The 112,731-nt window shown below is 62.7% G+C and carries 108 protein-coding genes, 3 tRNA genes and 3 pseudogenes (1 of these 114 cut by a window edge); 75 read left to right on the top strand and 39 right to left on the bottom strand.

Going from position 1 to position 112,731, the window contains the following annotated elements; all coding sequences use genetic code 11:
• Positions 1–158: 158 nt before the first annotated feature.
• The 8 genes from A3OO_RS0107365 to A3OO_RS0107330 form a co-directional block, all read right to left on the bottom strand.
• On the bottom strand, positions 159–362 hold the full coding sequence (locus A3OO_RS0107365) for a CsbD family protein (protein WP_018407191.1): 204 nt from the start codon (positions 360–362) through the stop codon (positions 159–161).
• Between the two features lie 109 nt (positions 363–471).
• Positions 472–987: a YchJ family protein gene (locus tag A3OO_RS0107360; RefSeq protein ID WP_018407190.1), complete on the bottom strand. Its 516-nt coding sequence runs from the start codon at positions 985–987 to the stop codon at positions 472–474.
• Between the two features lie 115 nt (positions 988–1,102).
• Positions 1,103–1,375: a formate dehydrogenase subunit delta gene (locus tag A3OO_RS0107355; RefSeq protein WP_018407189.1), complete on the bottom strand. Its 273-nt coding sequence runs from the start codon at positions 1,373–1,375 to the stop codon at positions 1,103–1,105.
• Positions 1,365–2,192 carry a formate dehydrogenase accessory sulfurtransferase FdhD gene (gene fdhD, locus A3OO_RS0107350; RefSeq protein ID WP_018407188.1) on the bottom strand — a complete coding sequence of 276 codons (828 nt, stop codon included), beginning with the start codon at positions 2,190–2,192 and terminating at the stop codon, positions 1,365–1,367. The genes A3OO_RS0107355 and fdhD overlap by 11 nt, the downstream gene beginning before the upstream one ends.
• Entirely contained in the window at positions 2,189–5,068 is a 2,880-nt protein-coding gene (gene fdhF / locus A3OO_RS0107345; protein WP_018407187.1) for a formate dehydrogenase subunit alpha, read from the bottom strand. The genes fdhD and fdhF overlap by 4 nt, the downstream gene beginning before the upstream one ends.
• Positions 5,069–5,078: 10 nt before the next feature.
• Positions 5,079–6,629 carry a formate dehydrogenase beta subunit gene (locus A3OO_RS0107340; RefSeq protein WP_018407186.1) on the bottom strand — a complete coding sequence of 517 codons (1,551 nt, stop codon included), beginning with the start codon at positions 6,627–6,629 and terminating at the stop codon, positions 5,079–5,081.
• Positions 6,629–7,102 (bottom strand): formate dehydrogenase subunit gamma, encoded by a 474-nt coding sequence (locus A3OO_RS0107335; RefSeq protein WP_026222768.1) that lies wholly within the window; start codon positions 7,100–7,102, stop codon positions 6,629–6,631. Before A3OO_RS0107335 ends, A3OO_RS0107340 begins: the two co-directional genes overlap by 1 nt.
• 125 nt (positions 7,103–7,227) lie before the next feature.
• Positions 7,228–8,127 carry a LysR family transcriptional regulator gene (locus tag A3OO_RS0107330; protein WP_018407184.1) on the bottom strand — a complete coding sequence of 300 codons (900 nt, stop codon included), beginning with the start codon at positions 8,125–8,127 and terminating at the stop codon, positions 7,228–7,230.
• A 240-nt stretch (positions 8,128–8,367) separates the two neighbouring features.
• Between A3OO_RS0107330 and A3OO_RS0107325 the strand changes: the two genes are divergently transcribed.
• The 5 genes from A3OO_RS0107325 to A3OO_RS0107305 all read left to right on the top strand — a co-directional run bounded on the left by A3OO_RS0107325 (position 8,368) and on the right by A3OO_RS0107305 (position 13,961).
• Positions 8,368–9,768 carry a HAMP domain-containing sensor histidine kinase gene (locus A3OO_RS0107325; RefSeq protein ID WP_018407183.1) on the top strand — a complete coding sequence of 467 codons (1,401 nt, stop codon included), beginning with the start codon at positions 8,368–8,370 and terminating at the stop codon, positions 9,766–9,768.
• Positions 9,765–10,409, top strand: coding sequence for a response regulator (locus A3OO_RS0107320; protein ID WP_018407182.1), 645 nt, complete (start codon positions 9,765–9,767; stop codon positions 10,407–10,409). The genes A3OO_RS0107325 and A3OO_RS0107320 overlap by 4 nt, the downstream gene beginning before the upstream one ends.
• 103 nt (positions 10,410–10,512) lie before the next feature.
• On the top strand, positions 10,513–11,073 hold the full coding sequence (locus tag A3OO_RS0107315; RefSeq protein WP_018407181.1) for a DUF3280 domain-containing protein: 561 nt from the start codon (positions 10,513–10,515) through the stop codon (positions 11,071–11,073).
• Positions 11,074–11,239: 166 nt separating this feature from the next.
• On the top strand, positions 11,240–12,655 hold the full coding sequence (locus A3OO_RS0107310) for a D-alanyl-D-alanine carboxypeptidase family protein (protein WP_018407180.1): 1,416 nt from the start codon (positions 11,240–11,242) through the stop codon (positions 12,653–12,655).
• Between the two features lie 103 nt (positions 12,656–12,758).
• Positions 12,759–13,961 (top strand): CobW family GTP-binding protein, encoded by a 1,203-nt coding sequence (locus tag A3OO_RS0107305; protein ID WP_018407179.1) that lies wholly within the window; start codon positions 12,759–12,761, stop codon positions 13,959–13,961.
• Positions 13,962–14,070: 109 nt separating this feature from the next.
• Here A3OO_RS0107305 and A3OO_RS0107295 read toward each other — a convergent pair whose 3' ends face one another.
• Positions 14,071–15,387, bottom strand: coding sequence for a cation:proton antiporter (locus A3OO_RS0107295; RefSeq protein ID WP_018407178.1), 1,317 nt, complete (start codon positions 15,385–15,387; stop codon positions 14,071–14,073).
• Positions 15,388–15,565: 178 nt separating this feature from the next.
• Between A3OO_RS0107295 and A3OO_RS0107290 the strand changes: the two genes are divergently transcribed.
• The 5 genes from A3OO_RS0107290 (at position 15,566) to A3OO_RS0107265 (ending at position 18,342) form a co-directional block, all read left to right on the top strand.
• Positions 15,566–16,333: a ComF family protein gene (locus tag A3OO_RS0107290; RefSeq protein ID WP_040573711.1), complete on the top strand. Its 768-nt coding sequence runs from the start codon at positions 15,566–15,568 to the stop codon at positions 16,331–16,333.
• A gap of 21 nt (positions 16,334–16,354) precedes the next feature.
• A complete protein-coding gene (gene grxC, locus A3OO_RS0107285) occupies positions 16,355–16,627 on the top strand; it encodes a glutaredoxin 3 (protein WP_018407176.1) in 273 nt (90 codons plus the stop codon).
• Positions 16,624–17,022 carry a DUF1178 family protein gene (locus A3OO_RS0107280; protein WP_018407175.1) on the top strand — a complete coding sequence of 133 codons (399 nt, stop codon included), beginning with the start codon at positions 16,624–16,626 and terminating at the stop codon, positions 17,020–17,022. The genes grxC and A3OO_RS0107280 overlap by 4 nt, the downstream gene beginning before the upstream one ends.
• 424 nt (positions 17,023–17,446) lie before the next feature.
• Entirely contained in the window at positions 17,447–17,812 is a 366-nt protein-coding gene (locus tag A3OO_RS0107270; protein ID WP_018407173.1) for an ArsR/SmtB family transcription factor, read from the top strand.
• Entirely contained in the window at positions 17,809–18,342 is a 534-nt protein-coding gene (locus tag A3OO_RS0107265) for an SRPBCC family protein (protein ID WP_018407172.1), read from the top strand. The genes A3OO_RS0107270 and A3OO_RS0107265 overlap by 4 nt, the downstream gene beginning before the upstream one ends.
• A gap of 67 nt (positions 18,343–18,409) precedes the next feature.
• Here A3OO_RS0107265 and A3OO_RS0107260 read toward each other — a convergent pair whose 3' ends face one another.
• Genes A3OO_RS0107260 through A3OO_RS0107250 form a run of 3 tightly spaced genes read right to left on the bottom strand, consistent with a single transcriptional unit; the run spans position 18,410 to position 21,845 of the window.
• A complete protein-coding gene (locus A3OO_RS0107260; protein ID WP_018407171.1) occupies positions 18,410–19,012 on the bottom strand; it encodes a DUF1254 domain-containing protein in 603 nt (200 codons plus the stop codon).
• On the bottom strand, positions 19,003–19,593 hold the full coding sequence (locus A3OO_RS0107255; protein ID WP_018407170.1) for a DUF1214 domain-containing protein: 591 nt from the start codon (positions 19,591–19,593) through the stop codon (positions 19,003–19,005). The genes A3OO_RS0107260 and A3OO_RS0107255 overlap by 10 nt, the downstream gene beginning before the upstream one ends.
• 17 nt (positions 19,594–19,610) lie before the next feature.
• Positions 19,611–21,845: a transglycosylase domain-containing protein gene (locus tag A3OO_RS0107250; protein WP_026222767.1), complete on the bottom strand. Its 2,235-nt coding sequence runs from the start codon at positions 21,843–21,845 to the stop codon at positions 19,611–19,613.
• Positions 21,846–21,986: 141 nt separating this feature from the next.
• On the opposite strand from A3OO_RS0107250, the gene A3OO_RS0107245 reads away from it, so the two are divergent.
• Positions 21,987–22,604, top strand: a complete 618-nt coding sequence (locus A3OO_RS0107245) for a YcgN family cysteine cluster protein (protein WP_018407168.1) — start codon at positions 21,987–21,989, stop codon at positions 22,602–22,604.
• Between the two features lie 375 nt (positions 22,605–22,979).
• Here A3OO_RS0107245 and A3OO_RS0107240 read toward each other — a convergent pair whose 3' ends face one another.
• A complete protein-coding gene (locus tag A3OO_RS0107240; RefSeq protein ID WP_018407167.1) occupies positions 22,980–23,273 on the bottom strand; it encodes a GIY-YIG nuclease family protein in 294 nt (97 codons plus the stop codon).
• A gap of 366 nt (positions 23,274–23,639) precedes the next feature.
• Between A3OO_RS0107240 and A3OO_RS0107235 the strand changes: the two genes are divergently transcribed.
• From A3OO_RS0107235 to A3OO_RS0107085, 33 genes and pseudogenes are all read left to right on the top strand, one after another.
• Positions 23,640–24,182 carry a hypothetical protein gene (locus A3OO_RS0107235; protein ID WP_018407166.1) on the top strand — a complete coding sequence of 181 codons (543 nt, stop codon included), beginning with the start codon at positions 23,640–23,642 and terminating at the stop codon, positions 24,180–24,182.
• The gene (locus A3OO_RS0107230) at positions 24,136–25,467 is read left to right on the top strand and encodes a DNA-packaging protein (RefSeq protein WP_018407165.1); all 1,332 of its coding nucleotides are present in this window, start codon (positions 24,136–24,138) and stop codon (positions 25,465–25,467) included. The genes A3OO_RS0107235 and A3OO_RS0107230 overlap by 47 nt, the downstream gene beginning before the upstream one ends.
• 175 nt (positions 25,468–25,642) lie before the next feature.
• Positions 25,643–26,800, top strand: a pseudogene (locus A3OO_RS24235) (phage portal protein); the annotation flags it as partial.
• On the top strand, positions 26,786–27,448 hold the full coding sequence (locus A3OO_RS24545) for an RNase A-like domain-containing protein (RefSeq protein WP_280642660.1): 663 nt from the start codon (positions 26,786–26,788) through the stop codon (positions 27,446–27,448). The pseudogene A3OO_RS24235 and the gene A3OO_RS24545, both read left to right, overlap by 15 nt.
• 16 nt (positions 27,449–27,464) lie before the next feature.
• The gene (locus tag A3OO_RS0107220) at positions 27,465–27,767 is read left to right on the top strand and encodes a hypothetical protein (protein ID WP_018407163.1); all 303 of its coding nucleotides are present in this window, start codon (positions 27,465–27,467) and stop codon (positions 27,765–27,767) included.
• A gap of 28 nt (positions 27,768–27,795) precedes the next feature.
• Positions 27,796–28,356: pseudogene (locus A3OO_RS21300) on the top strand (phage portal protein); the annotation flags it as partial.
• Between the two features lie 495 nt (positions 28,357–28,851).
• Positions 28,852–29,094 (top strand): hypothetical protein, encoded by a 243-nt coding sequence (locus A3OO_RS0107210; RefSeq protein ID WP_018407161.1) that lies wholly within the window; start codon positions 28,852–28,854, stop codon positions 29,092–29,094.
• A 177-nt stretch (positions 29,095–29,271) separates the two neighbouring features.
• Entirely contained in the window at positions 29,272–29,856 is a 585-nt protein-coding gene (locus tag A3OO_RS22540; protein ID WP_051080343.1) for a CdiA C-terminal domain-containing protein, read from the top strand.
• Complete coding sequence (locus tag A3OO_RS0107200) at positions 29,856–30,167, top strand: hypothetical protein (RefSeq protein WP_124737377.1); 312 nt, start codon at positions 29,856–29,858, stop codon at positions 30,165–30,167. Before A3OO_RS22540 ends, A3OO_RS0107200 begins: the two co-directional genes overlap by 1 nt.
• Before the next feature lie 8 nt (positions 30,168–30,175).
• Positions 30,176–30,358: pseudogene (locus tag A3OO_RS22910) on the top strand (phage portal protein); the annotation flags it as partial.
• A 39-nt stretch (positions 30,359–30,397) separates the two neighbouring features.
• Positions 30,398–30,586 carry a hypothetical protein gene (locus tag A3OO_RS24780; protein ID WP_014890962.1) on the top strand — a complete coding sequence of 63 codons (189 nt, stop codon included), beginning with the start codon at positions 30,398–30,400 and terminating at the stop codon, positions 30,584–30,586.
• The gene (locus A3OO_RS0107190; protein WP_018407158.1) at positions 30,583–30,759 is read left to right on the top strand and encodes a hypothetical protein; all 177 of its coding nucleotides are present in this window, start codon (positions 30,583–30,585) and stop codon (positions 30,757–30,759) included. The genes A3OO_RS24780 and A3OO_RS0107190 overlap by 4 nt, the downstream gene beginning before the upstream one ends.
• Positions 30,759–31,370: an HK97 family phage prohead protease gene (locus A3OO_RS21290; RefSeq protein ID WP_018407157.1), complete on the top strand. Its 612-nt coding sequence runs from the start codon at positions 30,759–30,761 to the stop codon at positions 31,368–31,370. The genes A3OO_RS0107190 and A3OO_RS21290 overlap by 1 nt, the downstream gene beginning before the upstream one ends.
• 154 nt (positions 31,371–31,524) lie before the next feature.
• Positions 31,525–32,751: a phage major capsid protein gene (locus tag A3OO_RS0107180; RefSeq protein WP_026222765.1), complete on the top strand. Its 1,227-nt coding sequence runs from the start codon at positions 31,525–31,527 to the stop codon at positions 32,749–32,751.
• A gap of 70 nt (positions 32,752–32,821) precedes the next feature.
• Entirely contained in the window at positions 32,822–33,397 is a 576-nt protein-coding gene (locus A3OO_RS0107175) for a head-tail connector protein (RefSeq protein ID WP_018407155.1), read from the top strand.
• A complete protein-coding gene (locus A3OO_RS0107170) occupies positions 33,394–33,720 on the top strand; it encodes a phage head closure protein (RefSeq protein ID WP_018407154.1) in 327 nt (108 codons plus the stop codon). The genes A3OO_RS0107175 and A3OO_RS0107170 overlap by 4 nt, the downstream gene beginning before the upstream one ends.
• Positions 33,721–33,730: 10 nt before the next feature.
• Complete coding sequence (locus tag A3OO_RS0107165) at positions 33,731–34,150, top strand: DUF3168 domain-containing protein (protein ID WP_018407153.1); 420 nt, start codon at positions 33,731–33,733, stop codon at positions 34,148–34,150.
• Positions 34,150–34,557, top strand: coding sequence for a phage major tail protein, TP901-1 family (locus A3OO_RS0107160; RefSeq protein WP_018407152.1), 408 nt, complete (start codon positions 34,150–34,152; stop codon positions 34,555–34,557). Before A3OO_RS0107165 ends, A3OO_RS0107160 begins: the two co-directional genes overlap by 1 nt.
• An 8-nt stretch (positions 34,558–34,565) precedes the next feature.
• Positions 34,566–34,922: a gene transfer agent family protein gene (locus A3OO_RS0107155; protein WP_018407151.1), complete on the top strand. Its 357-nt coding sequence runs from the start codon at positions 34,566–34,568 to the stop codon at positions 34,920–34,922.
• Positions 34,919–35,158: a rcc01693 family protein gene (locus A3OO_RS22905; protein ID WP_280642659.1), complete on the top strand. Its 240-nt coding sequence runs from the start codon at positions 34,919–34,921 to the stop codon at positions 35,156–35,158. Before A3OO_RS0107155 ends, A3OO_RS22905 begins: the two co-directional genes overlap by 4 nt.
• Positions 35,155–35,748: a phage tail tape measure protein gene (locus tag A3OO_RS0107145; RefSeq protein WP_018407149.1), complete on the top strand. Its 594-nt coding sequence runs from the start codon at positions 35,155–35,157 to the stop codon at positions 35,746–35,748. Before A3OO_RS22905 ends, A3OO_RS0107145 begins: the two co-directional genes overlap by 4 nt.
• A 15-nt stretch (positions 35,749–35,763) precedes the next feature.
• Positions 35,764–36,402, top strand: a complete 639-nt coding sequence (locus tag A3OO_RS0107140; RefSeq protein ID WP_018407148.1) for a DUF2460 domain-containing protein — start codon at positions 35,764–35,766, stop codon at positions 36,400–36,402.
• A 101-nt stretch (positions 36,403–36,503) separates the two neighbouring features.
• Positions 36,504–37,397: a DUF2163 domain-containing protein gene (locus tag A3OO_RS0107135; protein WP_245257127.1), complete on the top strand. Its 894-nt coding sequence runs from the start codon at positions 36,504–36,506 to the stop codon at positions 37,395–37,397.
• The gene (locus A3OO_RS0107130; RefSeq protein WP_018407146.1) at positions 37,394–37,825 is read left to right on the top strand and encodes an NlpC/P60 family protein; all 432 of its coding nucleotides are present in this window, start codon (positions 37,394–37,396) and stop codon (positions 37,823–37,825) included. The genes A3OO_RS0107135 and A3OO_RS0107130 overlap by 4 nt, the downstream gene beginning before the upstream one ends.
• A 127-nt stretch (positions 37,826–37,952) precedes the next feature.
• The gene (locus A3OO_RS0107125) at positions 37,953–41,828 is read left to right on the top strand and encodes a baseplate multidomain protein megatron (protein WP_026222763.1); all 3,876 of its coding nucleotides are present in this window, start codon (positions 37,953–37,955) and stop codon (positions 41,826–41,828) included.
• An 8-nt stretch (positions 41,829–41,836) separates the two neighbouring features.
• On the top strand, positions 41,837–43,426 hold the full coding sequence (locus A3OO_RS24540) for a DUF2793 domain-containing protein (protein WP_018407144.1): 1,590 nt from the start codon (positions 41,837–41,839) through the stop codon (positions 43,424–43,426).
• A 61-nt stretch (positions 43,427–43,487) separates the two neighbouring features.
• Positions 43,488–44,099, top strand: coding sequence for an N-acetylmuramoyl-L-alanine amidase (locus A3OO_RS0107115; protein ID WP_018407143.1), 612 nt, complete (start codon positions 43,488–43,490; stop codon positions 44,097–44,099).
• A 41-nt stretch (positions 44,100–44,140) separates the two neighbouring features.
• Positions 44,141–44,317: a hypothetical protein gene (locus tag A3OO_RS23960; RefSeq protein ID WP_014890979.1), complete on the top strand. Its 177-nt coding sequence runs from the start codon at positions 44,141–44,143 to the stop codon at positions 44,315–44,317.
• A 1-nt stretch (position 44,318) separates the two neighbouring features.
• Positions 44,319–44,540: a hypothetical protein gene (locus A3OO_RS0107105; RefSeq protein WP_018407142.1), complete on the top strand. Its 222-nt coding sequence runs from the start codon at positions 44,319–44,321 to the stop codon at positions 44,538–44,540.
• Entirely contained in the window at positions 44,506–44,721 is a 216-nt protein-coding gene (locus A3OO_RS21285; protein ID WP_198008769.1) for a hypothetical protein, read from the top strand. Before A3OO_RS0107105 ends, A3OO_RS21285 begins: the two co-directional genes overlap by 35 nt.
• 75 nt (positions 44,722–44,796) lie before the next feature.
• Positions 44,797–45,165: a PepSY domain-containing protein gene (locus A3OO_RS0107095; RefSeq protein WP_018407140.1), complete on the top strand. Its 369-nt coding sequence runs from the start codon at positions 44,797–44,799 to the stop codon at positions 45,163–45,165.
• A 22-nt stretch (positions 45,166–45,187) separates the two neighbouring features.
• Positions 45,188–45,865, top strand: coding sequence for a response regulator transcription factor (locus tag A3OO_RS0107090; protein ID WP_018407139.1), 678 nt, complete (start codon positions 45,188–45,190; stop codon positions 45,863–45,865).
• Between the two features lie 4 nt (positions 45,866–45,869).
• Positions 45,870–47,246, top strand: coding sequence for an ATP-binding protein (locus A3OO_RS0107085; protein WP_018407138.1), 1,377 nt, complete (start codon positions 45,870–45,872; stop codon positions 47,244–47,246).
• A gap of 75 nt (positions 47,247–47,321) precedes the next feature.
• Here A3OO_RS0107085 and A3OO_RS0107080 read toward each other — a convergent pair whose 3' ends face one another.
• Both A3OO_RS0107080 and A3OO_RS0107075 read right to left on the bottom strand, forming a co-directional pair.
• A complete protein-coding gene (locus A3OO_RS0107080) occupies positions 47,322–47,717 on the bottom strand; it encodes a DUF3126 family protein (RefSeq protein WP_018407137.1) in 396 nt (131 codons plus the stop codon).
• A 122-nt stretch (positions 47,718–47,839) separates the two neighbouring features.
• Entirely contained in the window at positions 47,840–48,352 is a 513-nt protein-coding gene (locus A3OO_RS0107075; RefSeq protein WP_040573702.1) for a hypothetical protein, read from the bottom strand.
• A 235-nt stretch (positions 48,353–48,587) separates the two neighbouring features.
• On the opposite strand from A3OO_RS0107075, the gene A3OO_RS0107070 reads away from it, so the two are divergent.
• The 6 genes from A3OO_RS0107070 to A3OO_RS0107045 all read left to right on the top strand — a co-directional run bounded on the left by A3OO_RS0107070 (position 48,588) and on the right by A3OO_RS0107045 (position 54,083).
• Complete coding sequence (locus tag A3OO_RS0107070; RefSeq protein ID WP_040573700.1) at positions 48,588–49,169, top strand: DNA-3-methyladenine glycosylase I; 582 nt, start codon at positions 48,588–48,590, stop codon at positions 49,167–49,169.
• Between the two features lie 4 nt (positions 49,170–49,173).
• Positions 49,174–49,806 carry an HD domain-containing protein gene (locus A3OO_RS0107065; protein WP_018407134.1) on the top strand — a complete coding sequence of 211 codons (633 nt, stop codon included), beginning with the start codon at positions 49,174–49,176 and terminating at the stop codon, positions 49,804–49,806.
• Positions 49,807–49,827: 21 nt separating this feature from the next.
• Positions 49,828–50,352, top strand: coding sequence for a tyrosine phosphatase family protein (locus tag A3OO_RS0107060; RefSeq protein ID WP_026222762.1), 525 nt, complete (start codon positions 49,828–49,830; stop codon positions 50,350–50,352).
• A complete protein-coding gene (locus tag A3OO_RS0107055; protein ID WP_018407132.1) occupies positions 50,312–51,340 on the top strand; it encodes an NUDIX hydrolase in 1,029 nt (342 codons plus the stop codon). Before A3OO_RS0107060 ends, A3OO_RS0107055 begins: the two co-directional genes overlap by 41 nt.
• An 85-nt stretch (positions 51,341–51,425) precedes the next feature.
• Positions 51,426–52,193: a hypothetical protein gene (locus A3OO_RS0107050; protein WP_026222761.1), complete on the top strand. Its 768-nt coding sequence runs from the start codon at positions 51,426–51,428 to the stop codon at positions 52,191–52,193.
• 423 nt (positions 52,194–52,616) lie between these two features.
• The gene (locus A3OO_RS0107045; RefSeq protein ID WP_342446752.1) at positions 52,617–54,083 is read left to right on the top strand and encodes a peptidoglycan L,D-endopeptidase MepK; all 1,467 of its coding nucleotides are present in this window, start codon (positions 52,617–52,619) and stop codon (positions 54,081–54,083) included.
• Positions 54,084–54,185: 102 nt separating this feature from the next.
• Here the strand turns inward: A3OO_RS0107045 and A3OO_RS24535 are convergent, their stop codons facing one another.
• Together A3OO_RS24535 and mdh are read right to left on the bottom strand one after the other, a co-directional pair.
• Positions 54,186–54,311 (bottom strand): hypothetical protein, encoded by a 126-nt coding sequence (locus tag A3OO_RS24535; RefSeq protein ID WP_018407129.1) that lies wholly within the window; start codon positions 54,309–54,311, stop codon positions 54,186–54,188.
• A gap of 184 nt (positions 54,312–54,495) precedes the next feature.
• On the bottom strand, positions 54,496–55,458 hold the full coding sequence (gene mdh, locus A3OO_RS0107035; RefSeq protein WP_026222759.1) for a malate dehydrogenase: 963 nt from the start codon (positions 55,456–55,458) through the stop codon (positions 54,496–54,498).
• A gap of 243 nt (positions 55,459–55,701) precedes the next feature.
• Between mdh and A3OO_RS0107030 the strand changes: the two genes are divergently transcribed.
• From A3OO_RS0107030 to A3OO_RS0107020, 3 genes are all read left to right on the top strand, one after another.
• Positions 55,702–56,253 (top strand): hypothetical protein, encoded by a 552-nt coding sequence (locus A3OO_RS0107030; RefSeq protein ID WP_018407127.1) that lies wholly within the window; start codon positions 55,702–55,704, stop codon positions 56,251–56,253.
• Between the two features lie 111 nt (positions 56,254–56,364).
• Positions 56,365–56,440, top strand: a tRNA-Lys gene (locus tag A3OO_RS0107025).
• 600 nt (positions 56,441–57,040) lie between these two features.
• A complete protein-coding gene (locus A3OO_RS0107020; protein WP_018407126.1) occupies positions 57,041–58,075 on the top strand; it encodes an AI-2E family transporter in 1,035 nt (344 codons plus the stop codon).
• A gap of 594 nt (positions 58,076–58,669) precedes the next feature.
• On the opposite strand, the gene A3OO_RS21280 is transcribed toward A3OO_RS0107020, so the two are convergent.
• Positions 58,670–59,545: an HD domain-containing protein gene (locus tag A3OO_RS21280; RefSeq protein WP_245257126.1), complete on the bottom strand. Its 876-nt coding sequence runs from the start codon at positions 59,543–59,545 to the stop codon at positions 58,670–58,672.
• 747 nt (positions 59,546–60,292) lie between these two features.
• Positions 60,293–61,312 carry a patatin-like phospholipase family protein gene (locus tag A3OO_RS0107000; protein WP_018407122.1) on the bottom strand — a complete coding sequence of 340 codons (1,020 nt, stop codon included), beginning with the start codon at positions 61,310–61,312 and terminating at the stop codon, positions 60,293–60,295.
• 379 nt (positions 61,313–61,691) lie between these two features.
• Here A3OO_RS0107000 and A3OO_RS0106995 point away from each other — a divergent pair, with 379 nt between their 5' ends.
• Complete coding sequence (locus A3OO_RS0106995; protein ID WP_040573696.1) at positions 61,692–63,293, top strand: alpha/beta hydrolase; 1,602 nt, start codon at positions 61,692–61,694, stop codon at positions 63,291–63,293.
• A gap of 72 nt (positions 63,294–63,365) precedes the next feature.
• On the opposite strand, the gene A3OO_RS0106990 is transcribed toward A3OO_RS0106995, so the two are convergent.
• The 3 genes from A3OO_RS0106990 to A3OO_RS0106970 all read right to left on the bottom strand — a co-directional run bounded on the left by A3OO_RS0106990 (position 63,366) and on the right by A3OO_RS0106970 (position 65,979).
• On the bottom strand, positions 63,366–63,695 hold the full coding sequence (locus tag A3OO_RS0106990) for a hypothetical protein (RefSeq protein WP_018407120.1): 330 nt from the start codon (positions 63,693–63,695) through the stop codon (positions 63,366–63,368).
• 150 nt (positions 63,696–63,845) lie between these two features.
• Complete coding sequence (locus A3OO_RS0106985) at positions 63,846–64,868, bottom strand: AI-2E family transporter (RefSeq protein ID WP_245257125.1); 1,023 nt, start codon at positions 64,866–64,868, stop codon at positions 63,846–63,848.
• A gap of 787 nt (positions 64,869–65,655) precedes the next feature.
• Complete coding sequence (locus A3OO_RS0106970; RefSeq protein ID WP_018407116.1) at positions 65,656–65,979, bottom strand: hypothetical protein; 324 nt, start codon at positions 65,977–65,979, stop codon at positions 65,656–65,658.
• Between A3OO_RS0106970 and A3OO_RS0106965 the strand changes: the two genes are divergently transcribed.
• Both A3OO_RS0106965 and A3OO_RS0106955 read left to right on the top strand, forming a co-directional pair.
• Positions 65,978–67,003, top strand: coding sequence for an adenylate/guanylate cyclase domain-containing protein (locus A3OO_RS0106965; protein ID WP_018407115.1), 1,026 nt, complete (start codon positions 65,978–65,980; stop codon positions 67,001–67,003). The two genes, A3OO_RS0106970 and A3OO_RS0106965, sit on opposite strands and share 2 nt — an antisense overlap.
• A 256-nt stretch (positions 67,004–67,259) precedes the next feature.
• On the top strand, positions 67,260–68,288 hold the full coding sequence (locus A3OO_RS0106955) for a hypothetical protein (RefSeq protein ID WP_245257124.1): 1,029 nt from the start codon (positions 67,260–67,262) through the stop codon (positions 68,286–68,288).
• Between the two features lie 81 nt (positions 68,289–68,369).
• On the opposite strand, the gene A3OO_RS0106950 is transcribed toward A3OO_RS0106955, so the two are convergent.
• Positions 68,370–71,399, bottom strand: a complete 3,030-nt coding sequence (locus A3OO_RS0106950; protein WP_245257123.1) for a bacteriophage N4 adsorption protein A — start codon at positions 71,397–71,399, stop codon at positions 68,370–68,372.
• Between the two features lie 315 nt (positions 71,400–71,714).
• Here A3OO_RS0106950 and A3OO_RS0106945 point away from each other — a divergent pair, with 315 nt between their 5' ends.
• From A3OO_RS0106945 to A3OO_RS21275, 4 genes are all read left to right on the top strand, one after another.
• Positions 71,715–71,870 carry a hypothetical protein gene (locus A3OO_RS0106945; protein ID WP_156824775.1) on the top strand — a complete coding sequence of 52 codons (156 nt, stop codon included), beginning with the start codon at positions 71,715–71,717 and terminating at the stop codon, positions 71,868–71,870.
• A gap of 200 nt (positions 71,871–72,070) precedes the next feature.
• On the top strand, positions 72,071–73,147 hold the full coding sequence (wecB, locus tag A3OO_RS0106940; RefSeq protein WP_018407110.1) for a non-hydrolyzing UDP-N-acetylglucosamine 2-epimerase: 1,077 nt from the start codon (positions 72,071–72,073) through the stop codon (positions 73,145–73,147).
• A gap of 117 nt (positions 73,148–73,264) precedes the next feature.
• Positions 73,265–74,722: a glycosyl transferase family protein gene (locus tag A3OO_RS0106935; RefSeq protein ID WP_018407109.1), complete on the top strand. Its 1,458-nt coding sequence runs from the start codon at positions 73,265–73,267 to the stop codon at positions 74,720–74,722.
• A gap of 313 nt (positions 74,723–75,035) precedes the next feature.
• Complete coding sequence (locus A3OO_RS21275; RefSeq protein WP_018407108.1) at positions 75,036–76,769, top strand: CHASE3 domain-containing protein; 1,734 nt, start codon at positions 75,036–75,038, stop codon at positions 76,767–76,769.
• Between the two features lie 70 nt (positions 76,770–76,839).
• Here the strand turns inward: A3OO_RS21275 and A3OO_RS0106925 are convergent, their stop codons facing one another.
• The 3 genes from A3OO_RS0106925 to A3OO_RS23955 all read right to left on the bottom strand — a co-directional run bounded on the left by A3OO_RS0106925 (position 76,840) and on the right by A3OO_RS23955 (position 81,263).
• The gene (locus tag A3OO_RS0106925; RefSeq protein ID WP_018407107.1) at positions 76,840–78,279 is read right to left on the bottom strand and encodes a SagB/ThcOx family dehydrogenase; all 1,440 of its coding nucleotides are present in this window, start codon (positions 78,277–78,279) and stop codon (positions 76,840–76,842) included.
• A gap of 1 nt (position 78,280) precedes the next feature.
• Positions 78,281–80,548: a TOMM precursor leader peptide-binding protein gene (locus A3OO_RS0106920; protein WP_018407106.1), complete on the bottom strand. Its 2,268-nt coding sequence runs from the start codon at positions 80,546–80,548 to the stop codon at positions 78,281–78,283.
• Between the two features lie 208 nt (positions 80,549–80,756).
• Positions 80,757–81,263, bottom strand: a complete 507-nt coding sequence (locus A3OO_RS23955) for a hypothetical protein (RefSeq protein WP_018407105.1) — start codon at positions 81,261–81,263, stop codon at positions 80,757–80,759.
• Between the two features lie 408 nt (positions 81,264–81,671).
• Between A3OO_RS23955 and nikR the strand changes: the two genes are divergently transcribed.
• From nikR to A3OO_RS0106890, 5 genes are all read left to right on the top strand, one after another.
• Positions 81,672–82,139, top strand: coding sequence for a nickel-responsive transcriptional regulator NikR (nikR, locus tag A3OO_RS0106910; RefSeq protein WP_018407104.1), 468 nt, complete (start codon positions 81,672–81,674; stop codon positions 82,137–82,139).
• 124 nt (positions 82,140–82,263) lie between these two features.
• Positions 82,264–84,687 (top strand): TonB-dependent receptor, encoded by a 2,424-nt coding sequence (locus A3OO_RS0106905; RefSeq protein WP_018407103.1) that lies wholly within the window; start codon positions 82,264–82,266, stop codon positions 84,685–84,687.
• Between the two features lie 170 nt (positions 84,688–84,857).
• On the top strand, positions 84,858–86,762 hold the full coding sequence (gene dnaG, locus A3OO_RS0106900) for a DNA primase (RefSeq protein ID WP_018407102.1): 1,905 nt from the start codon (positions 84,858–84,860) through the stop codon (positions 86,760–86,762).
• 213 nt (positions 86,763–86,975) lie between these two features.
• A complete protein-coding gene (rpoD, locus tag A3OO_RS0106895; RefSeq protein WP_018407101.1) occupies positions 86,976–88,991 on the top strand; it encodes an RNA polymerase sigma factor RpoD in 2,016 nt (671 codons plus the stop codon).
• Between the two features lie 34 nt (positions 88,992–89,025).
• A complete protein-coding gene (locus tag A3OO_RS0106890) occupies positions 89,026–89,640 on the top strand; it encodes a Uma2 family endonuclease (RefSeq protein ID WP_018407100.1) in 615 nt (204 codons plus the stop codon).
• Between the two features lie 170 nt (positions 89,641–89,810).
• On the opposite strand, the gene A3OO_RS0106885 is transcribed toward A3OO_RS0106890, so the two are convergent.
• From A3OO_RS0106885 to A3OO_RS0106875, 3 genes are read right to left on the bottom strand one after another with little or no spacing between them, the layout of a single operon-like run.
• Positions 89,811–91,109 (bottom strand): MFS transporter, encoded by a 1,299-nt coding sequence (locus A3OO_RS0106885; RefSeq protein WP_018407099.1) that lies wholly within the window; start codon positions 91,107–91,109, stop codon positions 89,811–89,813.
• A 7-nt stretch (positions 91,110–91,116) separates the two neighbouring features.
• The gene (locus tag A3OO_RS0106880) at positions 91,117–91,833 is read right to left on the bottom strand and encodes a DUF1345 domain-containing protein (RefSeq protein ID WP_026222757.1); all 717 of its coding nucleotides are present in this window, start codon (positions 91,831–91,833) and stop codon (positions 91,117–91,119) included.
• Between the two features lie 12 nt (positions 91,834–91,845).
• Positions 91,846–92,778, bottom strand: coding sequence for a polyprenyl synthetase family protein (locus A3OO_RS0106875; protein WP_026222756.1), 933 nt, complete (start codon positions 92,776–92,778; stop codon positions 91,846–91,848).
• Positions 92,779–93,115: 337 nt separating this feature from the next.
• On the opposite strand from A3OO_RS0106875, the gene A3OO_RS0106870 reads away from it, so the two are divergent.
• Positions 93,116–93,406 carry a hypothetical protein gene (locus tag A3OO_RS0106870; protein WP_018407096.1) on the top strand — a complete coding sequence of 97 codons (291 nt, stop codon included), beginning with the start codon at positions 93,116–93,118 and terminating at the stop codon, positions 93,404–93,406.
• A 503-nt stretch (positions 93,407–93,909) separates the two neighbouring features.
• Complete coding sequence (locus A3OO_RS0106865) at positions 93,910–94,128, top strand: hypothetical protein (protein ID WP_026222755.1); 219 nt, start codon at positions 93,910–93,912, stop codon at positions 94,126–94,128.
• A gap of 152 nt (positions 94,129–94,280) precedes the next feature.
• On the opposite strand, the gene A3OO_RS0106860 is transcribed toward A3OO_RS0106865, so the two are convergent.
• Positions 94,281–94,355, bottom strand: a tRNA-Thr gene (locus tag A3OO_RS0106860).
• A gap of 484 nt (positions 94,356–94,839) precedes the next feature.
• On the opposite strand from A3OO_RS0106860, the gene A3OO_RS0106850 reads away from it, so the two are divergent.
• Positions 94,840–95,217 (top strand): transposase, encoded by a 378-nt coding sequence (locus A3OO_RS0106850; protein ID WP_018407093.1) that lies wholly within the window; start codon positions 94,840–94,842, stop codon positions 95,215–95,217.
• A 6-nt stretch (positions 95,218–95,223) separates the two neighbouring features.
• Here the strand turns inward: A3OO_RS0106850 and A3OO_RS0106845 are convergent, their stop codons facing one another.
• From A3OO_RS0106845 to A3OO_RS0106835, 3 genes are all read right to left on the bottom strand, one after another.
• Positions 95,224–96,060, bottom strand: coding sequence for a transglutaminase family protein (locus A3OO_RS0106845; protein WP_018407092.1), 837 nt, complete (start codon positions 96,058–96,060; stop codon positions 95,224–95,226).
• Positions 96,061–96,070: 10 nt separating this feature from the next.
• The gene (locus A3OO_RS0106840; RefSeq protein ID WP_018407091.1) at positions 96,071–97,018 is read right to left on the bottom strand and encodes an alpha-E domain-containing protein; all 948 of its coding nucleotides are present in this window, start codon (positions 97,016–97,018) and stop codon (positions 96,071–96,073) included.
• Between the two features lie 67 nt (positions 97,019–97,085).
• Entirely contained in the window at positions 97,086–98,546 is a 1,461-nt protein-coding gene (locus tag A3OO_RS0106835) for a circularly permuted type 2 ATP-grasp protein (RefSeq protein ID WP_018407090.1), read from the bottom strand.
• Positions 98,547–98,930: 384 nt separating this feature from the next.
• Between A3OO_RS0106835 and A3OO_RS0106830 the strand changes: the two genes are divergently transcribed.
• Complete coding sequence (locus tag A3OO_RS0106830) at positions 98,931–100,955, top strand: carbohydrate porin (protein ID WP_018407088.1); 2,025 nt, start codon at positions 98,931–98,933, stop codon at positions 100,953–100,955.
• 237 nt (positions 100,956–101,192) lie between these two features.
• On the opposite strand, the gene A3OO_RS0106825 is transcribed toward A3OO_RS0106830, so the two are convergent.
• From A3OO_RS0106825 to A3OO_RS0106815, 3 genes are read right to left on the bottom strand one after another with little or no spacing between them, the layout of a single operon-like run.
• Positions 101,193–101,474, bottom strand: a complete 282-nt coding sequence (locus A3OO_RS0106825) for a hypothetical protein (RefSeq protein WP_018407087.1) — start codon at positions 101,472–101,474, stop codon at positions 101,193–101,195.
• Positions 101,471–101,947 carry a glutathione peroxidase gene (locus A3OO_RS0106820; RefSeq protein WP_018407086.1) on the bottom strand — a complete coding sequence of 159 codons (477 nt, stop codon included), beginning with the start codon at positions 101,945–101,947 and terminating at the stop codon, positions 101,471–101,473. The genes A3OO_RS0106825 and A3OO_RS0106820 overlap by 4 nt, the downstream gene beginning before the upstream one ends.
• Positions 101,948–101,983: 36 nt before the next feature.
• Complete coding sequence (locus A3OO_RS0106815; protein ID WP_018407085.1) at positions 101,984–103,486, bottom strand: sigma-54-dependent transcriptional regulator; 1,503 nt, start codon at positions 103,484–103,486, stop codon at positions 101,984–101,986.
• Positions 103,487–103,766: 280 nt separating this feature from the next.
• Here A3OO_RS0106815 and rdgB point away from each other — a divergent pair, with 280 nt between their 5' ends.
• From rdgB to A3OO_RS0106785, 5 genes are all read left to right on the top strand, one after another.
• Positions 103,767–104,396: an RdgB/HAM1 family non-canonical purine NTP pyrophosphatase gene (gene rdgB, locus A3OO_RS0106805; RefSeq protein WP_026222752.1), complete on the top strand. Its 630-nt coding sequence runs from the start codon at positions 103,767–103,769 to the stop codon at positions 104,394–104,396.
• Positions 104,397–104,508: 112 nt separating this feature from the next.
• Complete coding sequence (gene adh / locus A3OO_RS0106800; protein WP_018407082.1) at positions 104,509–106,026, top strand: aldehyde dehydrogenase; 1,518 nt, start codon at positions 104,509–104,511, stop codon at positions 106,024–106,026.
• 63 nt (positions 106,027–106,089) lie between these two features.
• Complete coding sequence (locus tag A3OO_RS0106795) at positions 106,090–106,488, top strand: DUF779 domain-containing protein (RefSeq protein WP_018407081.1); 399 nt, start codon at positions 106,090–106,092, stop codon at positions 106,486–106,488.
• Between the two features lie 191 nt (positions 106,489–106,679).
• Positions 106,680–106,764 (top strand) — tRNA-Tyr (locus tag A3OO_RS0106790).
• A gap of 185 nt (positions 106,765–106,949) precedes the next feature.
• A complete protein-coding gene (locus tag A3OO_RS0106785) occupies positions 106,950–108,047 on the top strand; it encodes a HupE/UreJ family protein (protein ID WP_026222751.1) in 1,098 nt (365 codons plus the stop codon).
• A gap of 2 nt (positions 108,048–108,049) precedes the next feature.
• On the opposite strand, the gene A3OO_RS0106780 is transcribed toward A3OO_RS0106785, so the two are convergent.
• The 3 genes from A3OO_RS0106780 to ald all read right to left on the bottom strand — a co-directional run bounded on the left by A3OO_RS0106780 (position 108,050) and on the right by ald (position 112,296).
• Positions 108,050–108,832: a hypothetical protein gene (locus A3OO_RS0106780; RefSeq protein WP_018407080.1), complete on the bottom strand. Its 783-nt coding sequence runs from the start codon at positions 108,830–108,832 to the stop codon at positions 108,050–108,052.
• Between the two features lie 69 nt (positions 108,833–108,901).
• Positions 108,902–110,920, bottom strand: a complete 2,019-nt coding sequence (phaC, locus tag A3OO_RS0106775) for a class I poly(R)-hydroxyalkanoic acid synthase (protein WP_018407079.1) — start codon at positions 110,918–110,920, stop codon at positions 108,902–108,904.
• A gap of 245 nt (positions 110,921–111,165) precedes the next feature.
• Complete coding sequence (ald, locus tag A3OO_RS0106770) at positions 111,166–112,296, bottom strand: alanine dehydrogenase (protein WP_026222750.1); 1,131 nt, start codon at positions 112,294–112,296, stop codon at positions 111,166–111,168.
• Positions 112,297–112,420: 124 nt separating this feature from the next.
• On the opposite strand from ald, the gene A3OO_RS0106765 reads away from it, so the two are divergent.
• On the top strand, positions 112,421–112,731 hold the 5' portion of the coding sequence (locus A3OO_RS0106765; RefSeq protein WP_018407077.1) for a DUF3775 domain-containing protein. Its footprint extends 91 nt past the window's final position; 311 of the gene's 402 nt are visible here — the first part of the coding sequence; its start codon is at positions 112,421–112,423; the stop codon falls past the right edge of the window.

The following is a 112,731-nucleotide window of genomic DNA, read 5'->3' as shown; positions in this document are numbered from 1 at the left end:
CTGCCTTTTTAAGAATGTTCCAAGATGTCGGCAAAGCTCTGTTCTCACCGCTCTTCGCCCAGCGAACTGGCTGGGCGTCGACAAAAAAGCCACCTGAGGTTCGGGCCGATCGAAAAGCGCCAGAACGCGTCACGCTAAGCCCGCGACGCGCTAAAAACTCACGAGTTTAGAGTCTTCAGCCAGGTGTCGACCTCTTCGCGAATGCGGTCCCGCCCTTCGCCGTAGCGCTCTTGGAGAACGCCCTCAAACTGTTCGCGCTTGCCGTCCATGCGCGCGAGATCGTCGTCGGTGAGCTCCGCCCACTTCTCTCTTACCTTGCCCTTGAACTGCTTCCAGTTGCCTTCGACTCGGTTCCAGTCCATCGCCGTTCTCCCAAGGTCAAGGAATGTTCCACGCCGACGCAACGCGGGCGGAACCGCTTTGTTCCAGGATTTGGCGGCAGGTGAATCGCAGCGAAAGGCGAATTGCCGCTCAGGCGGCTGCGCCGCAGCACTTCTTATACTTCTTGCCGGAGCCGCAGGGACATGGATCGTTACGGCCCGCCTGCTTGCCCTTAACGACGGGCGCGCTCTTGCGATTGGCCTCTTCAAGGAAATACCAGCGGCCATCCTGCGCGTCATGTCGAAACAGCGATCGCTCCCGATGCGCATAACGTTCGCCTTCGCTGGAGAAATGCGCGACGAATTCGACGTAGCCGGTTTCATCGCCCTGCAGCCCCTGTTCCGTCGACAGGATCTCAAGCCCGAGCCATTGCGAGCTGCGCGACCAATGCGTGATGGCCTTGCGATCAAAATCGTAACGCGACTCCGGCGCTAAGGAGTCGACAAGGTAATCGATGTCACCCAATGCGAAGGCGGTGTAACGCGAACGCATGAGCGCTTCAGCGCTTGGCGCCGGCAGTTTCTCTTCGATGTAACGGGCGCAGCAGGCCGCATAGGAAAGCTGTTGCGCGTCCATCGCGCGGCAGGGACATGTCTGGTCGGTCATCGCTCAGTCGGAGTAAGAATGATCGCGCGGCTGCGCCTGGGTCTCAGACCTAGGCGACCAATGCGCCGACGTCCAATGTTTTGCGACATGGAGAGTGCGAGCAATCGAGCGTGCGTCAGCCGTCGGAACCGCCTTCGCCGGGACGCAATTCCGAAGCAGCGGCGCCCGCTGCATTTTTGAGGCGCTTCACCGCCTCCATCGCGATCGGATCGAGGCCGGCGCCGCCATGATCGACATGCGCGACGATAGCGTTCCGCATACGCGGGTCCCAGAACTTCTTCAAATGATCCGTCATGCTCGCGACGCCTTCGGGATGCTTCTGAGCCACGAAGAACGTGCCGATCTGGTTAGCCATTCTGACGAGCTTATCGACCGAATCATGCGACATGTGCGGAAACCTGTTCGAGGATGCGTCCTGGATGGGTGAAGACTTCGAAGTCCCGGCCGCGCATGACGGCGACGAGAGTCATGCCGCAGTGTTGCGCGTTGCGCACCGCGAGCGCGGTCGGCGCCGAGACGGCGGCGATGATCGGCGCGCCCATGCGCGCGGCCTTCTGCACGAGTTCGACAGAAACGCGGCTCGTCATCAGCACCACGCCTTGCCCCGCGGCGATGGCTTGGCGCGTCAGCGCGCCGGCGAGCTTGTCGAGAGCGTTATGGCGGCCGACGTCCTCGCGCGCGATCAGCGCCCCGGAGACGGGATTCCAGAAGGCCGCGGCGTGGATGGCGCGGGTCTCCTGATTATATTTCTGAGCGGCGGGCAGACGCTCCATCGCCTCGATCAAGGCGTCGGCGCGCACCGACAGCGCATTGTCGAGAGTCGGCAGAATGCGCGTCGCGGCCTCGAGACTCTCAATGCCGCAAAGACCGCAACCGGTCGGCCCCGCCATCGACCGACGCCGCTCGACATAGGCTTCCTGCCGTCCGCCCTTGAGCCAGGCGCGCAGTTCAATGCCGGCGTCGGAGACGACGATCTCGACGTCGCCTGCCTGCTCCGGCGAATCGATCAGCCCCTCCGTGAGCGCGAAGCCGATCGCGAAATCCTCGAGATCCGCTGGCGTCGCCATCATCACCGCATGAGTGGAGCCGCCAAAGGTGAAGGCGACCGGCGTCTCTTCGGGGATCACGCGAGAAGAACGCGCCGTCACATCGTGACGGCGCGCCAGGCATTCCACCCGTAGTGTCGGCGGCGGCCTCTCCGTCATTCCGCCGCGTCGATCGTGCTCGCAATGCGACGGCTCTGCTCCGTCAGCTCGCGATATTGATGCTGCCACTCGGTCGGTCCGTTGGTGGTCGAGACCTGAACCGCCGTGACCTTGTATTCGGGACAATTGGTGGCCCAGTCGGAATTATCGGTCGTGACCACATTGGCCTGGGTGTTGGGATGATGGAACGTCGTATAGACGACGCCCGGCGCGACGCGATCCGTGATTTTAGCGCGCAACGTCGTCTCGCCGGCGCGGCTCGCCACCTTCACCCAGTCGCCCTCGCGCACGCCGCGATCTTCTGCGTCATGCGGGTGGATCTCGAGGACGTCCTCAGGATGCCACTGGCTGTTTTCGGTGCGTCGCGTCTGCGCGCCGACATTGTATTGCGACAGGATGCGGCCGGTGGTGAGCAGCAGCGGGAACCGCGGCCCCACCTTCTCCTCGGTCGGCACATATTCGGTGATGACGAATTTGCCTTTGCCGCGCGCGAAGCCGTCGGTGTGCATGATCGGCATGCCTTCCGGCGACTGATCGTTGCACGGCCACTGCACGGAGCCGACCTCGGCGAGACGCTCGAACGACACCCCCGCGAAGGACGGCGTCAGCCGAGCGATCTCGTCCATGATCTCGCTGGCGTTGGCGTAGTTCCAATTGAGTCCCAGCTTGTTGGCGAGCAGCTGGGTGACTTCCCAGTCGGCGTAGCCATTCTTCGGCGACATCACCTTGGTGACGCGCTGGATGCGGCGCTCGGCGTTGGTGAAGGTGCCGTCCTTCTCGAGGAAGGTCGCGCCCGGCAGGAAGACATGCGCGTAGTTCGCCGTCTCGACCAGGAAGAGATCCTGCACGATGACGATGTCCATATTCGCCAGCGCGCGCGACACGTGACGCGTGTCGGGGTCGGACTGCAGAATGTCCTCGCCCTGAACGTAAAGTCCCTTGAACGTGCCTTCGATCGCCGCGTCGAACATGTTGGGGATGCGCAGGCCCGGCTCCGGATCAAGGGAGACGCCCCAATCCTTCTCGAACGCCTGGCGCGCCGCATCGTTAGAGATGTGGCGATAGCCCGGCAGCTCGTGCGGGAACGAGCCCATGTCGCAGGAGCCCTGCACATTATTCTGGCCGCGCAGCGGATTCACGCCGACGCCGCGGCGGCCGAGATTGCCGGTCGCCATGGCGAGATTGGCGATGCCCATGACCGTGGTGGAGCCTTGGCTATGTTCCGTCACGCCGAGGCCGTAGTAGATCGCCCCGTTGCCGCCGGTGGCGTAGAGACGCGCAGCGCCGCGAATGTCGGCGGCCGGCACGCCCAGCACGCTTTCAAGCGCCTCGGGGCTGTAGCGGTCGTCCGCGACGAAGGCTGCCCAATCCTGATATTCGTCCCAGTCGCAACGCGCTTTGACGAAGTCGAGATTGACGAGGTTTTCCTTCACGATCACATGCGCCAGCGCCGTAACCATCGCGACATTGGTGCCGGGCTTCAGCGGCAGATGATAGTCCGCCTCGACATGAGGCGAGCGCACGAGGTCGATGCGGCGCGGATCGATGACGATCAGCTTGGCGCCCTCGCGCAGGCGCTTCTTCATGCGCGATCCGAACACCGGATGCGCGTCGGTCGGATTGGCGCCGATGACCAGAATGACGTCGGCGTCGTCGACCGAGTCGAAATCCTGCGTGCCGGCGGAGGTGCCGAAGGCCTGCGCCAGTCCGTAACCGGTCGGCGAATGGCAGACGCGCGCGCAGGTGTCGGTGTTGTTGTTGAGGAAGCCTTGACGCGCGAGCTTCTGAACGAGGTAGCTTTCCTCATTGGTGCAGCGCGACGAGGTGATCACGCCGACGGCGTTCTTTCCGTATTTCTCCTGCGCCGCTTTCAGCCGGTCGGCGGCGAAGCCGACCGCTTCGTCCCACGAGACGACGCGCCAGGGCTGGTCGATCGACTCGCGGATCATCGGATCAAGAACTCGGTCGCCGTGATGGGCGTAGCCGTAGGCGAAGCGGCCCTTGACGCAGCTATGGCCATGGTTGGCCTTGCCGTCCTTCCAGGGAACCATGCGGACGACTTCCTCGCCGCGCATCTCAGCCTTGAAGGTGCAGCCGACGCCGCAATAGGCGCAGGTCGTGACCTCGGAATGCTCCGGCTGACCGACGGCGACCACCGACTTCTCGATCAGCGTCGCGGTCGGGCAGGCCTGAACGCAGGCGCCGCAGGACACGCATTCCGACTCCATGAAAGCTTCGTCCATGCCGGCGGAAACGCGCGATTCGAAACCGCGGCCCGATATCGTCAACGCGAAGGTGCCCTGCACTTCCTCGCAGGCGCGCACGCAGCGGTTACAGACGATGCATTTAGACGAGTCGAAGGTGAAGTAGGGGTTCGATTCGTCCTTCGGCTTCCAGTCGAAATTCACTTCGCCATTGTTGCGGGCGAAGACGTGATTGGCGCCGTCATAGCCATAGCGCACGTCGCGCAGGCCCACCGCGCCCGCCATGTCCTGCAGTTCGCAGTCGCCATTGGCCGCGCAGGTCAGACAATCGAGCGGATGGTCGGAAATATAAAGCTCCATCACGCCGCGGCGGATCGCGGCGAGGCGTGGGGTCTGCGTCTTGACGGAAATGCCGGGCGCAACCGGCGTCGTGCAGGAGGCCGGCGTGCCGTTGCGGCCCTCGACCTCGATGACGCAGAGCCGGCAGGAGCCGAACGCCTTGATGCTGTCGGTGGCGCAGAGCTTGGGGATCTCGGTGCCAACCTCCATCGCCGCGCGCATGATCGAGGTGCCCTCGGGGACGGTGACGCTCTTCCCGTCAATGGTCAGCGTGACCGATTTTACGGATAGGGACTCAGGCGTGCCGTAATCGATTTCTTTGATAAGCGTCATGGCGGCTACCTCACTCGGCGGCTTCAAGGGCCGGCTTGCGGAAGTCCTCGGGGAAATGTCGAAGCGCGCTCTCGACCGGATACGGCGCGAAGCCGCCCAATGCACAGAGCGAGCCAAACTTCATCGTGTGGCAGAGGTCCTTGAGGAGCTCGATATTCGCATCGACGTCCATGCCGTTGCGAATCTTGTCGATGGTCTCGACGCCGCGCGTCGATCCGAGCCGGCACGGCGTGCATTTGCCGCAGCTTTCGATGGCGCAGAACTCCATGCCGAAGCGCGCCATCCAGGCCATGTCGACGGTGTCGTCGAAAACGACGAGGCCGCCGTGACCGATGAGACTGTCCTTGGCAGCGAAGGCTTCATAGTCGATCGGAAGGTCGAAAAGCGACACGGGCACATAGGCGCCGAGCGGACCGCCGACCTGAACCGCCCGGACGGGACGACCAGAGCGGGTGCCGCCGCCAATCTCGTTGACGACCACGCCGAGCGGAATCCCGAAGTCCGTCTCAAAGAGGCCGCCATATTTGACGTTGCCGGCGATCTGCAGCGGCATAGTGCCGCGTGAGCGGCCGACGCCGAGATCGGCGTAATGCTTCGCGCCCTTCTCCATGATCATCGGGATCGTGGCCATGGACAGCACATTGTTAATGACCGTCGGCTTGCCGAAGAGCCCGACATGCGCCGGCAACGGCGGCTTGGCGCGCACGATGCCGCGCTTGCCCTCGAGAGATTCGAGCAGCGAGGTCTCCTCGCCGCAAACATAGGCCCCGGCGCCGATGCGCAGTTCGACGTCGAAGTCGAAACCCGAGCCCTTGATGTTCTTGCCGAGCCAGCCCGCCTCAAGCGCCTTCTCGATCGCCGCCTGAAAGACCTTGGCGACGATGGGATATTCGGAACGCAGATAGATATAGCCCTTGGAGGCGCCGACGGCGTATCCGCAAATCAGCATGCCTTCGATCAGCGAGAGCGGATCGCCCTCCATGATCATGCGGTCGGCGAAAGTGCCGGAATCGCCTTCGTCGGCATTGACGACCACGTATTTTTGGCCCGGCGGACAGTCCGCCACCGTCTTCCATTTGATGCCCGTCGGAAAGCCCGCGCCGCCGCGGCCGCGCAGGCCCGACTTCGTGACCTCTTCGACGACGGCCACGGGCCCGATCTCGAAGGCGCGTTTCAGTCCCTTGAAGCCGTCATGCGCCTCATATTCGGCGACCGACAGCGGATCGATGACGCCGCAACGAACGAAGGTGACGCGGTTCTGCTTCTTCATCCAGGGATGTTCGTCGACGATCCCGATGTTCAGCAGATGCGCGCCGCCGGTCAGGAACCCGGCGTCAAACAGCGACGCGACGTCCTTGACCTTGGCCGGCCCGTAACCGACGCGGCCCGCGGGAGTCTCCACCTCGATCAGGGGCTCGAGCCAGAGCATTCCACGCGAGCCGTTTCTCACGATCTCGATTGTTTCGCCGCGGGCTGCGGCCTCTTGTGCGACGGCGGCGGCCAGTCTGTCGGCGCCCATCGCAACGGCGGCCATGTCCAACGGGATGTATAGCTTCACCATCAGTCGCGCGCCTCCGCGGCGATTTCGTCAAGCATTTCAGCGTCAACGCGGCCGATCGGCTCGCCATCGTAGAGCGCTGAAGGGCTGTGGGCGCACAGTCCCAAACAATACACCGCCTCGACCGAGAGGGCGCCGTCCGGCGTCGTTCCGCCCCAGTCGAGCTTCAATTTGTCGAGAAACGCCCGCGCCTGTCGCTCCGCCCCCATCGACTGGCAGGATTCGGCCCGGCAGATCTTCAGCGTGTGGCGCCCATGCGGGGCGCGGTGAAAGTCGTGATAAAAGGTGACGACGCCATGCATTTCGGCGCGAGAGATATTGAGCGCCTCTGCCATTTCCTTGACGGCGGCGTCGGGCACATAGCCGAATTCTTTTTGAAGCGCGTGCAGAATGGGCATCGCGGGCCCCTCGAGACCCATATGGGCGGCGATGATCTCCCGCGCGCGCTCGTCGTTATACTGAGCAGCGCCAGACATTTCTTCCCTTTCAGCCTGGACGTTGCGCATATGCGGTCGTCCTATTTAGACTAATTCCGAGAACAGTGCCGGAAATCCAAGGCGCGATCAATAGCGACCATCCGTTGTGCGATAGGGCGATCCTATCAACCGTCCAGCGTGTGGCTTTCCGCCAGCTTTTTGGCCTCCGAGACCAAGGCGGCGACCAGCGGGATCACCGGTTCGCGCTGCGGCGCCACAAGGCCGATTTCATGCACAGCCTCCGGCTCAACGATGGGAATCGAGCGTAACGGCGCCGCCACGTTCAGGGTCTTCGCGAGCTTCTCCGGCAGCACCGTCGCCCAGCGGCCGGATCGCACATGGTCGAACAGCAAGATGACATCGTTTGACTCGAGGATCGGCACGGGTTCGGACCCGCCCTTGCGAATGAGCTGCTCGACGATGCGACGGTTCTGCATGTCCGGCGTGAGCAGACAGAGATCGATGCGCCCCACGTCAGCCCATGTCACACGGTCGCGGTTCCCCAGTGGGTTGTCGGCGAAGGTCAGCAGCCGGTAGCGTTCGGAGCAGAGCGGCACGGTGCGCACGCGGCCAAGCGGCTCATTGTCGAGATAAGTGATGCCGGCGTCGATCTCAAGATTGTCGAGCATGGTGAGCACTTCGCTCGACGACGCGGAGATGACGGAAAAGCGCACCGCCGGATGCTTCTCGCGGTAGGGCGTCGTCAGCGCCGAGACGATGCCGAGCGCGGTCGGGATGACGGCGATCTTCAGCTGGCCGGTAAGGCCTTCCCTGAGCGTGCGAACTTCCTGGCGCATCGCGCGCGCATCGCCAACGATGCGCTTCGCCCATTCGAGCACCCGCTCGCCCTCGGCGGTCAGTCCATGGAAGCGCGAGGAACGATTGACAAGCAACACGCCGAGCGAATCTTCGAGCTGCTTGACGCCGGCCGAGAGCGTGGGCTGGGTGACGCCGCAAATCTCCGCCGCGCGCGAAAAGCTCTTCTCTTTTGCGACGGCGATAAGGAATTCAAGCTTGTCGATCACGACCTAGTCCACAAACGGGTCGCCAGGACGCAGCGTCCAGAGCGTCACTGGCGCTTTCGTCAACCCGCATGGGCGTCACATTAGCATATCCGCCCAGGCCGCGCCGAAATTTTGAAACGAATCCAAATCTCTCGCCCCCAGGCAATTTGCCCGATCAGGGCCCAAGCGCATGATGCGCGCTGGACCTCGTTTCGAATCCTGCTCTACTGAGCGACGGGTTTTTCGTCGAGGAATGCGCCAATGCGGTTGATCGTTCGGCTCGTCCTGCAGCTTGTCGGCATCACTCTCATCTGCCTTACGCTGACCGCGGGCTGGGTGATGGTCGACGCGCACCGCGCAATCGAAACGGAAGCGGCGACGTCCGCCGAGCGCGTCGCGCATCACCTCGAAAATCTCTACTGGCAGGCCATCCTGTGGCGGGGCAGCATGCGGCGCGACAAGATTCTGCCCGTTCCCGACTGGGAGTCGCTTTCGACCTTGAAGCTCGTTTCGCCGGGCGTCTGCATCAGCTATGCGCCGGGCGACGAAGAGCCGCGGACCCTTTGCAGTCAGCTCGAGGGCGTCGGCTCCGCCGCGCCGACATGGTTTGCGGCGGCCTATGAGCGCATATTCGGCGCACATGCGCCGATCGTTCGACCCTTGACCGTGCGGCAACCGGAAACCGGCGCAATCCTGGTCAGGGCGGACGCCGGCGCCGCCATCCGACAAGCCTGGCGGCAGATCTCGATCATCGTCGGCGTTGCGGCCACGATGGCGATCTGCATTTGCCTTCTGGCGGCAGCCGCCATCGTCCATGCTCTGGCGCCGACCCGAGCCATTGTCTGCGGGCTGCGCCAGCTGGAGCAGGGAAACTACGCGAGCCGGCTTAAGGCGCTGACAAAGGGCGAGTTCGGCCTGATCGCGCGCGCGGTCAACGACCTTGCCGAGCGGCTGGCGCGGACGACGGCGGAACGCGCCGCGCTCACGAAGCGGCTGTTCGAAGTCCAGGAGGAGGAGCGCCGCGCCCTCGCCCGCGACCTCCACGACGAATTCGGCCAGTGCCTGACGGCGACTCTCGCCTTCGCCGGCTCGATCGAGACGGCGGCGGCCCGGATTGATCCCGGCGTCGCCGAGGACGCCCGCTCAATCGCGCGCGTCGCCAAACGCATGATGACGACCCTGCGCGACGCGCTTGCCCGGCTGCGCTCGCAAGACCTCGACGAACTTGGGCTCGAAGCCTGTCTCGTTCAGCTCGCGGCGAGCTGGAACGCCAAAGCGGAGAGAAAGGCGCTCATCCACCTGCGGCTCACGGGCGACCTCGCCGACCTTCCTCAGACGATTTCGACGAGCCTCTATCGCATCGCGCAGGAATGTCTGACCAACGCCATGCGGCATGGCGACTCGAAAAATGTCTATCTGCGCGTCGAGCGCGCGGCGTCAGACGACGGGCTCGTCGCGCTGACGGTCGAGGATGACGGCGGCGGCGACGCCTCCCGCCTCGCCGCCGGCTCCGGCCACGGCATTCTCGGAATTCGCGAGCGCATCGCGGCTTTTGGCGGAAGTCTGTCGATCAGCGACGCCACAAAAGGCGTGCGCGTCGTCGCGCGCATCCCGCTTATCGCCTTCGACAACGCGCCGATGAAAGGTCTGGCGCCCGCATGACCGCAATTCTTCTCGTTGACGACCACCCGATCGTTCGGGAGGGATATCGGCGGCTCCTGGAGCGCCAGCCGGATTACAGAATCGTCGCCGAAGCCGCCAACGCCGCGGAGGCCTACCAGGCCTATCGGAAGGTTTCGCCCGACATCGTCATCATGGACCTTTCTCTCCCCGGCGCGAGCGGCGTCGAAGCGGTCCGCCACATCAAGCAGTGGGACAAGGGCGCGCGCATTCTGATCTTCACCATGCACAGCGGCGCGGCCTTTGCGCTGAAAGCCTTCGAAGCCGGCGCGTCCGGCTATGTCACCAAAAGCAGCGACGCTGCGGAGCTGCTCCGCGCCGTGGCGATCGTCGCCAAGGGCGGCCGGGCGCTCAGCGACGACGTCGCGAGAGAGATCGCCGCGGAGCGATTGGGCGAGGGCCGCGCGCTCGTCGATGAGCTTGGCCCCAGAGAGACGGAGATCTTGCGGCTCGTGGCGTCTGGCCGAACGACCGAGGACATCGCCGGCATCTTAAATCTCAGTCCGAAAACCGTTCAGAACTACCATTATCAGATCAAATCCAAGATCGGCGCGCGCACCGACGCCCATCTCGTCTGGCTCGCCATCGGCGCGGGACTTGTCGGCGACGCGTCGGCGACCTGATCGGGGGCCCCAAGGAAATTTGCCCAGACCGCCGCAGGCGAAAGGCCGAAGCTTCTGACGCTTCGCGCAGCTACGCCTTGAACTGCAACAGCGGAGCCTGGCGATGTTTAAGAGGACGCTCACACACATCTTGTTATCGGCGCTCATCACAATCGCGACCGGGACCTTAACAACCGGCGCCCGCGCTCAATCCTCGCCGCCGATGAAACTCGCGGTCTTCGACATCGAGCTCGACGACTTCACCGCCGGGGGGCCGATCGCCGGGGAAAGCCCGGAAGAAACCGCGCGCCTCCAGCGAATGACCGGGCTCGCGCGGGAGCTCTTAGCTCAATCCGGACTGTTCGAAATCATTGACGGAAGCGCAGCGACGGATCAAAGGGTCAAGGACCATTGGCTGCGAAAGTGCAACGGCTGCGACGCCGACATCGCGCGCACGCTTGGGGCAGACCTGTCCTTCGTGTGCTTCTTCCGAAAAGTCAGCGTGATGGAGCAATATCTCGAACTGCGCATTCGCGACGCGCGCACAGGAGAACTGGCGCATATCTCGCAAACGGATCTGCGCGGGGAAACCGACCAGTCGTGGACCCGTGCGCTGAAGTTCCTGATGAGATATCACCTTGTCGGGCCGGAGCTCGCGCGTCGAAACCACCCGCTTCAGCCGTGACGGCGGCGCGCGCCTCTCCCTGAGGTCATGGTTAACAGGTTATCAACAACCGCCCCCGAATCGCCCAATTCCACGCCTATTCCGGCTGAGCGCCTCAGGCGCTATTATATATGTGGCGTTTTCATGCGATCCCGCGCGTTCAGCGCCGGGTAACGGGGCTAGGCGGATGATCTTCTCGAAGTCCACTTTGGTTGCAGCGGCCAGCGCATTGCTGATCCTGTTTGGCGCCGCAGCGCCCAGCCGCGCGACCCCGTCGATCGTCGTCGACGTCGCGTCGGGGGCCGTGCTCTCGCATGATCAGGCGACCGCCTCCTGGTATCCCGCCTCCGTGACGAAGCTGATGACGGCCTATGTCGCGCTCGAAGCGGTGCGCCAGGGACGCATCTCGCTCGAGACGCCGGTGATGATGTCGCCGCGCGCATGCAGCATGGCGCCTTCCAAGATGGGCTTCAGACCCGGCTCGGAAGTCACCCTGCAAAATGCGCTCGTCATGCTGATGGTGAAATCGGCCAATGACATCGCCGTCGCCATCGCCGAAGGCGTGTCCGGCTCGGTCGAGGCCTTCGCCGACGATATGAACCGCCACTCCGCCGCCCTCGGCATGACCCAGTCGATATGGGTCAATCCCAACGGCTTGCCCGATTCGCGGCAGGTCACGTCGGCCCGCGACCTCGCCATTCTCGGCCGCGCGCTTTACCTGCAGTTTCCCGAGCACGCCAATCTGTTCAACATCGGCGCGATGCAGCTCGGCAAGCAGATCATCCCCACGCATAACCATCTTCTCGGCCGCTACGCCGGCGCCGACGGCATGAAGACTGGGTTCACGTGTTCAGCGGGATTCAATCTTGTCGCCTCCGCCACGCGCGGCGGCCGGCGTTTGATCGCCGTCGTCCTCGGCGCGCCCAATCCGATTCTGCGCACGGCGAAGACGGCGGCGCTGCTCGATCGCGGCTTTCAGAGCGGGGCGGCCGTCGCCTCTTTGGCGTCCCTGCCCAGCTCCGGCCCAACGGCGGCGCCCGACTTGCGCGAGTCCGTGTGCCATCACCGCGGTCCGGCGGCTGCGGAATTCATGGCCGAGATCGAGGACGCCTCGGTCCCAATCGGCTCGGGCGTGCCGCTGCTCGACACGCTCGGCGGCGCTCCGCAGCAGCAAATGAACGCCAAGGAGATCGCGCATCTGCCGCGCCCGCGTTTTGAGCCCGTGTCCGTCTATGTCGGACGCGCGCCGGGCTATGCCGGGCCGGTGGCGCGAGCCCGCGCGCCTGGAGCGCCGGTCGGCGAGCAGCCTGATCTTGCCGCCTATGCGTCGCAGCCGGAGGCGGGCGACGCCAGCGCCTCGCCGATCAGCAAGCCCGCGCCCGACGCGGTATCGCTGCGACGCGCCAAACACGCCAAGGCCGTGAAAGCGGCGCGCGCCGCCAAGGCGGCAAAGGCGGACGCTGTAAAGGTCGAGGCCGTCATCGCCGAGGAGCCAGCCCCCAAGGCCAAGGCGGCGAGAAGCGCCACGAAGCCGAAAGCGGCCGCAGCGCAAAAGCCGGCGGCCTCGAAGGCGCACTCCGCCGCCGAACCGGGCAAGAGCTGAGAACCCAAAGGTCGTTCGTTCTGGAAACGGACAGCGTTTTCGGCGAAGATGCGAGCCTTCCGCGAGCAGGAAATTTCTTCTGCTCCGGCGCGAGTTTCGCTGAATGAACGATCTGACCAAGGCCGCCGCGAGTCGCGCGACGCGCCCGGCGCCGCCGCCAATTCCGCTGACCGTCATCACCGGCTTCCTTGGCGCCGGCAAGACGACGATGCTCAACCGACTGCTCGCCTCGCCGGCGCTCGCCGAGACGCTCGTCCTCATCAATGAATTCGGCGAGATCGGCCTCGATCATCTCTTCATCGAGAAGATCGACGGCGACATGGTGATGATGAGTTCGGGCTGCGTGTGCTGCTCCATCCGCGGCGATCTGGTGAACACGCTCGAAGATCTGCTGAAGCGGCTCGACAACGGCCGGATCAAGCCGTTCAAGCGCGTCGTGCTGGAAACGACGGGCCTCGCCGATCCGGCGCCGATCCTGCACACGATCATGTCCCACCCCTATCTGATGATGCGCTATCGGCTCGACGGCGTCGTGACGCTCATTGATGCGGTGAACGGCGAAGCGACGCTCGACGCGCATGAAGAAGCCGTCAAACAGGCCGCCGTCGCGGATCGGCTCGTCATCGCCAAGACGGATCTGCCGCAAGGCGCCGAGCGTGTGGATGCGCTGAAGGCGCGGCTGGCGCGGCTCAACCCGGGGGCCCTACTGCTTGACGCCGCCAAGGGCGAAGCGACGCCCGGGGCGCTGATCAACTGCGGTCTTTACGACCCCGAGACCAAGACGCCGCGCGTGAAAGAGTGGCTCAACGCCGAAGCGGTGGAAACAGCGCAGGCGCATGATCACGCGGACCATGACCATGACCATGGGCATCACCATGATCATGAGCACGAAACGCATGGCCATCGTCAGGACGTGAACCGGCATGACGCACATATCCGCGCCTTCTGCTTTTCCTCCGAGACGCCGCTCACGCCAGCCTCCTTCGACATTTTCATCGACCTTTTGCGTCACACGCACGGGCCGCGGATGTTGCGCGTGAAGGGAATCGTCGCGCTCGCCGACGATCCATCGCGCCCCGTGGCGATCCATGGCGTGCAGCATGTCTTTCACCCGCCGCACCGCCTCGACGCGTGGCCCGACGCGGACAGGCGCACGCGCATCGTCTTCATCGTCAAGGATCTCGACGAAGGCTTCGTCCACGGACTCTACGGCGCGCTCGTCAACCACCCTGCGCCCGACCGTCCCGACGCGCAGGCGCTCACCGACAATCCGCTTGCGCCCAGGGCGGGCGGCCTGTTCGGCTAGATCAGGTTCCGAAAAAGTTGACAGACTTTTTCGATGAGAACCTGCTCCACCATTTTGATTTTGAGCGATTCCTTATCGATCACATGATTCCATGTGATCGGGAAGCGCTCTATGGGCGGTTGAACAGATCTGAGACGCGACGCTCGGCGTTCTGGAGCGTCTCGATCCATCGAGTCGGCAGTTTGGCGAATACGCCGACCGCTTGCGAAGAGAACCAATCGGCGACGGCGTGAGCGATGGACGATATGCTGCTCTCAAGGCGCGACGGCTGACGCGTTCCACGCAGCCAGAAGGCCAGCGTCGGGAACGCCGTGACGGTCACCATCGCGGCGCCGACAAGCGCGGAAGCCGTCTCTGGCGCCATCTGTCCCCTCCCGACGCCCAGATAGGTGAGCGCGACGACAAGCGGCAGGGTGGTCGACGACAACAGCCCCAACGCCGGAATGTCCCGCTCGGGCAGCGTCCCGCGAAAAAGATTCAGCGGCGCGAGACGAATGAGCAGGAAGGCGACGCAAAAAAACGCGAAGAGCGCGACGGTCGCCGGGCTCCTGACGAGCGCCACAAAGTCAAATGACGCGCCGCTCTCGATAAAAAACAGCGGAATCAAAAAACCGGAGCCGATGGCGGTTAAACGATCCTTGAGGATTTCGGCCTTGGTGCCCCGCACCAGGACCGCGACGGCCATGCCCGCCATATAGGAGCCAACCACAAGCTCCATCCCCAGCCTGTCGGCGAATGAGACGAAGCCAAGCAAGACGACGAGCGCGATTCGGATAGGCAGAAGCTCGCCGTCGCCAAGCCAATACACAATGCTTTCGGCGAGTCGGTCCGAACGCACGGTCTTGAGAAAAAAGATCGCGGCCAGTCCGAGCACGATGAAAAGCGCGCTTAACAGCGTCTGGTGCAGATGATGATTGTGCTGCGCCAGAACGATCGAGGCGAGTATGAGCGGTCCGAGTTCGCTGACAGCCGCCACGCCAAGGACGTAGCGTCCGAATTCATTATCGAGATCTCCCGACTGCCGCAAAACAGGGATCAATATGCCAAACGCCGTGGTCGGCAAGATCAGCGCAACGAGAAGCGGCGCCTCCACGAGTCCAACGAGATAAAGCAGTCCGGAAATAACGACCGAGAGGCTCAATGAAACGAGCCATGCGAACAGTCCCAGTCGAAGCGGCTTTCCGCTTATTTCCTTTTGGTTGAACTCGAAGCCCGCCTGAAAAAACAAATAGACCAGTCCAAACTCCATCAAAAAATTGACGGCGCCATCCCCCGCCACCAGCCCCGCCCCGCTTGGACCGACGAGCATGCCCAGCAACAGTTCGATGGCGACGATCGGCGCGCGCGCAAAAGCCGGAACTCTGTTGAGCAGCGGCGCGAGCACGGCGATGCAGGAGATGACGAAGATCGTGTGGAATTCGCTCATGGGGGCGTCAATCTCCTAAGGGGCTTCGCTTCGCGCTGTAACGGGGGCGCGCCGGCGGTCCGACTCCGACGGATGATTCTTTTCCTGAGCCTTACGATGCGATAGGATTCCGCCTGCGCTCAAGCCCTGAATTATTTTGCGAAGCGCGCGCGCAGATTCATTTGAGCGGATTTCGGCCATGACGCGGCTCGTGAAGGAGGGTCTGCTTCGGCCCCTCGCGCGGGCGGGACATGCGCTCCTCGACCTCATTTATCCGCCATCCTGCCTCGTCTGCCGAAGGGCGGTCGCCGCCCATGGCGCGATCTGCCCCGAGTGCTGGCGCGACATCGCCTTCATCGAGCGCCCCTATTGCGAGCGGCTCGGCACGCCGTTCGAACGCGATTTGGGGCAGCCGGGGCTGATCTCGCTGGAAGCGGCCGCCAACCCGCCGGCCTTCGGCCGCGCCAGGGCCGTCGCGCGCTACGACAGCGACAAGGCCCGCGCTTTGGCGCACCGGCTGAAATATTACGACCGGCTGGAGCTCGCCGAGCCGATGGGCCGCTGGATGGCGCGGGCCGGCGCCGAACTCCTCGCCGACGCGGACGTCATCGTGCCCATCCCCTTACACCGGCTGCGTATTCTCGCGCGGCGGTTCAACCAGTCGGCGGCCCTGGCGCAGGCGATCGCGCGCGAGAGCGCCGTGCCGGTGGAGACCATGGCGCTGCAGCGCGTCAAGCCGACGGCGCCGCAGGTCGGACTGACGCGGGCGCAGCGCGCCGCCAATCTCTCCGGCGCCTTTCGCGTCGACCCGGAGCGGACGGACGGCATCCACGGGCGCAATGTGGTGCTGGTGGACGATGTGCTGACCACCGGGGCGACCGCCAACGCCGCGACTCGCGCTTTGCTCAAGGCGGGCGCGGCGCGCGTTGATCTCCTCGTCTTCGCGCGGGCCGTGACAAGCGCCTAGGCGCAGGCGTATAAGCGCGCCATGGCCCCCCGCATCGAAATCTACACCACGCCGACCTGCCCCTATTGCCTTGCCGCGAAGCGACTGCTGACGCAAAAGGGCGCCGCCTTTGAAGAAATCTCGGTGGCGTGGGACCCGCTCGGACGCCGCCGCATGACCCAGCGCGCCAATGGCCGCTCGACCGTTCCGCAGATCTTCATCGACGACAAGCACATCGGCGGCTGCGACGAGCTACACGCGCTCGAAGGCGAGGGAAAGCTCGACGCGCTTCTCGCCAGCGGAGCGACGCCATGATCCGTTACTCCCTCATCTGCGACGCCGGGCACAGCTTCGACAGCTGGTTTCGCGACAGCGCGGGATTTGAAAAACAGGCGGCCGAAGGACAGATCGCCTGCCCCTTCTGCGACTCGACGAAGATTACGCGCGACGTCATGGCGCCCCATATCGCCAAGCCGCGCGACGACGCGGCGCATGATCTGCGCGTGAAGCTGCGCGAGCTGCACGACACGGTGGTCGCGCATACCGAAGACGTCGGCGACCGCTTCCCCGAGGAGGTGCGCGCCATGGAGGACGGCGAGACGGAGCGACGCGCGATCCGCGGCCGCGCCACATTCGAAGAAGCGAAGGCGCTGCTCGAAGAGGGAATCGAAATTCTGCCGATCCCGGGTCTGCCCAGCGACAGCAATTAGCGCGCGCCTGTCGCGCCGTTAAATGCAAGCCTCGCCTGATGTCATTCCCGACGCGCAGAGCCTCTGCGCGCTGTCATTCCCGACGCGCGAAGCGCGATCGGGAATCCAGAAAAAACCAATCGTGCATGGCGTTGCCCTGGATTCCCGATCAGGCCTTCGGCCTGTCGGGAATGACACGGCAATCTGAGTCGTCATTGCCACACGCAAAAAAACATCGCGTCCATCCGTGCAAGAACCGACGCCCGAATGAAATGGGCTTTGCGTCGAAGCCGGCTCTCAAGCGTCGAGCATAACGATGTCCGTACGATTGAGCGTTAATATGGCGCCCGCCATCGAAAAACGAACAAAGCAATTGAAAAGCGCCCATAATCAGTCATTCAACCAATTGGTTGACATTCCCGGATGAGCCGATATATTCAACCATATGATTGAATTAGAAGCGCCTCAACTCGACGCCGTCTTTCACGCGCTCGGCGACGCCACGCGCCGGCGGATGCTTCGCGATCTCGCCAAGAGCGAACGAACCGTCGGCCAGCTTGCGGAACCTTTCGCGATGTCGCTCGCGGCCGCCTCGAAGCACGTCAAGGCGCTTGAGAATGCAGGGCTGATCCGGCGCGAAGTGCGCGGCCGCGCCCATATCTGCCGCCTCGCTCCTGGTCCGCTCGCCAGCGCCCACGAGTGGCTGAATTTCTACGCGCGCTTTTGGACAGACCGTCTGGATGCGCTCGAAGGCCTCCTCCTGACGGAGGACACACGCCGTTCCGACGCCTGCAAAGGAGACGACTCATGACCGATCTTGCAACGCCAAATGCTTTTGGCGCGCTTACCGAACCCGCCACCTTGACGATCGAGCGCCTTCTCCCCGGCCCCATAGAGCGCGTATGGGCCTATCTCACGGAGAGCGAACTGCGCCGCAAATGGCTGGCGGCGGGGCCGATGGAGATGAAGGTCGGCGCGCCCTTCGAGTTCGTCTGGCGCAACGACGAACTGACCGATCCGCCTGGCCAGCGGCCAACCGGCTTTGGCGACGAGCACCGGATGCAAAGCCGCATCACCGAGGTCGATCCGCCCCGCAAACTTGCCTTCGCATGGCAAGGCAGCGGCGACGTTTCTTTCGAGCTCGAGCCAAGGGGCGATCATGTGTTGCTGACCGTGATCCATCGACGTCTGCCCGACCGCGCAACACTGTTGAAGGTCGGCGCCGGCTGGCACATGCACCTCGACATCCTGGTCGCCCGAGCGACAGGCAGGAAGCCGGCGCCATTCTGGGAAGGCTGGAGCCAGCTGCAGAAGGAATACGATAAACGGATGCCCGCCTGACGGCGCGTCTTTAGGGTTGGCGACCGAAAGCCGGTCGCCAATAAACCGCTTTGGGCGGGAAACCGCGCTACCCCTGCGGCAGGTCGAAACGCTGGCAGCTGATCGCGCTCAACCGGCTGCGCGCCCGCTCCTGATCGGAGGCGCGCTTGGCCAAGGAGCGTATCAGAATGAAGCCGCGCTTCGCCGGCGCCGTGAGCCGCACTTCCTGCGGCGGCGGCGCGTCGCCCTCATCGGCGCTCGTCAGCGCGTCGATCTGGCGCGCGTCGCCGACGACGATGTCGATCTTGCCCTTGATCGCCGAACGATCGGTCATGGAATGATAGATGCGTCCGGCGACGCCGTGAAATGAGAGCCCGAGAAAATCCTCGCCGTCGACGCTCGTCTTGACCCGCAGCGGACCCTTGGCGAGATCATAGACGCAGACCGCCTCCGCGAAGGCCGGGTCCTCGAAGGGCAGCGTTTCGGCGCCGGGCGCCATTTGCGGCAACATCACCAGGCCTTCCGCCGGCGCGGCGCTCTTCACATAGGACGCGAGTCGCGCGAGCGCGTCGTTCGGCGCCAAGGTCGGCATCAGCAGCACCGAAACGATATGCACGATCCCCGCGACAAGCAGCGTCGCGAACAGCCACGGCAAAAGGTCGAGATAGCGATCGGGAATGTTCAGGCGCATCCGAGTTTCACAATTTTTGGAAAGGAATCTGGATCTGGAGCCGACTCGATGTCGAGCGGCGTATCATAGAGCCGCAGCATGACGACAAAGTCTTTCGCGGCGCCCGGCGACAGCCAATTGCCGGGCCGCGCCTCGCGCGCGACGTCGATCTCAAAGGCGCCGCCCTCCTTGCGCAGAACGTCGACCGAGGAATAGCCGTAGCGCTCGGTGGGATTGGCGAGGAGCCGGCCGTGGGGGTTCGCCAGCGCGATCGTCCAGAAGCGCGCGGCGGGCAAGGGATCGATAATCCGATATTCGCATTCGGCGCTCAGCGGCGCGCCATTGGAGTCGGCGCGCGCGATGAAGGCCAGTCCCTGATCGCGGCCGAGCGGCGCTTCTCCAGAACGCGAGATGACCGCCCGCGCATAAGGGTCGATATCGGCGCCGCCGATATGCGGCCAGGCGGTCCACGGCCCGGCGCGCAATGAATTGAAGCCATAGCCGGCGTTGAGCGACAGGATGGTCGCAAACAGGCCGATGCCGACGCCGGCGATCATCGCCGAGGCGGCGCGCAGATAATTTGCGTAAGGCTTGAGGTCCAAGGGTGCGCTCCCGCCGCTTAACGGATGACGCCGTCGGCGCCGCTCGCGCGCTGCGCCTCGCGCCGCACAGCGTCGGATGCGGCCGGGTCAGGCGCTTCGAGCGCGCTCTGCTTGTCGCCGCCGACCGCTTTGATCTTCGTTTGAAGCGATTCCAGCGCCTGCATCGCGCCCTTGGACAGGGTCGCGGGACGCTGCGGCGCGCCAAGTTCGAGCGGCTTGACGACATTGGCGTTCACGGCGGCGGTCGCGCCCTTGGGATCCGGCTTCAAGCCGACAATGGGCTTCAGGATCGCGCCCTGATGCGCATAGGCCATGATGTCGTGCCAGGTGCCTGCCGGCAGCGTGCCGCCGGTCATGTTGTTCATCGGGGCGTTGTCGTCATTGCCGTACCACACGCAGCCGCCCATCGTTCCTGAATAGCCGCAGAACCAGGCGTCCTTATAGCCATTTGTGGTGCCGGTCTTGCCGATGACGTCGATGCCCTCGCCGAGCTGCGCGCGCTTGCCGGTGCCTTCCTCGACGACCTTCTTCATCATGCCGGCGAGTTCGACGACCTTGTCGAGCGGCACCGCCTGCGCTTGCGGCGGCGCGTCGCGGTCGTGGCGATAGAGCAGATCGCCCTGACGATTGCGGATCTCGACGGCGGCGTAAGGCGTGACCTTTTTGCCGCCGTTGACGAAAGCCCCATAGCCCGCCGAATGTTCGAGCAGGATCACGTCGCTCTGTCCGACCGGAAGCGAGGGCGTGTCCTCGAGCGGCGTGGTGATGCCGAGCCGCCGGCAGGTTTCAATAATTTTGGCGCGGCCGATGCGCGAATCGCCCTTGCCGATCGCCTGCGACAGTTGAATGGCGACCGTGTTCAAGGATTTCGCCAGGGCCATGGCGAGCGGCATGGAGCCGGCATAGCCGCCGCTGTAGTTATGGACGCAGTAATTGCCGATGCAGGTCGGCCGGTCGGTGACGATGGTCGTCGGCTTGAAACGGCCGGTCATCAGCGCGGTGAGATAGACGTAGGGCTTGAAGGAGGAGCCCGGCTGGCGTGCGGCGTCGGTCGCGCGATTGAACTGGCTGGCGCCATAATCCCGTCCGCCGACGATGGCGCGCACGGCGCCGTCGGGCTCCATGACGACCGCGGCGCTCTGCTTGACATGGAAGCTGCGGCCCTGCTCGCGCAGATTGGTTTCGATGACGTCTTCGGCGCGCTTCTGGACATTGGAATCGAGCGTGGTGCGCACGCTGAGCACACGGTTGTCGCCGAGTTTGCCTTCCTGCGCGAACTTGCGGATTTCGCCATAGGCGTAATCGAGATACCAGTCGGGGCTCGTCTCGCGGGCGCGGTCGATCGGCGTCGCCGGACTGCGCTGCGCCGCGATGATCTGGCTATCGGTCATGAAGCCGGAGTCGACCAGATTGTTCAAGACGTCATTGGCGCGCGCGCGCGCCGCCGGCAGATTGACGTGCGGCGCATATTTGGTCGGCGCCTTGAAGAGGCCCGCGAGCATCGCCGCCTCGGAGAGCGTGACGTCTTTGACCGACTTGCCGAAATAGAATTCGGCCGCCGCCTGAATGCCGAAAGCGCCGCCGCCCATATAGACGCGATCGAGATAGAGCTTGAGGATTTCCCGCTTGGTCAGATGGTGCTCGAGCCACAGCGCGAGAAAGGCCTCATTGATCTTGCGGGTGATGGTGCGCTCATTCGACAGGAAAAGATTCTTGGCGAGCTGCTGGCTGATGGAGGAGCCGCCTTGCACCACGCCCGATGACCGGGCGTTGACGGTGAGCGCCCGCAGCGTGCCGATCACGTCGATGCCGAAATGTTCGTAGAAGCGGCGGTCTTCCGTCGCCAGCACCGCCTTGATAAGATAATCGGGATATTGATCGAGCGGCACGGCGTCGTCATGCTTGATGCCGCGCTGGCCGACTTCCGCGCCGTAGCGATCGAGGAAGGTGACCGCGAGATCGGTCTGCTTAAGCCAGTTCTCGTCACTGGTCATCTGGAAGGCCGAGGACGCGAGCGCCATGGCGACGATGCCGGCGCCCAGACCAAGAGTCAGCGCCTCGCAGGAGAGCTCCACGCCGACCCGGGCAAGGCCGGAGACATGGAACCGCTCCATGAAGGTCGAAAAATCCTCATAGAGTTCGCGGGCGCGCCGGCCACTCTGGTACATGGCGGAATCGATGCGCGCATCGATCGCGAGCAGGATGCGCCGCAAGCGCTTGGCGAAAGCAGAAGCCTGGAAACGCTCCAACACAGCTCAAATGCCTCCCGCGGCCGGCAAAACTTACCGGCGCTGCTTGGACTTTAACACTTTTTAAACCATCTTGACGACAGTCCGCGCGACCCACACTGCGTTATGGTTTCTGTCGCGCAAAGCGCAAGCCGAAAGAGAAGGATGGCGTTAAAAAAAGGCGAAAATGCCCCAGATCACGCTGCAGGCGGCTGGAACCGCGGGACTCCGAAGAACGGGACGGGGTCCAAAAGTCTGGAGCGCGCCGAAAAACCTCTCTCCAGTTTTTCGCAGCGCCGCCAGGAAGGGACCGCGCAGACCGAGGCGCCGTTCTGGGAACAGCCGCTTTCGGACCTCACCCGCGCCGAGTGGGAACAGCTCTGCGACGGCTGCGGCCGCTGCTGTCTGGTGAAGCTCGAAGACGAGGACACGGGCGCGATCTATCACACGAGCGTCGCCTGCAAATTGCTGGACCAGCAGAGCTGCCGCTGCGGCGACTATCCGCGGCGACGCCGCTACGTCCCGGACTGCGTGCGTCTCACGCTGGAGAAGCTTGCGGATATTACCTGGCTGCCGCCGACCTGCGCCTATGTCCTGCGGCATCAGGGCAAGCCGCTGCCGCCCTGGCATCCGCTGATCTCCGGCGATGCGGAAAGCGTCGCGCGCGCCGGCGTGTCGGCTCAAGGGCGGATCGAGGCCGGCGAGGACGACGTCGAAACCGACGATCTCCCGGACTTCATCAGGCTGTGGCCAAAGCGCTGGCCGAAGAAGGCGCGGTGGTGACGGGCGCCTGAGATTTTTCTGTCTGTAGGTATTTATTCCTTGACAGCCGGACGATGATCCTATAGAAAAACGCCATGCTCCAAAATTGCGCTTGAGCGGCGCGAACGACTTTACCGGCGCGGGCGTCCTCTCCTCCCGTTCCCCCGCGCCCGCCTGGCCCCTCGCGCTTCGAGACGCTTGCGTCTTGAGCCGAGGGGATTTTTTTGGAGCGCGGGAAAGGACCGCGCCTCTCACCCGACGTGGGCGAGAGCTTCCACATTGTCATTCCCGACGCGCGAAGCGCGATCGGGAATCCAGGGGCAAGATCAAGCATGATTGGTGTGACTCTGGATTCCCGATCAGGCCTTCGGCCTGTCGGAATGACACGCCCGACGATTAATTATTAAGGTCGAAATAGAGGTCCTTCCATTCGGGATTAAGGGTCTCGATTAACTCGAGCTTCCAGCGTCTCTCCCATTTCTTCAGCTGCTTCTCGCGCGCAATGGCTTCGTTCACATCGCCGTAGGTTTCGTACCAGACGAGCATGTGGACATTGTATCGCGACGTGAAACCGGGGACCTGTTTCGTTTTATGCTCGTGAATGCGCCTGGCTAAATCATTGGTCACGCCGGCGTAAAGAGTGCCGTTTCGCGCACTCGCGAGGATATAGACAAAAAAGGTCTTCTCCATCTTCGATGCTTCCACTGCTGTCATTCCCGACGCGCGAAGCGCGATCGGGAATCCAGGGGCAAGATCAAGCATGATTGGTGTGACTCTGGATTCCCGATCAGGCCTTCGGCCTGTCGGGAATGACACTGCGCAGCGGCCACTATTGAAGAGCAATATAGAGCTTTTCAAAAAGTGAACATCTCGCTCAATTCGTTCCCCGGCTGTCATTCCCGACGCGCGGAGCGCGATCGGGAATCCAGGGCAAAGTCAAACACGATCGTTGCGACTCTGGATTCCCGATCAGGCCTGCGGCCTGTCGGGAATGACAAAGCCCCACTGCTTTAGCGGTGCAACCCGATAAGTCGCCAACCTTTCGGAGACTCGCAGATGCGAGCCAAATCCGCGCCGCCGTGCGATGAAAAGATCGCGCAGGCGAAGCTTCTCTACGACTCGGGCGTCACGCCCATCGGCGAAATTCTCGAACTGCTCGGCATGAGCGTCGGGCAGTTCCGCCGCTTTCGCGAACATCACGGCTGGCCGCTACGCGCCTCCGCCTGCGCGCCGAAAAAGCCTCAAGAGGCTGCGCTCGCCGCAAAGAGGCCGCGCGACGCGGGGCGACTCATCGCGCGGCTCGAAGACGCGGTCGAGCAGGAATTCGCCCGCGCCGAAGCAGCGCTCGCCAAACATGCGCCAAAGACCATCGAGGCGAGCGCACGTACGCTTGCAAGCCTCGTCAAAACGCTCGCCGAGTTGAAGCGCATGCGGCGCGAGAGCGAGGACAAGAAGAACGACGCAGACGATGACAGCGACCAATCCGTCGGAGACGCGAGCGAAGGAGGCGGCGACGCGCCGCCCCGTGAATTGGCCGAACTCCGCGCGGAGCTTGCTCGACGGCTTGAGCGCCTGCGCGGCGCAGGGCCGACTGAATGAGGCGCTCGAAAGTTTCAGCGCGCGAGAACTGGCGCGGCTTCTCGACGAGTGGGAATTCGTCGCGCGGCGTGATCAATGGCCGCCGCATTTGGCCGCGAGCGGCGCGCCTTGGCGCACATGGCTGATCCTTGGCGGACGCGGCGCGGGCAAGACTCGCGCCGGCGCCGAATGGGTGAAAGCGCTGGCGCTCGGACGCGCGCAATTTTCAATGCGCCCGCTCGGGCGCATCGCGCTTGTCGGCGAGACGGCGGCTGACGTTCGCGAAGTGATGGTCGAAGGCGTCTCAGGATTGCTCGCGGTGCATGGAAGGCGCGAGCGGCCACGCTGGGAGACGACGCGAAAGCGTGTCGTCTGGGACTCGGGCGCCGTGGCGCAGGCGTTTTCGGCGGAAGATCCGGAAAGCCTGCGCGGGCCGCAGTTTCACGCCGCCTGGTGCGACGAGCTCGCCAAATGGCGCTACGCCAGGGAGACATGGGACATGCTGCAATTCGGCCTGCGTCTCGGCGACTGGCCGCGTCAGCTGGTGACCACGACGCCGCGTCCGCTGCCGCTTTTGAAAGAGCTGATCGCCCATCCGGCGAGCGTCGTGACCCGCGCCTTGACGCGCGAGAACGCCGCCAATCTTGCGCCGTCGTTTCTGGAAAGCGTCGTCGCGCAATATGCCGGCACGCGATTGGGTCGCCAGGAGCTCGACGGCGAGATCCTCGACGAGCGCAAGGATGCGCTGTGGACGCGCGACATGCTGGAGCGCGCGCGGGTCCATGAGGCGCCGCCCTTGAAGCGCATCGTCGTCGCCGTCGATCCGCCGGCGAGTTCGGGCAAACGCGCCGACAATTGCGGCCTCGTCGCCGCAGGGATTGAAGAGGCAGGGACGCTTTACGTTCTCGCCGACGCGACAGTGTCGGCGGCGCGGCCGGCGCAATGGGCGCGCGCGGCGATCGCGCTCTATCACAGGCTTTCGGCCGACGCGCTTGTCGCCGAAGTCAATCAGGGCGGCGAAATGGTGCGCGCCGTGCTCAACGAAGCCGATCCCTCGGCGCCGGTGACGATGGCGCGCGCGACGCGCGGCAAATATTTGCGCGCCGCGCCGGTCGCGCAGCTTTACGAACAGGGCCGCGTCAGACATGTCGGCGCCTTTCCGGCGCTCGAAGACGAGATGTGCGATTTCGGCGCCGACGGACTTTCGTCGGGGCGAAGTCCCGATCGTCTCGACGCGCTGGTCTGGGCGATCACGGCTTTGGCGCTGACGCCGAAGGCGCCCGAGCCGCGCATGCGGAGAGTGTGAAAGAGCGCATCCCACCCTCCCCTCGACGGGGAGGGTCGCGACGAAGTCGCGGGGTGGGGTGGGTTCCTTATCGTTTCCATTGGTCACCCCACCCCGAACCGCTTCGCGGTTCGACCTCCCCATCAAGGGGAGGGTGAACGCGCGCCCCATTGAACGCTTCTCTCAAGGACCATTCATGCCCTCTCTGCTCTCGCGCTTAGTCAGCGCGGTCGCGCCGGCGCGCGAAACCAAATATTCGCGCGCGGCGAAGCTCCTCGCCATGCATGCGCTTGGACAGCCGCATTGGAGCGCGCGCAATTCGACGGTGCTGACGCGCGAAGGCTATGAGCGCAACGCCGTCTGCCATCGCTGCGTGCGCATGGTGGCGGAGGCCGCCGCCTCCGTGCCCTGGCTCGTCTACGAGGGCCGCGACGAGGCGATCGACCATCCGCTGATCTCTCTCATCGAGCGGCCCAATCCGCTCGACACCAGCGCCTCCTTCATCGAGGCGATCTGCGCCAATCTGCTGCTTTACGGCAACGCCTATATCGAATCCGTCGTCATCGACGAGGAGCTGCGCGAACTCTATGCGCTGCGGCCCGACCGCATGAGCATTGAGGCGGGGCGCAACGGCTGGCCCGCGGCCTTCATCTATCGCGCGCTGGGACAGGAAGCGCGCTACGAGATGCGCGGCGAAGGGATCGAGCCGATCCTGCACATCAAATTCTTCAACCCGCTCGACGATTATTACGGCTTTCCGCCGCTCGCCGCCGCGCAGGTGGCGCTCGACACGCATAACGCCGCGAGTTTCTGGAACAAGGCGCTGCTCGACAATTCCGCGCGCCCTTCCGGCGCCCTTGTCTATGCGGGGCCGGAAGGCGCGCATCTTACCGACGAGCAATTCTCGCGTTTAAAGGAAGAGCTGGAGGAGAATTTCTCCGGCGCGACCAACGCGGGAAGGCCGCTGCTGCTCGAAGGCGGGCTCGACTGGAAAGCGCTGTCGCTGTCGCCAAAAGACATGGATTTTACCGAGTCTAAGGCGGGCGCCGCGCGCGAGATCGCGCTCGCCTTCGGCGTGCCGCCGCTGCTACTGGGCCTGCCCGGCGACAATACGTTCAGCAATTACGCCGAGGCCAATCGCGCCTTCTGGCGGCAAACGGTGCTGCCACTCGTCGCGCGCGTGCAGAAGAGTTTTCAGGCCTGGCTGCAACCGGGCTTCGGCGCCTTTCGTCTCGACTATAACGCCGACCGTCTCGAAGCATTGGCGAGCGAACGCGCAAACGAATGGGAGCGCGTCGGCAAGGCCGCCTTCCTCACCCTCGACGAACAGCGCGAGGCGCTGGGCTACGGCCCGGCGCCGAAAGAGGCGCTCTTCGCCAAACGCGATCTTGCGCTGGAGCGCCGCTACAGCCCGGATCAGCCGCGCGTCCCGGCGGGCAGTTTCGGCGCCGGGCAATGGACGGGCGACGGGGGCGGCGGCGATAGGAGCGAAAGCAATGATTCGGCCGATAGTTCAACCATTGCGCCGAGGTTTAGAACGGCACAAAACGAGAGTCGTGATCGCTACGTCGTCAAACTGAAAGACGAAGAAGGTTACGGCCACACAATTGAGCGGCACGTCGGCAAACGTGATGATGAGTTGCTCGCTGCAATTGAGAAAGAGCGAACAACGACACGAACGGCCGCTGTGCGTGTCGTAAAGTATCTGCGGGCTGTTGGCTCATTTGATTCCCATGAATCGGCGAACGACTTCGTCAACCGTGTGTTGGAGGCCAACAAGGACCTGGTGGATGCAGTTGCCGAGGGAAAGTCGCCTGAAGCAAAGCTTGAGCGCATATTCGGATATCGCACCGGCAAGGAAGCTTATTTGGCATCAGGAATTTCAGATCCTGTTATCCGACAGACATTTGGCGCGCGTGTTATCATAATAAGGGATTCTAAGGCTGAAAAAGGCTACAGAGTACTAACCGCATTTCCCATGAACCCGCGCCCACTCGAGTAGACGAAGGAAATTTGTCATGAAGGTACCCGACGCATTCTACGAGATGTGCGGTTGGTTCGACCTCGAGCTCGAGGAAAACATTCCAGAAGGCTCGGACGACATCTCGTACGCGATCGGACATCTCAGTGCCGAAGAAAAGCAGATCGTCAAGGATTTTCTTACTGAAATCTTGACGGGCGATCCCAGCGACACGGAATTGGAGGCTGTTTGGTTTGACGGCGGCGCACGCGTTGGCTTTGCCGATCAACAACACTATCGAGTTTATCTTGAAGAGATATGGCGACGACTGAAAGCTGAAGGCTCTCCGCAAGGGGAGTGAAGAACCGCTCGGCGAAAGAGGACGAGCGCATAACGCCGCGAGTTTCTGGAACAAGGCGCTGCTCGACAATTCCGCGCGGCCTTCCGGCGCCCTCGTCTATGCCGGGCCGGAAGGCGCGCATCTCAATGACGAGCAGTTCTCGAGGCTGAAGGAAGAGCTGGAAGAGAATTTCTCCGGCGCGACAAACGCCGGACGGCCGCTGCTGCTCGAAGGCGGGCTCGACTGGAAAGCGCTGTCGCTTTCGCCAAAGGACATGGATTTTACCGAGTCGAAAGCCGGCGCGGCGCGCGAGATCGCGCTCGCCTTCGGCGTGCCGCCGCTGCTGCTGGGTCTGCTCGGCGACAATACGTTCAGCAATTACGCCGAGGCCAATCGCGCCTTCTGGCGCCAGACCGTGCTGCCGCTCGTCGCGCGCGTGCAGAAGAGTTTTCAGGCCTGGCTGCAGCCGGGCTTCGGTTCCTTCCGTCTCGACTATAACGCCGACCGTCTCGAAGCATTGGCGAGCGAGCGCGCCGCCGAATGGGAGCGCGTCGGCAAGGCCGCCTTCCTCACGCTCGACGAACAGCGCGAGGCGCTGGGCTATGGCCCGGCGCCGAAAGAAGCGCTCGTCGCCAAACGCGATCTTGCGCTGGAGCGCCGCTACAGCCCGGATCAGCCGCGCGTGCCGGCGGGAAATTCCGATGGCGGGCGATGGACGAGCGGCGGAGGCGGCGGAGATTCGGGAGTCGGGTTTGGCGAGGCGCGAGATGTGGGGGGCCGCGTCCAGACTGCGCAGAACACAGATCCGAAAGTGGCGAGCGACGCGGACGGGGGATGGAAACCTCTCGGAGACCATAGGCCTCAAAATGGAGGATTCCGCTCTTTCGAGGTTGCTGGTGGATTTACTCCGGAACAATTGGATATGTCAGTGCAAGACTTTGTTTCCAACTTCTGCAAAGGCTCGATAAATAGCGAGCTGCCAAGCCAGTTTCTCAGCGCGACGGTCAAAGAGGTCCTTGAACAAGCCAAGAGTGGAAGCATCGCTGCAAACAAGTGCAAGAAGTTGCTGGGGCAGGATCGGTTCAGAAAGCCATAGGGGACACCAATGACGCGCCACGGTCTCGAAGGAATGCTCGAGTTCCTTGCCTATCTGCGTAAAAAGAAGATCATGTATCGAATTGAGCAGCAGGTCGACGATGGGCTGGAGGTTTCCTTCGCGCTCGTCGGCTATCGACTCGAAGTGACTTTTTTTGCAGACCACATGGAGTACAGTTATTTTACGGGCCATGAGGATGTCGAAACAGACGAAACAAAACTGTTTCACCTTATCGAGAGTCACTCCGACTGAGAAACGCGCTGGAGCGCCGCTATAGCCCGGATCAACCGCGCGTGAAATTCCGGGGATGGGCTTTGAACGAGCGGCCGAGGCAGAGGCGGACGTTTCAGCGGACCCGGCGAAGCGACTCCTTCGCAACTCGATCGACTGGAAGATACGGCGCGCCTGGCGAGGGAAGCCGAGACCCGCGTGCGCGAAATCGATCCAAGCTGGAAACCCGAACCCGCGCTCATCGATCCAAACAACATCGAGGCGCGCATCGCTCGCAATGAAAGCGCAACGCGACAGGCGAACGCGCGCTATTCGGAGCACTTGCGAGAACTCTATAGAAACCTCGCATTGCCTGACCAGCGGGACAGCGCCCCGAGAGGCGATCTCACGGGACCGCGCGCACTGGTGCGGCGACAAGACGATCCTGAGACGAGGCGCGGCGCCGAGCGAGAAAATCAGTCTGCCGACATTCTTTGGCTCAACGGCCACAACGTCGAACAAAAGCCGGATGTTCCTGGTCCGAAACGACCCGATTATCGGATCGATGGCGAGGTGTTTGACAATTACGCTCCAGTAACGGGCAGCGTGCGGAACGTGTGGGACAATGTCGCGGGAAAGGTTGCGCGCAAGCAAGCTTCAAGCATAATTATCAACCTACGCGACAGTTCCATTTCAACTGCGGAAGTGGAAGCGCAATTTCGAAGGTATCAGATAGACGGCTTGAATCGACTCTGGGTTATCGATCGCGACGGCAAGCTATTTTACTTAAAGGGGGGATGGTGATGTCAATTTTTGTAACATGTTCGAGCGCCTATTCCCCTGAAGAAGCTCGTCAGAAAATAGCCCAAGCGGACGATCGCTATCACGACATTTTAAAGCACTTCTGGATTTCGGAAGTCGGCGAGCCCTTGGAGCACGAACGGGAGCGAGCAGCGGAACACGGCGTCACAGCCAAAAGCGGCTTCCTCATTCAGTGGAATAAGGAAGGCGGAGCTGAATACATTCCAGAAATCCCCCGCGTCATGTACGAGTCCTTCGGACGCGATAAGGTATTGGTGTTCGATCTCAACTACGAACTCATTCCGCCGTCCTGACCTGGGACGCCGCGCGCGAGATCGCGCTCGCCTTTGGCGTGCCGCCGCTGCTGGGTCTTCCCGGCGACAACACCTTCAGCAATTACGCCGAGGCCAATCGCGCCTTCTGGCGGCAAACGGTGCTGCCACTCGTCGCGCGCGTCCAGAAGAGCTTTCAGGCCTGGCTGCAGCCGGGCTTCGCGTCGGGAATGACTGACAACGCGCCGCCGGCCGGAAATACGAAACCGCCCATGTCCGACATTCTGAACGCCATCTTGGAGCGCGGCGATCTCGCGCATCTCGCGCTGTTTTTGTGGGCCTGCGCCGCCACTGCGCAAGCCTATCTCGCGTTGCGCGAACTCGGCGAAGCGACGCGCCGCCTTGACGCCTTTGTGCGCGAACTCGCGCGCTTCAACCGACGCTGCAGGAGCGATCAATGAGTCAGAACAATTGGCTGCCGCATTTCTTCAAGCGTCCGCGCGCGCGCCATGCGCGCATGCGGGACGATCCTTCCGCCGTGTTCAAGACCTTTGTCGAATTGCTGGCGCAATTGCGCGCCGACGCCCGCGCGGCGAGCCATACGCCAATTAATGCTCAGGCGGAGAAAGGCTGATGAAGGCGCTGCGAAAGACGACGACGAGCGCGGGCGCGCCGGAAATCAAGCGCGCCGAACTGCCGTTGCTACAGGCCAACGAAGCCGGCGCCTTCTCGGGCTATGCCAGTCTCTTCGGCGTGGTCGATTCAGGCGGCGACATGGTGATGGCTGGCGCCTTCGCGCGCTCGCTGATCAAGCGCGGCGCCCAGGGCGTAAAAATGCTGTGGCAGCATCAGGCGGCCGAGCCGATCGGGATGTGGGCCTCCATCGTCGAAGATACCCGAGGTCTCAAAGTCGAAGGCCGTCTCGATTTATCGGTGGCGCGGGCGCGCGAGGCGCTGTCGCTGATGCGCAAAGGCGCGATCGACGGCCTCTCCATCGGCTTTCGCACACGGCGCGCCACGACGGAAAAATCGAGCGGCGTGCGCCGCCTGCACGAAATCGATCTGTGGGAGATCTCCATCGTCACCTTTCCGATGCTGCCGCAGGCGCGCATCGGCGCAGTGAAGCAAAGTCGCAGCGGCGTATCCCGCATGGACGCGTTCGGCGTAAGACTCGCCCGGCTCAAGGCGCAACATGCGGCGCTTGAATTTTCCAACGCGCTGCGCCGGCTGTCCGGGTCGTCCTGACCAGGCGGATCTATTTATTGCCTTGACCCGCGCTCTTGCCGTCGAGCGCGAACGCAACTTTCGAGACGGTCTTTCCAAAGCGCACAAAGTTCTTCCAACGGCTACAGCCGCGGGGCGCCTTTCCGCGCGCCGGCTCAAACACGAGGCTCTAAACATGTCAGCAGTTGAAACCAAATCCGCCGGCGACGACATTCTCGCCGATCTCAATCGCGCTTTCAGCGCCTTCAAGGAGACGAACGACGAGCGTCTGACGCAGCTTGAGAACCGCTTCGGCGCCGACGTCGTGACCGAAGAGAAGCTCGCGCGCATCGACCAGGCGCTTGACGACACCAAGAGCCGGCTCGATCGCTTGGCGCTCGAAATGTCGCGGCCGCGTATTGGCGGCAAGCTCGTCGACGACCACAGCGGGCGCGAGCACAAGAGCGCCTTCAATCACTACATGCGTTCGGGCGAAGCCAGCGGCCTCAAGGCGCTCGAAGCCAAGGCGCTGTCGCGCGGGTCGGGCCCTGACGGCGGCTATCTCGTGCCGCTGCCGACCGAGCGGGAAGTTCTGCGCAGACTCGCGAAGTTCTCGCCGATCCGCGCCATTTCCAGCGTGCGCGAAATCTCCGGCGCCTCGCTACGCCGCGCCTTCTCCACGACGGGACCCGCCGCCGGCTGGGTCGCGGAAGCCGATCCGCGCCCGCAGACCAACAATCAGCAGCTCGCCGACATGACCTTCCCGGCGATGGAGCTTTACGCGATGCCGGCGGCGACACAGGCGCTGCTCGACGACGCCGTCGTCGATATCGAGCAATGGATCGCCGAGGAGGTGCAAACCGCCTTCGCCGAACAAGAAGGCGCGGCCTTCGTCAGCGGCGACGGCGTCAATAAGCCGAAGGGCTTTGTCTCCTATACAAGCGTCGCCGATGCGAGCTGGACCTGGGGCAATATCGGCTATGTGGCGACGGGCGCCGCCGGCGCTTTCGCGGCGAGCGATCCTTCCGACGCGCTGGTCAATCTCGTCTATGCGCTGCGCGCCGGCTTCCGCCAGAACGGCAAATTCGTGATGGGTCGGCGCGCACAGTCGCTCGTGCGACAGTTCAAGACGACGACGGGCGACTACATCTGGGCGCCGCCTGCAACCGCCGACGCCGGCGCCTCGCTGATGAACTTCCCCGTCATCGAAGCCGAGGACATGCCGGACCCAGCCGCGAATTCTCTCTCCATCGCCTTCGGTGATTTCGAGCGCGGCTATGTGGTGGTGGACCGCGTCGGCATTCGCGTGCTGCGCGATCCCTACTCGGCCAAGCCCTACGTCCTTTTCTACACGACGAAGCGGGTCGGCGGCGGCGTGCAGAATTTCGAGGCGATCAAGCTGTTGAAATTCGCTGCGTCGTAATCAGCCGGCCCCGTTGAGGCCGCGACGAGAAAGGTCGCGGCCATCTGCTCACCACAACCTAGGAAGCGCGATGCGACCGATGCTCATCGGCGCGCCGGCGATCGAGCCCGTCTCGCTCGCCGACGCAAAATCATGGCTGCGTGAAGACGGCGTCGAAGAGGATGAATTGATCCAGGCGCTGATCGTCGCCGCGCGCATGACGCTCGAGGCCTATACGCGGCGCTTCTTCGTCACGCAAAGCTGGCGCCTGGTTTTCGACTGCTGGCCGACTTCGGTCGCCTCGATTGCGACGCTCCGCATTCCCTTCGCGCCATTTCAGTCGGTGACGGCGATCCGCGTGTTCGACGCAAGCAACGCGCCGCAGACGCTCAATGCCGCGGCCTATCGCGCGCCAAACTCGACCGAGGGCGGCCGCATCAACTTTACATCGGCGCCGCCGGCGCCTGAACGCGCGAGCGATGGAATCGAGATCGACTTTGACGTCGGCTATGGCTCGCTCGCGAGCGACGCGCCGCAACCGCTGCGTCAAGCGATTTTGACGCTCGTCGCGCATTGGCGCGAACACCGCGGCGATAGCGGCGACGACGCTTTGCCCAAAACGGTCGCGCAACTTGCAGCGCCGTTTCGGCGGGGGCGGCTGCTGTGAGCGGCCTCCCTATCGGCGCGCTTCGCCATCGCGTGACGCTCGAGGCGCCCATCGACGCGCCGGATGGCGCCGGCGGATTTACGCGCAGCTTCGCCCCGGTCGCGAGCCTCTGGGCGCGCATCGCGCCTTCAGGCGCGCGCGAGGACTTCGTCGAGCAGCGCGCCGAACAGGCCACGAACTATGTCGTGATGATTCGTTGGCGTAACGACGTCACAAAGGACCTGCGCTTCGTTCATCGTGGCCGCAGGCTGCGCATCCAATCGGCTCTCGATCCCGACGAGCGTCGGCGACTTCTGATCTGCGCGTGCGAAGAGATCACTTAAAGGACTCGCCATGAGCGCTTCACCGGTCATCGCGCTTCGCAAAGCGATCCGCGCCTATCTGCTCGCGGATGCGGGTTTCGCCGCCGCGTTCGGCCAAAAGCTTTACGACGAGACGCCGCACGGAACCGAACCGCCCTATGCGCTTTTTGGCGAAGCGCAGCTGCGCGACTGGTCCGCCGATCTCTCGCCGGGCGCAGAGCAGCTCTTTACGATCGGCGTCACATCGACGATGCGGGGGCTAAGCGAGGCGCTCCAACTGGCCCAGCGCATCGCCGATCTCCTCGATGAGGCGCCGCTCAGTCTTGAGGGGCATCGGCTGATCGACTTGCGCTTCCTCACCATGGAAACGCGTCGCGAGCAAAGTGGCCGCTTTGCGCGGGTCAATCTGCGCTTTCGCGCCACGACCGAATTCTTTAACGGAGCTCAATGATGGCCGCCCAGAAAGGCAAGGATCTGCTTTTGAAAATTCATGACGGCACGAGCTTCGTCACGGTCGCTGGCTTGCGCACGCGACGCCTCGCGCTGAACGCCGACACGGTCGACGTCACCGACGCCGAATCCAGCGGCCGCTGGCGCGAACTGCTCGACGGCGCCGGCTTGAAGCGCGCCAGCATTTCCGGGACAGGCGTGTTCAAGGATCAGTCGTCGGATGCGCTCCTGCGCCAGACCTTCTTCGACGGGCTGCTGCGCGAATGGCAGATCGTCATTCCGGATTTTGGCCTTCTCTCCGGCCTGTTCCAGATCGCCAATCTCGATTACCGCGGTGAATATTCGGCCGAAGTGACCTTCGATATTTCGCTCGAATCGGCGGGCGCGCTCGCCTTCGCGGCGTTGTGAGGAAGAAGATGGCCAATGGCAAGCGCGGCGAAATCGACGCGACGATTGACGGCAGGAGTTACACGCTTTGCCTGACGCTAGGCGCGCTCGCCGAACTCGAAAGCGGCTTTGGCGCAAACGACCTTGTCGGGCTCGCCAGCCGCTTTGAGGAACGACGGCTTTCCGCACGCGACATACTGCGCATCATCGGCTGCGGGCTGCGCGGAGCGGGCAACGACATAACCGACGAAGACGTCGCCAGAATGAAAGTTTCGGAAGGTCTTGCGGGCTATGTGCGCATCGCGGCCGAACTCCTCGCCGCGACCTTCGGCGATGCGCCGGAGCGAAGCGCGACCGCAAACCCTCCGACGCCGCAGGACGCCTGACGCAGGCGGAAGAAGAAGCGTGCGACTCCTCCCATCGCGCGCCCTTTCCTTTTGCGCGCGCCATGGCCTTCGGGCTCGGCGTCCTGCGGCTTTCATCTCGCGAGTTCTGGTCGATGACGCCGCGCGAACTCTTTTGCGCGGCGGAGGGCGTTTACGGCTTAGCGCCGGGCGCGCCGACGCGCGCGGCGCTTGAAGACATGATGCGCCAATTTCCCGATTCTCAAGGATCGACATGATGACAGATTTCGACGCCTTTCCCGATCCTTTCAACGCGCCCGGGGCGAATGACCGTATCGCGACAGCTAACCTGCAAGCGACGAAACTGCTGCTCGATCAGATCAACGTCTCGGCAGGAAATGTCACGAAGACGCTTCACCTGGGTTTCGGCTCGGCGGCGGCGAGCGGCCGCAGCTTCAACGATGTGCTCTCGACGATCGCACAGTCGCTGACGCGCATGGCGTTGCGCACGGGAACCAAGGCGCTCGCCGAAGGACTGGTGAGCGGATTGAGCGGCATGTTTTCCGGGGCCTTCGGCGGCTCCGGGACCGTTGCGCCTTTTGCGCAGGGCGGAGTCGTCGCAAGTCCAACCTATTTTGCGAGCGGCGGCGCAATGGGGCTGATGGGCGAGCGCGGCGCCGAGGCGATCATGCCGCTTGCGCGCGGCGCGGATGGCCGGCTCGGCGTCGTCGCGCAGAGCGCCGGCGCGCGTCCGGTGTCGGTCACGGTCAACATCGCCGCGCAGGATATCGAGAGCTTCCGCCGTTCGGAGGCGCAAATCACGGGCGCCCTGGCGCGGGCTGTCGCGCGCGGCCAACGCAACCTCTAAGCGGGCGCAGCCGGCATGAGCGATTTTCACGAGATCCGCTTTCCGCTTGATGTCTCGCTCGGCGGGCGCGGCGGACCGGAGCGGCGCACCGAGATCGTGACGCTCGGCTCCAATCGCGAGGCGCGAAACGCCCGCTGGGCGCATTCTCGGCGCCGCTATGAAGCTGGCTACGGCGTCAAGAGTCTCACGCAGCTCTCGCAGATCATCGAATTTTTCGAAGAGCGGCGCGGCCGGCTGTATGGCTTTCGATGGCGCGACCGCGCCGATTGCGCCTCCTGCGCGCCGGGCGCGACCCCAAGCCGAACGGATCAAACAATAGGAATGGGGGATGGCGCGCGCGCCGCATTCCAGCTGGTGAAGACGTACGGAGGCGCATTTTCCGCTTATGCGCGCGACATCGTAAAGCCCGCCGCTGGAACAGTGCGGGTCGCGGCCGATGGCGTCGAGAAGTTCACGCCGGATGTGAGCGTCGACGTCACGACAGGAATCGTGACCTTCGCGCCGGGCGCCATTCCTGCGGTTGGAGCAGTCGTCACGGCCGGCTTTTTCTTCGACGTGCCTGCGCGCTTCGATACGGATTTTCTCGAAATCGACATGCACGCCTTCGATGCCGGGGCGATCCCGCATATTCCGATCGTCGAAATCGTTCCCTAGCCGTCGAAAAAGCGCGAAGCGAAGCCATTCAGTGGCGCCTCACTCATGCTGAATTGCCGCAAAACGGCGCGGTTCGCAATGACGTTGAAAATTGGAAGACAATGATGCTCTCGCTCTCTCCTTCGATGCAGGCGAAGCTCGATCAGCGCGCCACCACCTTCTGCCATTGTTGGCGCGTTGCGCGCAACGATGCGACAACGATGGGCTTTACTGATCATGATCGCGATCTGACGTTCAATGGCGTGACCTTTCGCGCAAACACCGGTCTCTCAGCGTCGCAACTCGAATCGAGCGTCGGCTTTGCGCCGGGAACGGGCGAAGCGGCCGGCGCCTTGAGCGACGAGAGCCTCTCCGAGACCGATCTGCTGAACGGCCTCTATGACAGCGCCTCGGTCGAGACATGGCTCGTCGATTGGACGAATGTTACTGATCGCGCTTTGCTGGATATCGCGACGATCGGCGAGATTCGCCGCGGCGAGAACGCCTTCTCTGCGGAGCTGCGCTCGAGCGCCCATGTCTTCGATCAGCAGCAGGGCCGCGCCTTTCAACGCAGCTGTTCGGCTGATTTCGGCGACGCGCGCTGCGGTCTTGACGTCATGGCGCCCGGTTTTCACGCGACGGGCGTCGTCGCCGCCTTCGTCGGCGGCGCAATCGACATCGATCTTTCGGAAACATTCGACAGCGGCTTTTTCACAGGCGGCGCGCTAACCTTTACGAGCGGCGCAAACGAAAACGCCCGCCAGACCGTCAAATCGCATCGGCAAGAAAATCTGCGGGCGAGCGTCACGCTGTGGACGCCGCCAGGCGGCGCGATCATCGCCGGAGACGCCGTTCTCATGACAGCGGGCTGCGACAAGTCGCCGACGAGCTGCCGCGCCAAGTTCGACAATATCGTCAACTTCCGCGGGTTTCCGCATATGCCGGGCAATGACCGGATCATCGCCTATCCGAGTTCGCTTGCGCCGGCGATGGACGGCGGGAGTTTTTTTAAATGACCCGCGCCGACATTGTCGCGGCGGCGCGGCGCTGGCGTGGCACGCCTTATGTGCATCAAGCTTCGCTCATCCATGTCGGCTGCGACTGCCTCGGGCTCGTGCGCGGCGTCTGGCGTGACATCATCGGCGACGAGCCGGAGACGGCGCCGCCCTATACGCCCGACTGGGCCGAAGCCTTGAGCGCCGAGACATTGCTCGACGCCGCCCATCGCCATTTCAGAGCGGTGGCTTTAAGCGATTTTCGTGAAGGCGACGTTCTGCTGTTTCGCTTTCGTGAACATCTCCCGGCGAAACATCTGGGCATCGCAATTTCGTCCACGCATATAATTCACGCTCATGCCGGCGCCTGCGTCGCGGAGGTCGCGATCGGCCCGCATTGGGGCAAGAAGCTTGTCGCCGCCTTCGCCTTTCCGGGCGTTACTGACTGAATTCTTCCAATTCACTCCCGGCAGGCCGAAGGCCTGACCAGGAATCCAGAACCGCTCACGCGAGTCTCTGCAAGGTTCTCGATCGCGCGCAATGCGCGCGTCGGGAATGACATTCGACGAGATCTTCATGGCCACTCTTGTTCTGCAGACGGTCGGCTCTGTCGCCGGCGGCGCGATCGGCGGACCTGTCGGTTCCTCTATCGGCCGCGTGCTCGGCGGCTTTGGCGGCTCCTTCGTCGACGCGGCGCTGCAACCGCATGCATCGCCCCGCTATTCGATCGGCCCGCGGCTGAAATCGATGGACGGGATCACCTCAACGGAAGGCGCCGGCGTGCCGCGAATCTATGGCCGCGCGCGCATCGGCGGACAGATGATCTGGGCGACGCGCTTTCTCGAACGCGTCAACGTCTCTTTCGAACAGACGCAGCATCAGAGCAAAGGCGGCGGCGGCTCTCAGAACATCCATTTCACCTATTCCTATTCGGCGAATTTTGCGATCGCGCTGTGCGAAGGGCCTGTCGCCTTCGTTCGACGCATCTGGGCTGACGGGTCAGAGCTCGACATGACGACGCTGCCGATCCGCATTTATCGCGGGAGCGAGGATCAGGAGCCTGATCCGCTGATCGTCGCCAAGGAAGGGACTGAAAACGCGCCCGCCTATCGCGGCCTCGCCTATATTGTTTTCGAGGATCTTGCGCTCGCGCCCTTCGGCAATCGCATTCCGCAATTTACGTTCGAAGTCGTGAAGCCCGTTGACGGACTCGGCGAGATGATCCGCGCCGTCGACCTCATTCCCGGCGCGACGGAGGCCGGCTATCACCCTGCCCTCAAGCTCAACTTCTACTCGCCCGGCGCCACGGCGGCGGAAAATCGCCATCAGCGGACAGCGGCGACGGACTGGACCGCGTCGCTCGACGCCCTGCAGGCGCTTTGCCCCAATCTCGAAAGCGTCGCGCTCGTCGTCGCCTGGTTCGGCGACGATCTTCGCGCCGAACATTGCACGATCGCGCCGCGCGTCGACGCTACATTCAAGACCATCGGTCAGTTCAACTTCATTCTGGGCGGCTTCTGGCCGCCGGATTGGTCTGTCGCCGGACTCGTTCGCTCGACGGCGCGGCTTGTGTCGCAAATCGACGGACGCTCGGCCTATGGCGGAACGCCCAGCGACGCGTCGGTGATGGCCGCAATCGCCGACCTCACGGCGCGTGGCCTTGCGGTGACTTTCTATCCCTTCGTGATGATGGACGTGCCGCCGGGCAATGCGCTGTCCAATCCTTACACGGGCGCCGTCGAACAGCCGGCGTTTCCCTGGCGCGGACGCATCACGTGCGATCCTGCGCCGGGCCGGCCCGGTTCGCCTGATACAACCGCGACTGCAGCGGCGCAGCTCGATGCTTTTTTTGCGCGCTATCGCGCCTTCATTCTGCATTACGCCGATCTTTGCGTCGCGGCCGGCGGGGTCGACGCCTTCCTCATCGGCTCCGAGTTGATCGGCCTGACGCGCGTGCGCTCCGCGCCAGGCGAATATCCCGCCGTCGCGGCGCTGATGACTCTCGCCGCGGACGTGAAGGCGATCCTTGGCGCCCAAACAAAAATCTCTTACGCCGCCGACTGGACCGAATATGGCGCGCATGTTCCTGCAAGCGGCGAAGCGCGCTTTCCGCTCGATCCGCTGTGGGCGTCAAGCGCCGTCGACTTCATCGGCGTCGACGTCTATTGGCCGCTCTCCGACTGGCGCGACGGCCACGCCCATCTCGACGCGCAGCAAGCGTCGAGCATTTATGATCTCGACTATCTCAAGTCTGGCGTCGCCTCGGGCGAGGCCTATGATTGGCATTACGCCGACGCAAATGCGCGCCTCGCGCAAGATCGCACGCCGATCAGCGACGGACTCGGCAAGCCTTGGATCTTCCGCCAGAAGGATTTTCTATCGTGGTGGTCGCAACCGCATTACGAGCGCGTCGGCGGCGCTGAGCTGGGGACGCCGACGGCATGGGTTCCGCAGTCGAAACCGATCTGGATCGTCGAGACCGGATGTGCGGCGGTGGATCGCGGCGCCAATGCGCCGAATGTTTTTCCAGACCCGCGTTCGAGCGACGGCGGTCTGCCCTATTTTTCGCGCAACGGCCGCGACGATCTCATACAGGCGCGATTCATCGAAGCGATGATCGCGCATTTCGATCCGGCGGCGCCCGGCGGCGCGGCGCGCAACCCGACGTCCGACCTCTACGCCGGGCCGATGGTTGATCCGGCGCGCCTGCACATATGGTGCTGGGATGCGCGCCCCTTTCCGGCCTTTCCGACGCAGACCGACGCATGGAGCGACGCCCCCAATTGGGAGACGGGCCATTGGTTGAACGGACGCCTCGAAGGCGCGCCGCTCGACCGCCTCCTGCCGGCGCTCGCCGGCGCCGTTTCCGCGCCTGAAATTGTCACACAGCGGCCAAACGTCGCCGGCTTTCTTGACGGCTATGTGCTGGAGCGGCCGATGTCGCCGCGCGAGGCGATCGATCCTCTTGCCGCGCTCTTCGGCTTCGACGCCGTTGCGAGCGGCGGCGCCTTGCGCTTCGCGGATCGGCGCGGAAAGTCCGTGCGCGAAATTGACGAAGACGATCTCGTCTCCGGAAAAACCGCCTCGCTCGTGACGCTGACGCGGGCGCAAGAAAGCGAACTGCCACAGGAAATCGCGCTCTCCTTCTCCGATTCCGAGAACGACTTTCAGATGGCGCGAGTCATATCCCGCAGACTCGAGGGCCGCTCGGCGCGCCAGAGTGAAGCGCAAGCCGCGGTGATGACGCATCGCGCCAATGCGCAGTCGCTTGCGGAGAGCTGGCTTCAGGACTTGTGGATCGGACGCGAAACCGCCGAATTTTCGCTGCGGCCTGGCCTTCTCGCCTTGCAGCCCGGCGATCTGGTGCGGCTCGGCGCAGCCGGCGGCGGCCGGCTGTTTCAAATTCAGCGCATCACGGACGGCGCCGCGCGACAGATAAGCGCGCGCGCGGCGGACGCTTCCGTCTATGACGCGGCCGCGCCGCAGCTTGGACGCGCGAATGTCGTCTCACCGAAGATGGTCGGACCGCCGAGAGTCGAAATCCTCGACCTGGCGCTCTGGCGCGACGAAGAAGCGCTCTCCTATGTCGCGGCCTTCGCCGATCCCTGGCCCGGTCCGCTCGCAATCTGGAGGATGACCTTTCAGGGCGGCTATGAGCAGATCGCGATCATCGACAAGCGCGCAACCATCGGCGAGACGCTCGACGTTTTGCCCTCGGGTCCCGGTGGGCGCTTCGACAATGGAAGCAGCGTCACTGTCCGGATCGGCGCCGGGCAGCTTTCATCGGTCGGCGACCTCGCCGCGCTCGCCGGACGTTCGGCGATGGCGATTCGCGTCGACGGCGACTGGGAGATTTTCGCTTTCGCGCATGCCGAGCTGATTGGCGAAAAGACATATCGACTGTCACGGCTCATTCGCGGCCTCGGCGGCGAAGAACATCTCGCCAAGCGTGATGCGCCCGCCGGCGCAACCGTCGTACTGCTCAATGACGCGATCGCGCCGCTTGCGCGTAAGATCGCCGAGATTGGCGCGCCGACGACCTATCGCATCGGACCGGCGGATCGCGACTATGCGGAGCCGGTCTTTGTTCAACCGACGGTCGCCGCGACAAGCAAGGCGCTGCGCCCCTACGCGCCGACGAAGGCGCGCGCGCGGCGCACGCCGGCCGGCGTCCTCATCGATTTCGTGCGGCGTGGACGTCTCGATTCCGACGCCTGGGAAGCGCTCGACATTCCGCTCGGCGAGGCGAGCGGATCCTACGAAGCCGATATCTCGCTGCCGGCAAGCGGAAAGCGCACGCTCACCGCCGTCGCAACATCGATCCTTTATCCCGCCGCCGAAGAACTCGCCGATTTCGGCGCGCCGCAAAGCGAACTGACGCTGTCGCTTTATCAGATGAGCGCGACGGTCGGACGAGGATTCCCGCTGACCACGACGCTTTCCGTCCAATAGGAAAACCGATGACGCAAACCACGCATCTTGCGCTGCCCTTCATCGAGGCGGCGCAAGCGCAAAAACACGTCACGCATAATGAAGCTCTGGCGCTGATCGACGCGCTGACGCAGCTTTCGGTCTCTGCGCGAGACGTGACGTCGCCGCCCGCAACGCCGGCGGAAGGCGATCGCGTGCTCATCGGCGCCGGCGCGACAGGCGCCTTCGTCGGCAAGAGTGATCAGATAGCCACATTCCTCGCGGGAGGCTGGGCCTTCCTTGCGCCGCAAGCCGGTTGGCGCGCTTATGTCGAAGCGGAATCGCTTCTGCTGCTCTATAACGGCGCGGGATGGATTGATTGCGGCCTGTCTCTGCGCCAGCTGCAGAATCTTGTGCTGCTCGGGATCGGCGCAACCGCCGACGGCGCCAATCCGCTGCTTGCGAAACTTAACGCCACGCTCTTCACCGCCAAAAGCGTCGGCGAAGGCGGTTCCGGCGATCTGCGCTTCGCGCTCAACAAGGAGAGCGCGGCGAAAACCGTCTCGCAGCTTTATCAATCCAACTATTCCGCGCGCGCCGAGACTGGCTTGACCGGCGACGACAATTTCCACGTCAAAGTCTCGCCCGACGGCGCCGTGTGGAAGGAGTCGATCCTCGTCGACGGCGCGACCGGCGAAGTCGCCTTTCCGAGCGGCGGCCCGACGAAGATCCGCGTCTTTACGTCGAGCGGCTCCTATACGCCGACGCAGGGGCTGCGTTTTGCCGAGGTGCTGCTCTTTGGCGCCGGCGGCGGCGGCGGCTCCGGCGCCCGAACCGCATCTGGCGCTGCGGCTTCCGGTGGTGGCGGCGGCGGCGGCGGCGGGTTGGCGCGCGGACGATTCAGCCTCGCCCAGATCGGCGCCTCGAAAGCCGTCGCGATCGGTGCGCCTGGCGCTGGCGGCGCGGCGCAGACCGCGAATTCCACGAGCGGAAATAACGGCGGAGCGGGCGGAAATACGACATTCGGCACACTGCTCTTTGCTGGCGGCGGTGGCGCTGGCTCTGGCGGCGGCCTTGCGGCTGGCTCCGGCGGTGGCGGGGGAGGCGGCGCAACCGTCGGCTTCAGCGCCTCGGGGGCGACCGGCGGTAGCGGTTCATTCGCACAAGGAAACGGCGGCTCAGCAGTAGCCGGCGTGAGCAGCATCACCGTTCCGGGCTTTGGCTCTGGCGGCGGCGGCAGCCCCGCAACGGGGATGCTCGGCACGGCTGGGGGCATATCTGGCCCGGAAGCTGGGGCGTCCGGCGGCGGCTCCGGCGGCGGCATCACCGCAGCAAATGCACCAAGCGCGGGCGGCGCTGGAGGGGCCTTCTATTTGAACGGCGCGGCGGCGGCGGCGGCGGGCGGTGCGGCAGGCGTCAACGGGGCGGCTGGAACGTCATACGCCAATGGCGTTGGCCCTATCGACACGGCCGGAGCGGGCGGCGGCGGCGGCGGTTCTCACGCAACGACGCCTGGCGCCGGAGGCGCGGGGGGCCTCGGCGGCGGCGGAGGCGGCGGCGGAGCCTCGCAGAACGGCGCGAATTCTGGCGCTGGCGGCGGAGGCGGCGCCGGCTACGCCGTCATCTTCGAATTCTTCTAAGCGGCGCGCTGCGTTGCGCGCTTCAAAACTCCAGTTCGACGAAAATTGAAGGAGTCGGCTCATGGCCTTCGCCGTGAACAATCACGTCCTGCATTGCGACGGCAAGCCCGTCGCTCAAAAGCCGACGCCCAATGTCGGCGGCGTTTTGAAGCCCTCGCTGCTGATCATGCATTACACCGCCGCTCAGTCAGCGAAGGGGGCCATTTCCTGGCTGTGCAATCCGAATGCGAAAGCTTCCGCCCATCTCGTCGTCGATCTCGACGGCGCGGTGACGCAGCTCGCGCCGTTCAATCGCGTCGCATGGCACGCGGGTAAAAGCGTTTGGAGGCGGCGCTCGAACTGCAACGCCTTTTCGATCGGCATAGAGCTCACGAACGCCGGACCGTTGACGAAGCTCGCCAATGGCAAATTCGCCGACGCATACGGAAAAAATGTGCCGGCGAGCCAGGTGGCGATGCTCGCGCACAAACTCGACAAGGGCGGGGAAAAGCCCTGGATGATCTATCCCGCCGTTCAGATCTCCGTCGCCGTCGATGTCGCCAAGGCGCTCTGCCAGACCTACGGCATCAATGACATCGCCGGTCATGACGATATTGCGCCGACGCGCAAGCGCGACCCGGGTCCCGCCTTCGCCATGGAATCGTTCATCTCGCGAGTCCTCGGCCGCAAGTGAAACCGCGCCGGCGGCTTCCGGCACTAAAAAGGAGTTCCCAAATGCAAGGCTATCGCACTTATGTCGCCGCTGGTCTCGTCGCGCTGTTTGGCGCGCTCGCCTCGACCGACTGGATCGCCTTCCTCAACGATCCGAAGGCCGGAGCCATCGCCATTGGTTCGGCGGCGTTGATGGCGATCATGCGCAGCATCACCTCGACGCCGCCGGGAACAGCCTGACATGCCCAAGCTCATCGCGCTGGGTCTCGTCGCGGTCGCCGGCGTCGTCGCCTATGCGCTTGGGCTCGCAATGTTGACGCGACTTGTCGCCGGCGGCGCCGCTAAGGAGAAAGCGCGGCGCGCCGAGTCCGATCTGCGCGCCGCCAAGCGCCAGGCCGAAATCATGGTTGAGCGCAGGAGCGTGGAAGATGTTTCGCAAGATCTCGATCATGGTCGCTTTTAGCCTGGCTCTTTCGGCATGCCAGTCGACGGGCGGCGGCTGTCCGCCGCTCGTCGCCTATTCTCTCCAAGAGCAGAAGATTGCGGCGAAGCAGTTGCGCGCGTTGCCCCAAAACGCGCCTCTCGCCGCCATGATCGTCGACTACAAGAAAATGCGGGACGCCTGCCGCGCCTCGGAGAGCTGAGGCGCGCGGCCGCATTTTTTGACTATTCATTGCGCATTCAGGGCATTCGGCCGACTATGCGCCGGGGAGAGGCGCATGCGGGCCGCCGGAGCTTGTTGGAGACGGGCGCTCACCGTCGCCGCTCTCGCGGCGACGGCCGATTTTCTGTGGGCCGCCGCCAGCCGCGCCGAAGACGCTCCCGCACGGCTGCAGTGCTTCACCATGGCGCAGGCGCGCAGCAAGATGGAAGCGCAGAAGCTCGCCGATCCTTTCCGGTGCATGCGGGATGTCGCCCTGCGGCTGCAGGCCGAGCCGCTCGGCGCGCGACTGTGCCAATTGGGCGAAGGACTTATTTATGAGATCAGCCTGCTGCGCCGGGACGGCCACATCGTCAAGTTTCTTGTCGACGCGTTCAGCGGGCGGCCTCATTCTAGCTCTATAGGCGCTGACTCTACAGACAATTGAGTCTCGCACGCGGGAGGATGCATTGCGGCTGCTGGTCGTTGAAGACGACAAGGATTTGAACCGCCAGATCGTTCGTGCGCTCGAGCAGTCGGGCTATGCGGTGGACCGCGCCTACGATGGCGAGGAAGGTTGCCATCTCGGCGAAACGGAGCCCTACGACGCCGTCGTTCTCGACATCGGTCTGCCGAAGAAGGACGGCGTGACCATTCTCGAAGAATGGCGCGCAGCGGGACGCGACATGCCGGTGCTGATCCTCACCGCGCGCGACCGCTGGAGCGACAAGGTGCAAGGCTTCGACGCCGGCGCCGATGATTATGTTGCAAAACCATTCCACATGGAGGAGGTGCTGGCGCGCATCCGCGCGCTGCTACGCCGCGCGACGGGCCACGCGACGAATGAAATCGTCTGCGGCGCGGTGCGACTCGACACCAAAGCCGGCCGCGTCGTCGTGGACGGCGCGTTCGTGAAGCTCACTTCGCACGAATACCGGCTGCTCGCCTATCTGATGCATCACAGCGGACGCGTCGTATCCCGCAGCGAAATCATCGAGCATTTATACGATCAGGATTTTGATCGCGACTCGAATACGATCGAAGTCTTCGTCGGCAGGTTGCGCAAAAAGCTTGGCGTCGATCTCATCCAGACCGTGCGCGGTCTAGGCTACATGGCGGCCGCGCCGGCAAAGGACGCCGGACGCTAGGCGCATGCCCCTTTCCTTCGTCTCCATTCGCTCCATCGCCGCGCGTCTGTTCCTGACTGCGGCGGCGATGAGTTCGGTCGTGCTGATCGTCGCCAGCATTCTTCTTACCGCCTACTACCGAAGCGAAGCGGAAGAGGTCTTCGAACGTCGCCTCGACGTTTACCTGCGCGCCATCGTCGCGGACGTGTCCGAGTCGGGACAGGAGGGACGCACCGGCCCTGGCCAGCTCGGCGACCCGCAGTTCGAATTGCCGGGCTCGGGGTGGTACTGGCAGATCACGCGTCTCGACGACAAGTCTCATGACATCAAGGCGTCACGCTCGCTCTTCGCCAACACGCTGCCCAAGCTCTCAGATCTTGGCGTCGCAGCGGAGGTCGGCGGCTTTCGTCGCGGCTACGGGCCTGGCCCGGACGGGCGCAGGCTGCGCATCGTCGAGCGCGTCATCGACGTCGGGGACGTCGGCATCTATCTCGTGCAGGTCGCAGGCAGCGGCGAAGAGATGGAAGAGCAAATCGCCCGCTTTCGCTTCGCGCTGATCGTCGCTTTCGCGGCGCTCGCGATCGCGCTCGCCATCGGCGCCGCCTTCCAGGTCCGCTTCGGCTTGCGGCCTTTGAGGCAATTGCAGCGCGAACTCGCATCGATCCGCGGCGGCGAACGGGAGCGCATCATCGACGCCTACCCGAGCGAAGTCGCGCCGCTCGCCGAAGAGCTCAATCTGCTGATCAGCGCCAATCGCGACATTCTCGAACGCGCGCGCACGCAGGTCGGCAATCTCGCCCATGCGCTGAAAACGCCGCTCTCCGTCATCGTCAATGAAGCCGATTCCGCGCCAGGGCAACTCGCCGGGAAAGTTCAAGAACAGGCGCAGATCATGCGCGATCAGATCTCCTTCTATCTCGACCGGGCGCGGGCTGCGGCGCGCGGCGGCGCGCTCGGCGCCGCGACACAGATTGCGCCGTCGATCGAGGCCTTGCTGCGCGCCTTTAGTAAAATCTATGGCGACAAGGGCGTGATCTTTTCTGGCGGCGCCGATCCGCGTCTGCGCTTTCTTGGCGAGCGCCAGGACCTCGAAGAAATGATCGGCAATCTCCTCGACAACGCCGGCAAATGGGCGAAGAGCCGGGTGACAATCGACGTCTGCGTCGAAGGCGCGTCGCGGCCGACGCTGCGCGTCACCATCGACGACGACGGGCCGGGACTTGCTTCGCATTTGCGCGCGGCGGCGACGCAGCGTGGGCGGCGTCTCGACGAAACCAAGCCTGGATCAGGTCTCGGCCTGTCAATTGTCGTCGATCTCGCCGCCGCCTATGGCGGCTCGCTGCAGCTCAACGACAGCCCCAGCGGCGGTTTGCACGCGGAGCTTCGATTGCCGGGGTTTTGAGCTGCGTGGGTCCGGCCTAAGCAAGGCCCCGGACCGATCAGCGATCGAACGGCCCGCGTCGATTCGGGCAGCGCGTCACTCTTCTTCGAGATCGAAATCGAGAATGGCGACTTGCAGCGTGAAGCTCGACAGCTTCGGATCGTCAGCGGAGATGACGCCAAGAAATTCGCCGTCGGCGTTGAGTTCGACGGAATCCATTTTCCGTCCGCGCGCCACGATCGACAAGCGATCGTTTTCGAAGAGCTTGCGCAAATAGGACTGCAGCACTTCGCGTCCGACAGGAATTTTCATCTCGAAGGCGAAGGAACGATCGCCGTCTTCGTCGTCGACCGAGATCGAAGCGATCCTTCGTTCGCCAAGATGCACGGCGGCGTCGTCCGGATTCTTCGGATCCGCTGTGACGCGAACGCCCTCATTGCCGAGCGAACGGCGCAGGAACGCCTGCAGTTTTCGCAACTCGGTTTTATCCAAACGCCCGCCCTCGTTCAGCGATCAGCTTCATTCCCTCTGCCACGACGCCTTTCGCCGAGCAAGAGCGCAAGAAAAACGCCCGGCGGAGAGCCGCCGGGCGACGACAAAAAGCGCGAAGAACGTTATTCGCCTGCGGCTTTCAGCCTCTTGTTGCATTCGCTCCAATATTTTGGCCAGGTGATTTTTGAACCGGCCTTTTTGAGCTCAGCCTTTTTCGCCTTCCATTCCTCGCTGCATTTCTTCTGGCGCTCGCGCGTCGCAGTTTTCGGGTCCGTCGCGGGTTTAGGGCTCGGGGTCGCTTCGGTCGCGGCCGGCGGAGGAGTCGGCTCGACGGGCTTGGTTTCCGTCAAGGGCGGCGGCGTAGGCTTCGACTCTGCGGCGGCCGGCGGCGGCGTCTCGGGCTTCGCCTCGGCAGGCTTGGTCTGCTCGGCCAGCCGCCCGCGACAGGCTTTCAAAAACTCCTGCCAGCTCTGGCCGCCGAGTTCATTCGCGGCTTTAGCCGCCTGATATTGCGATCCGCATTCCTTCAATACATTGGCTTGCGCATACGCGTCCCCCGAGCTCGCGGCGAGGGCGACGGCGACGGCCAGAGCGCCGCCGGCCGCAGCGTAAGAAACAGCGATACGGATCCCCATATAAATCTCCATTGATGGACGGCGCGAACTGAGCCGCAACAAATGCGACGGCGCAATAGAAGCAGGACGCGCGCCATCTGCGCCCGCCGGGGCCGACGATAGTCCCAACTTGGTTGTGAACGCAATCCGAACGCGCGATAAAGCCCGAGCACGCGGCGTTTTTTCGTCCGCTTTTTAAAGGTGAGTCTTGGCAAGCGTTCGGGAACAGCCGGCAAGTTGGCGCGAACTCGCGGTCGTGTCCCATCTCGACGGGCTCAAACGTTGTCCGTGGCCCGGCGTCGATCCGCTTTACCTCGACTATCACGACAACGAGTGGGGGAGGCCCGAGCGGGACGGCCGGGCGCTCTTTGAAAAGCTGACGCTCGACGGCTTTCAGGCTGGCCTCTCGTGGATCACTATTCTGCGCAAGCGCGAGGCGTTTCGCGCCGCCTTCGACGGCTTCGATCCGGCAAAGATCGCGAGATTTGATCAGAAGCGCGTCGCGGCGCTGATGGGCAATGATGCAATCGTGCGCAACCGCGCAAAAATCGAAGGCGCCGTGCTCTCGGCGCAGGCGTGGCTGGATATTGAGGCGACGACCGGCTTTTCGGATTATCTGTGGGCTTTCGTGGACGGGCGTCCGATCGTCAATCACTGGACCCGCATGAGCGACGTGCCGACGCAAACCCCGCTTTCCGAACGGCTCTCCAAAGATCTCAAGGCGCGTGGCTTCAAATTCTGCGGACCGACGATCGTCTATGCCTTCATGCAGGCGGTCGGCATGGTGGACGATCATCTGACGGGCTGCCATCGCCACGCAGGGGGCGAGGGCGGCTGACGCGATGCGCTCCCCCCCAGCGAAAAATCGCGGGCGGCCGGCGCCCGGCGAAGCGCCCCGCGCCTGGCAACGCATGTTGTCCGGACGCCGGCTCGATCTGCTCGACCCTTCGCCGCTCGACGTGGAGATCGAAGATATCGCGCATGGGCTGGCGCGCGTCGCGCGCTGGAACGGTCAGACTATCGGCGCGCATATTTTCTCGGTCGCGCAACACAGCATGCTTGTGGAAAAGATCGCTTGCGCGCTCGACCCCGCGATCGGCCGAACGGAGCGGCTTTACATGCTGCTGCATGATGCGCCGGAATATGTGATCGGCGATATGATCTCCCCCTTCAAAGCGGCGATCGGCGACGCATACAAAAGCGTCGAGGACCGCATATTGGGCGCGATTCTTCTGCGCTACTCTCTGCCGCCGACGCCCTCTCCCGCACTGCGGCGCCTGTGCAAAGAGGCCGATCGCGCCGCCGCTTTTTTTGAGGCCGTGCAGCTTGCGGGCTTTACACGGGGCGAAGCCGAGCGCATCTTCGGCCGCCCGGCGATCCCGCCGCAGCCCTTCATTGACGAACTCGCCCCGGCTCCCATTGAGGAGGCGCAGGCGCGTTTTCTCGCTCGGTTTCGGGCGGTCGACGAAAGTTGAAGAAGAACGTCGGGGAGAAAAATGCCGAATGGGCGTTTGTACGTCTGTTCCCTGACTAAGGTGGTCGACACTGTGCGCCAAAGCGGCGCACGCTCGCTTGTCACCATTCTTACCGCCGGGGCGTCGCTTGTTCGGCCTTGCGAAATCTCCCGCGAGCGCCATTTGCGGATCGCTGTCTCCGACATCGACGCGCCGCAGGGAGGGCACATCCTCCCTGGCGAGGAACATATCAATCGGCTGCTCGCTTTCCTTGAGGAATGGGACCGCTCCGCGCCGCTCGTCATACACTGTTACGCTGGGGTGAGCCGATCGCCCGCGGCGGCCTTTGTCGCGGCCTGTGCTTTAGCGCCGCGTCGCAGCGAAATGGAGATCGCGCGCGAACTGCGCCGCGTCTCGCCGACCGCGACCCCGAACAGACGGATGGTCGCGCTCGCCGACGAAAGGCTCGGGCGGAACGGGCGAATGTCCGCCGCGATCGCCGCGATCGGACGCGGGACCGACTGCTATGAGGGAGCGCCCTTCGCCCTGGAATTCGCCGACGCCTAGCCGAGCCGCCGAAGAGCTCGCGCCCCTTTCCCCGCCCGTTGAAATCGGCCTCACCGCCGCAATCGTCGCCGTTCGAGACGACGAGCCCTTGATCCTGACCACGCGCGCGGACGGGCCGGCCAGCATCGCCGCCCTTCCCTCCGGACCTTTCGATCCGATCCGCCATCGCACCTTCGAGATCGGCCTGCGCGAATGGGTCGCCGAGCAGACCGGCGCGCCGCTGGGCTATGTCGAACAGCTCTATACATTCGGCGATCGCGGACGCCACGCCCGCGCCGGCGACCGCGATCCGCACGTCGTCTCGGTCGGCTATCTGGCGTTGACGCGCATCCGCGACGACGCCGATCGCCGCGCAAGCGTCTGGCGGAGCTGGCATGATTTCTTTCCCTGGGAGGATTGGCGCAAAGGTCCGCCCCTGGTGCTCGAGGAAACGATCGCGCCGGGATTGACGGACTGGGTGGCCGAAGCGCCGGACGCCGTCTCCTCGTCGGGCGTCTCGCGCCGGGTGCGAGTCAATCTTCTCTTCGGCGGCAAGGGACGCGCATTCAATGAGGAGAACGTCCTTGAGCGCTACGAGCTTCTTTACGAGGCCGGGCTTCTCGAGGAGGCGCTGCGCGATGGTCGTGAATCGGCGGAGAAACGGGCGCCGCTAACGCCGCTCGGGACCCCGATGCGCCATGACCATCGCCGCATTCTTGCCACAGCCATGGGCAGACTGCGCGCCAAAATGAAATATCGTCCGGTGATCTTCGAGTTGATGGCGTCGGAGTTCACGCTGACGGAGCTGCAGCGGACAGTAGAAGCCATCGCTGGCCGACATCTGCACAAGCAGAACTTCCGCCGTCTGGTGGAATCAACGGCCATTGTCGAGCCGACGGGGGAAATGTCCTTAAAGACAGGCGGACGCCCGGCGGCTCTATTCCATTTTCGCCGCAATGTTCTGCAAGAAAGGCCCGCGCCAGGGCTTCGCGTCGGCATCCGAGGCTGATGTCGCTCCTTTAAGGCGATGTTCACCGCGACATGGTGAATGTTTGCTGAAGCGAAGCCCGCAATGCGTAGAGTAGAGGTGCGTCTTGGGCTATTTGTCGCCGCCCCCCATGCCGGCGCCGGTCGTCGTCTACAAGGACGTCGGCGGTCTGGTCAGCGATTATGAAGCGCTCACCGAACGATATCGTCGCGAGAATCGCGAGGTCAGGCTGCATGAATGCCGCTCGGCCTGCACGCTGGCGCTGAGCCTGCCCAACGTCTGCGTCTATCCGGACGCAAAGGTCAAATTTCATCAAGCCTACAACGCCATCAACCGGGAGGTCGACCTCGGCGTCTCGTCGCAGCTATTCGCCTCCTACCCGGCCGCTGTGCAGGCCCGCCTTGGCAATCTGACCAGGGAATATCGCGTGTTGACCGGGACGGAGCTGATCGCTCTTGGCATGCGCAATTGCGAGGGCGGCCCGACCATGATCGCAAGCCGCAAGCAGCGCGCGCCTTCGACCAGCGTCGCCAGCGCGCGGCCCGATGGGCAGTCCGGCGCGAGCCTCGCCTCCTTTGGCGACATCGCGCAGAAGGTGCAGTCCGCCGTCGCCACCGCCCTTGCGAGCACAGGCGGCCGGACCGATCCGATCCATGTCGCCGTCGCCGACCGGCAACAGCTGACCGGGTTGGCGCGCGGCGGCGAAGAGGCGAATGCGCTTCCTGAGCCCGCGCCACTGCCGCCGCGCAGGCCGGCGTCCGAGGCCTTTGCGGGTCAGGATACGGCGTCGCTATCTCCGGCCTATCTGCGCCTCATCAGCGGAGCGCAGCCCATCCTCGGGCCGCAGCTCGTGCGCACAGTGGCCTCGAACTGAAGCGGCGACAACGTAGACTGAGGCCTCGCGCCGCTGTGGAGCGGCTCGCGCCGCTCTAGAAGCCTCTCCTAGACATTGCTGCGTGAACGGTGCGGCGAAGCTCGAGCAATTTTTCGCCACGATGTTGCCCTAGCCTCTGAATTGGTGGGGAATCAGGCGGTAACGACGCCGAGGAGCAAAGCCGTCTAACTGCGTATTCCGCACCGGATTTTCGCCGCGCCTTGCGCCACAGGGCGAAGGCGTCTTCTGGCCGAACGGCCAGAAGTCTTGTTAGTTTCACGGGCGACGTCGGTTCAGGCGCGCTTCAAGCTGGACGGGAAGCAGCTATTGACGACGCCTCGCTCCAGCGCGCGCCTGATTTCCGCTCCGCTTTCGACAGTTCTAGGCCTTTTGGTCTTTTGCCTGGCGACGCTCGCGCCAAAGGTGACCGAAACCGCGGTCGCCAATGGCGACACAAGAACCATTCATCTTTACCACGCCCATACGCATGAATCGATTTCGGCGACGTATCTCGTCAACGGGCAATATGACGCCCAAGTCCTTCAGCAGTTGAACTGGTTCCTGCGCGACTGGCGACGGGACGAGCCGACGAACATGGACCCGCGCCTCTTCGATGTCGTCTGGGAGGCCTATCGCCATGCGGGCGCCGGCGATCAGGTCGTGCATGTCGTCTCCGCCTATCGCTCTCCGGAGACAAACGCCATGCTGCGCGCCCGGTCCCGCGCCGTCGCCAAATATTCCCAACACATGCTCGGCAAGGCGATGGACACCACCATGCCGGGAATGCCGATGTCGCAAATTCGCGAAATCGGCATGCGCATGCAGCGCGGCGGCGTCGGCTATTATCCGACGGCGGGCACGCCTTTCGTCCATCTCGACGTCGGCAATGTGCGGGCCTGGCCGCGCATGAACTACGACGAGCTCGTGCGGCTCTTCCCCGACGGCAAAACGGTGCATTTGCCGTCCAACGGCCAGCCGCTCGCGCGCTATGAAGAGGCGCGCGCCGAGATCGAGGCGCGCGGCGACGGCGCTTACGTCGTTGCGCCTCGCCGCACGTTCGGCGGCTTCTTCGCCATGTTGTTTGGCGGCGGCGCCGGGGGCGGCGAAGAAGACGACGCAGAGGTCACTGCGCCGGCGCCCAGCACCCGCAAGCAGTGGGCTTCGCTCGCGCCGCGGCGGGCGCGCGGGACAAGCGGCGAAATGGAAGAGCAAAGCGCGGCTGCCGCCCCGACAGACGCCTATCGCTACGGCGCGAAAGAGCTTTCGCGGGCGGAGTCCGATTTGCCGCGTGGCGAGACGACCCTATCAGCGCCGGGCGTAGAAGCGCCGGAGCAAGAGCCGTCCGCCGCGAAGCTCCCAACAGTTCGAGCGCCGCTGCCGCCGCAGCGTCCGGCATCGCTCGCCGCTCGCACGGATGGGCGGACGGCGCATGACAGGTCAGCCGAACTGCAAAGCGCGGTCGATTTCCAGGACGCCGACGGCGCTGAACGCCGTTCGGGCACATTGTCGGCAGCTGATGCGCCGCCCCGCCGTTCAAAGCTCGCGTCTGCGCCCCTGCCCCCCACTCGGCCGGGGATCCCCCATGCGAAGGCGACGAGCGCGATCGCGCGGCTGGTCGACTCGCCCAAGAATGAGACGAAAAAGTCGAGAGCGGCGGCCCGGCACGAGTCGCTCGCCTATGCGCCTGAGCCGCCGCAGGGCGCTGAGCCGTCGGACGCCGCCGTAGCAGAAAAAAATGCGAGCGCGGCGCCCAATGAGGCAGCTGCTCGCGGCGCAACCCCACTCCTCGGCTCATCGACCGGCCTTCGGGCGGCCGCCCGCTCACGCGGACGCAGTCACTTGAAACAGGATGTCTCAACGGGACAGGACGTGGAGACCCACGCTCAGTGAACCTGGCGCATGGGAGCAGTTTTCGAAGCTTTTTTTAATATTGCTCCGGACGAGCCACGCTGTCACGCCAGACGTGAAGATCCAAGCCTTGACGTAAATAACTCAGGGTAAAAGAGCAACGGCGTTTATCGCCGCGGCGCCGATAAGGATTGCCGCGCGCGCTGCAAAGTAAAGCGTGCCGGCGATGGCGAGTATTTTAATAAAGCCAAAAGCGTCAGGGTCGAACATGGCTTCGCGTCCACTGGAGCAAGCCTGAACCTCTCCGGGAGAATCAGTCTTCAGACAGTCTAACCCGTAACTTGCAAAGAATGTTCCTACGGTCGCGCCCAAGCGCCAGTGGCCGGGAACCGCCGTCCCAGCTTGCGCCGCAAGCAAGTTGCCGACTAGATTGGCGGGTGCGGTCAGAGAAGCGTCAGGCGAAAGCCGGGTCGAGCGCCTTGGCGGCTTCCAGCAGCGTCCGAACCGAGGCGACGGATTTTTCAAACATCGCCCGCTCGGCCGCGTCGAGCTTTATCTCCATCACCCTCTCGACGCCGTTCGCGCCGATGACCACGGGAACGCCGACATAGAGTCCGTTCACGCCATACTGGCCGGTGAGATAGGCCGCGCATGGCATCACCCGCCGCTTGTCCTTGAGATAGCTCTCGGCCATGGCGATCGCCGCGGTCGCCGGCGCATAATATGCGGAGCCGGTCTTGAGAAGCCCGACGATCTCGCCGCCGCCCTTGCGCGTGCGCTCGACGATCGCGTCGATGCGCGCCTGCGTGGTCCAACCCATGGCCACGAGATCCGGCAAAGGCACGCCGGCCACCGTCGAATAGCGCACCGACGGCACCATGTCGTCGCCATGGCCGCCGAGAACGAATGCGCTCACGTCTTCGACCGAGACATTGAGCTCCTCGGCCAGGAAATAGCGAAAGCGCGAAGAATCGAGCATGCCCGCCATGCCGACAATGCGCTGCGTCGGCAGGCCGGACGCCTTTTGCAGCGCCCACACCATGACGTCGAGCGGATTGGTGATGCAGATGACAAAGGCGTTCGGCGCGTAGCGCTTGATGCCCGCGCCGACCTTGGCGATGACGCCGAGATTGACCGACAGAAGATCGTCGCGGCTCATCCCCGGCTGGCGCGGCACGCCGGCCGTCACGATGACGACGTCCGCCCCCTCGATCGCCGAATAGTCGGAGCCGCCGGTGAGTTTGGCGTCGAAACCCGCGACGGGAGACGATTGGGCGATGTCGAGCGCCTTGCCTTGCGGCACGCCGTCGACGATGTCGAAAAGAACAATGTCGCCGAGTTCCTTGAGGCCGGCGAGATGGGCAAGCGTTCCGCCGATATTGCCGGCGCCAATCAAAGCGATTTTTCTTCGCGACATAATCAAACTCGTTCTTTGCTTCTGGGAAACAGCTACCGCGCTTTTGCGGCGGTGGGAAGACTTCTCGGCGCTTGTCGTAAGCATAGCCTTACAAGGAGGCGCGGAGTCTCCGCGACCCAACAGCGCGCCCAGCGGTTTTCCTGGCGCGCGCGAATGTCGCAGGGATTGCGGGCTGTCGCGGCGCTCCTTACCTGCGAAGCTCGAGGGGAGCGCGCAACGTAGCCGCTTGGCGGAAGGCCGAACATGAAAAGCGAATTTTTGTTGAAACGCCTGTGCGCCGCCGCGATTGTGGCAGGCGCCTGTTTCGTTGGCCCGGCCGCGGCGCAGGCGGCGGACGCGGACGAATCCGAGCTTCTGGAGCATTTCGAGAAGGTCGACGTCTGGCATGCTCCGGTCGACTATAGCGTCCGCTACAACAATCAGGACGTGATCGTCACCCGAGAGATGGTGGCGCAACCTGCCCCTCAGGGGGAGCTCTGCTATATCCGCTTCGATCTGATCAAGGGCGAGGGCGACTACGGCTATGGCTTCAAGCCGGGCGCGACGCGCGATGCGCATTGGGGCTTTAATGTGCTGAAAAGGGGCACGGTTGTCGACCAGCTGGCCTCGCAGCTCAAGATGAACGTCATTTATTTTTACGCGCAAGGGCCGAAGAGCGAGGCGGCCAAGGCCGTTTGCGCGCGCAAACAGGCCGCGCCCACGCCCGCCGCGGGCAACGCCCACAAGGGCCCGTGGGCCGATCTCGTGACGAAAGCGCGTCTGATCCACGGATGGCCGGCGGCGCGCTCGCCGTAATCCGGAGCAGGAAAATGCGGGTGGCCGCGCGTAACGCTGGACAGCGGCGAGCGGGTTTGATATTCGCACCGCTCGTTCGAAGCAGCGTCGCGCTCGCGGCGCTCGACGAACGGGCGCATAGCTCAGTTGGTAGAGCAGCTGACTCTTAATCAGCGGGTCCAAGGTTCGAGCCCTTGTGCGCCCACCAATTAACCACTTGAAACGTAGTCTATTTGGCATGCCGTCCTGCGCCAGTTACTGGCGTGGGGCTGGAATAATCGAATGGGCGAAAGCGGCCCTGGACGATACTCGCTGACGTGGCTGCGCCCAGCATCTTTGCAAAATCTCTACGTTTCGCCACGACCGCCAACTAGGTGGATTAACCACCCCCAGGCAACGGCCTGTCGCTGCGGCCAATGTGAGGCAAAAAGGCCGAAAACTTAGATTTGGTCCTCTCGATCGGCGAAGGCTTGCTGGCGCGCTCGCGCACAGTGGTAACGCCCGCCCTATGATCGAGGCGCTGCTGAAACGCCGCTCAATATTGGTGCGTGAGCCGCAGAGGATCTTGCGGGAAACCATTAGGCGGCGCCGCGCCAAGGACAGAGTCGCCAAGGACACTTCCTCAGGAGCAAGCAACTGTTTGCGCGCACTTGACTGCGTCACCTTCCGATCATCAAAAATTGCTCTAAGGTTTTCAAATTCGCACAACCGGCTCGAGTCGTAGCCCGTGACCGCGTGACCAAAGTGTAACTCTTTCTCTAACGCGCGCGGTCGCTTAATATCTTGATCCTAGCAGCGCGGGTCCCAGATGAAGATCAATTTTCTGACTAAGAGCATCGATCAGAACGACTTCGCCTCTCGAACAGCCGTGGTGGCTATGATCGCGGCGGCGACCGGGGCCGTCGTATTCGTTCTTTGGCAGCTGACGGATCTTCTCCCGGCGGTTTTCGCGACGATTCTCATCGCGCTCGCTTGGCGTGGCGTCGCCGGGCGGGTCTCCAGGCTTCTTGGCCTTTCGCAGAGCGTGTCGCTTGGATTGGTCGCGCTCGGCACGCTCGCTTCCATCGTTGTGGCGTTGATGCTGTTCGGCGGTCAACTCGTGCGTCAATATGACGAGGTTGCTCTCGACATTCCCGCTGCGATCGCCCTGCTGGAGCGCTTGGTGGAAGAGCACCCGTGGGGCCGTTTCGTCGAAAAATTTGTGGTTCATGTCGACTTTTCCAAAATGACGACCCCGGTCGCCCAACACTTCGGCGCTCTCCTCGGTTCTGTCGGCAGTGGCCTCGGCTATGGAATATTCACGATCATTGGCGCCGCATATCTTGCCGCCGATCCAGGGAGGTACGCCGCTGGCGTAATCGCCTTGACGCCTGCGTCGCGGCGTACCGACATGGCGCTGTTTTTGGACCGGTCAGGCGCCGTCTTGCGGCAGTGGCTTTTCATCCAACTCTATGTCGTCGCCATGAACGCGCTCTTCGCAGGGGCGGCTCTCTGGGCCTTTGGCGTCCCAGCGCCGCTGGCGCTCGCGACAATCAGCGGCGCGCTAGCGTTCGTCCCCTATTTCGGCTCGATCATCGCAATGATTATCGGGGTGCTGGTCGCGTTGCCACACGGGCTGGACAATGCGGCTCTTGCGGCGCTTGCAATCGGATCCGCGAGTTTCATCGAAGGCTATCTGATCACGCCCTATCTACAGAGCCGTTCACTCATGGTGCCGCCGGTCGTGCTGCTTTTCTGCATGCTTGCCTTCGCCTCGCTCTTCGGGACGATGGGCGTGGTGTTGGCGGTGCCGGCGACGGTCGTTCTGTCCGTCGCCTATGGCGTCTTCGCCGAAAATCGATAGGAGTCGCGCGCGCCGCTCTTTATTCAAAGCGACGCGCGTCATTGAGCCGATATCTATTGTTTAACCTCGGGAGCTGTCTGCGTGGGACCCGTGCGTCGCACGCGGGCGACGCGCCTATGACGGCGCGACCCTCTCGTTGAACTTCGGGGCCGTGACACACGCGGCTGGTGATGGAAGGTCGTAAATTGCCGCTCGTTTGACTCCAGCGCCTCCGCATCGGAGGACGCGAGCGTCGCCGCCGGGATCACAGCGGCCGCCGAAAACAGCGCTAAGATGAAGGAGCGGCGTGACAGTTTCCTGTCTTCTGAAATCTCGACATCCATTTTTTTTCCTCCTCCCAAAAATATTCTTCTGAGATTTACAATCCTGATCAGAATCACGAGACCCGTCAAGCGGACGCCACCCTGAACATGTCTTTTTGATGTGCGCTCTGCCGCGTTCGGTCGGCGCAGATTCGAAAGCTCCGCTTTGCAGATCAGTCGCCGAAGATGAGGTCTGTAATCTGACGGTGCGTTGTGGCGCGTCCCTTGGCCGCGCCCGATGCTGTCCCACCCAGCAGCAGCTTCTCTCAGATCTCCGGCTCAGAAAATCAGGTCACCGACGCTGAGGGACGACAACATCGCCCATTGAGAGATTTTTCAGGCAACGTCTTATGTTCGCCAACGCCGCCGCCCGCCACATTTCTATGGTCTCCGGTCGCCGGAATAGCTTGTCCTCGTGCGACAGAAGATTCCTGAGAAAGGCCGCCTGCCCCGCGTTAAAAACCTCCTTGGGAATCCAACTGAATTCAAAGCGTATGTCTTGAAAATTTGCAGCGAACTGCTCCCATGGCAGGGCAAGCGGACTGAGGTCTAGATCGACGAACAGGTCCAGATCTCGCGAGAACCCCGCATAACGTTCTTTGCTGGCCTTGGCTTCAAGGTGATTGGTCGTCGCCATAATCATTTCGCGAACAGCCTCGACGTCAGCTGAATTCATAAGCGTATAACTTTGAAACAGCTCAGCGCTATCTTGAACGTTCAAGAAATCCGCCCGTCGGGATTCGCCTGCGCCGCGCGTTCGATAGACGACGTCGTGCCAGAAAATAGCTGTCGCGATTAGCTCGGGCCGCGCTGCGAGCGCGGCAAGTTCTTCGAATGCTTGCAGGAGGTCGCTGATATGGCGCCAACTATGGTAGGCGCGCCCGAAATCGCCATAAGCGGCGTCAAGCACCTCCCAGGCTCCAGCCTGGTGGCTCGATTGAAGTGGGACCCAGTAGCGACTTCTGATCTGAGGTGCGTTCATGTGATAGCTGCGGCGGTTCTGACTGGTGAAAACATGGATGATTATTTCGTAGCCGGAGGGGGAAGGCGATAGCGTTTTTTGGAGCCGCAACGCCGCTCTGCCGCCTTCCGCATTTTTTATAACGACACGACGGCTCGCATGATCCTCAAAGAGCGCTCGACGAGATTGCGCGTCTAATCGCCACATGAACGACGCATGCGGCGCCGCGAAGCGCACCGGCCTCAGAGCGTTACTGTGCCAATTATCTGAAAAGACATGCGTCCTTCGTCTTGCCGCTCCGTTCGCGAGGGCGGCGCCGAGGATCGAGAGAGTGCGTTTGCATACAGGAAGCTTGACTTCCCCGTTGTATCGACAAGTATCAAAAGTCTTGAAGGCTAAGCAAGTTACTCAAAAAAAGGGGAGTTTCCTCAATGCGCCGGAACCTGAAAACGCATTTGTTTGCGGTTACTTGTGCTTCGGTTTTATTCGCGTCAAGCCCTTCGGGCGCGGCGGTTTTGTCCACGACGGCAGATCTCAACGTCGATGGCGCGTCGGCCTCTTCCTTCATACAGAAGACGACGCTCCACGCTCCTGCCGGACGTAAATGCATTAAATGGACCCGGACATGGAATCCGCGGCACGGAGTCGCGCGACGCCGATGCGTCCAATGGCGATAGAAAATACATTGGCCTGGGAATTAGCGGCCGGCTGATTTCGATCATCGGTCGGAACCAACCAAGCCTTTCGGGCGAAACGGACAAACAAAGGGGCCCGATCGGGCCCCTTTTTAATATCAGCACAAGCACTTTTCTGATTGCCGCATGTCGCGGATCGCCTGATCCAGCGTAGCGTCGACATCGATCGCCGTAGCCTCCTCCCTTGCGGCGCGCCGACGCCTCTGGCGCACGAGCCGCCAAAGGGCTGATCCTGCTGACGCCAGCAAAGCGCATCGCGTCAGACCCGCTCCAATAACTCATCAAGGTCGAGAGTCGAACGTGCGCCGACGTCGCGCTCATGCCGATCAAGGAAATCTTGCGCCGACCGGCGACCTTCGTCGCGCAGCATGCAAAGAAAATCCCATTCGGCGATAAGCTTCGAAGACGCGCTCAGCTCCGTCATCATCTCGCTCGAGATCCGATGCATGCGCATGCCAGCCCAGCGTGAGCCCTCTCTGTCGCCGGGATTGGCGGCGCGGCGCAGCAAGGCGATCATGCGGAGCTCCTTGAGCAAAACCGCGTTGAACGACACCTCGTTGAGGCGATTCAGTATCTCCGTCGCCGACCGCGGCGTGCCCTTGCGTTCGATAGGATTGATCTGGACAAGGATTGTGTCCATCGATTCACATTCGCGAACCAGCGGCGTGATCGTTGGATTGCCCGAATAGCCGCCGTCCCAATAGGCTTCCCCGTCAATCTCGACGGCCTGAAACATAGTTGGCAGGCACGCCGACGCCAGAAGCGCGTCCGGCGTTACATCCGCGTTTCTAAAGACGCGGCCGCGGCCGCTCGAGACGCTTGTCGCGGTGACGAAAAGCTTTATCCGCGCACGCGAAAGCCGCTCGAAATCGACGGTTTCGGCGAGAATCTCCCGCAGCGGATTGACGCCCTTCGGATTGAGGTCATAGGGCGAAAATAGGCGCGACATGATGTCGGTCGCGACAAAGATAGGGGAAGCATCCAGCGTCCAGCGCCCCATCAGGACGTCGACAAGATTGCGCTGCAATGGACTGAGTCGCGCCGCCTGCGAAACACGCCGCCAGAAAAGTTCGAGCGCCGCGCGCGCGCCGTCCGCCCCGCCATCAACATGGCCGCTGATGAGCGCCGCCGCATTCATAGCTCCAGCTGACGTGCCCGAAATGCCCTCAATCTGGAGCCAGGGTTCCTCCAGCAGACGGTCGAGAACGCCCCACGTATAGGCGCCATGCGCGCCGCCGCCCTGCAAGGCGAGATCCACGAGAATCACATCGCGCGTCATATCCGCTGGCCTCCACCTTTGCGTCAGTCAGACCGAGCAGGCCGGAGTCCAACCAAAACGGCCCTGCGCTTCATTCGTGTCCAAATCGTCCGATCGATTTATCCGCTGGGTTTGGGTCCGAAATAAATTATAGTCTGTGTGCGAAGCCTCGATTGGGCAAGCAGCTTTTGCGTGGAGTCGATTGTATAAGTCTGCGCGATCGTGAAAACTGCGCTTGCCGCTGTTTGCGGGAGAAACCGCATGTCGGGCGCGGCGCATTAACGTCGCTTCTTCATCTAGTCGCTCTAGATGCTCGGCTCACCTGCAGGGGCGGCGTTTTGATGCGGATGTCAGTTAACAGATTTACAGTGTGCCGGTCGAAGCATAACGGGGATGCATGATGCTGGGCATGGCGCTGAAAATGGCCAAATGGTTTTTGGCGTTGCTGAGCCTTTTCGTCGTTACGTTTTTCGCGGTGCGAATATACAACTCTCAGCGCGGACTGCCGCTTGATGTCTGGCACACTTACGTGCCGCAAGAGTTGAGCAAGACAGAAATCGACGCCGCCGATTGGGAGGCCTATCTCGAGGCGGAGGGGAAAATATTCGCTTCCCTGCGCACCAACGTCAGCCAGCAGTTGACGCCAGAGGAACAGGTTCCCTTCAATCGCTATTTCGACGGCAGTCCGGTCTACCCGGGACATTTTGCGCGGGATTGGAACCGGTCTTATCTGCTCGAACCCGCAGGACCGCCAATCGGCGCCGTCGTTCTCCTGCATGGATTGACGGACTCGCCATATAGTTTGCGCCATATTGCATCCCGCTACCGTGATCGCGGCTTCGCGGTGGTCGCGATCAGGCTGCCCGCGCATGGCACAGTGCCCGCGGCTTTGACCAAAGTGGAGTGGGAGACATGGCTGGCCGCGACGCGTCTTGCCGTGAGAGAGGCGCGGCGGCGCGCGCCTGAGCCGGCGCCTCTGCAGGTCGTCGGGTTCTCAAACGGCGGATCGCTCGCGGTGAAATATACGCTCGACGCGATCGAGGATAAGCGTCTTTCTCGGGTCGACCGTCTGATCCTGATTTCGCCGATGGTCGGAATTACGAGGTTCGCGCGTTTTGCCGGTCTGGCTGGACTGCCGGCGATGTTGCCCGCCTTCGCCAAGGCGGCTTGGCTCAGCGTGCTGCCAGAGTTCAATCCATTTAAATATAATTCCTTTCCCGTGAATGGCGCCCGCCAATCCTATCTGCTGACGGATGCGCTTGGAACGCAGATGTCGCGGGCGCGTCGAGAGGGTCGATTGACCGCGCTGCCGCCAGTTCTGACGTTCCAATCGGTCATGGATTTCACTGTCAGCACGCAGGCCGTGCTTTCCGGGCTTTACGATCATCTGCCGGCGAACGGCAGCGAACTCGTCCTGTTCGACCTCAATCGCAACGTCAAATTCGGTCCGCTGCTGCGCGCCTCCGCAGAGTCCGCGCTCTCCCGCATCGTGCCGCCTCGCGTCAGGGATTACCGTCTAACGGTTGTGACGAACGCCGGCGAGGGCACTGAGGACGCGGTCGAACGCGTCGTTGAGGCCGGCGCAACGGCCGAGCGGATCCAAGCGCTGGGGCTACAGTATCCGAAAGGCGTGTATTCGCTCTCGCATGTCGCATTGCCCTTCCCGCTCAGCGACTCTCTTTATGGCCTGACGCCGGATGAAACCGAGAATTTTGGCGTTCACTTGGGTTCGCTGGCGCCGCGCGGCGAGCGCGGGACGCTGATCGTCAGTCTGGACGCGCTCCTGCGCATGTCGTCGAACCCATTCTTTTCCTATATGGCGCAGCGCATCGAGGAGCATCTTCCGGCCCGGCCAGACGGCGACGGAACCGAGCAAGGCGGAGCGCCCGTCCAACCGCCGCCTCAGGCCGCCCCGCCGCCGCGTCGCCTCCCCAGCGCAGCGCCCGACACTCCTGCGGCGCCAAGTGGCGACCGGCCCGCAAAAAAGCGCTCGCATCGTTGATGCGGCGGGGTCCGTTCGACATCGTCAAGAAGCGACGAGCCAACCCGGCCGCGAACCTCGTCAAGCGTAATCCTAGGACCGCCTCACACGCCGCAGGAAAAGACGCCCCAGCAGTCCGATGAGATAGCCGCCGATCGTGATCGCCAAATAGACGACGATCACGAAGGCCCAGCGGTCGTTTGAAGAGGCCACTCTGCGGAATACATCCGTCAGGTAGTTTAGATCGATGAACCTGTTCGCGAACAGCCCGCAAGCCACGGCGAGCATGGGCGCGATCCACCACGGAGCCCTGAAATAGCCCAGCAATATGGCGAGCAAAAATACGATCAAACCGAAGATATGCAAAAACTCTAAGAAAATCGCTTGGGAAAGCAAGCCCATGAATCGGATCAGCCAAAGCATCTGACGCCTCTTAGCGCGAATTCATTTTATCTTATCCGAATTCGGCCGCGGCAGCCATCTCGTTCCAGGCGCGCGCGGCCGAATCCTCCAGCGCGGGTCAACGCGGCGGGAAGAGACGTTTCAAGCGAAGCGCCAAAGCCCCCGTGCGGCTCACGCCGTTTGCCGGGTCGAACCCCCGCGCCGCCCGCCCGACAAAATCTCCGCCACCCATCGGGTCGAGGGGAATTGTTCGCAGATCGTCAGAGCTGCGATCGAAAGCGGGACGCCGAGAAACGCTCCAAGCGCGCCCCACAGGAAAGTCCACAGAACAATTGAAAAGAGGACGATCGGAGGCGAGATCGAGAGAGCCGATCCCGAAAACACCGGCTCCAGATAGCTCCCGATGATGAACTGGATGACCGACACGCCCAAAAAAACGAGCAAGGGCGCTTCAAAGGTTCCGAACTGAACGAAGGCGAAAAGCGGCAGAAGCGCCGTGACGATGAAGGAGCCGATGTAGGGCAGGTAGTTTAGCGCAAAGGCCAGCACGCCCCATGCGCCGGCCATTTCCAGATTCATGAATTGAGCAAATCCCCATACCGCAAGACCTGTCGCGATGCTGGCGATCGTCCGAACGAACATATAGGTGCGAAATTTTTCGCCGATCTTCCTGCCGCTTTCAAGCAGGCGCCGGCTTGTCTCCTGATTTTCCAGCGCTGCAATTCGGGACTGAAAGGCATCGGTTTCCGCTAGTCCCAAAATCACATAGACGAGCACGATGACCGCGAAGGCGAGAACTGTGTTCACTCTCACGGCAAGTATGTGAAGAAGTCTGATAAGCGACGCGGTGTTGAAATGTTCCGCAAAGAGCGTGAAGACAAAAATGTCATGCTCTTCGAGCCACGATGTCGATGTCATCGCCGTTTCCTGAATGCGGTCGAGATTCTGTCTGACCCATTCCAGCACCTCATGGCCGCCCCAAGCGATCAGAGAAAAGAGCGCCAGGATCACGGCGGCCGTCATCGCGACCGTCACGCTCAAAGCGATGGTCTTCCCCAATCTCGCCTGTATGGCCTTCTGCAGGGGCCAGGCAATCGCGATGATGAAGACGGCAAAGGCCACGGGCTCAAGGACCGCCTGCCCGAGCTTGCAGGCGGCGAGGACGATAAAGAGGATCACGGCAACGGAAGTCACGTTCGTGATGCGACTTTTTTCCATAGTGATCCTCTTGCCATCAGACGCGTTGTCGGTCGTCAAAGATAAGACGGCGAGCATTTGGGCGTGGCTACTCTGACGGTCAAGTTTATGAGCCGGTCAGTTGGCGTTGCAAGCGGCCATTTGCAATGGCGCGCGACTGATCGCTGCGCGGGGCCATTCGCGGCCGCGCTCGCATATGACTGTTTTGGCGCTGACCCGAGCCGGCGCGGGCTCGTCAACCCCGCCATCCGGCGCCGACGTCAAAGCCGGCGCGCAGCGATCGCTAGGGCTCTGCTCGGAAAGAATGAGCAGAGCCCGGAAAAGTAACCTCTCTCGCGATCTTCCTTGCCGTGAATTGGGCTCTACAATTTCAAGGGGCTTAGGGAGGGCGACGCCAAAACAGCAATTTTGGAGATTTGCCATGAGGACGACCTTTCCCCGAACATGTGCGCTCTCGCTTATTTTTTCTGTGACTGTCTCGGCTGCGATTGCGGCGCCGGTTGGCGCCGTCATCTCGGCGTGCGATCGGATGCACGGCGCAGGGCAAACCTGCAATTATGGCATCAAAGGCAATTCTTTGGTCGGATGCACAAACGACGTCGTCTTCGAATGCCCCGCCGACGGGAGCCGCCAATGCACTGGCTCGAAAAACACGAGCGGGAAATGCAACGAAGACGGTACGGCCGCGCGGGTCTCTACCCTAAAGGGCAATGATCTCTTGGACTCGCTTCATGCGAAAGATCTTCACCAATCCAAGTAGGGATTCTCTCGACCAAGGAGTCCCTCAATAAAGGACTCCCTCAATAAGAGAAAAACGCTCCGCGCGTGCATCCGGGCTCGGGGCGTTCTCTACTATCCTGAGATTAAAAAATTGATAGGGGTCGAGCTCGACCCGAGCGATGCAGCGCAAGCGCAGCGGATGGCGCTCCCCGTAGATCTGCGCCGAAATTTTAAATCGCGTCAGGCGCGCCCTGCGGCAAATGGCCAAGGAACTTCGGCACTTGCGTCGGTTGCGTGTCGAAGATCGGTCCAGAATTGCGCGGACCAATTTGCGCGTGCGATAACGGCGGCGATCGGCGCCCACCAGCTCGGATTGAAAGAAGCTCATGGATCATTCGCGCAATCCCGGATCTCCGCTCCCTCTGAGGCTGGCCAGAGTCTTACTCGGGCTGCTGAACGTCGCCCTGCTCATCGCGCTTGCGCTCGTCCTGCTCCCGCTCGTCACGCCTTATTTCAAGCATGCGGGTTCATACCGCTGGATTGAATATGTCGAAGTCTTCGACGCGCGGATGATCCGGCGGGTCAAGTCGCTCATCCCGACCAACTTCAAGGGCTATGAGCTGGTGCGTTGGTTTATCGTTGGCGGACTTCTCTTCGGGCGCATGTGGGTCGACAGCTTGCGGCGCAAGATTACGACCACGATCTACCGCTCGACGGTGCAGCGTGACTTCGAGGCGCTGCAGTCCGCGGCGCCGGCCGACGCGCGGGTGCTTGCGCCGGTCAAGGAAAAAATGAAGACGATGGATGCGCGCAACCCCAAGAGCCGCGCGGAGTTGCTCAAGGTCATGGGCGACGCCAAACGTCAGTTGGAGTCGATGGGCCGCGACCTCGCCTTTCTTTCCATCGACGTCGTCGACTCGACCAAGATGAAGCTCGGCGAGGACAAGACATTTATCGAGCACGATTTTCGTGAATACAAGGACCTCGTCGACAGCAAGCTCCGCAGCAACGGTTCGCTGAAGGCGGCGTGGACGCCCGACGGCGTCATGGCCTGCTTTCCCTCGATCGACGCAGCGCTGAAAGCCGCCAAGGAAGTGATCAGCGGTCTCGACGCGTTCAACGCCAATGTGAAGATGATCAAGTCGAATTTCACCGTTCGGTGCGGCATCAACGCCGGGCACGTTTATTACGACGAGCACACGCCGATGGAGGAAATGAGCGACCGCGTCATCGATATCGCCGGCCATATGCAGAAATATGCGCTGCCAGGCACCATCGCCTGCGCGAAGCAGATCATCGAGCCGGTGCAGCAGCGCGGAGGCTTCAACGACGCCGGCAAGGTGGTGGACGGTTACGAGGTCTACCAATGGACCCCGGCAAGCCGTTTGCAGGACGAGCGGGCGGTTTCCTAACGCAGCCTCAAAGCGTGCGATGGGTTTGGCGCGCTCAACGATCGCTTGATGCGACATACGCGAGCCGCGAAACCGAGCCGCTTCCGTCGGGCTCATGCGCGAAATCGCCTGTGGCCCGTTCGCTCGCCCTTATTAAGCCTAGCCGTAGAATCTTAAGCCTAGCCGTGGAATCCTCATCGCCGATTGGCAAAGTTGAGTAAGTTGCGGTCTCGGAGCGTTGCGTGTGCGAGTGGGGGCCATCCGTGGCTTGGCTTAAATGAAATGGGCTTTTTTGCTGAGATCGATCGCCCTGGCGTCGATCTCATTGGCCGACGCCGCCGCCGAGGATGCGTCGACGCGCTCGGAAGCGACCAGGAACGCTCCCATCTCCGCGCTGTCGGCGAAGCCGACGATGATCAATCCAGGTCAGGCGGCGACTCTGGCGTTTTCCGCAACGAACGCCGACGTCTGCACGGGTTCGAGCCGCCCGCGCGATGCGAACTTTGTGGTCCGTGAATTGTCGGGCACTGTCGTCGTGCGGCCCGCCCGCACGACGACCTATACGATAAAGTGCAAGAAAGGCGCAGCGTCCACCTCACATCGCGCTGTCGTGACGGTGACGCCGGAACGCATCATCCTCTCGGAGATTTTCGACCGCGCGGTTCCTCACGCGCCTGAAACCCGGACTCAAGATGGCGAGCTTCTCGCTCACAATTGGAAGTCCGTTTATCACGGCTATGGTTCGAACTCGGTCGCTCGCCTGTTCGATGGCCAGGCGCTGGCGATACGCCCGAAGGAGTCAAATGCCGCGAACGAAACGCATGCCGGGCTGATCAGTGGGCCGCATCCGTCTTGGCCCGTCGACGTCAAGGGCAATTTGACGATCGAGGCTTCTCTGCACACAGAGCAGCAGTTGCGTCGGCAGAGTGCGCCAAATCCGTGGGAAGTGGGCTGGCTTTTGTGGGACTACGCCGACAAAACCCATTTCTATTACTTCATCCCGAAGCCGAACGGCTGGGAGCTGGGCAAAGCGGACCCCGCTTATCCCGGCGATCAGCGCTTCTTGGCGTCGGGAACCCGACCGATTTATCCGATCGAAAATCGATATGTCGTCAAGATTGTTCAGGCCGTCACCCCGACGTCGACGACGATTTCGGCATTCGTCGACGGCGTTCTCTTGACCACCTTCATTGACCGAGAAAGGCCCTATTCGAATGGACTCGTCGGATTCTATTCCGAGGATGCGGCAGCGTATTTCCATTCGGTCGTGGTGACGATTCCTCGCGCCGTAGCTGCTTTGAAATAGGGACGTTGCCGCAAAGTCGAGTTCTGGGCGGGAACACGTCGCGCTATGCCGGCGTCAGAGGCGACCTCCGGATGCATGGGGTCAAAAGGAAATTCCGATTGTCGCGTTGAGGCCGCCTTGACGGCGACTCTCCCCGAAGGGGAACAAATAGCCAATTTGTGCAGTCAAGATGCCGTCAAAGGCGCGATAGAAGTCTCCGCCCAGCCATGTGCGCGCGACCAGCGCCGGACCTGCCCCAAAGGCAAATCGGCGGGTGTCCGCGCTATCATATGTCGCCATGCCCATTGCAGCCGCCCCGAGCACGACGCGCGAGTCAGCGTCCCAGTAGGAATAGCCAAGCAAACCCACCGCGTTCTGCAGATACCGACGCTCGCCGGCCCTGTAGGTGCCGTAGGTCGCAAAGCTCGTCAGCGGCTGCCATGTCGTCTCATGGGGATAGCTTAGATCCGTCGGTTCGATCGCGCCGGCCGCTCCCGCGCTTGGGGCGCTCGAATAGGCGAATCCGCCGTAGCCATAGCCCCATGACAAGGCCAGCTGATTGAACGGCGCGTTTCGCGTGAAATAGTGCTGCCACTCAGCGCTCACCGAGAAATTTATGCCGTCGAACGGACGCAAGCGCAAACCGAGCCGCGAATAGCTCTCGGTGAAGCGCGTCTGGTCCTGGGACCAAAAGCCGCCGATCAAACCCTCGAGGCCGAATATGTACGGCAGGAAGCGACCATCGAATCGGATGACCGTTTCAAAGCTCGGCTGAAGCTGATGCCCGCCCCAGCGTCTTGGACGATCGGCGATGCTGTTGAACACCACATTGGTGCGAATGCTCGCATCCGACTCGACAACCTGCGTTCTGATCACATCTCGATCGCGGGGCGGCCGGGCGCTGAGTGAGGGATCGCTCGACCAGCGGTCGAGCGCTTCCCGAAAGAACTGCGACTCTTTTGAGCGATCGACATAGACGCTCGCATAGCCAGCGTTCAGCAACACTTCGCCGCTGCGCTCGACCGCGAGGCTATTCTCAAAGGCATCGACGGCGGCGGCATATTCCTTTTGACGCGCATAAAACTGGCCAAGCGTCGACCATCCGGCGGCGTAGCCGGGATGCGTATGCGCGAAGTTGACGAGCTCGTCGCGCGCGCGCATCACGTCACCCTGTGTTTCATATGCAGACGACCTGGCGATGGCGATTTCGAGTTCGACCGCCACCCTTTGCGCTGCGGGCAAATCTCCCCGGTCAAGCGCTTTCACAAAGTCCGCAAGCGCGCCGGGGCCGTCTCCGAGCGTCTTCCGAAGATAGGCCCTTTGCGCATAGGCTTGGCCCGTGGCCTTGCCTCGTGCGATGAGCGCGTTTGACGCCCGTAGCGCCTCGTCCGTGTGGCCAAGCCCTGCGAGCGCGGCGATCGTCACGCGAAAAACCGCCTCGTCGGCTCGGGGGAAAGCCTCGGCCGCCCGGCCATAACGTAAGGCGCTCACCCAATCGCGAGCGGCCAGAGCCTTGAAGGCCTTTTCGGCGACGAGCGTGTAGCGCGCCTCATCGAGCGCCCGAGCGACATTGAGCTTCTGATCGGCCGGAAGTTCGTATTTCAAGGCCTGCTCGAAGTCTGCGGCGGCGCCGCTCACATCACCGGCCTGACGACGCATGAACCCGCGCTGCGCGAGAACCCCTGGGCTGTCCGGCACGGACGCCAGGAAGCGGTTCGCTTCCGCAAGCGCCTCGGCTTTGCGCCCTTGGCGAAGAAGCGCCGTCAACAGGAGGAGAACAGGCTCCTCCGCTTTGGGGTCGAGACTATGCGCCTCTCGGGCCGCACGCACAGCCTCGTCCGGCCGCCCGACTTTTAGCGCGTCATAGCCGCTGTTGAGCGCTTGCTGCAGGGGCGTCGCCTGCGCGCCGACTGGCGAACCGCCCGATTCTTTGGCGCGTTCCGCCTCCGCAAGCGCTAGTTTTAGCCTCTTCGCTTGCGCGGGCTCGAGAGCCGGCTGAGCGAGCGCAGCCCGGAAGTCCGCAATGGCGCCGGGCAGGTCTCCAATCGCGCGGCGGCTGTATCCGCGCTGCGCGAGCAATGTCGAACTCGGCGTATTGTCCTTGATGAACGAATCCGCTTCTTCGACCGCTGCTTTAGCCTGCCGGGATTTGGTCAACGCCGTCATGAGCGCAAATAGCGGCGCTTCGGCGTTTGGATATTTGGCGCGAAGGACGCGCGCCGCCTTCACCGCACGCGCGTAGTCGTGTTTCGCGATCGCCGCGTAAACCACTGCGAGTTCGGCTTGCACGATGCTATCCTGCTCAGCCTTCGTGGCTTCTGCGAGCGAATTGCGTAATGTTAATGTTTCGCTTGGCTCAATGTCGGGCGCGGCGAGCGCGGCTTCGAAATCCGCCTCCGCGCCTTTCAAGTCCTGCATGGCGCGACGCAAATATCCTCGCTGCGCGAGAAGACGCCCGCTCGGCTTGTTCTGCGAGATATAGCGATTCAGCTCGTCGAGAGCCGCCTGCGCCCTGCCCTGTCGGCTAAAGGCTTCGGCGATAAGCCGGACAGGAGCTTCCGCTTTTTCGTCCAGTTTGCGCGCCGCTCGCGCATTTTCTATGGCCTCATTCAGCCGAGACCCGTTGAAGTCCTTATATGCCGCGCTCATCGCAAGATCGAAGAGCGCGACATTGACTGCGGCGGCCTGCTCTTGGGTCAGCGCGCCGCTGTCTCGTGCGTTGCGCAGATCCGCCTCGGCGCCGGCGACGTCCATGAGTCGTTTGCGCAGATGACCGCGCTGGGCGATCAGCGCCATCGAATGCTTATGGCTGGCGACAAAGTCGTTGATGACGTCGACCGCCTCGCCGATTCGTCCCGATTTGTTTAGAATGTCGGCCAGCAGGCGGACGGGCATCTCGTAATCGGGCGCAAGGCTTCGTGCCCGCTGCGCGTATTTGAGTGCGCCATCGTAATCACCCTTTGCCAGACGCGCGAACGCCAGGGCAAGCTCTTGGTAGCCGGGCTGGCCCGGCTGTGGCGCCTCGCGAACGCCGTCGTTGTCTCCAGCACGAGCAACGACCGGCGTTATGGACGCGAGCGCCAGCGCCAAAAAGAGGATTGTTGCGCAAGGCCTGCGAAAAACGCGCCCCACGATTGCGCTCCATGTGCTTTGCAGAAACGGAATTCCGACATCAGATTCTTCAAACGCGTCACGCGAATCAGGCACTAAACATATTGTTTTTATTAACCTAAATTGGTAGCAAAGCAAAATCTTGGCGAAACGTGTCTCAGAATGCGACGGCGCGGTCTCTTTTTGGGTCGCCCCGGCGTCCATCCACTTCCTAAGATAAAATGCCGCCGTATGCTGGTCACGGTGAAACCAAGCGAAAATCTATACTTATGCGCTTCGCCTTCCGTGGCGCTCAGATTGGATGGGCCTGGCAAGCTAAATGCAGGAAGAAAGACAATGCAACTTATGGTACTCATCCTCGTATTGTTTACATTTATTTCCATCGCCGGCTTTATTGGGGCGCTCTTTTTCGGCACAACGGGAGCCGTAGCACTGACGGTGCTAGGTTTGTCCGTCTCCTTTATCGGGATTGCCTTCTTTATCGGACGCTGAAGATGTCCAATTGTTTAGCTGAAGATGTCGAATTGTTCATTCGACAGATCCATTCTCTTCAAGTATACAGCTCGCTACACTGAATAGCGAGCAGGGCTAAGATGAACGGATTGACGAGCATCAAGAAAATCAACCTTCGCCCAAGTAAATCAAAACTTTGCTGTTTATGCATCGTGGGGACGCGGCCCGAAGCTATTAAGATGGGGCCTGTCATCGCCGAACTCGATCGTTCGGACTGGGCCTATCCCTATGTGGTGACGACCGGCCAACACGCTGATGTCGTCGAAGGAGCTCTAAAGGATTTTGGCGTGGCTCCTTCGCGCCGGCTGAACCTCGAACGTCGAAACGGCTCGCTTAACGAGCTGTTTGGCAAGGTAATGGCCGAGATAGATCGCGTGATCGACGAAGTTCGACCTGACTGCGTCATCGCGCAGGGCGACACGACGTCGGTTGCGGTGGTGTCCCTCGCCGCTTTTCACAAGAACGTGCCCTTCATGCATATTGAGGCGGGGCTCCGAACGGGAAAACTCAACGATCCCTATCCGGAAGAACTCAACAGACGAATCGCCGGACTGACTGCGGCGATGCATTTCGCGCCGACCGCGACGTCGCTCGACAATCTCCTGCGTGAAGGCGTCGTTCCTGGCGACTGTCTCGTCACGGGCAATACGGGCATTGACGCCTTGCTGCAAACCGCGGCGCACCAATTGCCTGCCCCGAAAGACTTTCCGAATTTGCCGAGAGTCATTCTCGCAACGGCGCACAGGCGGGAGAGCTTCGGGACGCCTATTGAAGACGCGCTACGGGGCATAAGGGCGGCGGTCGACCAGCATGACGACCTCGGGGCGTTTTTCGTCACGCATCCCAATCCGCGCGCTCATGAGCCGGCGCGCCGGATTCTTGGCGACCATCCGCGCATCGTGGTTTCGGATGCGATCGACTACGCCGACATGGTCGCGGCGCTGAAGAGATGCTGGGTTGTCGTCACGGACAGCGGCGGCCTCCAGGAGGAAGCGCCCGCGCTGGGAAAACCCGTCCTCGTGCTGAGGAATACCACCGAACGGCCTGAGGCGGTTCGCGCCGGAGCGGTTCGCGTGGTCGGCACAAACACCGCCTCGGTGTCGAGCGCGATCTCTCAGCTGTGCGACGATCCGGAGCTATACGCACGCATGTCGGTCCCGGTTTTCCCTTATGGCGACGGCCAGGCGGCAAAGCGGATCGTCGCCGCGATGCGTGCGCGACTGGTGCGCTCAGTTCCAGCATTGTCGGCGGCCTAGGCCGCTTCAGCGCTTCGCTTCGCCATGCCGCCCACAACGCGGCATGGCGCACAACAAGATGTCCGACGCGCGCTCGATCTGCCGAACACGCGAGGCTGAAGAGCTGAGGGACGACGGATGTTTGACCTGACGGACGCCACGGTCGCTTATGTCAACGCGCTGGTTGGACTTTTCCTTGTTTTTGGCGTCGCGATTATTCTTTATAGCCTCGACGACGTCGTCGTAGACGTTCTCTACTGGGCTATGAGAATTTCAGGAACGATCCGCGCCGAACGATCTCAGCTTTCTGAACAGGCGCTGCTCGAACAGCCTCAACGCCCTCTCGCGGTCATGGTCCCTGCCTGGCGCGAAGAGGCTGTCATTTACGAAATGTTGAAGACCAACGCCGTCCATTCCGCGACGACGGTTTTTTTCGTTGGCGCCTATCCGAATGATGCGGCGACTCAGCGGGAAGTGCTCAGGGCGGCGGCGGAACGCCCAGAGAATATCCGTCTCGTGATCGGTCCGCATGACGGGCCGACGACGAAAGCCGATTGCCTCAATGCGATCATCGCGGAAATCGGCGAATATGAGAAAACCGCAAACATAAAGTTTGAAGGTTTTGTGCTCCACGACAGCGAGGATGTCATCCATCCGCTGGAATTTCCGTTGTTCAGCGCGCTGATCGCCACCTTCGATTTCATCCAGATCCCCGTATACTCCTTTCGGCGCACGCTCCTTCAAATGACGGCGGGCACCTATATGGATGAGTTCGCGGAGTTTCATAATAAGGATCTGTTTGTCCGGCAGCGTCTTACAGGCGTAGTTCCGTGCGCCGGCGTGGCGGCCTGCTTCAGCCGCAGAGCGATCGAAGCTCTGAAGTCCTGGCGTCGGGGCGAGGTGTTCGACCCCATCGCTTTGACGGAGGACTACGACGTCGCCTTCGCCATGAAGTCGCTTGGCCTGAAAGCCGCGTTCGCTCTCAATGAGGCACCCTATACGCTCGATATTCCGCGGGGCGCCGATCAGGTGCAACGGATCGCGGAGCCGCTTGCGATCGCGACGAGAGAAAACTTTCCGAGCGACTACCGAGCCGCCTACCGCCAGCGCGCACGCTGGCTTCTGGGAATCGGGTTCCAGGGAGCCTCAAAGCTCGGCTGGGGAAACACGCTGACCGAGAAACTCTTTTTTCTACGCGATCGCAAGGGCATCCTGTCCGGCATCATCGCCGTCGTGGCTTATTTCCTGGCTTTCAACGCTATCGCGATCCTTGTCCTTGGAACTTTGAGCGAAGAATGGCGCATCGCCGGCTATGCAATGCTCGACCCTACACTGCGGGTAGTGTTCTTCGTGAATATCCTGTTGCTCATCAACCGACTCGTTCAGCGGATGATCTTTACGAGGTCGATCTATGGGTTCGGCCAAGGGTTGATGGCGGCGCCGAGGGTCGTTTTCTCGAACCTCATTAATTTCTCCGCGGGGTTGCGCGCGCTCTATATTTTCGTTTGGCGCCATAAAGCGCGTGGGGAACCGCTGAGTTGGGACAAGACGAGCCACACCATTCCCAATCATAATGTTGAAGCGGCTCAAACTTGAATTGAAGCGTCTGGAGCGCACGGCTTTTGATCGGGGCCGTGACAAGCCAGTCCCCTTTTTTCAAAGATAACGTTACGCATAATACGGAAGGACGGCGCGCGGGCCGGGTTGGGCATTTTGACAAGGACTGCTCTTATGTAAGTTAATGGCGTCGCCTGTATGGCGAGGTCCTGGAAAATGACGGTAACGGTTACGCTTCCGAAAAAGGCCGTGTCATGGGCCATCTTCGGATGTCTGGTCGCGGCGATCGGCGGCGCCGCCATCTCGCTTCAAAGACAGGTGGCGGCAAACATGGGTCGAGCACACGCTTTATGTGCGCACGGCGCTTCTGCAAACCCTCTCCACCCTTCAGGATGCGGAAACCGGCCAGCGGGGGTTCTTGCTGACGGGCAACGAAATTTTCTTGGAGCCCTTCCGTAACGCCGATCGAACCATTGGCGAGCGTTTGGGCGCCTTAGAGCAGGCTGTCTTCGACAACGAACAGCAGATGCAACGACTGAAACGTCTGCGTTCCGTCGTCGCAGACCGACTAGTTGCATTACAAAAACGCATCGAAGAACGCGGCGCGACGCCGGACGCGACGTTAGCCGATCGTCTCAAGGTCGGAAAACGTCTCATGGATGAGGCGCGCGGCATCATCGCCGAAATGCTCGCCGAAGAAGAGCGCCTTTTGACGACGAGAAACGCCGAAATGCGTTGGACGGCGACGTTGACGCAGATTGGCGTTGCAGGCGCTCTCCTGTCAGCGGCTCTCCTGGGTTGGGCGACCCTCAAAGACCGACAGAGGCAGGTCGCCGAACTTCAGACGGCCAATGTCGCGCTTCGAATTGCGCTCAAGCAGGCGGCCGAGGAAAGCGAGCGGCGGGAGCGCGTGGAAAGCCAACTCAGGCAAGCGCAGAAAATGCAAGCGGTCGGGCAGCTTACGGGCGGCTTGGCGCATGACTTCAACAATATGCTTGCGGTCATCGTCGGATGCCTCAACCTCCTGAAGCGCAAGATGGCGCGCGGCGAGATCGACAAGGATAGCTTGATCGACAAGGCCATGGAGTGCGTCGATCGCGCAGCAGCTTTAACTCATCGCCTCCTCGCCTTTTCGCGTCAGCAGCCGCTCGCGCCCCAAACCGTGGACGCCAATAAGTTGGTGGGCGGCATGGCGGAGATGATCCGGCGCACCCTTGGCGAATCCATCAGTGTCGAGACGGTTCTCGCGAGCGGGGTCTGGCGGATCCACGTCGACCCCAACCAACTCGAGAGCGCGATATTGAATCTGGCGGTCAACGCCCGCGATGCGATGAACGACGAAGGCAAGGTGACGATCGAGACCTCGAACGCTTACATCGACGACCACTACGCGCGGGAACACGCCGAAGTGAAGGAGGGTCAATACGTATTGGTCGCCGTCAGCGATTCCGGAGCCGGCATGCCGCCGGAAATTATCGCACAAGCCTTTGAGCCGTTCTTCACCACCAAAGGCCCTGGCAAGGGAACTGGGCTCGGCCTCAGTCAAGTGTTCGGTTTCGTCAAGCAGTCGGGCGGACACATCAAAATCTATTCGGAGATTGGCCAGGGCACGACGGTCAAGATTTATCTGCCACGCTTCGTTGGCGAGGGAGAAGTCGCCGGTCCAAGGCGTGAGCCGAGCGCTGCCGGGATGGCTTTCCGAGGTTCACCAGAGACGCTCATCCTCGTCGTCGAAGATGAGGATTGGATGCGGAGCATCGCGGTCGCGATGTTCCAGGATTTGAGGTACAGCGTGCTCGCCGCAGGGAGCGCCGCCGAGGCGCTTGCGCTTATAAACGCCAATCCTGATATCGATCTGCTATTCACGGACATTGTCATGCCGGACATGAACGGTCGCGCGCTCGCGGAAGAGGCGCTGCGCCGTCGCCCCGACCTGAAGATTGTGTTTACTACGGGCTTCTCGCGAAACGCCGTGATTCATAACGGCGTGCTCGATCGCGGCGTAAATTTCCTGCCAAAGCCATTCTCGATCGAGCAGTTGGCGCAGAAGGTCGGCGCTGTTCTTGGAGTTATGGAGACCACCTGAAGGCGCCCCCGACGCTGGTCACTGGACGATTCCTGACCGCCGATCTGTCAGTCGCACTGGCGACGCGCGGTCAATCGGCGAGCGGCGTTGAATCGCTTTGAACGCCGCGTCCGATTGCGACCTGGCCGACCGACCCTTCAACGTGAAACGCGAGGCCCGTCATCTTCGCAAAGAGGTCGATATCTCCGACGCCGACCGCGCAGGCCCCGATCTCCATCTCCGTGGCCATCAGATAGAGCGTCTGCATCAGCACGCCGACGTGTTTCAGAACGAGCGCATAGGCGAAGCCGCTGTACTTCCAGGACACGCGGCTAAAACGCGCCGACATTGTAATGAGGATTTGCGGGACTGCCGGCGCGCCCATGGCGAATTGCGCGTCCTCCAGCATGGCCGTGAGCCAATGCGCGTTCGTCTCGATCAAAACAAGAGCGTGCTGGTTGGCGTCGTAATGATAGAAGCCGCGCGCCAGACCCTCACATCTGTCGACGGCGAGATAGAGCTCCAATTCGTAGCTCGCGCCGCCCGACGGATAGGGGCGAGGGGCGACCTCTGACTCATCCTCGTCTTCGTCAGTTTTTCGCTCTCGCGATATGATTCGTGCGGCGCCGTCGAGGAGCCGCGCCACCTCCGTCAGCGTGATCGGGCGCTGCTCATCGAAGACGCGAATCGAGCGTCTGCGCCGCAGCAGTGTCGCAAAGGCCGAAGGCGGCGCCGTCTCAAGCGTCTTCAGGTCGATCGCCGGCCCCGGCCAGCTCGGCCGTACCGCGGGCGGCAGCGCTGCGAGATGCGCGTGGGCATAGATCCCGCCGGAAGGATTGGCGTGACGCCCGTTCGTGCTGCGGCTGTGGAACAGCAGATCGTGGAAATCCCATAAGATGAGATCGTCGTCGCCTTCGGCCGCGCGAAGCGCTTTGTCGGCGCCCGGACCGGGCGTGAACAGAATCTGGCTATCGAGGAGCAGCGCCAGCAGCTCGGCTCCCGAAAAGTCGGCCAAGGCGCAAAGCTCTCTCACCGTGCGCGCCTCCGACAGATGCGCGATCATTGCTGTAACGCTGGGATCGCACAATCGGAAAAGCGCCATGGCGCGCGGCGACTCGAGCACCATGTCGGCGCCGCGCCGCCGAATATAGGCGAAGCGCGACAGCGCCAGAGCGCGATCCTCGTCGAGTTCGATCATCCGTGGCGCATAGTCGCGCATCTGCGGCTCGACGACGATGAGATCGGGACCGTTCGGCGCGCGCGCCAGGCGATATTCCACGAGTCCGTAAAGCGCCAGCCTTCGGACGAGTTCGCTCATCTCCCCGTTTCGCTCGCCATCGAACGCCACGCCCGTGTCGAAGTCGGCGGCGCGCTCTGTGACATCGGCGCCAAACTTTCCGAACTCCACGCTCCGACCATCGAAAAGGGCCGTGAGCCCGCCGGCGGCGTTGCGCTCAAGCGCGACGCCAGGATTGAGTCGCGCGAAGAGCCGTGCTGGCGGCGGTGGCGGTTGGGACGTATCGCTAGGCAAGTTAGGTGCGGGGGAACAAGGGATTGACATCGGCTTCGCGCACCGGCCGCTTGCGCAGACCCAGCGCGATGGGCACGTCGTAGAGACGTCCGGGGCCGAAGCGGCGATAGAAATGCCGCAGTCCCGGAACGATCACCCGGACCACCGGCACGTCAATGTCGGGGCGCGTCTGATCGAGGACGAGGAAATCGTGCCCAGCCCGCGCGGCGAGCTTGACGCAGGCCAGCACCTGGTCGCGGCCGTCGAGTTGGGCGAAATTCTTGAACCGCGACCGGCCGAAGGACGCCTTGCCCTGCGGCCGCATATAGACGTGCTTGCGCAGCGGCAGAGGGTCGCCCCCATAATCGTCGTCGGGCCCGAGCTCGGGACGGCCGCCGAGGCTGTCGATGGCGAGAAACTGGTTGAGCTCGGTCATGGCGCGCAGCGTCGCGATCCTTGGATCGAAATGCGCGCCCGCTGCGACTTCGATATATTCCCGTCCGTCCTCAATCCAATGGGCGACGGCGACGACGACGGGAATGCCAAGATCGCTCGTTATGTCCAGCGCCCAGACGTCGCGGCCCATCCTCGCGAAGACGGCGCGGAGGTCGCGCACATAGCTGTCGCCGAGCTTGTCGAGATCAATCTCCGGACGACGCAAACGGTTGTACCACCAGATCGCATAGGCGTCCCGCTCAACGAGTTCGAGGAAACCCTGAATAATGGCTTCCTCGATCGTATTGCCCGCCGCGCAACCGTTCGAATCGGCGCTGATCTGGTTCGCGCAGCCGGACTCGTGGAAGAAATACAGAAGGCCGGTGGGAACGTATTTGAAACATTCGTCGCGCAGAGACCACACTGGCGACCATTCCGTCTCTGCGGCGGGATCGAAGCGCTGTGCGCCCTCGCCGCAGCCGCCGCTTTTCGCGCCCTGCTCATATTGCGCGTCGCTATAGAGCAGGATGTCATCGGGCAGGATCGCCTCGCCGGCCGGGAAATCCGCGAATCGTCGGACGATCCTGATCTCGTCGCCCTGGAAAATCCCGCAGTAGCGCTCGATCGCCTCCATCAGCGCGCTGGCTTCGCCCTGTTCGGCGACGCTGCCCTTGCCATAGCTGTCTCCGCTCAGCCCGGCCTGAAGGGCGTCGACGGTTTCGGGGCGCGGCGAAAAATTATGTCTGGCGATGAAGCTCGCGTCGAGCGGCTGTTGGCTCTTGATCCGATCGAGATGCGATACGACGCCGGTCAGCGGGCTCACATGCTTGCGATTGCGAGCAAGAGTGTCGCCCGGCGCGACCGATCTGTAGCCCCCGCTCGTCACGACGCTCGCGCTGCCGGCATGCAGCGGGATGGGCGTGGGCGTTCGCGCGGGATCGCGCAGCTCGGGGTCACCGCAGCTTGGGCATTGCGGCCGAGCCGGCACATAGTGACGGGCCACCGTCGAGCCCATCAGGTCCAGGCTCACGATGTGCTCGTGCAGATCGGTGCGGAAGCCGCTGGCGATCGCCTTCGCGATCTCCGCGGCGGCGATGCCAGCGCCGCTCAGGCCGAGCGGATTGGCGCCGAGCGGCGAAACAGCGACGCAGCGCGCCTCCTTGCGGCCGAGGAACGCTTTGACCTGTCGATTCCAGTTCATGCGATCGGCCAGGCATCTCCAGCAGGCGCTCTTGCCAGGGCTGAAAATCGGGCCGACCAGCGGGAAAACGCCGGAAGGCTGCACCAAAAGCCAATCCTGCTTCGCCTCGAGCCGCCGGCGGTTGAACTCGGCGAGCTGACCTTCAAGATAATCGCCGACCAAGGCGATGGTCAGATCGCCTCCGCGCTTCACGACCTTGACGCCGAAAACGTCCAGCGCCTTCTCCAGCTCCCGCGCGCCGCCGATCCCGATGGCTTCGATCTGAACCGAGACCTTCTGCAGATTTTTCGCGGCGACTTCCGGCTGTAAGCCGAGACTCGCCCAATAGGCCGCCGCGACGCCATCGGATGCGCCCGCCGGGACGACGAATCGGCGATCGAATAGTCGCTTGAACGCCTCGTCTATTGAGTCGACGGGAAACTGTGCGGACAGCGCCTGACGTATGGCGTGGGTGTCCTCGCCCGCGCCGATCCTCTCGGCCAGCGCGCAATAGAGCGCGCCTCGAAGGAAAAACTTTCTGTCCTCCGAATAAAGGCAGACAGCGTCAGGCGGCAGGACATAGACAGAAAAATTTGGCGCGAATCGTAGGGCGTCGCCTAACCGCTCTTGTGAAACCGGCTTCGGCGCAAGCGGTTTAGATACGTCAATTGTCATTTGGCTGTCGCGCGCTCCCCGTCTCGTGGCGCCCAGCGCGACGAGATCGCTCGATTACAGGAATCAGGGAGACGAACACAGGCGCGCACGGAACACAGAGATGCGTTCCACACGACGTGGCTGCGCTTCACCTCGCCCCAAGGCATCGACCCGAAGCGCTTGCGGCCGAGCGGAGCGTCCGCTCAGCCGTCAAATGTGCAGCGGTGCGTTACCAGCAACCGCGGCAGCCACAGCCGCGACAGCCGCAGCCCCTGCAGCCCCGACAGCCACAGCCCCTGCAGCCGCGACATCCGACCCACCACGCAACCTGCTCGGTCTTCACCGCCGGCGCTTCTTCGCGGTCGAAAAGGCGGAACGAATTCAGCCCCACGTCGAACACTTCCTGTTCGCGGAGGTCGATCGTGCGCGTCCGGCTCGTCGTCGGAGCCGTCGAAGCGTCAGCAGGAGAACTGTCGACGCAGGCAGCGCCCGCGAGCGACAAAGATACACCCATCACGCCGAAGGCTTTTTTGCCTCGACGTTTGTTCTGCGGATTGTCCGATGAGCGCGCCATAGAGTCCTCCCAAAAAATCTCAAAAACCGCACGGATGGAGACAATAGCGTCCATCGCGCGCTGGTCAATACTCATCCGGTAAATGGCGAGCCCGAATGTCTCGACGATAATCGATGGAGTGAAGCCAGCTAAGCATGCGCCCGCCCAAGCCCCCACGCGCATCTTCAGATCACATGGTTAACGTCACGGACCGGCTCGCCGGAATATTATCTCAAGCGATCCGCGTAGCGACTCTTCGGGAACGCGTTGCGCGATAATGACGCCAGGAAACTGCAGGAGCCATAAGCGCGTCCTGGCCAACGAATGTCCGACCTGCTGTTCAGCCGCTTTGAAACGCGCATCTGTCTTCTGACAATGCGGCTGAAACGGCGGCAAAACGCATGCGAGGTCACACCCTAGAGAAATAAGTTAGCCGCAGAACCCCAACGCGTCGGCGCTTTTGCTAACGGCCGGCTTCAAACCGCGACGCTATTGGCGGCCTATGCGCCTTGGCGTAATGAACTAGTGGTCGCGCTTTCCCGACTTTACTGGGTTGAACCGCATGGCGAGGCGCGACAGCGGGAGCCTCACATGCAGCGAGTAACCATAACGATCGACGAAGAACTGATGAGCGCGCTCGATCAGTATATGGAGGCAGGCGGCCATCGAAATCGCTCCGAGGCCGTTCGCGATCTCGTCCGCGCAGGGCTGCTGAAAACGCCCGAAACCGATGACAGCGCCCGCCCCTGCATGGCCGCGCTCGTTTACGTCTACGACCATGAGACGCGGCAGCTGTCGAAAAAACTGATGCATGACCATCATTCTCACGCCGACATGTCGATCGCGACGCTCCACGTGCACATCGATGAAGCGACCTGTCTCGAAGTGTCGCTGCTCAAGGGCCAGAAGACGGATGTCGAGCACTTCGCCGGCCATGTGATCGGCGAGCGCGGCGTCCGATACGGGCAGCTCGTCGTCCTGCCGGCGGATCTCGAGCAGGGCGAAACGTCCCACGTCGATCGTCACACGACCGGCCGCCACCCGCACCATTCCAGCTAGCGCGCGTCGTCTGTGGCAAATCGGCAACGCTTTCGGCAAATTGCATTGAGCCAATTGACCCAACGCATCGCGTAAGACAATTTTCAAAAAAAATCACAATAACGCGCATGTTGGGTGACGCCGAATGAACCGCAGAAACGCCGCTTCCGTATCCGCTGTCGCCATCGCGATTTCGCTCATTGGCGCTGAGGCGCAGGCGCAATTCACCGCGCTCCCAACGATCAATGTCGGCGGTCAGCGCCCGGCGGCCAGCACCGCTGCGAGGCCATCGCGACCAAGTGGGCAGGCGACGCGCGGCCCAGTTCGTCCCACGCCAGCCATTCAGGATCCCACGGTGTCGGTCGGGCAAAAGCCGCCGCCGCTCACGGCGTCCAGCGACAAGTTCTACACCGGCGAGGAAGTGACGGCCTATCCCTATTCGCGTCCCAGCGAGTCGCTTGAAATCGTGCCCGGCTTGATCGTCTCGCAGCATTCAGGCGAGGGCAAAGCCAACCAATATTTCCTGCGCGGCTTCAACCTCGATCACGGAACCGATCTTGCGCTCTATCTCGACGGCATGCCGCTGAACATGCGCACGCACGGCCACGGGCAGGGCTACGCCGACACGAATTTCCTCATGCCCGAGCTGTTGTCGTCGATTCTGGTGCAGAAAGGGCCCTACGCGGCCGAAGACGGAGACTTCTCTTCGGCCGGCTCGATCTACATCCAATACATCGATAAAATCGACAAAGGCTATTTCTCCGGAACAGGCGGCAGCTTCGGCTATGGCCGCGGATTCGCCATCCAGCCATACAAGGACATCTATGGCGGCGACGCCTACGGCGCCGTTGAAATGAATGTTTACAACGGTCCCTGGGAGCGCGGCGACGAAGTAAAGAAGATCAACGGCGTCTTGCGCTGGACGCGCGGCACGCAGAGCGACGGCATGTCGTTGACCGCGATGGCCTACGCCAACCGCTGGTATTCGACCGATCAGATTCCCATGCGGGCCGTCAACTCCGGCCTGCTGTCGCTATGGGGCACGACCGACCCGACCGACGGCGGCGACACCACGCGCTTCTCCCTTTCGGGCCGCTGGAGTCAGACAGAGGGCAATCACTACTCGCGCGTCGAGGCCTACGCGATCCGCTCGACTCTGGAACTCTACAACAACTTCACCTACTACCTCGCGCATCCCGATGTCGGCGACCAGTTCCGCCAGTTCGACCGGCGCACGATCGTCGGCGTCAACGCTCAGCATGGGATCGCCTGGAACTCCTTCGGCCTTCCCGTCCAGACCCGCTTCGGGCTTCAGGGTCGCTATGACGACATTCGTCTGGGCCTGCAGGAAAGCTTCCGCCGCAACATCTACGATTCGATCCGAAACGATTATGTCGGAGAAGGCAGCGTCGGCATCTGGACCGATACGACGGTGAGTTGGACGCCATGGCTGCGAACGGTGGCGGGCGCGCGCGTCGATCTTTATTCAGCCGCCACCAACTCGATTCAGACGCTGGCGGACGCCCCCAAAGTCTTCAACAGCGCCGGGCTGCCGGTTTTCCTGTGGACCGGTCCCTTTAACAATGGTCAGAAAGACGCGTCTATCTTCAGTCCTAAGGCCTCGATCATTCTCGGTCCCTGGTATGCGACCGAGATGTTCCTGAATTTCGGCGAGGGATTCCATTCCACCGACGCGCGCGGCACCGTGCAGAGCTTCGCGAGCGCGGAAATCGGCGGCATCGAGGGTCTCGACCTCGATAGCTTCTCCGTCGTCGGGCGCATTCCACTGCTCGTGAAATCGCGCGGCGCGGAAATCGGCTGGCGCACCAAATTCATCGAGGGACTCGACTCAAGCGTGAGCCTGTTCTGGCTCAATCTCGACTCCGAAAACCAATATGTCGGCGACGCCGGCACGACAGAATTCGGCCGCCCGAGTCGCCGCTACGGCATCGAAATCGCCAATCACTATCATCCGGTGTCCTGGATCAGCTTCGACGGCAATGTGGCCATCGTGAATACGCGCTTCCGCGGCGTCGATCAAAATGCATGGCTCAGCTATGCCGAACTGACGACGGCGGAGACGCTGCCTTACGGAACCTTCCTTGGCAACGCCCCCGGCAATTATCTCTTCAACGCCCCCGCGATCGTCGCGATGGGCGGGCTTGAAATCGGCGAGGCCACCGGTTGGTTCGCCGGCATGAAATACCGCTATTTCGGCGCGCGGCCGTTAACCCCTGACGGCTATTTCACCTCGCCCGCCACTGGCACTTTCAACGCGCGGCTCGGCTATCGCTGGGCGGACGGCTGGCGCATTCAGCTCGACGCGTTCAACATCTTCAATTCGCGCTCCGACCAGATCACCTACGCCTATGGGTCGCTGCTGCCGAGCGACGCCCTCTATCAGCAGTGCGTCAACGGCCTCGCCCCCGGCGCCGTTTGCGGGGTCGGCGTCATGGACCGCCACTTCAAGCCGGTCGAGCCGCCGGCGGTGCGCCTGACATTCGGCGGTCCAATCAGCTTTGAGTCGCTGCCAGACTTCACAGCGCCGCTCCGGGTCATGCCGGACTAGCTGCGCTCAACCCGCCTTGCGCTGCTTTGCATAGCTGCGCAGGACGGCGTTGATGCGCCGCTGATAGCCCGGGCCTTGCGCCGTATATTCGGCGAGCGGACCAGCTGTGAATCATGGGCATCGCGGTGAATTTGTTCCCTGCCGAGAAGGAGTAGTGCTAGGGACACCCTATGCGCTTTTCCCCTTCCTTCCTCGATGAGATACGGGCGCGCCTGCCCGTCTCCGAGGTCGTGCGCCAGAAGGTGAAGCTTCGGAAGGAAGGCAGAGAGTGGCGGGGCCTGTCGCCCTTCAACGCCGAAAAGACCCCCTCCTTTTACGTCAACGACCAGAAGATGCGCTGGTTCGACTTTTCCGCCGGGAAGAACGGCAATATCTTCGATTTTCTCATGGAGACGGAGGGGCTCTCGTTCCCGGAGGCGGTGGAAAGACTGGCGGCCCTCGCGGGACTGCCCCTGCCCGTCGAGACCAAAGAGCAGCAGGAACAGGACCGACGGCGCGCGACGCTGAGCGAGGCGCTGGAGGCGGCGGCGGTCTTTTTCGAAAAGCAGCTCGCCAGCCCTGCGGGACGCGAGGCGCGCGCCTATCTGGACGGCAGACAGATTCCCTTGGCCGCGCGCGAAAAATTCCGTCTGGGTTTTGCGCCGCCCGAGCGCCATGCGCTGCGCGATCACCTCGCCGCCGAGGGCGCAAGCGTCGAAACGATGATCGAGGCGGGCCTGCTCGTCCATGGCGAGGACATCGCCGTTCCCTACGATCGGTTCCGCAATCGGGTGATGTTTCCGATCTGCGACCGCGCCGGACGGGTCATCGCCTTCGGCGGCCGCGCGCTGGAGGCGGACGCCCAGGCCAAATATCTCAACTCCCCCGAGACGCCGCTCTTTCACAAGGGCGCGACGCTGTACAATCTGCACAACGCCCGCAAGACGGCGCATGATACCCGCGCGGTGATCGCCGTCGAGGGCTATGTCGACGTCATCGCGCTGGCCGCGGCTGGCTTCCCCAACGCCGTCGCCCCGCTCGGCACGGCGCTGACGCCGGATCAATGCGCCCTGCTCTGGCGCCTGGCCGAGGAGCCGATCCTGTGCTTCGACGGCGACAAGGCGGGATTGAAAGCGGCCTTTCGCGCGGTCGATACGGCGCTGCCGCTGATTGGCCCCGGGCGCTCGCTGCGATTCGTCCTTCTGCCGGACGGCCAGGACCCGGACGAACTGCTGCGCTCAAGCGGGGCGGAGGCGCTCGCTGAAGCTTTGAACCACCCACTGCCGCTCGTCGATCTGCTGTGGATGCGCGAGACCGATGCGGCGACGCTGGATACGCCCGAGCGCCGCGCCGCGTTGGAGCGGCGGCTGCGCGAGATTGTCGGTCAGATTGTCGACGACGACCTGAGACGCCACTATCTCCAAGAGCTGGCGCAGCGGTTGGCGCGCCTCTTCGGCCGAGATCGGCGCGGCCCGTTTCGACGCCCAGACGTCCCGGGGCGAGGGGCGAGCGGTCGCCGGCGCGCTTCCGACGAGGCCGCCTTGACCATTGGTCCAGGCCTGGCGAATTCGCCGCTGTTTCGCGGCGTCAAGTCAGCGATTGCGCCGCGCGAGGCGCTTATCCTGTTGATCCTGATCAACCATCCGGATCTGATCCACTCCCGCGCGGAGGATCTGGCGACGCTTGATCTTGAGTCCGCCGACGCGCGAGGCTTGCGTGATGCGCTCCTGCGATTCGCCGAGAGCGGCGCGGCCGACAAAGCTGAGCTTCACCTTTTTTTGGCGTCGCTTGGACTTGCGCGGACGGTCGCCCGGCTCGAGGCGATGGCCGCCCATTCGACGCTGTGGAGCGTGCGCCCCGAGGCTGCGGCGGCGGACGCCGGCGAGAGCCTGCGACAGGCTTTCGCCTTGCATCGCAGATCATTGGCGTTAAATAGAGAGTTGCGCGCGGTGCAAGCGCTGCTCGCCGACAACCCCAACGAGCGGGATCAAGCGCGGCTGAAGGATATTCAGACCCAGTTGTCGGCGCTTGAGGGCGCAGAAGCAGCGGTGGAAGGGTATGGGTCACTTTCCGGCCGGCCATCGCGCAACTTGTGAATTCGCATGGGTTGGCGCCGTGGCGAAGAGGGGATGGAAGACGCGCCGCTAGGGGGGCGGTGCGAAGGTTTTTTCGTGGTCGGTCGGGCTTTTTTCGTCCGCTTTCCGCGCCTTGGCTTAGAGAGGGCCGGCCTCTCTGGCTTATTTTAGAAAACTTGCGCCTTGCCTGGTTCGGGGAAAGCCGATCCGGGGCGAGGCGTTTGGAGCTTGTGGATGGCGAAGAAAGACGAAACTAAGGTCGAGAACGAAACCGTAGCGGCCACGGAGGCTTCCGACGGACCGCTTCTCGATCTCAACGATGCCGCCGTCAAGCGGATGATTAAGCTCGCGAAAAAACGCGGCTTCGTCACCTATGCCGAGCTGAACGCGGTGCTGCCGTCCGAGGAAGTGTCGTCGGATCAGATCGAGGACGTCTACGCGATGCTCTCGGAAATGGGCATCACCGTCTCTGAAGGCGACGATCCGGACGACGTCGAGGCCGAAGAACAAAGCCCCGAGGAAGAAGAACCGGAAGGCGGCGAACTCGTCGAGACCCCGCGCGCGACCGCGGTGGCGACGCGCACGTCGGAGCCCGCCGATCGCACCGACGACCCCGTGCGCATGTATCTGCGCGAGATGGGCTCGGTCGAACTTCTGTCGCGCGAAGGCGAAATCGCCATCGCCAAGCGCATCGAAGCCGGGCGCGAAGCGATGATCGCCGGGCTCTGCGAGAGCCCGCTGACCTTCCAGGCCATCATCATCTGGCGCGAGGAATTGGAAGCGGGCAAGGTCCTGCTGCGCGACATCATCGATCTTGAGGCGACCTACGCCGGCCCCGAGGGCAAGGCGACGAAGACCGCTGAGCCGGCGCCCGCCGCCGACCTGGCGCCGGCGACCGCGCCTCGGACCCCGCCCGCCGGGCTGCAGGAGGACGTGCCGCCGACCGAAGAATCGTTCGAGGAAGAAGACGACATGGAAAATTCCGTGTCGCTCTCTGCGATGGAATTGGAACTGAAGCCGAAGGTTCTCGAAACCTTCGCGCGCATCGCCGACGCCTATAAGAAGCTGCGTCGGCTCCAGGACCAGAACGTCGAGAACAAGCTCAAGAACGAGACCCTGACGCCCGCGCAGGAGCGCAAATATAAGACGCTCAAGAAGGAAATCGTCGCCGACGTCAAATCGCTGTCGCTGAACCAGAACCGCATCGAAGCGCTGGTCGAGCAGCTTTACGACATTAACAAGCGACTCATCGGCTATGAGACGAAGCTCCTGCGGCTCGCCGACAGCCACGGCGTGATGCGCGAAGACTTCATCGACAAGTTCCACGGCTCGGAGCTCGACCCGAAGTGGGTCATGCGCGTCGCCAAGCTCGGCTCCAAGGGCTGGAGGGAGTTCGTCGCCGCGGACAAGGATCGCATCAAGGATTTGCGCGGCGACATTCATGCGCTTGCGACCGAGACGGGACTGGAGATCTCCGAGTTCCGCAAGATCGTGCATATGGTGCAGAAGGGCGAGCGCGAAGCCCGGCAGGCGAAAAAAGAAATGGTCGAGGCGAATCTGCGTCTCGTGATCTCCATCGCGAAGAAATACACCAATCGCGGCCTGCAATTCCTCGACCTCATCCAGGAAGGCAACATCGGTCTGATGAAGGCCGTCGATAAATTCGAATATCGCCGCGGCTATAAATTCTCGACCTACGCCACATGGTGGATTCGTCAGGCGATCACCCGCTCGATCGCCGACCAGGCGCGCACCATCCGCATTCCGGTGCATATGATCGAGACGATCAACAAGATCGTGCGCACCTCGCGCCAGATGCTGCATGAGATCGGACGCGAGCCGACGCCCGAGGAGCTTTCCGAGAAGCTCGCCATGCCGCTCGAGAAAGTGCGCAAGGTTTTGAAAATCGCCAAGGAGCCGATCTCGCTCGAAACGCCGATCGGCGACGAGGAGGATTCGCATCTAGGGGATTTCATCGAAGACAAGAACGCCGTGCTGCCGATCGAGGCGGCGATCCAGTCGAATCTGCGCGAGACGACGACGCGCGTTCTCTCCTCGCTGACGCCGCGCGAGGAACGCGTGCTGCGCATGCGCTTTGGCATCGGCATGAACACCGACCACACGCTCGAAGAAGTCGGCCAGCAGTTCTCGGTGACCCGCGAGCGCATCCGCCAGATCGAGGCGAAGGCGCTGCGGAAGCTGAAGCACCCGTCAAGGAGCCGGAAGCTGCGGAGCTTCTTGGATAACTGACGTCCCGCGGAGCTGGACGTGCTATGGTGCGCATATGAATCCGCATCTGCGACCCGCCTCGTTGCCGCTTTCCACGCAAGCCGCCGAGGGCATGCCCCGGCGGTGCTGGACGGTCGCCGAGGTCGAGGAGATGGTCCGCGTCGGCATCATCGACGAAGACGAACGGTTCGAACTCATCGGCGGGGAGGTCGTGCCCATGTCGCCCAAGGGGGCTCGGCATGAGTGGATTAAGATTGAGCTGAATCGATTTTTGCAACGTGTTGCGCCAGCCCATCTTACCATCGCGCCAGAAACGACGCTGCGACTTGACGCCCGCACGTTCGTCGAGCCCGACTTCTGCGTCTTTCGTCGCGAGCTTGATCTAAAGGCGCTCGACGGCTCTTCTGTCTTGCTTGCGATCGAAGTCGCGGATTCGAGCCTCAATTATGACAAGGGCCGCAAGATCGGCATTTATGCGGCTTATGGCGTTCGCGAAGTTTGGGTCGTCGACGCCATTCGCGCAACAATCTGGATTCATCGCCGGTTGGGCGCCAGCGGCTACGCGGAGATCGCGGAATTTACGCCAAGCGAGCTTGTGACGCCGATGCTTGCGCCTGAACTTGCCGTGCGCCTGTCGGACCTCGGCATAGGGCCGGCGACAGAGGCGTAAGACTCAGGAAGTCATCGCCTCAGAGGCTATTCGCCAGCCGCCGTCATTGCCGGCAGGCCGAAGGAGTGGCCGCGAATTGAGAGCAATTACATCATGCTTGTTGTGACGTTGAATTCCCGATCGCGAGTGAAGCGCGTCTGGAATGACATTCGAGCAGCGCGTTATTTTTATTACTCGATCCGCGAATTTTTCTTCGTATCCGGCATCGTCGCGTAGACGACGAGCGAGATGAAAATAGCGGCGCTCGCATAGTAGAAGAACCAGCTCTCATGGCCCTGCGCCTTGAACCAGAGCGCCACATATTCCGCCGAGCCGCCAAAAACGGAAACCGTCGCCGCATAAGGCAAAGCGACGCCGGTGACGCGAATGGCGGCGGGAAAAAGCTCCGCCTTCACCACGGCGTTGATCGAGGTGTAAAGCGCGACGATCAGCCAGGCGCAGCAGATGAGCGCAAAGGCGATCCAAGCATCGCGCGCATTCTGAATCGCGGTCAGCAGCGGAACCGTGAAGATCGTTCCAAGCACGCCGAAGGCGATGAGCATCGGTCGCCGGCCGATGCGGTCCGACAAAGCGCCGTAGATCGGTTGCAGACAGAGCGCGAAGAGAAGCGAGCCGGCCGCAATCCACGTCGTCTCCGCATCGCTCAATCCGGCGGACAGCTTCAAGAATTTCTGCATGTAGGTCGTATACACATAGAAGGCGATCGTGCCGCCGAGCGTCAGTCCAACGACCGTCGCCGTCTCGCGCTTATGCGCGAGGAGCGCGCTGAGCGATCCGCGCCGCCGCTCGGCGCGGGACGCCTTGAAGGCGGGCGTCTCGGCAAGGTCGCGGCGCATATAGAGCGCCACGATGGCGAGCAGCGCGCCGAAGGCGAAGGGGATGCGCCAGCCCCAGTCGCGCAGCGCCTGAGCATCGAGCGCGACATTCTGCAGAATGAGCAGCACGCAGAGCGCCAACAGCTGGCCGGCGATCATCGTCACATATTGAAAGCTCGAATAGAAACCGCGCCGCTCGGGATGCGCCATCTCGGCAAGATAGGTCGCGCTCGATCCATATTCGCCGCCAAGACTGACGCCCTGAACGAGACGCGCGAAGAGCAGCGTCGCCGGCGCGCCGACGCCGATCGTGGCATAGGTCGGCGCCAGCGCGATGAGGAGCGAACCCAGACACATCAGCAGCACCGAGAGCATCAGCGCGGCGCGCCGGCCGCGCCCGTCCCCGATGCGCCCAAATACATAGGCGCCGATCGGACGCATCAAAAAACCAAGCGCAAAAACGCCGGAGGCCGACATCATCTGCGCGAGGGGGTCTTCGCCAGGAAAGAACGAGTCGACGAAGTAAAGCGAAAAGGCCGAATAGACGTAAAAGTCGTACCATTCGACGAGATTGCCGACCGAGCCGATCAAAATCGCGCGCAGTCTCGCCGCTTCGGTCTTGATGGTGTCTATCGCCGCCGCATCTTCCTTCATATGTCCTTCAGACCAGCTGGCTGGCGACGTTCACCATGAGCGCGAGGATGGTGGTGTTGTAAAAAAACGCGACGATGCCATGCGTCGCCACCATCAGTCTCATCTGCGACGAGCAGGTTTCAATGTCGGCCGTCTGAAAGGCGACGCCGATGACGTAGGAAAAATACAGGAAGTCGATGTATTGCGGCATCCTGGTGTTAGGAAAATGCAGTCCGCCGCGCGCCGTCGGCGGTTCGTCCGGATCATGCTCCTCCTCGAAGTAAAATTCGTGCGCATAATGAAAGGCGAAGGTCAGGTGCAGGAAAAGCCAGGAATTCAGCACCGTGATGATGGTAAGCGCGATGGCTGCACCCTTCTCCCAGCCTTCCATTGACTTCACCGAACCAAGCTCGACGACGACGGCGCCGAAAGAGGCTGTGGCGATCGCCGTCGTGAGCAACAGCATGACGAAGCGGCCCTCGTCGAGAATCTGGGCGCGCTCGCGAATGGTGTCGTGCGTGGCGCCGACGACGAGCAGGTAAACGAGCGCAAAATAGCACAGCGCGACCGCGTTCCATGCGACGAGCGCGCGTGCGACCGGCTGCATCGCCTGCGGCAGAAGCAATCCGACGATGACGCCGAGCGCGAGACTGAGAAAGAGCTGCGGGCGCGCGCGAACAATACGAAATGGCGCCAGGATCGCCGAGGCGCGCCGACGGGCCTTGGATAGTCCTTGTCGGGCCATCGGCATATGTCCTTAGTTGCGCCGCGCGGCGACGAAACGTGCGGCCTCCGCCAGAATGTCGGTTCCCTCCCCCAGTCCTGTTTCGCGCAGCGCCGCCGTCGCTTCGGCGACCAGCGCGTCCCGTCTCGCGCGCGCGGCGTCGAGACCGAGAAGACCCACAAGAGTCGCCTTGCCGCGTTCGGCGTCTTTGCCGGCGCGCTTGCCGAGCGCGGCGCTGTCGCCTTCTGCGTCAAGGATGTCGTCGGCGATTTGAAAAGCCGCGCCCAGCGCTTCGCCATAGCGCGTCAGCGCTTGCGCCTGCGCCACAGAAGCGCCGCCGAGAATGCCTCCAGCGTCGACCGCGAAGCGCAACAGAGCGCCCGTCTTCATCGCCTGCATCTGCAAGGTTTCTTCGAGCGTGAGCGGCGTCGCCGCGGTTTCAGCGGCAAGGTCGAGCGCCTGTCCGCCGACCATGCCGCCAAGTCCCGCCGCGCGCGCCAAGGCGAGCACCACCGCCGCGCGCACGCCAGCGTCCGGGTGCGTCTTCGGATCGGCGACGACGTCGAACGCGTAGGTCAACAGCCCGTCGCCCGCCAGGATCGCCGTCGCCTCGTCAAACGCCTTATGAGTCGTCGGCCGGCCGCGACGCAGATCGTCATCGTCCATCGCCGGCAAGTCGTCATGGACGAGCGAATAGCAATGAATCATTTCAAGCGCGCAGGCGGTCCGCAGCGCCGCTTCGCCGACGACGCCAAAGAGTTGCGCGGATTCGATGACGAGAAAGGGCCGCAGCCGCTTGCCGCCGCCGAGCGAAGAATAGCGCATCGCCTCGAGAAGGCGCGCGGGCCGGGCGATCTCGCCGGGAAGCGGCGCAGTCGCGAGCAGCGCGTCGAGCGCAGATTCAGTGGCGTCGGCGGCGGCGTCGAGACGGCGTCGGAATTCCTCGGCGCATGCGGCTGCATCCATGAGAGCGATGTCCTTCAAAGCAAATGACAATGGCTGCTAGCAAATTTACGGTCCAATCCCAAGGGCGCCGTGCGCGCTCCTTTATGGCGAAAACTCGTCGCGTTTCGGGCTTTTCCTAAGCGGCGAACGCCTGAAACTCGCACGATGTTGTATTTTTGCGACAGTCATCGCAGGCCGCTTTTATTAAACTCCGCCCGACGCCAATGCGGCTTGCGGCATCCCCAAGCGGTCGTCGGCCGCGGCGTCGTACAGACTCTCGCGGCGCGCATACAATCGGATTGGTCCGGCGCCGCTTCGCCTGGATGCGGACGATCCAGCCTCACCCTAGGAGAAACGCATGAAGAAAGTTCTGCTGCTGACGACCGCCCTGGCGGCGGCCGCGCCGCTTGCGGCGTGCAACACTCCCGGTGAACGCGCAGCAGGCGGCGCCGTGATCGGCGGACTTGGCGGCGCGGGCATTGGCGCGCTCGCGTCCGGCGGACGCGCCGGGGGCACGCTCGCCGGCGCGGCGATCGGCGCGGCCAGCGGCGCCGTCGTCGGCGCGGCGACCGCCCCGCCGCAGCGCTGCGCGCGCTGGGGCTGGGACTATTACGGCAACCGCGTCTGCGTCGCTTTCTATAACTACTAAGAGCGCGCGAAATTTTTTTAAACCGCAGGCCGCGTCGCCTGCGGTTTTTCTTTTCTTTGCCGCCCACGCGATCGCGACGCTCTGGGCGCAACGCTTCTTGATCTTGGAGGTGAGACCGCTAATTTGAGGCGAGCGGCGCTGCCTGGAGAGAGTTCATGCCGGAAGGTTTAACGAGACTGATGATTCTAGGGGCGATCGGTTTCTTCCTCGGCGCTGCGATCGTCAGCTATTACTCCGGCTGAAAACGTTCGGTCGCCCCAAGTCGCGGGTTCAGGACCGGTTTCCGTCGCCCTCGCTGACGCGTTCGCCGGACGACTTTGGCTTGTCTCGAAGCCGCCTTACTGCTCAACGGCGCGCTCGTCCGAGCAGTCTGGCGTGCGTCCGAGCGCCGCGCTTGTCCCATGCCTAAGCCGCGCAGACGCAGGAGCTTGCGCGCTCATCATTCATTAACCATGTTGATCTAAGTGATGCGTGCGGACGAGGCGCAATCAGGAGACGTAGCGATGGCGATGAGCAACAGGACCAAGATTGGTGTCGTTCTAGGGGTTGGGGTTCTCGCCGGCCTCACGTCGGGGTTGCTGTCCCTGCTGCTTTTGGCGGTAGCGGGCTTCCTGATCGCCTGGGGCCAGAATCCCAAAGCCGTTGAGGAATTTTTCGAAAGCCTTCCCTTTCGAGACTACAGCTCAAAAGCCTTCTCCCGCTTGAACTCGATTCTCTCGTAAAATCTCCCGGCGCGCCCCGCGTCGCCGTCTATCCGCTCGACAACATCGAAAAAGCCCGCCGGACCCTCTGGCGGGCTTTTCTCTGCGCGCAAGATCGGCCGTTTTACGCGCCGCCCGCATTTCACGTCGAACTGACGGACAAATTGTTGAGCTGGTGCTGCAAGAGAGGATTGAACTCTCGACCTCTCCCTTACCAAGGGAGTGCTCTACCACTGAGCTACTGCAGCGCTTGATCGCCCGAAACACGTGAAATCGCGTCCGACGCGTTCGGTGCCTGTGTGCCACAGGGACGCGCAAGTCGCAAGCGCGCGCGCGTCCAGCCCAGGGCTTCGAACTCGAGATAATTTCAGCTCACTCTCAGCCGTCATGCCCGGCCTTGTGCCGGGCATCCACGCCGGTCAACCGCGAAACGCATCGCGCGGAGACGGTAGGTTTGCTCATATCCTCACATTTGCCTCGCGTCATCGCGTGGATGGCCGCGACAAGCGCGGCCATGACGCGGTGAGATGCCCCTCGTTAACCTGGATTCGGAGCCCTGGCGTCCAGTCTCATGCGGCGGCTGAACGCAAATCTTCGCCGGAAGACCCCGCCAAAACAGGTTGTGTTATCTAAAATTACAACCTAGAATTGAAATACCGATCGACCCTGCGGGCCCTCATCGGAGGCGCGTCGGGCGGGTCGACGTCGCAACGCGCCGCGACGGAGGATCAATTGATTGAGCATTATCTTTCTGACGCACATTGGCAGGCCGTCTCGCCCGTCCTTCCCGGAAAACAAGGCGACGCAGGCTGTAGAGCCCGCGACAATCGGCTTTTTCTCGAGGCGGTGTTCTGGATTGTTCGCACCGGCGCGCCCTGGCGCAGCCTGCCGCCGCGGTTCGGCAAATGGTACACGGCCTATACGCGCTACCATCGCTGGGACAGGAAGGGCGTCTGGCCGCGCGTCGTGGCCGCGCTCAACGCATGCGATTTCCAATATGACGAAGACGGGCTGCGCTTCGCGCCTCGCGATGAAATCGTCTTACCCGAGCGCTCGCAAAGCGACGCCGACGGGCGCCAGAGCGCTGTCAGTCAATTGGTCGGAGTCTGAGACCAGCTACTGCGATTGCGATTGCGACTGGCTGAAGGCTGCCGCCGGCGCGACGCGCACTTTGACCTCCAACGTTTCGCCGCCGCCGCCGGAGTGCGCGCCGCGGATCGGCGCCGCGCCCAGATAGTCGAGCGCTATCGCGACGCGCACATGATTTTCCTGCGGCGCGACGCCATGTGTGGGATCGAAGGCCACCCAGCCGAGATCCTCGACATAGGCCTCGGCCCATGCGTGGCCGGCGACCTGATCCTCCGCATCGCTGCTGAGGAAATAGCCGCTCACATAGCGCGCCGGCGCGCCGATCCCGCGCGCGCAGGCGATGAAGAGATGCGAAAAGTCCTGACAGACGCCCTTGCGATGCTCGAAACATTCCGCCGCCGTCGTGCCCGAATGCGTCGCGGCGGCGTCGAATGTGAGTGATTCGTGAATCGCGCCAAGCAGCGCATGGAGCTTCGAGAGCGTTCCGCTTTCCTTCGACGTCGTTTCGCTAGCGAAATCGCAGATCGCTGCGCTCGGCGTCGTCAGCGGCGTGTCGCGCATGAACAGGACCGGCGGAAAGCGCTCGACCGCGCCCGATACGACTCCGGCCATGTCGAAAGTCGTCACCTCTCCTTCCACCACTGTGGAGATCGACTCGAGCGGCCCGTCCACGGAGAAGCGGTGCAGCGTATTGCCGAACGCGTCTTCCGACTGCACCAGTCGGCAATCGCGATCGACGTCGATGCGCCAGTCCACGACATGCTGCCCGTCGTGACTGCGCGGGGTCAGGCGAAGATGCTGCACGGCCGTTCGCGGCGGCTCCGCATAGCGATAGGTCGTTTCATGCCGTATGCGGATGCGCATCAGATTTCGCTCAGAAGAGATATTGCTCGGAGATGAGCGCGGCCAGTCGGTTGTTTTCAGAGATGAAGGATTGCACGAATTCGTGCAGCCCGCCCTGGAAGACGCTCTCCATATTCAGCTTTTCGAGCTTGCCGTAGACGCCGCGGGCGTGACGCTGCGATGAGCCCTGGCGCCCGTGGGCGCGGGCAAGATTGTCGAGATTGCGCACGATCGACTCATAGCAGGAAATCAGCGAACGCGGCATCTCCGGTCGGAGGATCAACAGATCGGCGACGAGCCAAGGCTTCATGCTCGTGCGATAGACCCAGTGATAGGCGGTATGCGCCGATACGGCGCGCAGAATGGCCGACCATTGGAAATAGTCGAGCGAACCGCCGACGATCTCCTTCTCGGGCAGCAGCACATGATATTTGACGTCGAGCAGACGCGCCGTGTTGTCGGCGCGCTCGATGAAAAGCCCGACGCGCGAGAACCAATAGGCGTCGTTGCGCAGCATGGTGCGATAGGCGCCGCCGTCATAGGTCAGCGACGTCTGCTTGATGACCTCGAGAAAGCGCGCCAGTTCCTGCGCGCAAGGGACGACGCCGCGCGACTCCAGCGCGCGCATTTCAAGATAGGCGTCGTTGATCGACTCCCACATTTCGATGGTCAACGCCGTGCGCACGGCGCGGGCGTTGGCGCGCGCCTGCTCCAGGCAATTGCGGATCGATCCCGGATTTTCCGGCGCGAAGGTAAGAAATTCGATGACGTTGGCTTCATCGACGGGACGTCCGGAGGCATCGAACGATAGCGCCGCGCCCGACGACAGCAGCACGCTTTCCCACTCGGTTTCGTCGCCGCCATAGGCCTTGGGCAGCGCGGCGAGGCGCCGCGACGCCTGGATGGCGCGCGCCAGGAAGTCGGCGCGCTCCATGTAGCGGGCGAGCCAGTACAGATTGTCGGCGGTGCGGGAAAGCATCAGCACGTCCGTTCATGAGTCGCTTTGGAGATCATCGATGTTCATCGCGGCGTTTGCGAGCGTCTTCTCACGCTTGCCCCATCGCCTCTTCGGCGCTCCACGCGTCGTCGATCACCCAGGTGTCCTTGGTGCCGCCGCCCTGGCTCGAATTCACGACGAGCGATTTCTCCGTCATCGCGACCCGGGTCAGACCGCCCGGAACGACGCGGGCGCCATTGGCGCCCTGCAGCACGAAGGGCCGAAGATCGACGTGGCGCGGGGCGACGCCTGAGGCCATGGCAATGGGGCATGTCGAGAGCGCCAGCGTCGGCTGAGCGATGAAATTCTGCGGATGCGCCTTAAGCTTTGCGCGAAATTCCTCGATCTGCGCCCTCGTCGCATGCGGTCCCACGAGCATGCCGTAGCCGCCGGAGCCGTTCACTTCCTTGACGACGAGTTCATCGAGATGGTCAAGGACGTAGGTCAGCGCTTCCGTTTCGCGGCAGCGGAAGGTCGGAACATTCTGCAAGAGCGGCGCCTCGCCTAGATAAAACTTAATAATGTCAGGCATGTAGGTGTACATCGCCTTGTCGTCGGCGGCGCCGGCGCCGACTGCATTCGCCAGCGTCACATTGCCTGATTGATAGGCGCCCATCAGCCCGGCGACGCCGAGCGCCGAATCCGGCCGGAAGCACAGCGGGTCGAGGAAGTCGTCGTCGATGCGCCGATAAATAACGTCGACGCGGCGCGGGCCCTCGGTCGTGCGCATGTAGACGACGTCGTCGCGAACGAAGAGATCCCGGCCCTCGACAAGCTCGACGCCGAGCTTATCGGCGAGAAACGAGTGTTCGTAGAAGGCCGAATTGTACTGGCCGGGCGTCATCAAGACGATCGTCGGATCGCCGTTGGCGCGCTGCGGCGCGACCGAGCGCAAAGTCGCAAGCAGTTCGTCGGGATAGTTTTCGATCGGCGCGACACGATGCAGCGCGAAGAGTTCGGGAAAAAGCCGCATCATTACTTCGCGGTTCTCAAGCATATAAGAGACGCCGGAAGGCGTCCGGGCATTGTCCTCGAGAACGAAGAAGCCCTGATCGTCGGTGCGCACGATGTCGACGCCAGCGATATGCACGTAAATATCGAAGGGCACGCGCCGGCCCGCCATATCGGGGCAATAGGCGGGGTTGCGATAGACGATATCCGCAGGAACGATTCCAGCCCTCAAGATCTCGCCGGCGCCGTAGATGTCGGCAAGAAACGCGTTGAGCGCGGTGACGCGCTGGATCAGTCCTTTTTCAAGCGTCGTCCATTCGCTGCGCGAGAGTATGCGCGGCAGGATATCGAAGGGAATGAGGCGCTCGGTCGCCTCCTGCGCGCCATAGACCGCGAAGGTGATCCCGATGCGACGAAAAAGCAGCTCCGCCTGCTCGCGCCGCGACGCCAGGAGCTCGGGCGGGGTTTCCGCGAGCCATTGCGAAAGCTTGCGATAAGGGGCGCGGGTGCGGCCGTCCGCTCCAGCCAGTTCATCGAACTGCGTTATGCGTGAGTCCATTGCAAGAACTCCCTCTTGGCGGCCCGCCTTTGTTTGCGCGGCTGGCGGCCGTTTTTTACAGTTCAAAGCAAGGACTGCGCCAATAGTCGCTGCGAAAATCTGTCACAGAGTTTTACTATTTGGCCAAAGGATGATTCGCGCTGCGCTTGGTTCTGGCGCAGCCTTATCGCTATCCAACGGAGACGCCGCCGGCAAGGTTCTTAACAGCGCATGCGCAGGCCTCTATCCAGCTCGAAATCGAGCGTCGTGGTCCCTCGACATGGAGCGCCGACGAGCGCGGCCGCGCGCCTGTCTTTTGTCGCCTCTCTTAGTTTTGCATTTTGCGCGCTGAATGGGAACGCGGCGCGCTGCGAAGACCGGCCGCCGGTCTTCAGCTGGGTCGGCATGTATATGGGCGCGAGCCTCGGCGGCGCCGTTCCTCTGCACGCAGGCGAGCGGCTGCAGGCGACGAGCGGCTTCGGAGCGCCCACCTTTGATCTTTATCCGAGTGGCGTGACGCGCCCAGGCGCCACCGTCGGCGTGCAGGTCGGATATAATTGGCAGCGTGGCCCTTTCGTCTGGGGCTTCGAAACCGATCTCAGCCTTCTCGATGGCAGGCGCGGGCCGACTGGCGCATATTTGACTTCGCCCGCGTATCCGGCGCCGCCGGTCTTCACGCTCTCATCCAATTCCAGCGCGAATTTCTTCGCGAGCATTCGCGGGCGTGTCGGCTATGCATGGGACCGCTCGCTCTTTTATCTCACGGGCGGCGTCGCCGCGGGCGGCGCGAGAGGTCCGGCGACCTTGACGCTCGGCGCGGGCGGACCCGACGCGAATTTCTACGCGCCCTGGTCGCAATCCTCGCGGATGAAATATGCGATCGGCGCTGGCTTCGAATATGCCTTCGCCGACAATTGGTCGGCGCGCGCCGAATATCTCTTCCTCAATCAGTCGCTGAACACACAGGTCTTCGACAATGGCGCCGGCTATGCCTATGCGTCGCGCATGCGCAATGAGAACCATCTGCTGCGATTCGGTCTGAACTATCATTTCGGCGCGAAGAGCGAGATTTCTGGCGAGTTGCACTACGGCCAGCACGCACATGACGGCCAGAATTCGGGCAATGGCGGGAACGAGGGCGATCCAGACGCCCCTGAACGCTACAGCGTGCATGCGCAGACGACGAATGTCGTCCAGGCCTATCCGCGGTTTCGCGCGCTCTATGACGGCCCCAACAGCTTTCCTTCCGGCGGAAAGGCCAATGTCGGCTCGACCACCAATCTTTTCCTTGGCCTGCGCCTGTGGGACGGCGGCGCCGTCTACCTCAACCCCGAGATTGACGCCGGCTACGGACTCGCCAATTCGGTCGGCGCGGCGTCTTACGTCAACGCCGCGGTCGCCAAGGTCGGCCGCGCGGCCCCCTATATGCGCTTCCAGCGTTACTTCCTGCGTCAGATCATCGGATTGAATGAAGACGGCGAAAGAGAAAGAGATCCGGACCAGGGCTCACGCAGCGAGGTGCTCGAGTCGACGCAAAACCAGATCTCGGGCAAGGTCGACAAGAATCGCATCGTCCTCACGCTTGGAAAATTCGCGGTCGGCGACGTGTTCGACGACAATGTTTACGCGCATGACCCCACGACCGGCTTTCTCAACTTCGCGTTCAACACGATGGGCGCCTTCGACTACGCGGCCGACGCCTGGGGCTACACCTATGGCCTCGCGGCAGAGTGGAAGCAGGACTGGTGGACGGCGCGCGGCGGCGTGTTTCAGCTCTCGACGACGCCAAACAGTTTCGACATTGAGCCGCAACTGTTCCGCCAGTTCATGGGCGTCGCGGAATTCGAGGCGCGATATGATCTTTTCGATCAGCCCGGCGCGATCAAATTTCTCGTCTATGGCGACAACGGCTATCTGAGCAAAATCGATGACGTCATCCGTTACGCTTATCTCGCTGGCGACTTCCCGCCGCGAGTCGACACCGCGCGAGGGCGCGCCGTGAAAACCGGCGGCGGGATAAACGTCAAGCAGCAGGTCGCGCCGCATCTTGGGTTTTTCCTGCGCGCCAGCATGGCCGACGGGCGTTATGAGACGGTCGACTACACGGATATCGACCGCTCCGTCGCATTCGGCTTCGTCGCCGGCGGCGCGCTCTGGGGATGCGACGACGATGAGATCGGCGTCGCCGGCGCCTTCAGCGGACTACATGGTTCGCGCGTGCGCTACTTCGAACTTGGCGGAACCAGCGTCTATATCGGCGACGGCGCGCTCTCCTACGCCGGCGAGAAGAACATGGAGGCCTATTACAAGATCGGCTTCGGCAAGAATATCGATGCGACCTTCGATTATCAGCTGCTGGTCAATCCCGCGCATAACAGCGCGCGCGGTCCGATCAATGTCTTTGGGCTGCGTTTACGCGCGGCGTTCTGAGAATTCGCTTCGCTGGCAATGACGGTCTCAACCCAGCGAACAGTGCTACCGGAACCCCTGCGATATGAAATCCCTTCGAACGGCTTGGCTGTCATTCCCGACGCGCGCGTAGCGCGCGATCGGGAATCCAGAGCAAGACCAGTTTTCTGGATCGGCTCTGGATTCCCGGTCAGGCCTTCGGCCTGCCGGGAATGACACGGCCCAAGCGAACGGATCAGCCGGAATCCGCATGACGCTTCAAGCAAGATATTCCGGCAGCTTTTGCTCGAACTCCGGGAAATAGCCAGCGACGACGCTCATGTCGAAGCGCGCGAGAATGCTCTCCTTTGCTTCGCGGTCGAGCAGAAAGCGGAACGCGGCGTCTATAAATTTTTGCGCATCGGCGCCGCCGCCGAGCCGCAGTAGATCCTTTCGCGAGAGCGTGACGCGATGCTGCGTCTCGCTTCCCTGATCGCGCGCCGTCACCTCGAAGACGAGCGGATCGCCGTCTTCAATCATGCGCGCGTCGATGGCGGTCACAGCAGCGCCTCAACGTCCTTCGCGATCTGCTCGGGCGTGTCGGTCGGCGCGTAACGCTTCACGACATGCCCCTCGCGGTCGACGAGAAATTTCGTGAAGTTCCATTTGATCGCTTCGGATCCGAGAATTCCCGGCGCCTCGCGCTTGAGCAGGCGATAGAGCGGATGCGCTTTTTCTCCATTGACGTCGACCTTGCCGAACAGTGGAAAGGTGACGTCGTAATTCGCCGAACAGAACGATGCGATCTCCTTCTCGGAGCCCGGCTCCTGCGCGCCAAACTGATTGCAGGGAAAGCCCAAGACGACAAATCCCCGATCGGCGAATTTGCGGTACAGCGCTTCGAGCCCGGCGTATTGCGGCGTGAATCCGCATCGGCTCGCGACATTGACGATCAGCATGGCCTTGCCGGCGTAATCGGCAAGCTTCTTCGGCTGGCCGTCGATCGTTGTCGCTTCGATGTCGAATAGTGTCATGAAACCCTCGCACTGACGGAAGTTTGCGCTCCGCGACTAAGCGACCAGCGTTCCCGATGGCTCGGGTTCGCTTTCCGTCCCTTCTTCGAGTCCATATTCCTTCATCTTCCGATAGAGCGTCGAGCGGCCGATCCCGAGCCGTCGCGCAATTTCCGACATCTGGCCGCGGTAATGCGTCAAGGCGAAGCGGATCGTCGCGGTCTCGATGTCCTCGAGCGTGCGCATTTCGCCGTTCGATCCAATCAGCGACATCGCATTCGGATCGCGGATCTCGACGCGGACGATCTCGCGTTCGCGCGGCGCCGTCCCGGGCGCTCCCGGCGCGGGCGCGGGCGGCACGCGCACTTCATAGCCTTCGACATGGGCGGCGATCTGCGGAAATTCGGCGACCGTCAGCTCGTCGCCGTCGGCGAGCACGACGGCGCGAAAGACGGCGTTCTCCAACTGGCGGACGTTGCCCGGCCAGTCATAGCTCGTCAGCAGCGACAGCGCTTCCGACGTCACGCCGCGGATGTTGCGGCCTTCCTCGGCGGCGAAGCGCGCCGCAAACCGCCTGGCGAGATCGGCGACGTCCTCGCGGCGACCGCGCAGCGGCGGAATGTTGATCGGGAAGACGTTGAGGCGATAGAAAAGGTCCTCGCGAAACAGCCCGCGTTTGACGAGATCGATGAGATTTTGATTGGTCGCCGAGATCAGTCGAATATCGACCCGGATCGCGCGCTTGGCGCCGACGGGATCGATTTCGCCTTCCTGCAGCGCGCGCAGCAACTTCACCTGAATGTCGAGCGGCAGCTCGCCGATCTCGTCGAGAAACAGCGTCCCCCCGTTCGCCTCAACGAATTTGCCGCTGTGCTTCTCGGTGGCGCCGGTGAAGGCGCCCTTCTCATGGCCGAAGAGAATCGATTCGACGAGATTGGCCGGCAATGCGCCGCAGTTGACGGTGACGAAGGGCTTGCCTTTGCGATCCGACGCGCCCTGGATGGCGCGCGCCACGATCTCCTTGCCGACGCCCGACTCGCCTTCGAGCAACACCGGAATGGAGGAATGAGCCGCGCGCTGGCCGAGCCGGATCACGCGCTCCATGTCGTCGCTGCGCGAGACGAGGTCCTTGAATGTCAGCGCGCCCTGCGCCCGGCGGCTAATGCGGCGCACCTCGTCGGCGAGCGCATCGGCGGAGAGCGCGTTCTTGATCGATATTTGCAGACGTTCCGCGCCGACCGGCTTAACCACAAAGTCATGAGCGCCGGCGCGCATCGCGGAAATGACCGCCTCGATCGATCCATGCGCGGTCTGCACGATCACCGGCGTCGCGAGCTTCATGTCGCGCATCCGGGTGAGCACGCCCATGCCGTCGAGGTCAGGCATGACGAGGTCCAGAATGAGCAGCGCTATGGGCTTGGCGCCAGGCTGCGTCAGCCGCGCGATCGCCTGTTCGCCGCTTTCGACGGTCTCGGTCTCGTAACCAAATCGCCGCGTCATAGCTTCCAGCAGACGACGCTGAACGGGATCGTCGTCGGCAATGAGAACGGTCGAGGTCATTTCTTCCCTTGCATTCCGGGATAATCGAGCGGCGAAATCGCCGCGTCGCGCTTGGCGCGTCCGGAACCGTCTCGGCGGCTCCTCAATCGTTGCCAAGCATAGTAAAGGCGGGGTTAACCGCGCCAAGACAAAACTTTGTAGCGCCTTCCGACCCGTCGACCAAGACCCCCAGAGGGCGATCTTGGCGATTTGGCGGCAAATCGCTGCAAGTTATGGAGATATCAGCGCTATGGCGACGCCCCGCCGGCGCGCCAGGCGCCGCGCGGCGGGAGGAAATCTGATGGATCCGCGCAAAATCGCCGGCAGGCTCGTCATCGCCACGCATAATCCCGGGAAACTTTGGGAACTCAGGCAATTGCTCGAGCCGCATGGCGTCGAGGCGGTTTCCGCCGGAGAACTCGGCCTCGAGGAGCCCGAAGAGACCGAACAGAGCTTCGCCGGCAACGCGCTTTTAAAGGCGCGCGCCGCCGCCATGGCCTCGGGCCTGCCCGCTTTCGCGGACGACTCCGGTCTCTGCGTCGACGCTCTCGACGGCGCCCCCGGCGTCTATTCGGCGCGCTGGGCGGGGGAGGACCGCGACTTCAAGGCCGCCTGCGTCCGCGTCGAGCGCGAGCTCGAGGCGCGCGGCGCCGCGCCGCCCTATCGCGCGCATTTTACCTGCGCGCTCGCCGTCGTCTGGCCCGACGGGCATGTCGAGCAGTTCGAGGGCCGGGTGGACGGGGTTCTGGTCTTTCCGCCCAAGGGCGAGAAGGGCTTCGGCTATGATCCGATCTTTAGGCCGGATGGGCTCGACAAGACCTTCGGCGAGATGATGTCGGCGGAAAAACATGCGCTGCCCGGCGATGGCTCGCAGGCGCTGTCGCATCGCGCCCGGGCGTTCCAGGCGCTGGCGAAGGCGCGTCTGGACTAGACAACTCGGCTCGGGCACTTGGCGCTTTGGCGCAGGGCACTTGGCGTAACGCCGCGCTCCAACTACCTTCTCAAAGAAAAAACCGCCGCTGCGGAAACGCGAGGAACGCCCCATGACCAAGCATGAAACTTTCGCCGCGCTCAAACCGCCGTTCAAACCGCGCTACGGCAATTTCATCAATGGCGCATGGGCGGACGCGAAGTCCGGCCGCGTCTTCGACAATGTCTCGCCGATCACCGGCCAGAAGGTTTGCGAGATCGCGCGGTCCGACAAGGACGACGTCGAGGCCGCGCTCGACGCCGCCCATGCCGCCAAAGACGCCTGGGGCAAGACGAGCCCGACGGAACGCGCCATCATCCTCAACCGCATCGCCGATGTGATGGAGGCCAATCTCGGTCTCCTCGCCGCCGCCGAAACCTGGGACAATGGCAAGCCGATCCGCGAGACGAGCGCCGCCGACATTCCGCTCGCGATCGATCACTTCCGCTATTTCGCCGGCGCCATTCGCGCCCAGGAAGGGGGCATCTCGGAAATCGACCACGACACCATCGCCTATCATTTCCATGAGCCGCTCGGCGTCGTCGGCCAGATCATCCCCTGGAACTTCCCGATTCTGATGGCCGTTTGGAAGCTTGCGCCGGCGCTCGCCGCCGGAAATTGCGTCGTCATCAAGCCGGCCGAGCAGACGCCCGCAAGCATTCTCGTCTGGGCGGAGCTTATCGGCGAGCTTCTTCCCAAGGGCGTGCTCAACATCGTCAACGGCTTTGGGCTGGAGGCCGGCAAACCGCTCGCCTCGTCGAACCGGATCGCCAAGATCGCCTTTACCGGCGAGACGACAACCGGCCGGCTCATCATGCAATACGCCAGCCAGAACCTCATTCCGGTAACGCTGGAGCTTGGCGGCAAGTCGCCCAACATCTTCTTCGAGGACGTCGCCCGCGAGGACGACGACTATCTCGACAAGGCGATCGAGGGCTTCGTCATGTTCGCGCTCAATCAGGGCGAGGTCTGCACCTGCCCCAGCCGCGCGCTGGTGCATGAGAAGATCTACGATCGCTTCATGGAGCGCGCCTTGAAGCGCGTCGGCGAGATCAAGCAGGGCAATCCGCTCGACCCCGAAACCATGATCGGCGCGCAGGCCTCTTCCGAGCAGCTCGAAAAGATTCTCAGCTATATCGACATCGGCAAACAGGAGGGCGCGAAGGTGCTGGCCGGCGGCGAGCGCAATTCGCTCGCGGGCGAACTCGCCGGCGGCTTCTATGTGAAGCCGACCGTGCTCGAAGGCCATAATCGGATGCGCGTGTTCCAGGAGGAGATTTTTGGGCCCGTCGTGTCGGTGACGACCTTCAAGGACGACGACGAGGCCTTGGCCATTGCCAATGATACGCTCTACGGCCTTGGCGCCGGCGTGTGGAGCCGCGAGGCCAACCGCTGCTATCGCTTCGGCCGCGCCATTCAGGCGGGGCGCGTCTGGGTGAACTGCTACCACGCCTATCCGGCGCATGCGGCTTTCGGCGGCTACAAGCAGTCAGGCATCGGCCGCGAGAATCACAGGATGATGCTCGATCACTATCAGCAGACGAAGAACATGCTGGTGAGCTACAGCGAAAAGAAGCTGGGGTTCTTTTAACCCCCTCCCCAGCCCTCCCCCGCTTCGCGGGAGAGGGAGTGGGGGGAGGGACAGGGAGGGGCGATGACGACGACAGTCAAACCCGCGAGAGTCATCGCGACGCAGGGGGCGCTGGATCTCATCGCGCAGCTGCGCGGCGAACATGGCGCGGTCCTCTTCCACCAATCGGGCGGCTGCTGCGACGGCTCGGCGCCGATGTGCTATCCGCAAGGGGAATTCCTCGTCGGCGACGGCGACGTTCTGCTCGGCGAGATCGGCGGCGCGCCCTTCTACATCGGCGCGGCGCAATTCGATTACTGGAAACATACGCAGCTCGTCATCGACGTGGTGCCGGGCCAAGGGGGCATGTTCTCGCTCGACAATGGCACGGGGCTGCGGTTCCTGACGCGTTCGCGGCTTTTCTCCGACGTCGAGCTGGCGCAGCTGACCGCCGGCGCGGCCGCCGCCGATTCGCCAGCTTGAGCGCCTGCATTCGCGTCGCAAGGCCTCTGCGCGAGTTCTGGCGTCCCATCGGGGAGCAAATTCGCGCTCGAGCGGGGCTCAGCCTCGCCCCCGGCCTGCCGGGGAGTTTAAGGTTGACACTGCGCCGCAGGGGCCGCATATGCCGCTGCATCGGCCGCTTCATCGCGGCCGCCGTCTCTTTGCGAGACGATGGGGGAATGTCCCGAGCGGCAAAGGGGGCGGACTGTAAATCCGCTGGCTAAGCCTTCGTAGGTTCGAGTCCTACTTCCCCCACCAATCCCACCAGCTCAGAATCTCACGCGAGCGCCGGCCCGGCGCTTCCCGGCCGCAACGGCCGCGCGGCGCGAAGCCTACGCATGGCGGGCGCCGAGGCGCCGCCGGCAGAACGCTCCCGCTTCCGCTGTCTTGTCCAGCGCAGCGGCGTTTGGCATGTTGCGCGGCCACGAACGAAGGGAGCGCGTATGACCGGGGTTTTCAGGATAGTCGCCGCCGTAATCTTGTTGTGCGTCGGCCTCGCGGCTCCGGCTATGGCCCATACGCCCGATATTTCGACAGGTAAAATCCTTCCCAAGGACAATCGAACCTATACCGTCGAGGTCGGCTTTCTCGCCACCGATCTTGAGCGCATGTTTCAGGACACGATGAGCGAACGCGCCAGCGTCGACCTCTCGACGCCCGGCGCGCTCGAAGCCGAAATCGGCAAATTTGTCCAAAAACGTGTCGCGATGCGCGATGCGACAGGCCGCGCCTGCATCGCCAATGTCGAAAAGTCCGGCGAAGACCCCACCAACCAGGACAGCGCGCTCATCGTCGTGCGCTTCGACTGCGGCGCAACGACCGGCACGCTCTTCTATGACGCGACGAAGCTCCTCGCCGCGCAGGGCGCAAAGGGAAAGCATCTCGTCACGCTCGAGGGGAGCGAAAACGCCGGCCAGACCATGCTCTACCCCGACGATCCTCCGCTCGATCTGTCAAAGCCGATGGAGACCACCGCACAGCTGATGTGGAAGTTTCTCAAAGCCGGCGTCGAACACATCGTCACCGGCTACGATCATTTGTGCTTCCTGTTCGCCCTCATTCTGTGGGCTACCCGCATTTGGCCGGTCGTCAAGATCGTCACCGCCTTCACCATTTCGCATTCGATCACGCTGTCGCTGGCGGCGCTAAATATCTTCACGCTGCCCTCGACCTTGGTCGAAGCGCTGATCGCCGCCTCGATCGTTTTCGTCGCTGTGGAGAATTATTTCTCGCGCGACGTCGACAACCGCTGGCGCAACACGTTCTTATTCGGCTTCATCCACGGCTTCGGCTTCGCTTCGGCGTTGACCGAGATGGGCGTGCCCCAGGGCGGGGTCGTGCCCGCGCTCGCCGCTTTCAACATCGGCGTCGAACTCGGCCAGATCGCCATCGTCTTCGCGGTCATGCCGATCCTGTTCCTGATCGACAAGCAGACAGGCGGCAAGCGCAGCGAAAAGCTCGTCTACGTGGCCTCGGCGCTGATCGCGATTGCGGGCGTCTACTGGTTCTTGGAGAGAATCGGGGTTCTTCCCGGAGTTTGACGTCACGAGCACTCGATGAAGCCGGCGTCGCGCTTTTCGAGTCTGGGACACCAGGAGCCGAGATTGACGACATAAGCGTCGCGCGCAGTCTCGCTCAACGACCGGATCTTCGGCAGCGCTGCGGTGGCCGCCTCTAGCGCGCTGAACTCGATGACGCTGCGATAGCGCCCGCGCTTCAGGCAAATATAAGCGTTGTCGAATCCTTGCGCGGTCGCCCGCTTCACTTCGGCGCGCGCGGCGTCCTCTGTGACATCGGAGCCAAAAATCACGATCCAACGCGAGTCGCCGCGCGCCGTTAGCTCCTTCGCCGAAAAGATCGCGGCCGAGTTCTGCGACAACGCCTTATCGGCCTGTGCTTGAAAATCGGCAGCCCGTTTCAGCGCGTCGCCGTTCTGCGCAAGGATTGCGCGGACGCCCTCGTCCACCAGCGAAGGACTCTCGCCCGCATAAGGTCCCGACCTTCCTCCGAGCCCGCGCGAAGGCTGGCGCTGTCGTAGTTCCTCATTCTGAGCCGCCAGAATTTTGAGCTTTTCGTCGGATGTTCTGAGCTTTTGCGCAAGTTCGCTTTGCACGACTTGCGACTCCTGCAGATCTACGGCGACCTTCGCAAGAGCAGTCTTGCCCTTGAAGCCCCACAGGTCGAATTCAGCGACTCCGATGCCCGTCAACGCGCGATGCACGATCTGCGGAAAGACGAAAAAAGAAACGACGATGAAGACCAGCGCGAGACTCTTGAGCAGCTCGAAGATTGATCTCCAAAGTTCGACAGTGTCTTTTGTGGACATGCCGACGCTCCCTGTTCAAATCGAATTGCTACCCCACAAAAAAAATGCATTCACTCAAAAGAAGCAGGCTTATCCCCGCACCCGCACATATTCGCCGGGCGCGTCGCAGATGATCTTGAGCTTGCCGCCGCCGGGCTGGCGCGCGGGGACTTTCTTGGGCGCCTGCGCGGTCACCCAGCCCAACCAGTGCGGCCACCAGGAGCCCTTGGTCTCCTTGGCTTTCTTGATCCATTCCTCGAAAGAGCCCTTCGCGGGACCGCCCGTCCAATATTGATATTTGTCTTTGGAGGGCGGGTTGATGATCCCAGCGATATGGCCCGACCCGCCGAGCACGAAGGTTACGTCGCCGCCGAAGAATCTCGCGCCGCGGAACACGGATTGCGCCGGCGCGATATGATCCTCCTTGGTCGCAATCTCAAAGACCGGCGCCTTCACCTGACGCAAATTGAGCCGAACGTCGTCGATGACCATCTCGCCGCGGGCGAGACGATTTTCGAGATAGCAGCTGCGCAGGTAGAAGGAGTGATTGGCCCGCGGAATGCGCGTCGAATCGGAATTCCAGTACAAGAGATCGAAAGCGGCGGGCTCGACCCCCTTCATGTAATTGTTGACGACATAATTCCAGATGAGTTCGTTCGGCCGCAGCATATTGAAGGCGTTGGCCATCTTATAGCCTTCGAGATAGCCGGTGCGCGCCATGCTTTCGTCGAGCGCCGCGAGCCGCGCCTCGTCGACGAAGATCTGTAGATCGCCAGCGTCCGAGAAATCGACCTGCGTCGCAAACAGGGTGACGCTGTCGATGCGATCATCGCCGGTCGCCGCCATATAGGCGAGCGTCAGGGCGAGCAGCGTGCCGCCAACGCAATAGCCCGCCGCCGTGACCTTGCGTTCGCCCGTCGCCTTCTCGATCACGTCGAGCGCGGTCAGCACGCCCTCGTGCATATAGGCCTCAAAGCCCTTCGTGGCCTTGGTCTCGTCGGGATTGACCCAGGAGATGATGAAGACCGTGAAGCCTTGCTCAACGGCCCAGCGAACGAAACTTTTCTCGGGGTTGAGATCGAGCACATAGAATTTGTTGATCCAAGGGGGCGTAATGAGTAGCGGCCGCGCATAAACTTCCGCCGTCGTGGGCTCATATTGAATGAGCTCCATCACGTCATTGCGCCAGATCACCTTGCCGGGCGTATTCGCCATATCGACGCCCAGTTCGAATTTCTGGTCCGCGCTCTGGCGGATCTTCAACACGCCGCCGCCTGCGGAAATGTCTTCCGCCAGCATCTTCAAGCCGCGGACCAGATTCTCGCCCTTCGCGTCCATCGTCGCGCGCAACAGTTCCGGATTGGTCGGCACGAAGTTCGATGGCGAAATCGCGCTGGAGATCAGCCGCGTATAAAAGACCGCCCTGGCCTTTGTCTGCGGGTCGAGACCCTCGGCGCTCTCGACCATGTCGCCCGCCCAGCGCGACGCGAGCAGATAGGATTGCCGCAGCCAGTCGAAGAAGGGGTTCTCGTTCCATTCGGGCCCGGAGAAGCGCTTGTCGGCGCGATCCGAGGGCACGATGGGGGCGACGTCCTCCCCGCCGTAGCGGCGAAGCGTCTGCCGCCAGATTTCGCTCAACCCCTTGTAAAGATCGGCCTGGGCGACGGCGGCGCGCTCGGGTTTCGACAGCCAATATTCGGCGACGGCGCCCAGGGTCTTGGTGGCGTCGGCGACGTTGGCGGCGAGTTCGCTGCGCGCCTCATCGGGATTGACCCCGCCAATCGCCGCGGCCAACGCCTTACGGGCCTGGTCCACGAGCTGCGCCATATTGTCGGCGATCGCTTCGATGTCGAGCTGGACGAATTTCTCGAGATTGGGACGCGGCGGGGGCGCGCCTGCGCCATTAGGCGGCGCGGGCGCGGGCGCGGCCTTTTGCTTCGGAGCGCTGGGCGCGGAAGGCTTTTTCGCCGGAGTGTTTTTCTTAGCCTTGTTTTTGACCTTGCGGGACGGCTTCACCGGCGTTTCGGACTTGCCGAGCGCGGAGACCTTTTCCGCCGTGGCCCCTCGTTTCCGGTTGGCGGCGGGATCCTGGTCCTGGTTCGCGCTCATGCCCTAAACCTGCTGTTTTCGAATGATGGGGCGCGCCGCTCCGCAAACGCCGCGTCGCTCTGGTCTAACAATTGCGCGCTGATGAGAAAAGCTCTGCCGGCCTGGCGCGAGACGACGCGCCCGGCGACATAAGCTCGAATTATTACAAAGCAATGCCGAATTGCTCCCCTGAGCAACCGCTCTCCAGGGTCGATTGTGCGAAAAGGTCGCACGGACCCGAATGGCTGACGTCATTCAGCAGGATGCTATGCGGCGCCGGCGCTGTCCAGCGCCATGAGCTGCGGCGACAGCGGCAGGCCATGCGCGGCGGCGACCGGCGGCGACAGAATGCGACCAGAGGAAATTTCCAGCCCCGCGCGAAGATGCGGGTCGTCCTCGATGGCGCGACGCCACCCCTTGTTGGCGAGCGCCAGCACGAAGGGCAATGTGGCGTTATTGAGCGCGAACGTCGCCGTGCGCGGCGTAACTCCGGGCATGTTGGTGACGCAATAATGCACGACCCCGTCAACGACATAGGTCGGGTCGGAATGGCTCGTCGGCCGTGACGTCTCGCAGCTGCCGCCCTGATCAATCGCGACATCGACAATCACGGCGCCACGCTTCATCGTCGACAGCATATCCCGCGTGATCAGGATCGGCGCCCTGGCGCCTGGCGCGAGCGCCGCGCAGATGACGAGATCGGCGCGCTTCACCGATTCGGCGATCGCGGCGCGGGTCGAATAGATGGTGCGCGCCGCGAAACCGAAACGCGTTTCGAGACGCCGCAGCGCGTCGGGGTTGCGGTCGGCGACAAGCACGCTCGCGCCCATGCCGAGCGCAATCGCCGTCGCCTGCGCGCCGACGCTGCCCGCGCCAAGAACGAGAACGTCAGCTGGCGGCACGCCGGGCGCGCCCGCGAGCAGAACGCCGCGGCCGCCCGCCTGCTTTTCCAGAAAATGCGCGCCAATTTGCGGGGCGAGCCGGCCGGCGATTTCGGACATCGGCGCAAGCAGCGGCAATCCGCCGCCGGGCGCCGTGACCGTCTCATAGGCGATGCAATGGGCGCCGCTCGCCATGAGTTCGCGCGTGAGTTCAGCGTCCGCGGCGAGATGGAAATAGGTGAAGAGCACATGGTCCGGCCGCAAGTAAGCAATCTCGCGCCGCTGCGGCTCCTTCACCTTGACGATCAATTGCGCGGCGGCAAAGAGCGCTTCAGGACCATCGACGAGCTTCGCGCCCGCGGCGGCGTAATCCGAGTCCGATAGATCCGCGCCCTCGCCTGCGCCGCGCTCGATGAAGACTTCCTGTCCCGCATGGGCAAGCTCGGCGACCGAAGACGGCGTCAGGCCGACGCGATATTCATTGTCCTTGGTTTCTTTCGGCGCGCCGACACGCATTTCCGGCTCCAAAATACGGCGTCGACTCGGGTAAACATCTCGCCTGTGGGGAATATATGCAAAGGGTGGCCTTTCAAAACAAGGGCGAAGGTCAAGCGAGTTTCAAAACGGCGGAGTGCAAGAAATGCCGACCATCAATACGGACAAAGTCTGTTTCGTCGTCGTCAAGGCGCGTGAGCTTGAAAGCGAAGATGAGGGAATCGAGGCGGACGCCTCAAACGCCACGGATGACGGTTTCGTCAGCGTGTTGACGGAGGACGCGTTCTCCACCACGCGCGATGAGGTTGCCTCCTTTATCGAAGCCATGGACATCGACGAGCAGGTTGAACTCGTTGCGCTGATGTGGGTGGGCCGCGGCGATTTCGCCGCGAGCGAATGGAACGAGGCTGTCGCGCAAGCGCGGGCCCGGCACGAAGGCTCGACATCGGCCTATCT

Source organism: Methylocystis rosea SV97 (genome assembly GCF_000372845.1).
In the GTDB taxonomy this organism is placed as follows: Bacteria; Pseudomonadota; Alphaproteobacteria; order Rhizobiales; family Beijerinckiaceae; genus Methylocystis; species Methylocystis rosea.
The sequence above is the reverse complement of the archived record's forward strand: the minus strand, read 5'-3'. Positions and strand labels throughout refer to the sequence as shown.

Excerpts from the sequence above, each read along its gene's own strand:
- A3OO_RS0106905 (WP_018407103.1), top strand. The coding sequence starts at position 82,264 with ATGAACCGCAGAAACGCCGCTTCCGTATCCGCTGTCGCCATCGCGATT.
- A3OO_RS0107325 (WP_018407183.1), top strand. The coding sequence starts at position 8,368 with ATGCGGTTGATCGTTCGGCTCGTCCTGCAGCTTGTCGGCATCACTCTC.
- fdhF (WP_018407187.1), bottom strand. The coding sequence starts at position 5,068 with ATGACGCTTATCAAAGAAATCGATTACGGCACGCCTGAGTCCCTATCC.
- A3OO_RS0107220 (WP_018407163.1), top strand. The coding sequence starts at position 27,465 with ATGAAGGTACCCGACGCATTCTACGAGATGTGCGGTTGGTTCGACCTC.
- A3OO_RS0107320 (WP_018407182.1), top strand. The coding sequence starts at position 9,765 with ATGACCGCAATTCTTCTCGTTGACGACCACCCGATCGTTCGGGAGGGA.
- A3OO_RS23955 (WP_018407105.1), bottom strand. The coding sequence starts at position 81,263 with ATGCGCGTGGGGGCTTGGGCGGGCGCATGCTTAGCTGGCTTCACTCCA.
- A3OO_RS0107180 (WP_026222765.1), top strand. The coding sequence starts at position 31,525 with ATGTCAGCAGTTGAAACCAAATCCGCCGGCGACGACATTCTCGCCGAT.
- A3OO_RS0106875 (WP_026222756.1), bottom strand. The coding sequence starts at position 92,778 with ATGGATGCAGCCGCATGCGCCGAGGAATTCCGACGCCGTCTCGACGCC.
- A3OO_RS0107130 (WP_018407146.1), top strand. The coding sequence starts at position 37,394 with ATGACCCGCGCCGACATTGTCGCGGCGGCGCGGCGCTGGCGTGGCACG.
- fdhD (WP_018407188.1), bottom strand. The coding sequence starts at position 2,192 with ATGACGGAGAGGCCGCCGCCGACACTACGGGTGGAATGCCTGGCGCGC.
- A3OO_RS23960 (WP_014890979.1), top strand. The coding sequence starts at position 44,141 with ATGCAAGGCTATCGCACTTATGTCGCCGCTGGTCTCGTCGCGCTGTTT.
- A3OO_RS0107075 (WP_040573702.1), bottom strand. The coding sequence starts at position 48,352 with ATGGGGATCCGTATCGCTGTTTCTTACGCTGCGGCCGGCGGCGCTCTG.
- A3OO_RS0107355 (WP_018407189.1), bottom strand. The coding sequence starts at position 1,375 with ATGTCGCATGATTCGGTCGATAAGCTCGTCAGAATGGCTAACCAGATC.
- A3OO_RS0106965 (WP_018407115.1), top strand. The coding sequence starts at position 65,978 with ATGGATCATTCGCGCAATCCCGGATCTCCGCTCCCTCTGAGGCTGGCC.
- A3OO_RS0106990 (WP_018407120.1), bottom strand. The coding sequence starts at position 63,695 with ATGCTTTGGCTGATCCGATTCATGGGCTTGCTTTCCCAAGCGATTTTC.
- A3OO_RS0106830 (WP_018407088.1), top strand. The coding sequence starts at position 98,931 with ATGTATATGGGCGCGAGCCTCGGCGGCGCCGTTCCTCTGCACGCAGGC.
- A3OO_RS0106935 (WP_018407109.1), top strand. The coding sequence starts at position 73,265 with ATGTTTGACCTGACGGACGCCACGGTCGCTTATGTCAACGCGCTGGTT.
- A3OO_RS0107210 (WP_018407161.1), top strand. The coding sequence starts at position 28,852 with ATGACGCGCCACGGTCTCGAAGGAATGCTCGAGTTCCTTGCCTATCTG.
- mdh (WP_026222759.1), bottom strand. The coding sequence starts at position 55,458 with ATGTCGCGAAGAAAAATCGCTTTGATTGGCGCCGGCAATATCGGCGGA.
- A3OO_RS0107095 (WP_018407140.1), top strand. The coding sequence starts at position 44,797 with ATGCGGGCCGCCGGAGCTTGTTGGAGACGGGCGCTCACCGTCGCCGCT.
- A3OO_RS0106885 (WP_018407099.1), bottom strand. The coding sequence starts at position 91,109 with ATGAAGGAAGATGCGGCGGCGATAGACACCATCAAGACCGAAGCGGCG.
- A3OO_RS0107000 (WP_018407122.1), bottom strand. The coding sequence starts at position 61,312 with ATGACGCGCGATGTGATTCTCGTGGATCTCGCCTTGCAGGGCGGCGGC.
- A3OO_RS0106870 (WP_018407096.1), top strand. The coding sequence starts at position 93,116 with ATGAAGAAAGTTCTGCTGCTGACGACCGCCCTGGCGGCGGCCGCGCCG.
- nikR (WP_018407104.1), top strand. The coding sequence starts at position 81,672 with ATGCAGCGAGTAACCATAACGATCGACGAAGAACTGATGAGCGCGCTC.
- A3OO_RS24535 (WP_018407129.1), bottom strand. The coding sequence starts at position 54,311 with ATGTTCGACCCTGACGCTTTTGGCTTTATTAAAATACTCGCCATCGCC.
- A3OO_RS0107315 (WP_018407181.1), top strand. The coding sequence starts at position 10,513 with ATGTTTAAGAGGACGCTCACACACATCTTGTTATCGGCGCTCATCACA.
- A3OO_RS0106880 (WP_026222757.1), bottom strand. The coding sequence starts at position 91,833 with ATGGCCCGACAAGGACTATCCAAGGCCCGTCGGCGCGCCTCGGCGATC.
- rdgB (WP_026222752.1), top strand. The coding sequence starts at position 103,767 with ATGGATCCGCGCAAAATCGCCGGCAGGCTCGTCATCGCCACGCATAAT.
- A3OO_RS0107065 (WP_018407134.1), top strand. The coding sequence starts at position 49,174 with ATGCGCTCCCCCCCAGCGAAAAATCGCGGGCGGCCGGCGCCCGGCGAA.
- A3OO_RS0107310 (WP_018407180.1), top strand. The coding sequence starts at position 11,240 with ATGATCTTCTCGAAGTCCACTTTGGTTGCAGCGGCCAGCGCATTGCTG.
- A3OO_RS0107240 (WP_018407167.1), bottom strand. The coding sequence starts at position 23,273 with ATGGAGAAGACCTTTTTTGTCTATATCCTCGCGAGTGCGCGAAACGGC.
- A3OO_RS0107265 (WP_018407172.1), top strand. The coding sequence starts at position 17,809 with ATGACCGATCTTGCAACGCCAAATGCTTTTGGCGCGCTTACCGAACCC.
- A3OO_RS24780 (WP_014890962.1), top strand. The coding sequence starts at position 30,398 with ATGTCCGACATTCTGAACGCCATCTTGGAGCGCGGCGATCTCGCGCAT.
- A3OO_RS0107270 (WP_018407173.1), top strand. The coding sequence starts at position 17,447 with ATGATTGAATTAGAAGCGCCTCAACTCGACGCCGTCTTTCACGCGCTC.
- A3OO_RS21280 (WP_245257126.1), bottom strand. The coding sequence starts at position 59,545 with ATGTGGCGATTAGACGCGCAATCTCGTCGAGCGCTCTTTGAGGATCAT.
- A3OO_RS0107160 (WP_018407152.1), top strand. The coding sequence starts at position 34,150 with ATGGCCGCCCAGAAAGGCAAGGATCTGCTTTTGAAAATTCATGACGGC.
- A3OO_RS0107260 (WP_018407171.1), bottom strand. The coding sequence starts at position 19,012 with ATGCGCCTGAACATTCCCGATCGCTATCTCGACCTTTTGCCGTGGCTG.
- A3OO_RS0106815 (WP_018407085.1), bottom strand. The coding sequence starts at position 103,486 with ATGACCTCGACCGTTCTCATTGCCGACGACGATCCCGTTCAGCGTCGT.
- A3OO_RS21285 (WP_198008769.1), top strand. The coding sequence starts at position 44,506 with ATGTTTCGCAAGATCTCGATCATGGTCGCTTTTAGCCTGGCTCTTTCG.
- dnaG (WP_018407102.1), top strand. The coding sequence starts at position 84,858 with ATGCGCTTTTCCCCTTCCTTCCTCGATGAGATACGGGCGCGCCTGCCC.
- A3OO_RS0107145 (WP_018407149.1), top strand. The coding sequence starts at position 35,155 with ATGATGACAGATTTCGACGCCTTTCCCGATCCTTTCAACGCGCCCGGG.
- A3OO_RS0107190 (WP_018407158.1), top strand. The coding sequence starts at position 30,583 with ATGAGTCAGAACAATTGGCTGCCGCATTTCTTCAAGCGTCCGCGCGCG.
- A3OO_RS0107030 (WP_018407127.1), top strand. The coding sequence starts at position 55,702 with ATGAAAAGCGAATTTTTGTTGAAACGCCTGTGCGCCGCCGCGATTGTG.
- A3OO_RS0106835 (WP_018407090.1), bottom strand. The coding sequence starts at position 98,546 with ATGGACTCACGCATAACGCAGTTCGATGAACTGGCTGGAGCGGACGGC.
- A3OO_RS0107155 (WP_018407151.1), top strand. The coding sequence starts at position 34,566 with ATGGCCAATGGCAAGCGCGGCGAAATCGACGCGACGATTGACGGCAGG.
- A3OO_RS0107290 (WP_040573711.1), top strand. The coding sequence starts at position 15,566 with ATGACGCGGCTCGTGAAGGAGGGTCTGCTTCGGCCCCTCGCGCGGGCG.
- A3OO_RS0106890 (WP_018407100.1), top strand. The coding sequence starts at position 89,026 with ATGAATCCGCATCTGCGACCCGCCTCGTTGCCGCTTTCCACGCAAGCC.
- A3OO_RS0107245 (WP_018407168.1), top strand. The coding sequence starts at position 21,987 with ATGGCGTTAAAAAAAGGCGAAAATGCCCCAGATCACGCTGCAGGCGGC.
- A3OO_RS0107105 (WP_018407142.1), top strand. The coding sequence starts at position 44,319 with ATGCCCAAGCTCATCGCGCTGGGTCTCGTCGCGGTCGCCGGCGTCGTC.
- A3OO_RS0106865 (WP_026222755.1), top strand. The coding sequence starts at position 93,910 with ATGGCGATGAGCAACAGGACCAAGATTGGTGTCGTTCTAGGGGTTGGG.
- A3OO_RS21290 (WP_018407157.1), top strand. The coding sequence starts at position 30,759 with ATGAAGGCGCTGCGAAAGACGACGACGAGCGCGGGCGCGCCGGAAATC.
- A3OO_RS0106995 (WP_040573696.1), top strand. The coding sequence starts at position 61,692 with ATGCTGGGCATGGCGCTGAAAATGGCCAAATGGTTTTTGGCGTTGCTG.
- A3OO_RS0106795 (WP_018407081.1), top strand. The coding sequence starts at position 106,090 with ATGACGACGACAGTCAAACCCGCGAGAGTCATCGCGACGCAGGGGGCG.
- A3OO_RS0106780 (WP_018407080.1), bottom strand. The coding sequence starts at position 108,832 with ATGTCCACAAAAGACACTGTCGAACTTTGGAGATCAATCTTCGAGCTG.
- A3OO_RS0106945 (WP_156824775.1), top strand. The coding sequence starts at position 71,715 with ATGCAACTTATGGTACTCATCCTCGTATTGTTTACATTTATTTCCATC.
- A3OO_RS0107125 (WP_026222763.1), top strand. The coding sequence starts at position 37,953 with ATGGCCACTCTTGTTCTGCAGACGGTCGGCTCTGTCGCCGGCGGCGCG.
- A3OO_RS0107280 (WP_018407175.1), top strand. The coding sequence starts at position 16,624 with ATGATCCGTTACTCCCTCATCTGCGACGCCGGGCACAGCTTCGACAGC.
- grxC (WP_018407176.1), top strand. The coding sequence starts at position 16,355 with ATGGCCCCCCGCATCGAAATCTACACCACGCCGACCTGCCCCTATTGC.
- A3OO_RS0107235 (WP_018407166.1), top strand. The coding sequence starts at position 23,640 with ATGCGAGCCAAATCCGCGCCGCCGTGCGATGAAAAGATCGCGCAGGCG.
- A3OO_RS24540 (WP_018407144.1), top strand. The coding sequence starts at position 41,837 with ATGACGCAAACCACGCATCTTGCGCTGCCCTTCATCGAGGCGGCGCAA.
- A3OO_RS0107115 (WP_018407143.1), top strand. The coding sequence starts at position 43,488 with ATGGCCTTCGCCGTGAACAATCACGTCCTGCATTGCGACGGCAAGCCC.
- A3OO_RS0106840 (WP_018407091.1), bottom strand. The coding sequence starts at position 97,018 with ATGCTTTCCCGCACCGCCGACAATCTGTACTGGCTCGCCCGCTACATG.
- adh (WP_018407082.1), top strand. The coding sequence starts at position 104,509 with ATGACCAAGCATGAAACTTTCGCCGCGCTCAAACCGCCGTTCAAACCG.
- A3OO_RS0107020 (WP_018407126.1), top strand. The coding sequence starts at position 57,041 with ATGAAGATCAATTTTCTGACTAAGAGCATCGATCAGAACGACTTCGCC.
- wecB (WP_018407110.1), top strand. The coding sequence starts at position 72,071 with ATGGGGCCTGTCATCGCCGAACTCGATCGTTCGGACTGGGCCTATCCC.
- A3OO_RS0107165 (WP_018407153.1), top strand. The coding sequence starts at position 33,731 with ATGAGCGCTTCACCGGTCATCGCGCTTCGCAAAGCGATCCGCGCCTAT.
- A3OO_RS0107200 (WP_124737377.1), top strand. The coding sequence starts at position 29,856 with ATGTCAATTTTTGTAACATGTTCGAGCGCCTATTCCCCTGAAGAAGCT.
- A3OO_RS0106955 (WP_245257124.1), top strand. The coding sequence starts at position 67,260 with ATGAAATGGGCTTTTTTGCTGAGATCGATCGCCCTGGCGTCGATCTCA.
- A3OO_RS0106920 (WP_018407106.1), bottom strand. The coding sequence starts at position 80,548 with ATGACAATTGACGTATCTAAACCGCTTGCGCCGAAGCCGGTTTCACAA.
- A3OO_RS0107335 (WP_026222768.1), bottom strand. The coding sequence starts at position 7,102 with ATGTCTGGCGCTGCTCAGTATAACGACGAGCGCGCGCGGGAGATCATC.
- A3OO_RS0107365 (WP_018407191.1), bottom strand. The coding sequence starts at position 362 with ATGGACTGGAACCGAGTCGAAGGCAACTGGAAGCAGTTCAAGGGCAAG.
- A3OO_RS0107305 (WP_018407179.1), top strand. The coding sequence starts at position 12,759 with ATGAACGATCTGACCAAGGCCGCCGCGAGTCGCGCGACGCGCCCGGCG.
- A3OO_RS0107175 (WP_018407155.1), top strand. The coding sequence starts at position 32,822 with ATGCGACCGATGCTCATCGGCGCGCCGGCGATCGAGCCCGTCTCGCTC.
- A3OO_RS0107085 (WP_018407138.1), top strand. The coding sequence starts at position 45,870 with ATGCCCCTTTCCTTCGTCTCCATTCGCTCCATCGCCGCGCGTCTGTTC.
- A3OO_RS0107135 (WP_245257127.1), top strand. The coding sequence starts at position 36,504 with ATGATGCTCTCGCTCTCTCCTTCGATGCAGGCGAAGCTCGATCAGCGC.
- A3OO_RS0107360 (WP_018407190.1), bottom strand. The coding sequence starts at position 987 with ATGACCGACCAGACATGTCCCTGCCGCGCGATGGACGCGCAACAGCTT.
- A3OO_RS0106820 (WP_018407086.1), bottom strand. The coding sequence starts at position 101,947 with ATGACACTATTCGACATCGAAGCGACAACGATCGACGGCCAGCCGAAG.
- phaC (WP_018407079.1), bottom strand. The coding sequence starts at position 110,920 with ATGAGCGCGAACCAGGACCAGGATCCCGCCGCCAACCGGAAACGAGGG.
- rpoD (WP_018407101.1), top strand. The coding sequence starts at position 86,976 with ATGGCGAAGAAAGACGAAACTAAGGTCGAGAACGAAACCGTAGCGGCC.
- A3OO_RS0106845 (WP_018407092.1), bottom strand. The coding sequence starts at position 96,060 with ATGCGCATCCGCATACGGCATGAAACGACCTATCGCTATGCGGAGCCG.
- A3OO_RS0107140 (WP_018407148.1), top strand. The coding sequence starts at position 35,764 with ATGAGCGATTTTCACGAGATCCGCTTTCCGCTTGATGTCTCGCTCGGC.
- A3OO_RS0106785 (WP_026222751.1), top strand. The coding sequence starts at position 106,950 with ATGACCGGGGTTTTCAGGATAGTCGCCGCCGTAATCTTGTTGTGCGTC.
- A3OO_RS0107295 (WP_018407178.1), bottom strand. The coding sequence starts at position 15,387 with ATGAGCGAATTCCACACGATCTTCGTCATCTCCTGCATCGCCGTGCTC.
- A3OO_RS0106970 (WP_018407116.1), bottom strand. The coding sequence starts at position 65,979 with ATGAGCTTCTTTCAATCCGAGCTGGTGGGCGCCGATCGCCGCCGTTAT.
- A3OO_RS0107055 (WP_018407132.1), top strand. The coding sequence starts at position 50,312 with ATGAGGGAGCGCCCTTCGCCCTGGAATTCGCCGACGCCTAGCCGAGCC.
- ald (WP_026222750.1), bottom strand. The coding sequence starts at position 112,296 with ATGCGTGTCGGCGCGCCGAAAGAAACCAAGGACAATGAATATCGCGTC.
- A3OO_RS0107340 (WP_018407186.1), bottom strand. The coding sequence starts at position 6,629 with ATGGTGAAGCTATACATCCCGTTGGACATGGCCGCCGTTGCGATGGGC.
- A3OO_RS0107060 (WP_026222762.1), top strand. The coding sequence starts at position 49,828 with ATGCCGAATGGGCGTTTGTACGTCTGTTCCCTGACTAAGGTGGTCGAC.